Here is a 95959-nt window from a genome sequence, read left to right as displayed (position 1 = left end):
TTTCTTGTTTGTCGGCCGTTGTTGCTCCTTGGCGACGCATATAAATATAACATGTACTCTAAATCATCGTCAACAGTTTTTTTATAAAATTCTCAATTTCATTCCGATATGCTGAACACAGCCAGATTAGCTTACCATAGTAGCTATCCTAATACCACATCAGCATTGGTATTTCTGAGAGGACAGCATGAATTATACCAATAGCCATCCCCTCACATTTTTTATCATAATTCTTTGATTCGATACTCCCGATGATATAAAGCCTTGCCTTTTGTTTCTGTTAGCACCGCTTCAATGATCTCCTTCTCCTCCAAGTAGTTAAGAAGAGCGCTCAAATCAGCCGCATATGCTTCCACTTCCGGTCTGTTTTTCAATTCCCCGAAGGTCCAAGCTCCATCCTTCATGCGCATGACACGGAGAAGATGCTCAGCAGCAGAGTGCGATCTGGCATTGATGGCAACATTGACGGCAAGGAGCATAAGCTGCACACGCTGATCTGTTTCTTCCTTACTTTGAATGAATTCTTCGCAAAGCTTATATACTTCCGAATCTATTCTACGCACTTGATTCCAGACGGTGACTTCCGGATGATGTCCTTTTTCAATAATAGACAGCCTCGCCAAGTAATGCAGACATCGTACCATCCGTGTATATGCATCAAGATATTGCCCGCTGTCATGGAGATCCTTCGTTTCTGCATAAGAACGAATAAGCTTGGCAAATTCAATTGTCATTTTCAGCTTGCGCTTTTCATAAGGAAAACTCGCCAGCTCATTTTTCAGATTATCGATATATTCATTCCGATCAAAGACGACTTTCCCCTCGAAGATCCATTCGACTGCCCGCCGATATGTACTAGTATCAATCCAATAATGAAGGAGCGTCTCTTCGACAATATGCATTGCTGCTATTTTCCCTTCATAACTATAGTGTTTCGTAAACCATGGTTCTTCTGAGTGTTTGACAATTACTAGCAGAATCATATCGAAGTTATCTGTTGTCGGGCTCACCGGCCTCGTCTTTTCCACTAAGATGATACCCAATGTATTCGGCATACTTGCACGTTCCTGATAAATCGGACGAAGAATGTTCTCCAAGGCGATCCCTCCGCAATGTAATTCTATATATTTTAGTAGTTATTCAACATATTTCTCCAAAATCCTTTTTTACCTGACAAAAGAAAAACCTTCATCACAATGTGACAAAGGCTTTTCTATCTATAGAAGAATTTCGCTGAGGTTAATGCTTGGTTGTTTGCTGACAATCCGGGCACGTCCCGTATAATTCCAAACGATGATGGGTCACATCGAAGTTTGTAACCTGGGCAGCGAGCTTCTCTACTTCATAAAGGCTTGGGTAATGGAAATCGACAATCTTTCCACATTGATCGCAAATCAAGTGGTAATGTTCTTCTGTCTCACAATCGAATCGGCTGGAAGAATCTCCATAGGTCAACTCACGCACCAACCCGTTTTCACGGAACACACGAAGATTATTATAGACCGTCGCTACGCTCATATTCGGAAACTTATCCTCTAGCGCTCGATATATATCATCAGCGGTAGGATGGATCTTGGAATTCAGCAAGAACTCAAGCACCGCATGACGCTGTGGTGTTATTCTGACGCCAGATTCTTTTAATCGCTCCACTGCTGCTTGTAATCTCTGTTCAGACACCGTCATGCACCTCGCTTTCACTTGTAAATAAGACATTTATCTAAACGATGACTATTATTACATTATACTTCTTCTAAATTGTAAAGGGGTCTCCCTTATCTTGTCAATAAAAAACCATCGTTTCCTTCAAATATCCGGGACGAGCAGTACCTCTTCTGTCTCATGAAGAAGATTTGCATACCTGGCGGCAACAAAAAGATAGTCAGACAAACGATTGATAAACCGCAATACTTCATCGTTACGATTCTCCTCCGTCATGGAAACGATCAATCTTTCGGACCGTCGTACGATTGTCCGTGCCTGATGCAGGGCAGCCGCACTGGGACAGCCTCCCGGCAGAATAAATTGCTTCAGCAGCGGAAGCTCTAATGTCCATCGATCAATCTCAGCCTCTATATCTTTTGTGTGCTTCGGCTTTAATTTCCATTGCACTTCTTTTTCAGCTGGTGTCGCGAGTTCAGCTCCCGCATGGAATAGCAGCGTCTGAACACGTTGCAATGATTCTTTAAAAGCATCGTTTTCTGCAGTCAAAAGACTCACAGCTGTTCCGATTGCAGCATTAGCTTCATCCAATGTGCCATAAGCCTCGACTCGCGGGTGGTCTTTCGGAACTCGTGATCCATAAATAAGAGAAGTCTCTCCCTTATCTCCGTTTTTGGTATAAATCTTCATTAGTATCCTCTGTCTAAATCGATTTTATTTATATACTGCTTCTCAGCTTCTTCATTTGTGTATATATCTAAGTTCTTTTCAAAAACATCCATTGCTCGTTCTGTGTAATAAGGAGTTTTACCGGCCATATGCGGAGTAAGTATGACTCGTTCATGATCCCAGAATGGGTGATCTTCCGAAAGCGGCTCTTCCTCGAAGACATCCAATACTGCTGCCTTTATTTTCTCTTCATTCAATGCATCCAGCAAAACATCCATAGCTACTGCATCTCCGCGTCCCATGTTAAGGAACACTGCATGCTTTGGCATAAGATCAAAATGATTCTCTTTATAGAAGTACTTCGTTTCTTTCGTACTTGGAAGGATGGAAATCAGGTAATCCGCATGAGGCAAAACTGTTTCGATATCAGTCTGTTTATACACTTCATCAAAATGGTCTTTTGGAGATCCACTGCGGCTCACACCGATTGTATGCATACGGAATGCTTTCCCTAAACGCGCCACTTCCTGGCCAATCGCACCAGCTCCGACGACGACTAGTTTTTTCGCTGTTATTTCGTCTATCATTATATCCTTATCCCATACATGCTCTTCCTGCTTCTTCAGAAAAGCCCGTTCGTTGCGGGCAACTGCAAGGATGGACGAAATCGCATATTCCGCCATCTGGATACGATGGATACCATTTGCGTTTGTCAGCATGATACCTTTCTCAGCGATAATATCCAGCGGCAGGTAATCGACTCCTGCTGAAATTACCATGATCCACTTCAATTTATCTGCTGTACGGAGTGATGCTTCATCTGCTCCATTTCCGCCAGTAACCAAAACGTCTGCATCCTTCACCAGCTTCTCTGTTTCTTCCTTTGAGGAACTGAAGTGGAATGTCACACTTGGATAAGAGCTTTCGAAATGCTGTTTCATTTTCTGATCTAATTTCACCGCAACTAATACTTGCATATGTATCCCCTCCAAGAAAGTTTGTTTACCTTCTTCTACTATAACCCTTTTCCATTCCACACGAAAAGCGACATCCTACATAAAAAAAGCCCAGACGGTAAACGCCTGAGCCAATTTTCATGTAGGGGAGGTTTCATAATGTACTATATGCGCACAATTCTCCTCCGGTATATGCGCTTGTCACGGATTGAGTCCTTTCAGTTCTTCCAGCACAAATAATCCGTCCTTGCGAATAAGAACATCATCGAAATAAACATCTCCGCCGCCGTATTCCGAGCGCTGAATAAGAACCATATCCCAATGCACAGAAGAGCTGTTGCCGTTTTCGGTTTCATCATAGGAATCCCCTGGTGTGAAATGGAGACTTCCAGATATCTTTTCATCGAAGAGGATATTCCCCATTGGCTCCTTGATCACAGGATTCAGACCTAATGCGAACTCACCGATGTAACGAGCTCCTTCATCTGTATCCAGCACTTCATTCAATTTATCCGCATGATCGGAAATTGCCTCAACAATCTTCCCTTCTTTAAATGTCAGAGATACATTCTGGTGGACCACACCCTGGTAAGGGCTTGGCGTATTATATGTAATCGTACCATTCACACTGTCTTTGACAGGTGCAGTGTATACTTCTCCATCCGGTACATTATGCGTACCTGCACAAATGACCGCAGGAATGTCATTTATAGAAAATGTAATATCTGTTCCAGGACCAACAATACGAACTCGATCTGTCCGCTCCATCAAATCTTTTAATGGCTGCTGCGCTTGATGCATTGCATCATAGTCGACCGTGCTTACATCGAGTACATAATCGTAAAATTGATCAAAGTTCATTTTTGCCTTCTGCGCCGCTCCTGGTGTTGGATATTCGAATAGGACCCATTTCAGGTTTTCGTATAGATAATCATCAGAAGTCTTCATCAGTTTCCCATGCTTGACGAACTGGTCACTTGGGACGCTGCCAAACTCCGCGTCATTTTCTTCTCCCTGGATGGCAAGAAAAGCATCGGCATTCTTAAACAGTTCTAGGAACCATTTATCCTGTAAGCGGAACTGTTCATCTGGAGCATGCTCCAACATTATCCGGTTTGTCTCTTCCTCTTGCCAAATAATAAACGGAATGACCCCCAACGCATATGCCTCTTTCATAATTTCTTTCACAAGCGGTTTACTGGATGGAACAGCGCTAATTATTACTTTCTCTTTATCACCAAGCTGTAAACTATGAGATAAAAGCAGCTTAGCCAGTTTATTAAGACGTGGATCTTTCACAGTATCAACCCCCTTTATTTTCCATATTATCAAAAAAGCGATCCAATGTATGTACATTGGACCGCAGATTTTGTTACAGGTTTTGCCGGATGAACTCCAGCGCTTCTTCTGTATGACCATCTACTTTCACTTTGCGGAATTCCTTCTGGAGATTCCCTTCTTTATCAATAATGAAAGTAGAGCGTTCAATTCCGTAATACTCTTTACCAAAGTTCTTTTTCAACTTCCAGCATTCGTAATCTTCCGCAACAGCGTGGTCTACGTCTGCAAGCAAAAGAAATGGCAGATCGAATTTGTTTATGAATTTCTCATGGCTTTCAACCGGGTCTGGGCTAACACCGATGATGACTGCATTCAAGTCGGTGAATTTCTCATGATTATCACGGAAGCTGCATGCTTCTGTCGTGCAGCCTGGTGTATTATCTTTTGGATAGAAATAAAGTACGATGTTTTTCCCTTTGAAGTCCTGCAGTGATACGATTTCACCGTTCGTCGCAGGTAAGGTGAAGCTAGGTGCTGCTTTGCCAATTTCAATTGTCATAAATAGGCCTCCTCTAGTTTCTGATATATTCTTAGCCTATCCGATTTAAGCAAGGAGCACAACTAATCTCCTTCCCCATTCATCTTCTGCCTTACAACCGTGTGCTGCCATACTTTCAATACAAGTCCCGAAGGCAGAAGGTATCCGATCAATGCTTCAATCAACGCTAGGAAACGTCCAACTCCTACAGGCAGAATATCTCCGTAGCCTACAGTGAGTAACGTGACGCCGCTGAAATAGATCGAGTGCATCAAGGAACCCGCAAGAGATGAATCGATTAAGTCGCCTCCTTCTGCAAGCACGATGCCCTCGATTGACAGGATAAAATAAATCAAGCCGAAAGCGAGCATGACACTTATATATAGAAATAACAAAGATAAGAACAAGTCCACGGAAAATATTGAGGAGCCTCTTACCTCATGTTTGAAAAAGGAATACATACAGCCGATCAGGGCAAAAAATATCACTATCACCAATACAAACACCATGTACATCCCTCCGCTCTATTAGTTTACGAGCGGCATGTCCCGACTATGTGCAGCAAGGCGCTTTTTTCGATGACTTGTTGCGCATATGCTATACTGGATAAGAGAAATTTACGGAGGTTTACCTATTATGAATAAGACCAAATCAGAACAATTACATAAAGAAGCTCAGGAGCATATTGTCGGCGGTGTGAATTCCCCATCCCGCTCCTTCAAAGCAGTCGGCGGCGGTTCTCCAGTTTATATGGAGAAAGCAGAGGGTGCTTATTTCTGGGACGTAGATGGCAACAAGTACATTGACTTTTTGGCTGCATATGGCCCGATTATCACTGGACATGCGCATCCTCATATTACAGAAGCTATCACGAAGGCGGCTCAAAACGGTGTATTGTACGGAACACCGACGCGCCTGGAAAACCAATTCGCCCAAATGCTGAAGGAAGCTATTCCTTCCTTGCATAAAGTCCGTTTCACTAACTCCGGTACAGAGGCAGTCATGACGACGATCCGAGTTGCTCGTGCCTATACCGGACGCAATAAACTGATCAAGTTTGCCGGCTGCTATCATGGCCACTCCGACCCAGTACTTGTAGAAGCAGGATCAGGTCCATCTACATTAGGTACACCGGACTCCGCTGGCGTTCCAGCGTCAATCGCAGCAGATATGATCACCGTCCCATTCAATGACCCGCAAGCATTGTACGATGCTTTGGAAAAATGGGGCGACCAAATTGCCGGTATCCTCGTTGAACCGATCGTCGGAAACTTCGGTATCGTAACACCAGAGCCAGGGTTCCTCGAGAAAGTGAATGAATATGCGCATGCTAAGGGAGCACTTGTCATTTACGATGAAGTCATCACTGCGTTCCGTTTCACGTACGGCAGTGCCCAGCAGCTTCTCGGTGTTGAGCCGGATCTGACAGCAATGGGTAAAATCATTGGCGGCGGTCTGCCAATCGGTGCATACGGCGGTAAGAAAGAAATCATGGATCAGGTAGCTCCGCTAGGTCCTGCTTATCAAGCTGGAACAATGGCCGGAAATCCTGCCAGTATGGCAGCAGGTATCGCTTGCCTGGAAGTGCTGCAGCAGCCAGGAGTGTATGATCGCTTCGAAGAGCTCGGCGCAAAATTGGAAGCTGGAATCTTGCAGCATGCTAAAGATGCAGGCGTAACGATTACTGTCAATCGTTTGAAGGGTGCGCTTGCCGTATACTTCACCGATGAGAAAGTAAAAAATTATGTACAAGCTTCTGCCTCTGACGGCGAAAAGTTTGCTCAATTTTTCCAGCTTATGCTGGAACAGGGTATCAACTTAGCTCCATCCAAATATGAAGCATGGTTTATCACGACAGCTCATACAGAAGAAGATATCAATCGTACACTCGAAGCTGTGAAAACAAGCTTCGAACAGATGAAATAAGGGTATTCTTAAAGGCATCAGCACTTTCGCTGATGCCTTTTTTTGGTCTGAAACTTTTCTTCAGTAAATACTTTATTATCTAGGAGCATTCGTGTAACATCATATAGAATAGTTTTTCAAGGAAAGAACGGAGGATCCAAGACTATGAAACTTGGTGCCAGAATGCTAAAAACTGGCGTGGCAATCACACTTGCCTTATATGCAGCGACATTACTTGGCTTAGCGCCGGTATTCGCTGCAATCGGAGCTGCCTTTTCAATGCGGCAGTCCGTTTATCAATCCTATATCGGACTCATGGATCAGGTGAAGGGAAATGTAGTTGGTCTGGTCGTTGCCATTGCAATGTTCTATACATTCGGAACCGAACCGATCATCATTGGCGTTTCCGCCATCCTGACAATTGGACTATGTGTAAGCCTGAAAATACGGGAAAGCGTTATTGCGATTGTATCACTCGTTTCGGTAATGGAGAATACGAGCGATATGGATTTCCTTCCTTTCGCACTGCTGCGATTCTCGACACTGACATTAGGTATTCTGTCCGCTTTCTTCGTGAATCTCGTTTTTCTACCTCCTAAGTATGAAGTCGTTTTGCTGCAGAAAATCGATCAATTTAGTACCGAAATCCTGCAATGGCTCCGGGTTGCGACCCGCAGTTGGTCCGATCAGCCAGCACTGAAGGACGAAATAGCCAGGATTGAATCGGAAATCCAGAAAATAGACGATATCTATACCCGTTTCACGGAGGAAAGAACTTACACGAAAAAACAAAAACTTGTGAAGGCTCGGAAGCTAGTCGTCTTTCGTCAGCTGATCACGACCTTGAAGCAGTCACACGGTATTTTGCAGGAAGTTTATGACCTTGGCGATAAGATGACTGAGCTTCCGACACGCTCAAGTGATACATTCGTCGAAGAACTCGATAAAGCAATCATGTCGCATGAAAAACTGATCTTAAGCGCAATGGGACGCATCAAGCACCAGCAGGAAGACAGCAATTTCCGCGAAACGCTCGATCCGGACATCCCGGCACTTGTCGACCTGCTTATCCACGTATTCGAAAACAAGGAAATTGAAGAGAAGATGCTCTTCCTTCCTCTCGCTTCTCGACTGATGGAATATCACAGAGAACTAGACAGACTGAAGCGACTATTAAACAGCTACTTAAAATACCATAACGAGGATTCTACGGTAGTCATGCCGAAGGAATAAAGTACATCGCTCATGTGAGTGATGTACTTTATTTATTGTTTTATATACTAATTTTCTAGAAGGACTCTGTTATTGTGATTTTTGGAAAGCCATCTTTTCAGATTTCCCTTATCCTTAAACTAAGGGGAACTTTTAGCCGTTATTAAATTTATTCTTCTCCTTTATACCATTATTCTTGTTATTTTATTTACAATAATATAATTCTGTACGTATCAACTTAACAAAAAAAGGATAAATGAGCAGGAATCCACCTGTCCATCTATCCTTTTTTTAAGTTGTACTCAATGTACCTGAATCCTCATCCAAATGCTGTATCTGATAAAGGTTAAAGTAATTACCTTGAAGTGTCATCAGATCAACATGCGATCCTTGCTCTACAATCTGTCCATCCTGCACAACGACGATGCGGTCTGCATGTGTAATTGTTGCTAGTCGATGGGCAACGATAAAGGTAGTCCGATCCGATGCAAGCTTCTCCAGGGCTTCCTGAATCAGATGTTCGCTCTCCAGATCAAGTGCAGATGTCGCTTCATCAAGGATGAGTATCGGCGGATTCTTTAAGAAGATACGCGCGATAGCGATTCGTTGTTTTTGTCCGCCAGATAGCTTAACGCCGCGCTCCCCTACAAGGGTTTCGTATCCTTCGGTTAGATGCTCGATAAAGTCATGGGCATTGGCTGCTTTTGCAGCAGCAACTACTTCTTCATGTGTTGCTTCAGGGCTTCCGAGTTTGATATTCATCTCGACAGACTCACTGAACAGGATATTATCCTGCAGCACCATACCGATTTTATCACGTAAGGAACGCGACTGGACATCACGGATATCTGTCCCGTCAATGGTTATTCGTCCGTCCGTCACATCATAAAACCGCGGAATTAGACTGACGATTGTTGATTTACCGCCTCCGCTCATTCCGACAAAGGCGATTGTCTCTCCTTGTTTCACATCTAGTGAGATATCCTTAAGCACAAGCTCTTCACCTTCACCATAACGGAAGGAAACATTTTCAAAAGACACATGCCCATCAACCTTAGTCAGCTTCGCTGCTGCTGGCTTATCTTCAATATCATATTTCTCATCAATAAATTCGAAGACCCGATCCATTGATGCGACTGCTTGCGTCAGTGTTGTAGAAGAGTTCACTAGTCGGCGGAGCGGGCTGTAAACACGGTCCATGAAGCCTGCAAAGGCAACCATCGTTCCTAATGTCAGATTACCCTGGATAACTTCATATGCAGCATATCCAATAACGAGCAGCGGCGCCAAGTCCGTAATCGTATTCGTTACCGCAAAAGTTTTGGCGTTCCAGGTCGTATGCTGAATGGCGCTCTCTAGAAAATTACGGTTTTGCGCATCAAACTGCTTTTGTTCATACTCCTCAAGCGCAAAGCTTCGTGTAACAGGGATGCCCTGTACCCGTTCATGTAGATGTCCCTGCACTTCTGCCAAAGCTTGCGAACGCTGCCTTGTCAGACTGCGGAGACGCTCATAGAAATACTTGATTGCCACACCATATACAGGAAATAAGACAATTGCGACCAATGTGAGTGACACATCCATCGTGAACATAATACCAACCGCAATGACAATCGTAGCCAAATCAAGCCATACATTCATCAGACCTGTCATAATGAAGTTTTTTGTCTGTTCAACGTCATTGATGACACGAGAAATAATTTCCCCAGTTTTTGTTTGGGAATAATAGCGTAGACTCAAGCGCTGGATGTGATCAAAAAGCTGATTCCGGATATCATAGAGCACCCGGTTCCCTGTCCATTGCGCCAGATATTGTCGATAGTACTCAATCGGCGGACGCACGATGAGAAAGACAATCAAGGAACTGCCAAGCAACCATAACAACCGATTAACTTTATCAGCCGTAGATAAATCTGCATTAACGACATGATCGACTACATATCCTAAAATCAATGGAATCAATAAAGGTATTGCGAACTTAACGATACCAATCAGAATCGTAAAAATAATTTTCCATTTATACGGCTTTACAAATTGTAAATACCGTCTTGTACTGCTCAACACATATCACCTCTCTGTTGTGCACAATGATAAATCCCTGCCGCTTCCGGCAAGGATTTATCACCTTATGTTATTTATCTGTAGGTTAGGAACAGCTCATACCATGTATCGATGAAATCGGGTGAAAACGGTCCTTTTCCTTGCCTGATCCAGCTAATCAGAATATCGACCTGGTTCCACAGGATTCGTTCGATTTCGGGTGGATAATTCATTTGGCGCTTGTGTACATTGAATTCATCTTCATCCAGCAGCGTAAATGTCATATCGGGATAGATCTTGATATCCAGATCATAATCGATATACTTTAGTGCTTCCCCATCATAAACATACGGGGAGCTGATATTACAATAATAATAAATGCCGTCTGTACGCAGCATACCGATAATATTGAACCAGTACTTCGCATGAAAATAAACAATGGCTGGTTCGCGCGTGATCCACGTCCGTCCGTCGCTTTCCGTGACCATCGTCCGATCATTGGCACCAATCAGGATTTCTGCCGTACTCTTCAATACTGTGCTGCTTTCCCATACCCGATGGAGCTGGCCATTATGCTTAAAGCTGTGTATCTGAATTTTCGTTCCTGCCTCTGGGCCAGCCATGCGAATCTTCCTTCCTTTGTTATTGTCCTATGTAAGATGGTTTCTTTATATTATAAAGATATTTCAGACACAATGGAAATGAAAAACGCTGATAGTTGCCCAAGCAAAAATAAAAGAGCCCTCCAGCGAGTGCTGAAGGGCTCCGTTCATACGAAAGTAACAGTTCGGACGATGTCCGTCTTTTTACTTGCGGGACTGTTGGTTTTGCTGCTGAACTTGCTGTACGTCTGTCTCAGAAGCAAACTCAGTACCGAATTGTTGGCTAGAACCGCCAGTTGCTTTCTGACGAGACTGCTGGTTCTGTTGTTGAACCTGCTGTACGTCTGTCTCAGAAGCAAATTCAGTGCCGTATTGTTGGCTAGAACCACCTTGACGGGACTTCTGGTTTTGTTGTTTTACTTGGTTTACATCAGTACCAGATTGTGTCTTTTTGTTCATCGTTATCACCTCCGCCACATTACTTTCTCCTGAATGTGACGTAGTTATCCAAAAAAGAAATTGGTTTATTCTGGTATGTGAATTTGCTGCAGAATTTTCTGATGCGGAACTGGAAATGGATAATCATCTATATCAGACAGAGCAACGAATCTGCCCTGCTCCGGTAGTTTGTCTTTTGTCGTTGCACGCAAGACAATCACTTCCCAAATGATATGGGAGAAAATGTGCCGGACAGGCTGCAAAGTCTCCTCTAGCTTAATAGCAATCCCATATTCAAGCTGGAACCAATACGCAAGCTGCTCCAAGGAAACCTCCGTTGCATCTGCCATCGGGAATTGCCACAAATTCGCTAATAAGCCTAACTCCGGCCGTTTTTCAATAAGTACCTCTCCTTGTTCGTTTTCCACAACAACAGAAAGGTATGGCATCGTTTTCTGCTTCTTGCCTTTTGATTTAATCGGAAGCTCCTCCTGCAATCCTTGCTTAAATGCTGTACAATGCGACTGCACCGGACATAATAAACATGCAGGCTTTTTCGGTGTACAGATAAGTGCACCAAGTTCCATCAATCCTTGGTTGAATGCAGAAGGATTTCTATGGGAAATCATTTCTTCAACTGCCGCCTCGAATATCTTTCTTGCTTTCGGCTTTGCAATGTCTTCGGTTATCAACAGAATTCTGGATAAGACCCGCATAACATTCCCATCGACTGCCGGCTGCGGAATTCCGTACGCGATACTAAGTATGGCACCCTTTGTATACGGTCCAACGCCCTTAAGCTTACCAAGCTCTTCCACGTTGTCTGGTACTTTGCCGTCGTATGTCTCTGACACCTCACGTACAGCGGTTTGAAGATTCCGAGCTCGGGAATAGTATCCTAAGCCTTCCCACGCTTTTAAAACGTCCTGCTCATCCGCTTCGGCTAGTGCCTGGATTGTCGGAAAGCGTTCCATAAAACGATGAAAGTATGGTATTACCGTATCCACCTTCGTTTGCTGGAGCATAATTTCCGATACCCAAATTCGGTACGGATCCTGATTTTCGCGCCAAGGCAGTGCACGTTTTTCCTGCTGGAACCAATTAATTAAATCATCTTGAAATAAATCTATAGAAAAATGCTGAAACTTAACATGTAGATCGTCTAATTGCAAATTCACTCACGCTCCGTGTTACAATATTAAAAGTATTAGGTGGTTTGGTTTCATCAGAAGGAGGACATTAAGATGGACACTGGTACCCATATCGTAATGGGAATAGCCCTAGGCGGGCTTGCCACACTCGATCCTGCTGTTCACCAAGATCCTGTATTGTTCAATGCAGTACTTGCTGGCACGATCCTTGGTTCACAGGCACCCGACTTTGATACAGTATTGAAATTACGCAACAATGCTTCTTATTTACGAAACCACCGGGGAATTACGCATTCAATCCCCGCTGTCATATTATGGGGACTTGCGATTTCCTTGCTGCTGTACGTGTTAGTACCAGAAATTAACTTCCTGCATTTATGGCTTTGGACATTCGGGGCCGTTGTGCTGCATGTATTTGTCGATGTTTTTAACGCTTACGGCACACAGGCGTACCGGCCATTCACCCGACGCTGGGTAGCTTATGGCTTTATTAACACATTTGATCCCTTCATCTTCGCGATGAATGCGATTGGTATTGTGCTTTGGCTAATCGGCTTGGAACCTGGCCCTACATTTGCCGTTATTTACGCGATCCTTGTCCTGTACTATGTGAAGCGTTACTTGGATAAGCGACGAATCATTAAACAAGTGAAAGAAAAAATACCTAATGCTCAAATTATCGCCACTTCACCAACAATGAAACAAGCATTTTGGCGTGTTGCCATTACGGCTCCAGATCGTTTTTATGTCGGAAAAGTAGAGAATTGGCAGCTTCGCATCATTGACGAATTCGAACGGAAGCCCTTGCCTGATAATGAACTGATAGAAGTTGCCAGAGAAGATAAGAATATTGCAGCCTTTCTCAGCTTCTCCCCTGTTTTCACATGGGAAGTAAACATGTATGATGATTTCACAGAGTTGCGGCTGATTGACCTTCGATACCACAATAGCGCACAGCATTATCCATTCAAAGCAGTCGTTCAAATCGATGATAATCATCAAGTGATGAGCTCCTATACAGGGTGGATATTCTCCGAACAGAAGCTGCAGCGAAAACTGGTTACAGATGACAATCCGTCTGCATTATAAAACCTGGAGATTTTTTCTCCAGGTTTTTTTATTGTTGTCTTCGTTCCATGAATAGATGATGGTACTTGGGATTACTGTCGAGGAATTCATCCAATCGCGGACCATAATGCTGGATCCACTGACGCACAATCGCCTCTGTCATTTCCTGTCCTTGATATTTACGGCCGGCCTTTGCACGCGTTGCCTCGAAATCCTCCCAAAGAATCTCAACCCATGTCCGAGCCTCATCTATTGTCAATCGTTCGTTCTGCTGCTGCAAAAGTGCAGCAAGCTCACGGAATTTATTTTCCATTCATCTTTCTTCCCTTCCATCAAAATCCCAACATATTAGAAAAAAATAAGCACAAGCTAGAAGTACTGCGGGGCATCCAATCTCTTGCTCGAGGAGGCAGATAAAATGTCCAAGTTTGATCGTTTTTCTAAAACAGGCACCATCAATTCCGTTATTCAGTCTCCCCGCACTACAGCGAAGCATGCGAATAACCAGGTGAATGGGGAAACGCAGCAAACACAGACTGATATCATTATCCGTACTCAAGCAGTAAAGAAAAACCGCAGATAAAATATACCTCGGCTTTTCAGCCGAGGCAATTACATAGTCTCCCTGCCGAGCACACTGATCGGTAAAGCTTCCAGTTCTAGTCCTTTTTCACTACCTTGACGTCGATATCCCCAGGCAAAGACACCATTTAGATAATCGATCGTAAAGACATGCGACCGATCACCCTTAATTTGATACGTCGCACCTGGCTTGTATTCATCCGGATTTATCGTATAAGCTTTGGCCATCTGCCGTTTACGCTCCAAAATCTGATATTCACTGAAATTCCCCATTTGCTCAGCCTTCTGTTGCTGAATCTTCAGCTGTTTCATTTCTTCCTTCAATTGCTCCACTGTCAAGTCACTATAACGTAATTGCATTTTTACACCTGCTTTCCGTTAGTAAAGGTCTTTTTCTTTAGCTTCCTCAATATACTTCTGGATCAGTTCCATCGGGAAGCCCTTTCGATAAAGCGCCATCTTAATTTTCTGATTTAGCTCGTAGCCTTCCGCTTTTTGCGCATATTTGCGCAAAAGCTTGTCTCCCTGATATCGGACAGCCTCAAGCTCTGCATCTGTATCCTGATCTGCATCCGAGAGTGCCAAGGACACTGCTTCCTTGGCAGCAGCACTTGAAAAGCCTTTCGAAAGCAGCTGCTGCTGTGCCTGCTGAATTTTCTCCTGATGAGATTTCTTTGCTTTTGTCTGCAGTTTCGAACCGGCAAGCTTGACAGCTTTCTCCAGCTCTTTTTCGAATGTGTAATACGTCATCGCTTGATCTGCCGTGGCCCCATTAATACCTTTTTCCTGCAATTCCTTTCGGATGACACGCGGACCTTTACTTGTCGTATTCACCTTCGTTCGAACAAAAGCGCCGGCAAAAGCGGCATCATCGGTATATCCCTGTTCCTCCAACCTGGTTAGAGTCTCATCGACATGTGTTGGATTCTGCTCCTTCTTCAGCAAATACGTTTTTATTTCTTTTTTGGAGCGCATCCGGTAGCTTAGATATTGTATAGCAAGGGTAAAACACTTATGTGCAGCATCTTTTTCAATAATCGACTGCAAAGCTTCCTCGGATATTTCCTGTCCTTTGGTGATACCGCTAGTGATCAGGACATCTTCATCGAGACCGAAGCCAAACTTTTCACCTTTGCCGTTGTCGAGAAAGATATTATAGCGCCCGATATTATTTTTTTGGGTCGTGATTTTCGTGATTTTCACCATATTCGACACCTCTGTGTCTCTATTTTAACACGAAATGACACCATACAAAATTGTAAGCTCACCTAATATAAAAGGAGGAATCAATCATGAATATCGTCATTAGCGGCGGAACGGGTTTCGTCGGAAAGCAGCTGGCAGAGACACTGATTGAGAAGGGACATCATGTGTATATCCTTACTCGATCACCAGAGAAAAAACTGGATACAAAACAAGTCACGTATATTGGCTGGCTGAAAAAAGGATTCGATCCACTTTCCCAGCTTCCGGAGATTGATGCTGTCGTCAACCTGGCTGGAACCAGCCTATTCGGCAAGTGGACCAAGGAAAAAAAGGAAGATATCAGAAGCAGCCGCTTGGAAGCTACGGAAACACTTGTTGATATGATCGGGAAAATGTCGAAGAAGCCGAAAGTCTTCGTCAGCGGTTCTGCTGTCGGCTATTACGGTACAAGCGAACAAGATGCTTTCACCGAAGATACAACGAAGCGCGGACAGGATTTTCTGGCAGACGTGACATATGAGTGGGAAGAAACCGCCAAGCAAGCAAAAAGTCTCGGAATCCGGACTGTACTTGCACGCTTTGGCATTGTTTTGGGTGATAAAGGAGCACTTCCGCTCATGCAGCTGCCTTTCCGTTATTTCGCAGGCGGTAAGATAGGCAGCGGTGAACAATGGCTTTCCTGGATCCATGTTCTAGATGCAGCAGGGTTGATTGCTTATGCAATCGAACAGGATTCCATCAAAGGACCGCTCAACGTAACTGCTCCCTCTCCGCGACGGAATAAGGATTTCAGCAAGACACTAGCCAAGACACTGCATCGCCCTTATTGGACTGCAGCACCAGCTCCAGTCATACAGAAAGCTTTGGGTGAAATGAGCACGTTAGTTCTCGAAGGACAATGTGTTTATCCGAAAAAAGCGCTCGACAATGGGTACCAATTCCGATTCCCTGCCTTATCCGATGCGTTGGAACAAGCTTTATAATTATCTGCATGATGTATACTGACATTATGTTAGTACCAACTGACTTGTGCACAATTATCTAACCCAAAGTTGTGGATAATGTGCATAAGTCTATTTTTAGTTTATTTTACAAAGATGTTACTGTGGATAATGTTGTTAATAATTCACCTAATTAAATTAATAACACTTAATCTTACTTTACATCGAGTACTTAAGTAGATTAATTCAGTACATAAGATTAAAATAAACATAACGGTTATTCGCCTTTATATTAGGCTATAATGATAGAACGATAGAAGGAACGATAGAATTACGGAACAGCGGGCCAAAGAGGAGAGGATTGCCATGCCAGATCTACAACGTACCAAACCGGGGAAATTCAGCAAATTTTTCCTGAATAATAAATTTGTCATCGCGATGCTGATTCTTTTCATCATCGGGCTGAATGTACTCATCTATTCACGAGTATCATTTATTTTCACACCAATTGTCGTCATCGTGAAAACAATTATATTGCCCATCATATTAACCGGTATTGTCTATTATTTGACAGTGCCGATAGTCAATTACCTAGAGAAAAAGCGTGTGAAACGCATTTATTCCATCATCGTCCTCTACCTTGTTATCATTGGATTACTGACAATTCTTATCAGCTTAGTTATTCCTGTACTGAAGGAACAGACATTGAGCTTGATTGAAAATAGTACCGACTATTTTGAGCAAGGCATTGACGTGGTCCAATCTATAACAGGCAGTAATATAGTCAATCAGATTCAGCAATCAGGCAATTTTGATTTCAATCAGATTCTGAATGAGTTACAGACTCGCGGAACTAGTATGCTGAATAATTTGTTCACTAACTTGACGAGCTTTGTCGGCGCAGTAACAGAAGTAATCATAGCTATTGTAACAGTGCCTTTCATCCTCTTCTATTTACTGAAGGATGGCAAGAAACTGCCAGTCTATATTTTAAAATTGCTTCCAGTACGCTTTCGCAGCCAAACTTTCGAAGTAATGTCAGAGATGAACCATCAGATCAGTTCCTACATACGCGGTCAGATAATTGTCAGCTTTGTCATTGGTATCCTGCTGTATATCGGCTATTTGATCATTGGTCTTGATTACGCACCAGTACTTGCCGTCATCGCGGCGTTCACTAGTGTTGTTCCTTATCTTGGACCAGCGATAGCCATTACACCTGCGATCATCATTGCGATTGTTACATCGCCGTTCATGCTCCTGAAGCTGATCATTGTCTGGACGGTTGTTCAGTTAGTAGAAGGAAAGCTGATCACACCGCAGATTATGGGCAGAAACATTCGCGTACACCCAATTACAATCATATTCGTTATCCTTACTGCCGGAAATCTATTCGGCGTAGTTGGCGTTATCTTAGCCGTTCCGGGATATGCGATTCTGAAGGTCATCGTCACGCATACCTTCCATTGGTTCAAAAAGAGATCACATCTATATGAAGAAACAACCAAAACAAACTAAAACAGGAGCTGCATCTCGCAGCTCCTGTTTTTTATGGCTTCAATAGTACTTTGATGTTATTATCCGACTTTTCATCGAATATTTTGTAAGCTTCTTTTGCTTCACTAATTTTCATTGTGTGTGTGATGATATCCGTAGGATCGAATACCCCTTCCTCTACCATCTGATATAGCTTCGGCATCAGATGGATAACTGGAGCCTGTCCCATTGTAAGCGTCACGTTCCGCGTGAAGAAATCACCAATTGGGAATCCATTTGCTTCTGTTCCATATACGCCAGTCAGCTGAACGGTTCCGAATTTACCCACCGCTTCACTTGCTGTAATGATTGGCTGAATTGTTCCGAACTGATTGTCATGTTCAGAACCGAATGTTACACCTTCCGGAACTGTTCCATCCATACCGACACAATCAATTACAACATCAGCTCCGCCATTTGTATCGCTATGAAGCAAAGAACCGATTTCAGGATTATTGGTAAAGTCATAGGTTTCTACATTATTCATCCGTTTAGCATGCGCGAGTCGATGCGGTACATTATCTACTGCAATAACGCGCTCTGCACCTTTCAGCCAAGCAAACTTCTGCGCCATCTGGCCAATTGGACCTGCACCCAAGATGATGACAGTATCCCCTTTTTTGACTCCGCTGTTTTCTACACTCCAATAAGCTGTTGGGATTACATCGGATAGGAATACAACACTTTCATCCTTCAGTTCACTTGATTCAGGTACTTTGAAGGAGGTGAAATCAGCAAATGGTACGCGCAGATACTCCGCTTGCCCCCCGGGATAGTCACCGAACTGATCTGCAAACCCGAATAATCCTCCTGCATCGGTATGCGGATTACCATTCGAGTTATCACATTGACTTTCCATCTGGTGGTTACAATAATAGCATTCGCCGCAGCCAATATTGAATGGGATGACAACACGGTCTCCTTTTTTCAGGTTTTTCACATCAGGTCCCACTTCTTCTACAATACCCATCGGCTCGTGACCAATGATATAATCCTTCTCCGGCATAATTCCACCATGATACAAATGCAGATCAGAACCGCAGATACCAGTTGCTGTTATACGTACGATCATATCGGTCGATTTCTCGATTGAAGGAGCTTCTACTGATTTGACTTCGATATTTTCCTTACCTTGGAACGTGACTGCTTGCATGGTACCAATCTCCTTTATCCAGTTAGTTGAAAGACTATACCTTTTGCCTGTTAAACCTAAACCTCTCAAAACTTCTCTTGAAAAAATGAAACTATTCCTTAGTGGCGCACGTCTATATAAATGAGAACGATAAAATATGTTTTCTAACAGTATTACTTCCCACATATTTCGTTCGTCTCACCACACTTATTTCTAACAACAACAGAAAAGCAGGCAGCCCCCGCTGCCTGCTTTTCCCCATTTTTGAGTTCTCGCTTCCTCTCTCTGCTCACTTTCTTTATAATAGATAGGTGAACTATTTTTTAATTTCATTTTTCCGAGAAAACTTTACATCATCTTGAGTCATCTGAGCTGGAAAAACCTATTTTACTCAGCTCTTTCTGCCAGCGGCCAAACGGTGCTGTCAGCATTCGAAAGGAGAGCACTATGTTTAAAGTCATTGCAATCGACTCAAATCAAGTGAAGCTTGAATTCGTCGGAAAGGACGGAGAAGTATACACTTTTGACTCATATGAAGAAGCAGAATCCTTCATGCAGCATGTGAAGGCAAAAGATACGCTGCCGGAACGATACCGGGTGCTCGTAAAAAAGATTGACTAAAGCCCCTTCCTTGCATGACAAGGAATTGTTCCTCATAATAGAAACTAGAAGCAAACAAGGAGGTACACCTTATGAAATGGAACCTAAAACAGCTCCTGGAGAAACGGCATGCTTACACGCCAAAGGCAAAAGCATTGCTGCAGGATAAGGAAAAATCGAAGGAGCTCCTTGCTAATGTATCAACTAAAGCAACGGATAATAAAGGTAAACTCGCGGAAATCTGGTCAGATTTGCAGTTGATGGTGGACATGCTCCGCGACTGGCGCAAAGGTGCGTACACCCACCTGCCTACGAAATCGCTGCTAATGATTGCAGCAACCTTCCTCTATTTCCTTAGTCCAATTGATTTTGTACCGGATTTCATTCCAGGAGGACTGCTTGATGACGTTGCGCTCATCGCCTTCACCTTTAAGCAGATACAACAGGATGTAGCAGCATATAAGCAATGGAAACATCAGCAGCCGATTGAACCCCAGACAACTGGTGCAGCGGGTGCATTGTAAAAAAGAGTGCAATTTGCACTCTTTTTTTTCGGGTTAAATTTCCCATTTTGCTTTTTCGTAGGAATCTGTTATATTTATAGATTATGAGCCCAAATTTTGTTTTGGGTCTTAATTGTTTTTTAGATTATAAATTGATAGAATCTATGTTGTTGTTCAGTTCAACTCAATATGACGCCTGATAAGAAAATGAAGAGGTGAAAGATAATGAAGAAGCTTTTGGCTTCAAAAAAAGGATTTTTTACGCTGGCTGTGATTTTCTTATGGGCCAAGACGTATTTTTCTTATAAACAGGAATTCAACCTGGATATAACAAATGCTATGCAGGAATTCCTGCTGGTAATAAACCCACTTAGTGCGAGCATTGTATTTCTGGGGCTTGCATTCCTAGCAAAAGGCAGAAGAATGGGGATTTGGCTTTTAGTCATTGATTTCATCATGAGCTTCTTGCTTTATGCCAATGTCCTGTACTACCGATTCTTTAATGATTTCATTACCCTGCCAACATTAAAGCAAACAGATAATTTAAGTTCCGGCATGGGCGGCAGTATCTTCGGACTGATGGAAGGCTATGACTTCATCTACTTCCTAGACATCATCTTGCTGATCGTCTTTTATATCTACACAAGAAAGAATTGGAGTATCGAGCGCCTTGCTTTCCGCAAGACAGCCATGGTCATCATCTCCGGTGTGGCTCTATTTGCAGTCAACCTTGGCCTGGCCGAAGTCGATCGCCCGCAGCTGCTGCAGCGTACCTTCGACCGCACGTACTTAGTGAAATATCTTGGACCTTACAACTATACAATTTATGATGCAGTACAAAATGCGAAGACTTCTACTCAGCGAGTTATGGCAAGTCCGAGTGATTTATCCGAAGTGACGGAATTCACTGAGGCAAACTATGCTGAACCGAATGCGAAATACTTCGGAAAAGCAGAAGGCATGAACGTCATTAAAATTCATTTGGAAAGCTTCCAAAGCTTCCTGATCAATTACAAATTGAATGGCGAAGAAGTTACACCATTCCTGAATTCACTTGTGAATGATAAGCAAATAACTTATTTCGATAACTTCTTCCACCAAACAGAACAAGGTAAAACCGCAGACGCAGAGCTGTTAATGGATAACTCCCTATACGGACTTCCGCAAGGATCTGCTTTCTCTGTAAAAGGTACGAACACTTATCAAGCAGCGCCTGCCATCCTGAACCAGGAGCAAGGCTATACGAGCGCTGTATTCCACGGTGACGAGAAGACATTCTGGAACCGTGATGAAATTTACAAGCAATTCGGAGTCGATCACTTCTTTGATTCCACATATTACAACATGGAAAACTCGGTTAACTACGGTCTGAAGGATAAACCATTCTTCGAGGAATCCATGCCGTTGCTTGAATCACTTAATCAGCCATTTTATGCACATATGATCACGCTGACGAACCATTATCCGTTCACACTTGATCCAGAAGATGCTACGATCGATAAAGCAACAACAGGAGACTCCACTGTTGATAACTACTTCCAGACAGCGCGATACCTGGATGAATCACTGGAACAGTTCTTCAACGACCTGAAGGAATCCGGAATGTATGATAACTCTGTTATCCTGCTTTACGGAGATCATTATGGTATCTCGACTAACCACAATCGTGCTATGGAAGAGATTACTGGAAAAGAAATGACGGATTATCAAAATGCTCAAATGCAGCGTGTACCGCTCATGATCAAGGCTCCAGGTCTTGAAGGCGGCGTAAACCATACGTATGGCGGCGAGCTTGATGTCCTTCCGACACTTGAACATTTGCTCGGTATTGACTCATCGAAGTATATCCAGTTCGGTACAGATCTACTGTCCGAGGAGCATAACGGTATTGTAGGCCTACGTAATGGTGATTTCATCAGCAAGGATTACACCGTACTAGGCGACACGTATTACGATACTGCCACTGGAGAAATAGTCGAAGATGAAGCCAAGATTGAAGAAATCAAAAAAGAAAAAGAAGACTTAGCTAAGAAGCTAAGCCTCAACGATAAAATCCTTTATGGTGACCTGCTCCGTTTCTATGATCCGGAAGGCTGGACGCCAGTAAAAGCGAGTGATTATGATTATAATAATCGTTCGGAGTCTGAGGAAGAATAATTGTGAAACACCTGCCTAGTATGGCGGGTGTTTTTTTATACAAGCCTAATTTACCAATTTCTTTAGACAATACCCTGCAATATCGATACAATTATGAATGCTGTATATAATAGAAAACAGGGAATACATCATGTAGCATCTTGCTAAAAGGAGGAACGGCCTTATCGGAAGCTTCATCTATGCCATATCCATCATTCTAATCGGACTTATCATCGGCAGGGTCATCCGGATAATCGCCGAGAAATACCGGCTTCCGGAATGGTTCTCACTTAATTATTTCATGAATGCGCTGATTCGGGTCGTCCTGCTCGTCCTGAATCCAATTATCTTAATTAGTGCCTTCTGGTCAGCTGACCTTACTAATGTCAAACTGATCTACTTACCAATCTTCGGAATCATAACAATATTCCTTGGTGCAGGTCTGGCCTTACTCTTCTCTAAATGGCAGAAGCTGCCGAGAGATCAGATTGGATCCATGTTCGTTTCTGGAGCATTTCTCAACCTTGGAAGCTTCGGTTTGCTTTTCTGTGTGCTGTTCATTGGCGAGCAAGCAGTCGCATATGCTGCAATGTTCCGTCTGCTTGAGGAATTCACGTACTATACGATCATCTATCCAATCGCAAAATCATACGGGACAATCGAAGAGAATAGTTCAGGATCACGTGTGGTGCGGATAATAAAAGATCCATTCATTATGATCACCTTCTGCTCTATCATCATTGGTGCTGCGCTGAACCTATCCCCAATAGATAGATTTGAATGGCTGGGCGCAAGCAATTCAACCCTTGTTGCATTGGCATCCATCCTGCTTCTAATCCCGATTGGCTTCAGTATGCGAATTGCATCGGTAAAGAAATACTGGAATTTGAGCATTTGGCTGATTCCGATCAAGTTCCTGGCTGTACCGCTTGTCATCACTGGTGGTGCCTATTTACTTGGACTTGGCAACTTGTATGACGGTATATTATTACAGGTGCTACTCATTATGTCTGCTATGCCACCTGCAGTAGCTTCTCTTGTACCGCCGCGGCTGTACAATCTCGACATGGAGCTGGCCAACTCAAATTGGATTGTTGCGACATCTTCGCTTATTGTAGTGGTACCAATATTATTCGTCCTCGTTAATTGGATGAATTGAAAAAAAGCTGCTGCCTCACATTTAGAGGCAGCAGCTTTTTTAGTCTTCCTTAGCGGAAATATATTCGTTTTCCGCTTGGCCTGGTCCATTGACATTATTCTTGAACTGGCTCAATCGGCCATTCCGTTTTTCGCCATGGTTCTTGTTTTCCTTGAATTGATGATCATTATTGGGCTTTTTCTTCGGCATGATAGAACCCCCTTTTCTCCTAGTATGCAGAGAAGGACTCTAATTATTCCATCTTACCCGCAAGCAACTGCTGTTGTGATGCGAATTCCCGGTATAGATCATGACTTTCAAACAACTCTTCGTGTGTTCCGATGCCAGTGATCCGTCCTTTTTCGATAAATACGATTTGATCTGCATCTACAATTGTCGATAGTCGGTGAGCTATTACGAAGGTAGTTCGATCTTGCATTAAATTCTGTAATGCCTGCTGAACGTATATCTCTGAACTGCTATCAAGACTCGAAGTCGCCTCATCCAGCATGAGGATCTGCGGATCACGTAAAAGCGCCCTTGCAATCGCAATACGCTGCCGTTGCCCGCCTGATAGCTTCACTCCCCGCTCGCCAACTTTTGTTTCATAGCTATCAGGAAGCTCTTCTATGAACTGCTTGGCATAAGCCATTTCTGATACGTGTTCCAGCTCTTCCTGAGATATTTCCCTTTCCAAACCATAACAGATATTTTCACGTATAGTACCGGATAACAGCGCCGTCTCTTGTGCCACATATCCGATTTGGCGCCGCCAATCATGCAGTTTAAAATCCTGTATAGGTGTGTTATCAAGTTGGATTGTACCGCTAGTTGGCTCATAATAGCGCTCTAGCAAACCAAATAGTGTGGATTTCCCCCCACCGCTTGGGCCGGCAATCGCGGTCACCTTCCCAGCAGGAGCTGTAAAACTGAGTTCATGCAAGACCTGTTCTGCTTGATAAGCAAAACTTACATGGTTGATATGCAAATCTCCATCCACGCGATGGATCGGTTCTCCTTTATCGCTATCCTCTGTATCTTCTCCAAGTACATCATAAATACGTTCCGTTGCCCCCATTGCCTTCTGAAGATGGGTAAAGAACATGGATAGCTGCGTCATCGGCATGATGATCTGGAACAAATACAGAATGAACGCTACCATGTCACCTGCGGATAATGCTCCGGATGCAACACGGACACCACCGTAACCGATAATGGTTACAAGTAGCAGCATCATGATGAAGAGCATGAGCGGCGACAATAACGCTTGAATCTTTGCTTCTTTCAAGCCGTACGTAAATAAAGAGCGTATTCCTTTGTTACCACGTTCCAGCTCTACGTGTTCTGCATTCGAGGCTTTGACAAGCTTCATCTCCGGCAGCACCTGATTGAGGACTGCAGTGAACTTCGCTGTCTCCTCCTGCATTATTTTTGATACCCGATACATCTTGCGCCCAAGAATCATGATGATCCCAATTGCAATCGGAACTGCAAGCAGCATGACAATCGTCATCTTCCAGTCAAGAACTAGCAGAATAATAATCGCTCCGACTATGGAAATAATACCTGTAACGAAACTAGTCAGATGATCCGTGATTAGCTCTTTTACAACCGCTGTATCATTGGTCACTCGGCTGAGCGTCTCTCCTGTCTCATTATCATGATGGAACCTGATAGGCAGATGCAATAGTTTGTCCCATAGCCTCTCGCGCAGCTTTGCCACGACATGATGGCCTATTTTCGCGAGCAAGTAGATGGACAATCCACTAGCTAATGCCTGCAGCACAAAAGCGATAACCAAGATTGCAATTTGCACTCCTGTAATGGATTGCCCGGAGAAACCATCCACTAAATTCTTTGTAAACAATGGTACGGTGAATCCGACACCTGTCGTTAATAAACTCATCACCAACGCGACAATGACAATCACCTTAGGCGGTTTAGTACCTTTGACCAACGCCAGAAATAAGCGCCAATCAAATTTCTTCGTTTCTATTTGATTCTGCTCCATAATGTTCCCCCAAGTTCTATTAATTGTTTATCATCTGCCAAAAGCATTGCATATCCTTCATGAGCATTCGTCACGAAATATTCTTCTTCCTTCCTCATAAAAGACAGATCCTCTGGAAGTTCTGGCTGCTGCCAATAGAAAAGATTTTCCGCTGCCTGCATTATCAACTGCTTAGATTCCGGACAAATACGGTAATAATAATTCGGTACCGATACATTAGCATCGAAAAGGTTAGCTCTTGTACCATTATCATAAACAATTTCCTGCAAATACGGCTCCAGTTCTTGCAGCAGGCGATGCAGCGTTTGCTTTTGCCCCATCATCTTCTTAGGAAGCACGGCAAAACTGACTGTATCACAACTATCAAATAATCTCTCCAGCAATTGTATATACGCCTCTTTAGTCAGATCGGTTTCCTTTAATTCATACATCTTGTCCCCTCCATAAAAAGAGGAGTTCTCATGCCGAGAACTCCTTACACCAATGATAGGAATTTTTCTTCTGAGATAATCCGCAGCGGACGTCCGTACTCAATCATTCGCTCCGCTTGGACGAGCTTACTCGTTTTCTTGCCGGCAGCAAATTTCTCATAATCTCTAGCTCCGACAACGAGATAGCGGGTAGACGTGTCCATTTTATCTGTGTGCACGCCGCCTACATTGACGAGTCTTTGGATTGCATCCTTTCGCTTCAGACTCTTCATCGTCCCCGTGAACATCACCTGTTTCCTGTAGAACGGGTGGGCTGGATCAAATTGATCTGTCTGTGGTTTGATATCCCCGTATCTTGATCTGCTGCCAGAAGAGCTTGTATCATGGATGCTTTTCCGGCTGACCTTCAATGCTTTGGTCAGTTCCTCTATACTCTGGACTCCAGAATCCGCCATCGCATGCAGGAAAATATTTGCCGCTACCCGCGCATCCTCCATGGCATTATGGTGCTCGAACGTGATCTCCTTGCTGGCAGCTAACGTATTCAGCCGATGATTCTCCATATCCGGCCACACCTTCTTGCCGATAATCCGCGTACATAGATAATCAAAATCCGGCATTTTCAATCCGTAACGTGCCACCGCTTTACGAATGACACCCATATCAAAACTCGCATTATGCGCAATTACGACATTACCAGCCAGATAACCGCTTAGCTTCGGCCAGATTTCCTTGAACGTCGGCGCATCCTCTACATCTCGCGGAAGAATTCCATGCACTTGGATATTCTGTTCTTCAAAGTCCATCAAGGGATTGATTAAGGTATACCATTCATCAATCACACCCGTCTCATCCGCTACGGCAATACCTACCGAACAAGCACTTGACCAATATCGATTCGCCGTCTCGAAATCTATACTCACAAACCGCACTGCATCGTCCTCCAAATCGACTTTTTGTTAAGTAGATTATATCATAGCAGCCGGTAGAGTCCGATAATCGTGCTTATGAAAAAATGTTGCCAGTAAAGGAAAGAAGCGCTATAATATTTTTGTGACGATGAATTAAATACGGGGCATTAGCTCAGCTGGGAGAGCGCTTCGCTGGCAGCGAAGAGGTCAGCGGTTCGAGCCCGCTATGCTCCATCTTTCAAAAACCCTTAATTTTAAGGGTTTTTTCTTGTTTAAAAGGAAATAGTTACTGCATTTTTAAGCTCGTGCCTCAGACTTAACTAAAAGGTTCCTCTAACATCATTACCTTCCTTCTATCTATCTTTTACACTTCTATACATATTCATTTATAACAAATCTAGCATAAGAACCAACCTACGTTTCTAGTTACCCTTTGCTTTTCATCTCCATAGTTCCTTTAGAAAGCCCCCCTGAAAACGTACATGGACGGTGCCTTCCATTTCTCTTTCTAGACATTTCACTCTAGCAGACAAACATACATTTCGACAATTTAGGTATAAAAATCTAGTCCATCTATTCGAATTTGAATATACATGTAAAAAACAGGTCGGGGGAGGTTCAAACTTCCGAACTAAAAAAATAAAAGGAAGGAAAAAGGAGTTGTGTAAGATGACATTAGAAATAGGAATTACAGTATTTACATTCCTAGCTACTATGCTGGTCATCTTCTGGAGGCCGCGGGGACTTAATGAAGCTGTCCCAGCAGCAGTAGGTGCCGCGATAATTTTATTGACAGGAATAGTTTCAGGGCCTGATGCGGCAGATATAATGGATAAGATTGGAGGCGCCGCTATTACGATCATGGCCACAATCGTCATGGCGGTTATATTGGAGAGTTTCGGTTTCTTTCACTGGGTCGCTGCAAAGTTAGCTAATTTAGCTCGAGGTTCGGGGTATCGGTTATATTGGTACATTCAACTCCTATGCTTCTTAATGACACTCTTATTCAATAACGATGGAAGTATCTTAATTACAACACCAATCCTAATTTTACTACTCAGGAATCTCCGCTTACCGACACATCAGCAAATTCCATATTTATTGAGTGGTGCCCTTATCGCTACAGCCTCAAGTGCACCGATTGGAGTAAGCAACCTCGTTAATTTGATTGCCCTGGAAATAATCGATATGTCACTTTACATGCACACTGCTATGATGTTTGTTCCGGCGACATTAGCATTACTGTTCATGTCTTGGCTAATGTTCATCGTTGTGAAGAAAAGATTGCCTAAATCATTACCGGAATCTGTAAAGGATATAGAAGAAAACTTTTTTACGCAACACTTCAAACCGATAAAAGGCAGGAAGGTATTTACAGACACTAAACAAAAACGATCAAGATTCATGCTTATATTATTGTTGTTTGTGTTCTTGATGCGTTGCCTACTGTTTGTTGCCTCTTATCTGGCCATCCCAATTTCAATCGTAGCAGTTCTCGGTTCTCTTGCGTTGCTTGCATGGCGCTGGTATTACTTGCGTACAAACCCAATCGACATTATCAAAAAAACACCATGGCATATACTCGTTTTCGCCTTTTCCATGTACGTCATCATTTATGGATTGCATAACATCGGACTAACAGAAATGCTTGTTAAATATAGTGAACCGATTGTAGGCCAAGGATTGATGTATGCAAGCTTTGCCATGGGTGGTCTGGTTTCCATCCTATCTAACTTCTTCAATAATCATCCAGCATTGATGATCGGAACATTTACGATGACTGAAATGGGACTTGACCCAATCACTTTAAAGACAATTTATCTAGCAAGTATCATTGGCAGCGACATTGGATCTCTACTGTTGCCAATCGGAACACTGGCTTCACTAATCTGGTTATACATCCTGAAACAACATGATATCAAATTGAAGTGGATGGACTATCTCAAAGTATCGCTTATTGTCATCCCTATTTCCACCATAGTTGCCTTGTTCCTACTCTATTACTGGGTCAAAATAGTTTTTAGTTAGGGGCAGGATTTAATGGCATATACTCTCCGATTTAGAAATGAAATAAGGGATTCAAACAACCAGGTCCATCTTCAAGAACCCCTTATCATGAAGATAGGTATATACTTAGGTTCATTTTTACAGTATGCAACGGGAAGTAATAGTGAACTAAGTAAAACACCTAAATAGATATCGTCGATCATGTGTGCGCAATATTACTGCTGTGATACATCAATGACTTCCATTTTAACCCTGCATATACTGTCATTAAAATTAACAACAGCACAAGCCAGCTATACTAAAAGCAGACACTTTCATAAGAAGGTGTCTTTTTATTACATAAATGGCCCCCTTGGACTACAAAGGGGCCTTTCTTATTTAGTAATACAATGTCAATTATATATCTGGTGTTCCTTTATATACTGATAACAGCTCTCCGGCAGCAAATATCTCGGTTCCCCTCCAACAGCAAATTCGTCACGGATATAAGTGGAGCTGATCTCCATCGCCAGTCCTTTATCAATCAGATGGAAGGTTTGACCGTCATCGTGATTGCGCAGCAGCGGCGAATGGCTGATTACCTTTAGCATGTCAATATCGTTACGGGCCATGACTATAAACTGGTTATCTCGTACAAGTGCTTCACTGTTGCCCCATTTTCCAGCTCCAATATCCTCCAGCAGGTCTGCTCCCATGATAAAATAGACTTCATCATCTGGATAGATCCCTTTAAAGTGGGTTAACGTCTGCTCGGTATAAACATTCCAGGCTTCCTGCTTCATTTCGTAATCATCTGCAATATAGCGGTCATTGTCTTGTATGGCCATCTGTACCATCTGCCATCGATGTTCGTCTGTCGTATGAAGCTGTTTATCCTTGCGCTTACTGGAGCATGGCAGGAAAATGACTTTATCCAGCTTGCAGCGATGAGCCACCGTACTGGCAGTCCATAAGTGGACATTTGTGACTGGATCGAAAGAAGAACCATAGATTCCGATTTTCCCCATGCTACTTCTCCTCCAACTGTGATTTGATGCGCTCGATCAATTCCATTTTATTATTCCAACAAGCTGTGCTGAGATCGACAGGATAGGCTTCAGGATTATGCGTTCGTTTATATTCATCCCATAGGAAGGTAAGGCTGTGTTTTACATAGTCACGTGACTCCTCTAAAGATGGTAGCTTGTAGACGAGTTTGCCGTTTTGGAAGACAGGTACCTGTAATTCCTTCGCCTCAAAATCTGTTACGAACTTACTGATGTACGGGTAAGTTGGATGGAACATTTTCAGCCGCTCTGCTTCCTCTGGCTTCTCATCCTTGAGCGCAATGTAATCTCCTTCTGATTTCTGACTTGCTCGATTGATGATCCGATAAACGCGTTTAAGTCCTGGTGTTGAAACTTTTTCAGGATTGGCACTGATTTTAATTGTATCGACCATATCTCCATTATCATCCTCAATGGAAACTATTTTATATACTGCTCCTAATGCTGGCTGATCAAACGCAGTAATTAGCTTCGTTCCGATACCCCAATTGGTGATTTTTGCACCTTGAGCTTTCAAAGCACCGATAGTTTCTTCATCCAAATCATTGGATGCGGTGATCTTTGTTTCTGTAAAGCCTGCTTCATCGAGCATCTCCCGCGCCCGCTTGGATAAGTAGGCTAAGTCTCCGCTATCCAGACGAATAGCATTGAACCGTATTTTATCGCCCATTTCTTTCGCTACTCTGATTGCATTTGGCACGCCAGACTTCAACGTATCGTACGTATCAACAAGAAATGTACAATCCACATGAGTTTCTGCATATTTGCGAAATGCTTCATACTCATCACGATAGGCTTGCACTAGCGCATGCGCGTGTGTCCCAGCTACCGGTATGCCGAACTTTTTGCCTGCACGCACATTGGACGTGGCATGAAAGCCGCCGATAAATGCCGCTCTTGTTCCCCAAATAGCTGCATCCATTTCCTGTGCCCGTCTGGAGCCGAATTCCATTGCTGTATCGCCTTCATCTAATACATGCATGATACGAGCTGCCTTCGTAGCAATGAGCGTCTGGTAGTTCACGATATTAAGCAAAGCCGTTTCAATCAGCTGCGCTTGCGCAAGCGGCGCTTCAACCCGGATGATTGGCTCGGTACCGAAAACAAGCTCCCCTTCTTGCATGCTGTACAAATCCCCAGTGAAGCGCAGGTCTCGTAAATAGGCGATGAACTCCTTCTCATATCCTAGCTCCTGCTCCAGATAGTCCAAATCAGAATCTGAGAAACGGAACTCTTTCAAATAATCAATTACTCGTTCCAAGCCAGCGAAAACAGCAAATCCATTACCGAATGGCTGTTTGCGGAAAAACAGTTCGAATACAGCTTTGCGATTGTGTTTGCCATCCTTCCAATACGTCTGGGCCATATTGATTTGATAAAGATCCGTGTGCAATGCCGTGCTATCATCCTGATAATGTGTCATCGTTCCGCTCCTCCTTCTGTAATCTCTGCTCCTAACGCGCTTTTAAAGTGATGCAGGGCGTATGCATGCCCCTCTTGATTGAAACTAGCAACAGCATCTGAGTGAACAACGATGTTGAAGCCATAATTATAGGCATCGACCAGTGTATGGAAAACACAAATATCTGTCGCTACACCAACAGTATGAATCTCCTTGATACCCCGCTCATTCAGTCGCTGCAGCAAATCGGTCCCTGCAAAAGCACTGTATCTTGTTTTATCCATATAATAGACATTCAATTCATGCTTGGCAGACTCATATGCATCCGACAGCTTGCCATAAAGTGCACGTCCCTCTGTCCCATCTATATTGTGCGGCGGATACAGCTTAGTTTCTGGATGGTATGCATCCTTCTCCTCATGCTTATCGATTGCAAAAACTACATAGTCACCGTTCTCAATGAATTCAGAGGTAATCGCTGTAAGTCGTTCCTCGATTTCACGTCCTGGCACCCCGCAAGTCAGTGCCCCATCTTCTGCTACAAAATCATTCGTATAATCGATATTTATTAATGCTTTCATCTTTCATCCTCCTCTGGATTAATGACGAGCTGTATAAATCGATTGCTTCAATTCTGCATCAATGAACCGATAAAGCTGAGTTGGCAGCTTGGATGTTCGCTGTGTCTTCTGCCCTTCAACTGCTTCGATGAAAGGCAATGTTTTAATTTTACGTGCAAAAGCTTGCTCATTTTGAATTGCTTTGTCATCCGTTATGGTCAGCAAAACTGCCTGCAGTTCCGAGTAAGTAAACAGCTCTGGCAAGAATTGCTTTGCTACTGTAGTTTGCAGTAAATCTCGTGTTATATGAGTAATAGCATGGCGGATGATACTGGCATGATCGAATGCTAAAAGATGCTGCTCTAGATCTTGTACAGGAAACAGTTCCACTTCTGCGGCATCATCATTCGCTTTTCTCTCAAATAATCTGTGTTCCGGGACAATGGCATAATGTGCATTCGAGATGATCCACCCACGTGGATCACGTCCTGGCTCATCGTAAACACCAAAGTGTTTCAGATGTATTCCTGCTATTCCCATCTCCTCTTCCAATTCCCGACTGGCTGCCTCCATCGCTGTTTCTTCCGGTGTTACAAATCCTCCTGGCAGTGCCCATTTACCTGCTTCGATGTTCAAATTCCCTTCGGTATCCTGCTCGGCACGCTTGATTAGCATTAACTTAAGCTCCATTTTTGGCGGTGCATATGCTTTGGTCTTTTCAGAAGTAATGGTGAATACAGCTATATCCGATGTATAACCATCAGGGGTACGATATCGACTAACATCATAGGGTTTCTCTTCTTTATTCGACTTCAATATGTTAATCTCCTTTTAATTAACATTATGTTAATTGTTAATTGTATTATATGCAAGATACATTCTCCCTGTCAATGATAAACAAAAAAGCCTCCTCCTATAAGGAGAAGACTTTTAAGTCTGTGTAAAGATCATGACAGTTGCACTTGCTGCAATAACGAAGACAATCAAATAAACTCCCGTCATTAGCTTTTTCTTATTTAAGATAGACTCAACTGAGAATAACAGAAACATAATAGACAAAAGCGGCAGCATCAGCTGAGGATTCACTTCATAATCCCGGTCGATATATCGATAGAGGCCAAGTGCAATGACTATGATAGCGAGCAGAGCGTTTATTTTTCGTAACATTTGCTTTCTTCCCTTCCAAGTCGCATGATACCATAGACATAGACAGTATAACAGGACATAGCTTCTTGTTGAATAGAAAGGTTGTATGAATTATGCCCACTTATGATGAATGGCAAGTGACATATAAAGAAACGGCCATCCGCGAGATCCATAAATACTTCCGAATTTATCAAATCGGCAACATTACCGAAGGAGTTTTGGAAGCAGGATCTACCCGAATAGCTCAGCAAGCTGAGCGTATCGATGATGACACATTTGCTTCCTTGCTGGAACAAATCAGCCGCAGTCTAGCCGCTAATGAGATACAGGATGTGAGAAATAAGTATTACGAATTGGAACAGCTGCCTATCTAGCCAGCTTGGGAAAGTACCCTCCAACACGGCTCAGATATTTTTTCTGTTTTCCGTTCTTTTTTTCCATGCCGCCGAACTCAAAGATTTTCACTTTCCGGATCCCTACGTTTTATACCTTCCTGCACTGCCTCGAAAAAGGCATAGTTAAGTGATGTATGATTCGGATGGGCATATATTAACAATGCGTTCATCAATTTCCTCCTGAAAGTAAGATACCTGTTATACGGCAAGAAATTAAATAAAGTTACAAAAAAAAGAATGCAGCGATATGCTGCATTCTTTTTGCTTCTGTTCAGGCTGTGAGTACAAGAATAAGGATCGCTACTATTTGATAACCTGCGCCGATGATACTCGTTGCCAAGCCTCCTATTGCCATCCCTTTCCCTGCCCTTTCCGGATTCTTCGCTTTCCTTATCGTATGTAAAGCAAGGATGAATCCGATAATGCCGAAGAAAATGCCGTATAAAGAAAGAAACAAACTGATGACCCCGAATACGAGCGATAGAAGTGCTGTTTTCTGCATGGATCAAAACTCCTTCTTTCAAGTTCTGACTCCATTGTATCTCTACGAATCCTCGATTGTCCTGTTTCGTAACTTTTCTAAATTATTTTATCCCTAAACAAAAAAGTGCCCTCTTAATGAGAAGACACTTTAGAATTTCTGCTTTCTTCTGTTGGCCATATGTCCTCATCCACATTATGGATGCCAGGGACACTGTTAGCAGAGAAATGCGGATTTTTACCAGCTCGCTTTTGCTGGCGGTAGTCATGCAATGCACGGAAGGCAATATTACCTAAAAGAACAATAGCTATTAAGTTGATAAACGCCATAATTGCCATGAAGATATCAGCGATACCCCAAACAAGGTCAAGACCTGCCAAGGAACCAACTGCTACAACTGCAACTACCGCAAGACGGTAGATGAACACCCATGTTTTACTTTTTTTAATAAAGTTGATGTTCGATTCACCATAGAAGTAGTTTCCAACGATAGACGTAAAGGCAAACAATAGTACCATCAGTGCGATGAAAATACCAGCCCATGAACCAACTAGGGATTCCAGCGCGTTTTGAGTCAGGACAATACCATCATTTTCTGTTGACGTATACAATCCAGATAATAGAACAATGAACGCTGTTGAGGTACACACGCCGAAAGTATCTACATATACGCCAAGCGTTTGAATCAATCCCTGTTTTACTGGGTGAGATACATTTGCTGTTGCAGCTGCGTGTGGCGCACTACCCATACCAGCCTCATTGGAGAACAATCCTCGTTTGATACCCTGGATGATAGCAATACCGAATGCACCGCCAGAAATTTCCTTAATACCAAAGGCATCTTGGAAAATAATTACGAAAGCATGCGGAATTTCCGTAATGTTGAAGATGATGATTCCAAGCGCAAGAAGGATATATCCCCCTGCCATGATCGGAACGATAACCTCTGAAACTTTTACAATAAGCTTGGTGCCGCCAAAGATGATAATAGCACTGCCGATCGTCAGCAGAACAGCCATCAATTCTTTGCTCACACCGAAAGAGTTATGAAAGGCACTTACAATCGTATTTGCCTGAACAGTGTTAAATGCCAAGCCAAATGTGAGTGCAATAATAACTGCGAATGTAACACCCATCCAACGTGCTTTAAGTGCTTTTTCCATATAATAAGCTGGGCCGCCTCGGAAGGAAGCACCGTCTCTTGTCTTATAAATCTGAGCCAATGTTGCTTCGACAAAACCTGAAGCAGCTCCAAGGAAGGCTATTAGCCACATCCAGAACACAGCACCTGGACCTCCGACGGATATCGCAATGGCAACTCCTGCCATATTTCCAGTTCCAACACGTGCGGCTGCACTAATACAAAAAGCCTGGAAAGAGCTTACGCCTTTTCCGTCCACTGTTTTTTCACCGATAAGTTTAAACATTTCTGGTATCATAGTAAGTGTGGTGAATTTCATTCGGAAGGTAAAATACAATCCTACCAACACTAGGATGCCGGCCATGATATATGTCCAAATGAAATCGCCTGTATCTTGTATAATTTCTAGAAACACTTTCTTCTCCCCTTGCTATCTAAAATGCACATGCTAAATAATGTAACAAAATCTGACATGGTATGCAATGTTTATTCCTTCCAGACTGTCAGAAAGATTGTAGAAATTAGTAGAATTTAAACTGAAAAGGAAGATAAATCAGATGAGTAAACAAAAAGATAAAAAACCTTTCCGTTATCCATTGGCATTTACAGTAGGCATCATAACTGCCATTCTTTTTGGAATCGCTTTTCAGAGCCCTACTGTTGGACTGGCTGCAGGATGTATGTTAGGCATCATTTTCGGTACAATGCCCAAGGGAACGAAAAAGGAAAAAGAATGATGATAGCGATACGTCCCTACGAATCAGAAGATCTGTCGTCAATTATGGAATTGCTGAAAGATGAAAGCTGGACTACCCTCGCAGCTGATCCTGATCGTTTCGATCAAGCTATGAAAGGCTCGGCCCCTGTTCTTGTAGCATTGCATCAGGATAAAATCTGCGGTTATATTCGTTGTATCACAGACCAAGTCATTACTCTTCTCGTTGCTGAGCTGCTCGTCGCTGGGAAGATGCGCGGACAAGGAGTTGGCGGCAAGCTGCTTCAATCAGCACATGACCTCTTCCCTTCTACGCGGATGGAGATGCTGGCAACAAGTACATCAAAATCCTATTACGAACAGAAAAAATTTCGGCCTTTTTATGGTTTCCGAAAAACATATGCGGAGTAAGTCTGCTTACTCTAGTACATATGATATATTTTTCGATAAGTTGTTTGTTAATGTGCACATTGGGAATACATTACTAACTTATAAGAGGAGGTAATGAAAATGGCACATGAAAATCGCGCACAGAATGCTGTGGAAAACCTATCCCAAGAAGATAAGAACGATATTCTGAACAATTTCCAGAACTTCCAAGATTATTTAGGGAACAAAGTGAAACAAGGTGAACGCCTTGGTCTAAGTGAAGAAGCTTTAACAAAAGCCGCTCAGCGTGTTGCTGATTATTTAGCTGATAAAGAGGAACCTCGCAACCGTGAAGAGTATTTGCTCAAACAACTGTGGCTGGCTGCTGATGAAGAAAACAAGAAGCCGCTTGCGAACACACTCGTGAAACTTGCAGATCAGACAAACTAATACGAAAAAAGCGAATCCGAATTGGATTCGCTTTTTTTATTTTTTACGATATATTGGATTAGGCTTCTCACTGCTAATCTGACAGGAAAGGCCATTCGTTTCAATACTGATTGTGCCGCCCTTAGCTGTTGCATAAAGTACAGCCCCTGATTTTTGCAGATTACGGACGACCTCTTTCGTCGGATGTCCTAATTGATTATCTCTTCCATACGAAACAACTGCATAATCTGGCCTCACTTTCTTCAGGAAAGCGAATGTGTTGCTTGTCCGGGAACCATGATGCGCTACCTTATAGATCTCCGATTCCACTTCATAATTATGTTTCATCCTATACTCCTGCTGTGATTCAGCGTCACTCATAAGCAGAAAATCAACCGTACGATAAGTCAGTCGCAAAACGATCGAGGCCTGATTGTTCGTTGCTTTTGGATGATTGGCATTTAATACTTGAATAGACAGAAGCGGGTCAACCGTTATATAGGAACCTTCTTTGGCGATGGTCACCGGGATTTCTTTTTCCGCCAGAATCTCTGTATAGCGCTGATACGTCCTCGTTGTATACAGCTTACCGCTATCTAGTACTTGCTTCACCTTGAATTTCTTAAGTACCGGCAGAAGTCCGCCTATATGGTCGATATCCGGATGCGTGGCTACTAAAAGATCCAATTTCTTTACTCCCCTGGCAGAAAGCTCCGATATCACCTTCTCCCCTGACTCCCCGTCTCCTCCGTCTACGAGAATATTATAATGTGATGGTGTTTGTATCAGCATGCTGTCTCCTTGACCGACATCAAGAAAATGCACCTGCAGCTTCCCTGCTTCGTCGGTCTGCGAAAAAATATAGTCCCATATGCCGCTTCCGCCTTCCGCTGCTGTATTCATCGGGAATCCAAACAACACGCAGAGACATATAAAACATACCCATTTCTTCATTGCGTTCCGCCCCCTTTTTCATAGGATGCAGTCCGCTTACAGTTCGTATGCACCAATACTTGTCTCCTAATTTTAACAATCGATTGGACATGCTATACTAATAACAATTGAAAGGAGCGACGAATCATGTTTACACATCGCATTGACTCAGCCACTTATATGAAGCTTTTGGAACCACAGGACAGCGACAAGCTGTATCAGCTGATCGACAGTTCCCGTGAGCACCTACGGCAATGGCTGCCTTGGGTAGATCAGAACACGGCCGTCGAGCACAGCAGACAATTCATCCAGCATACGCTGGATCAGTTCGCATCAAATAACGGATTTACAGCAGGGATATGGTATCAGGGCGCTTTAGCCGGAGTAATCGGCTTTCATAAGATCGACTGGCAGAATCGCTCTACTAGCTTAGGATATTGGCTGGGAGAAGAGTATACTGGTCTTGGCCTGATGCAAAAAGCAGTCAGTAAATCCTTGGACTATGCCTTCCTTGAACTTCGATTGAACCGGGTGGAAATCCGTTCAGCCATCGGAAATGTACGAAGCAGAAGAATTCCGGAAAAGCTCAACTTCACCCTTGAAGGAACAATCCGTCAAGCAGAAAAGCTTGTTTATGGTTATGTAAATCATAATGTCTATGGCATGCTTTTGGAAGAATGGGAAGCAAAAGAAAACAGCAAAACAAATGATGATGAGGCCAACGGATAAGTATTTCTTATCAAATTAATTACAATTGCATTACATGTGTTTAGTCTCATCTCCAACGGGCTATATATGCAGTAAGGAGATGAGAAGAACAATGGAGAAGAAAATGCATATTGTATCATCGACAGATGACAACTACGCACAGCACTTGGGTATGACATTGAGTTCTTTACTTGAAAACACTTCAAACCCTAAGGATTTTGTCATTTCAATCATCGATGGAGGAATTAGCCAAGAGAAGAAACAGCTGCTGAAGGAAACTGCAGCTGCCTACAAGACACCGCTTGATTTCCTTGATGTAAATTTGGATGCCTACGGAGGTGCAATTGCCAGCCGCCATATCTCAAAAGCGGCTTACTATCGTATATCCATACCTGAAATGATGGATCCAGCTATTGAACGGACGCTGTATGTTGATTGCGATATGCTGGTACTGGATGATGTCAAAAAACTCTTTGAGGCCGATACGGAAGGCAATATCATTGCAGCTGTTGGAGACTTTGGGGAACACCGCCGTCTGGAGAAAATGGGAATCACGAAAGAAGATCGTTATTTTAACTCCGGTCTGATCCTAATTGATATGAAGGCTTGGCGTGATAATGATATTACGAATAAGGTGCTGACATTCATCAACGAAAACCCGGATAAGCTAGCTTGGCATGATCAGGATGCCCTAAACGCCATCCTGTGGAATGATTGGCTCATGCTTCATCCGAAATGGAATGCTCAGACACACGTTATCCTGAAAGAATATAAAGCGAAATCACTTAAGGAAGAACGAGTGCTCCGGACAGTAAGAGAAACACCTTCAATTGTCCACTTCTGCGGAGAAGAAAAACCATGGCAGGAAGGATCCATTCACCCTTATACGGATGGCTACTACGAATACTTGGCGAAGACAGCATTTAATAAGACTTCTGCCCAATCCAAAAATTCCTTATATGTATAAACTGTTTGTAAAACCGGAGTTAAGAAAACTCCGGTTTTTTCTATGGTCATTCCGTGTATGTTACACTAGTACCAAAGGAGGTGCTTCAGCTGAAAGCTAGACGCACACTATATGCTGTGCTGCTGCCGATCGGTATAGCAATAGTCGCACTATTCATTTTCCGCTCTTATTTTTACTTCCCCAGCACCGTGTTTGGCGAATCCATGGCTCCTACATTGGAAGATCAAAACAAAATCCTCATCAGCCGAATTGGAGAAATTGATCGTTTTGATGAAGTTGTATTTGACGCACCAGATCAGGATGCAAGCTATGTAAAGCGTGTGATTGGCATCCCTGGTGACACGATTGAATACAAAAATGATGTACTTTATGTAAATGGCAAGAAGCATGCAGAGCCTTACCTGAAAGAAATGAAGGAAGCAATGCAGGAAGATGCTTTATTTACAAATAACTTCAAACTTCGTGATGTTATAGGAGAAGATACTATTCCTGATGGGCACCTGTTCGTCATGGGAGATAATCGCAGAAACAGCAAGGACAGCAGGATGTTCGGCTTAATCCCGCAAAGCTCAGTCATCGGAGAAGTGAAGTTCCGCTATTATCCATTCCCTCAAATGGGATTAACCAATTGAATAAATTAAGTTGACGAACAGTGCAGGCATTTGCACTGTTTTTTTATTTTTTCCGAATTCTGGTTGACTTTACAGTTACTTGGTTATATAGTTAGTTACATAAGTAATTAACCAACTACCCTAGAACTTTAAAGGAGCATATGTATGCTTGATGATTCGAAGCCGATCTTTATCCAGATCAAAGAACAACTAGAAGATGCCATCCTCAACGGCTCCATACAAATTGGAGAACGGGTGCCCTCCACCAATGAATTCGCTCAACACCACAAAATAAATCCAGCCACAGCAGGAAAAGGTATCAACCAGCTAGTAGACGAAGGTATATTATTCAAGAAAAGAGGCGTAGGTATGTTTGTAACAGAAGCAGCTCAGAATATTCTTTTGGAAAAGCGGAAACAGCAGTTTTTTGATGCTTATATCGTTCCAATGAAACAAGAAGCTAGTAAGCTGCATATCCCCAAGGAAGAAATTATCCGTATGCTCAAGGAGGAAGAGTAAAAATGACGATTGTAGCTGATAACCTGATTAAAGAATACAGAACTGCCACAGCTTTGAAAGGAATTGACCTTCAAATTACAGAACCGAAAATCTACGGCCTGCTAGGTAGAAACGGTGCCGGAAAAACTACCTTTATGCAACTGTTGGCTGGCTACGACAAACCGTCAGGTGGAGATTTACGCATAAATGGGATGAAACCTTTCGATAACCGAGCTGTTACAGAGAATATTTGCTTTATCAAGGAAGCCGATAATTTTAAAAAGGATCTTACTGTTCATCAAGTGCTGAAAATCTCCTCGTTGCTCTATTCCAATTGGGATAAGGAGCTGGTTGCTGACTTACTAGAAGGATTTGACTTAGACAAAAGACGACGAGTAAAAAATCTATCCAAAGGTATGGAGTCCGCTCTCGGTATCATTGTTGGTTTGGCAAGTAAAGCACCAGTTACGATGTTGGATGAACCTTATATCGGACTTGATGCCGCATCTCGCGCTTATTTTTATGAAGTACTGCTGGAAGAATTCCAACGTAATCCCCGGATTATCATCCTGTCCACTCACTTAATTGATGAAGTCAGCAATTTGTTCGAAGAAGTGATTATATTTAGTAAAGGCAGTATCCTACTGCATAAAAGTGCAGAAGAACTCCGAGCTCAAAGCTTTTGCATCTCAGGACCGGCAGCACAGGTCAAAGCCTTTACAAACGGTAAACAAGTCATTAAAGAAAAAAGCTTTGCTGGAACGACACAAGCATACATGCTATCCACAGAAGCGCTTGACTTAACTGGTGACCTGGCAGTTTCAGGGGTTCCGCTGCAAGATATGATGGTTCATTTAACCGAAAAAAGAGGGGTCCGTGCATGATGAAACAAATACAAGCTTTACTATATTTCTTTGCTGTCGATAGCAGACGCACCGTTACCGTTTTCTGTTCTATCCTGCTGTTCTGCATCATGGTTTTATCCGTACTAGGCGTTGCTGTTGCGGACTTCATGTATATCTCCATCACAGCACCAGCATATATCTTCATGGTCATCTTTGGCTTTAGAACTATCCAAGAAAGCCTCCCATTTGCTATCAAGAGGGGTGTCACCAGAAAAAGTTACCATATAGCCGTTGGTATTTTCATTTTGCTGATTAACTTTGTAATGATCGCTTTCCTTGCCGGAGTACAATTATTACTGAATGCTGTGTTTCAGGCAGCTAATATAACGAACATCCGTATTATCCGCCCAATTGGAGCAAGCACTGAGCTGAAAAGTATTTTTTATAGTTTGCCGCTGGATTATGCTATTTTGCTATCTGCCTTTGCTGCGGGACTCTTATTCGGTATCATCGCTTATAAATTTGGTTTTCTTGGAGGCGCAATACTCGGAGGCATTGCTTTAATTGGTATAACCGTCTCTTTGACTAGCCCGGAGCGATTAATTGACTTGATTACTTGGATGCAGGACTTAGCTGTACTTCCAGCATTCGGACTGGTATGCGCAATAGCAATCGTATCCTATGTAATAAGCTGGATTTTTATCCGCACGAGCACCTCCCAGCCTACCGCATAAAAAAAGAGACTCATGCCAAAGGGCGTGAGTCTCTTTTCTATTATTTACTTACTACAGTAATTTGTTCATCAACCAAATTTACTACCATACTGCTTACATTCTCTTCTTCAAGAATATAATCAGTAATCTTATCCTCTACTTGGTCCTGGATGACTCGGCGCAATGGACGTGCACCAAATCGAGGATCATAACCTTTTTGCGCAAGGAAGTGTTTCGCAGCTTCTGTCACTTCAAGCTGGTAGCCTTCTTCTTCCATGTTCTTCGTCAAATCAGTTAGCATAAGCTCGACGATTTGCACCAAATCTTCCTCTTTCAACGCCTCGAAGCTGATGATAGAGTCGAAACGGTTCAGGAATTCTGGTTTGAAGTAAGCACCTAGCTTTTCAATAACAGATACAGCTTCATTGCTGGAATTCGTAAAGCCGACAGAAATCTGTTTATCTCCTGTTCCAGCGTTACTTGTCATGATAATGACGGTCTCTTTAAAGCTTACTTTACGGCCTTGGCTATCAGTCAAGTGACCGTCTTCCATGATTTGCAGGAACATATGCTGTACATCCGGGTGTGCCTTCTCGATTTCATCCAATAGAACAATCGTATAAGGATTACGGCGAACACGCTCTGTTAGCTGACCTGCTTCTTCATGTCCAACGTATCCTGGAGGAGAACCGATCAGCTTCGCAACAGAATGACGTTCCATGTACTCACTCATATCCAGACGGATGAAGGATTCGCGTGTGCCGAACATCTCTTCAGCCAATGCACGGGTAAGTTCTGTCTTACCAACACCAGTCGGACCGACGAATAGGAAGGAACCGATTGGGCGCTGTTTGGATTTCAATCCAGCTCGGCTGCGGCGGATTGCTTTGGCAACCCGATCAACCGCCTGCTGTTGTCCGATAACTTTGCTGGACAGGTTAGCAGCTAAGTTTTTCATTTTGTTCTGTTCTTCAGACTGGATTTTTGTCACAGGGATACCTGTTTTTTCTTCCACAATCTGCTGAATGACCTCAACCGTCACTTCGGCTTTGTCTTCGTTTTTTGGTTCTTCGAGCTTTTGTTCCAACTGAATTTCTTCCTGACGAAGATACGCAGCACGTTCATAATCCTCGCGCCCTGCAGCCTCTTCCTTCTCTTTCGCAATCTGGGCAAGACGTGTTTGAATCGCATCTTCATCGGTCGTTACCGTAAGCAGATTGATACGGGATCCAGCTTCATCGAGCAAATCAATCGCCTTATCCGGTAAGAAACGGTCCTGAATGTAACGTTGAGACAAGCTCACGCTCGCTTTGACGGCATCTTCTGTGTAAGAGACTTGATGATACGCTTCGTATCTCTCTTGCAATCCTTTTAAGATATCCAATGCCTGTTCTGCTGTCGGTTCTTTTACGATGACCGGCTGGAAACGACGTTCAAGCGCTGCATCTTTTTCGATTTGACGATACTCTTTCAAGGTTGTTGCACCAATCAGCTGCAGCTCACCTCGAGCCAATGCTGGTTTTAGGATATTACCTGCATCCATTTGGGAACCTTCGGCGGTACCAGCGCCGACTAATAGATGAATCTCATCTACGAACAGAATGACATTTTTACGCTGCTGCAATTCTGAAATAAGCTGTTTCATCTTTTCCTCGAATTGACCGCGCACACCAGTGTTCGCAACAAGTGAAGCAACATCAAGCAAGTAAATTTCTTTATTTTGCAGCTTCACAGGTACATTGCCTTCAACAATCTGTAGAGCTAGCCCCTCTGCAATTGCTGTTTTACCTACCCCCGGCTCTCCGATTAAAACTGGGTTATTCTTATTGCGTCGGTTCAGCGTCTCAATGACACGTTTGACCTCTTGTTCACGGCCGATGACTGGATCGATTAGACCAGCACGCGCGCCATCTGTCAGGTTCTTACCGAGTGAATCAAGTAATCCTCCGCGTCCGCGGCCATTGCCGCCAGCTTGTGTTTGTTGGTTGTCACCAGCCTGGAAGCCGGATTGTGCTCCACCAAACATATTCTTAAAGAAATCATCCATTGTTCCGCCATTGGAAGCGAAACCAGCAGGATTTTTAGACATATTTTTCATTTCAGTATAGCAAGTATGGCAGAGCTGTAATTGCTGTTTTTGGTTATTGAATTGCATTAACAAGTTCACGTTTGCTTCTCGTTCACCACAATGTTGGCATTTCATAATTACAATTACCTCCCCAATAGGTTAAATAAGTTTATTTGGTCAAGTGTCTTGTTTTGACTTTGACTATCTTTGACCTTGTGACTTTATTATAGTCTGACCTTCTTTGACTTTCAAGTGTTATGCTTTTATTTTTTATATTTTTTTTAGAAAAGATATTAAGGCTAATAATTAAGGAAGAAATACAAAAAAAGCACCGCCTTTATTAGGCGATGCTTCTAGTTACTTTGCATTTCGTTTTTCTTGATTACGCAGTTCAACTCGTCTGATTTTACCGGAAGAAGTCTTCGGTAATTCTTTGACGAATTCTATTTTACGCGGGTACTTGTAAGGTGCAGTTGTATTTTTCACATGCGTCTGCAATTCCTTCACAAGGTTTGGATCATTCTCATCTACGCCTTCACGCAGGATGACGAATGCTTTAACTACATTACCGCGGATTTCATCCGGGCTTGCTACAACTGCACATTCTGCTACAGCTGGATGTTTTACTAAAGCATCCTCCACTTCGAATGGTCCGATTGTATAGCCAGAGCTGATGATAATATCATCACTGCGGCCTTCGAACCAGAAGTAGCCATCTTCATCGATAGAAGCTTGGTCACCAGTGACAAAGTAGCCGTTGCGTTCCGCTTGCTGACGACGTTCAGGTTCACGGAAATATGTTTTAAACAATGCAGGACTATCGAGTTTCAAGGCGATGTCACCGACTTCACCTGTTTTAACACGATTACCGTCCTCATCAATCACAACAACTTCATTTCCTGGAGTCGGTTTACCCATTGAACCTGGTCTTGGTTCCATACCTTTCAAAATACCAAGCAGCAATGTGCTCTCTGTCTGTCCATAGCCGTCACGTACAATAATGTTGAAATGCTTCTGGAAGACATCAATTACTTCCCGGTTCAATGGTTCACCTGCTGATACCGCACTATGCAGGGCACTCAAGTTGTAGCTGCCAAGATCAGTTACTTTTGCCATCAGACGATATTCCGTCGGTGTACAGCAAAGTACATTGATTTTGTAATCCTCTAGTAGAGAAAGGTAAGTTTTTGCATCGAATCGTCCCATGTAGACAAAGCCTGTTGCCCCAGTTCCTAAAACAGAAAGGAATGGACTCCATACCCATTTCTGCCAGCCTGGTGCAGCTGTTGCCCATACGATATCTCCTTTGGAAGCAGACAGCCAGTTTTCTGCAGCTGTCCGTAAGTGTGCATATCCCCAGCCATGTGTGTGGACTACACCTTTAGGATTACCTGTCGTACCGCTCGTATAGGACATTAATGCAATATCTTCTCTAGAAGTCTCTACTGTTTCTAGTTCTGCTGACGCTGCCTCTTTAAGCTTCCCGAGGTCTTTCCAGCCATCGACAGTTCCACCTACTGCAAGTTTGATTAAACTATCTTGATTCTCAATATCATCGAATTGCGCAGTAAAGGCATGATAACTGATAATGCTCTTCACTTTTCCATGATCGATACGATATTGTAAATCTTTCGTCTTCAGCATTTCGGAGCCAGGAATGATCACTAGTCCGAGCTTCAAGGCTGCTGCATAAATGTGATACGCCTCAACGACACGCGGTACCATTACTAGTATCGCATCTCCTTTTTTTAAGCCCAGTTCTTTCAGAACATTACCTGTGCGGTTTACATCCTGGAATAACGTTTTATACGTTACTTCCTTCTTATTACCCGCCTCGTCCATCCAAATGAGCGCCTTACGATCTTCATCTGTAACGAATCGCTCCATTTCATCAACGATGTTGTATTGCTCTGGTGCAATCAAATCTTTTCTTTCCATACTTACGCCTCCTAAATGGCTGCCTGTTTTAACTAATGCATTTATTATAGCAGACGAAAGCGCGACTTCCCAGTAATAATTGTTACCAAATTATAAAACTTGATATTAGTATCAGGTCTCAATACTTCTCCAAAGCGCCATAGTCGCATAACTGCGGTAAGGAGCCCATCTTTCCCCTCGAGCATGTATTGCTGCAGGAGTCGGCTTTTCAGTGAGATTGTCATAGAATTTTAGTGCATTTTGTACCCCGATATCAGCAGCTGGTAATAAGTCAGCACGCCCTAATCCGAACAGCATCCAGTTTTGTGCAGACCAGCTTCCAAGACCCCTGATCTTCGTCAGCTCTGCAGCTATTTCTTCATTAGATAGTACAAAAAGCTGTGTGAGATCCAGCTTTCCTTCTATAATAAGGCGACTTGTATCAATTACATATTCAGCTTTTCTTTGTGAAAACTGCATCTTTCGTAAGTCATCATACGTCAGGGAAGCCACGTTCTCCGGTGATGGATAAAACCAAATATCATCCTCTTTTGTTCCGAACGCTTCTACGAACCGATTCGACAATGTGTACGCAAACTTCAAATTCAGCTGCTGGTGGATGATTGTCTTCATCAAGCAGTAGTATAAGTCAGTATCCTTTACAATAGGCGTTCCTGCATGCGCATAAAAAAGTCGCTCCAGATCCGAACCAACAAAATGAGCAGCTACTCCGGCAAGATCAATATCCCATTGGAGCCAGTTTTCCACCCAGGAAAGTATGTCTTCCTGTTTAGAAGAATCTGCAGAAGATACTTTGATATACGGCGCTGTGATTTCTCCGCTGAACTGAAGCACGATGATATGCCGCGAACCATCACCTAATACAACAGGAAGCTTCACTATATGCTCTTTTACATCAGCAACATTCAGCTGATCCATACCCCATCTCTTCATCAAGTAATGATAATCATATGTATGTGATCCTTTAAGCTGCTTTTCCCACATTGCTTAGCCTCTCCTATCCCACATTTTTTATCGTAAAATCAATTACATCCTTCATCACTTTCGTTAATCGCTTATTTTTATGCCAAAGCAGTTTCGTTGTAGGCTGTTGAATCTGTACATCTAATCGAACAGAACTCAATTCACCTGTTCGCAGCTCTTTTTCCACTGTCATGAGCGGCAAATACGATAAACCTAAACCAGCCATTACGCATTGTTTGATTGCTTCAATACTACCGAATTCAACGATATTTTCCGGATGCAAATTCTGCTCTTTTAATGCTTGTTCCAATTCCGTTCGATAAGCACAGCCTTGCTCCGTCAAAATCAAAGGATGTTGCATTACCTCTGCCAAACCTGCTGATGGCTGCACTGTCAAAGGGTGACTCGTAGATCCCACCAAGACAATACTTTCTTTTAAAAGAGAGACTGATTCCAGCAAATTGTACGACTGTTCCTGATCCATGATAAATGCCAAGTCCAATGTACCATCCTGGAGCATCTTCTCCGAAGTCTTACTTGATGGAATAGGTTTCAAAATGACTTGTATCTGCGGATAATGTTCACGAATAAAATGAAGCAGTGCAGGTAAACGGTACACGCATTGACTCTCACAGGCACCAATTAATAGCGTCCCTCGCTCCTCCATACCTTGTCCCAATTCTTCACGCATTTCGTCATGCATTGCCAGTATTTTTTTGGCATAGGTCTGCATTCGGGTACCTGCTTCCGTTAAATAAATCCGTTTTCCGAGCCTTTGGAACAGGTCCACTCCATATTCCTTCTCTAGCGCTTTTATTTGTGCAGTAACACTCGACTGAGCGTAGTCGAGTATCTGAGCTGTCTTAGTGAAATTTAGTGTTTCAGCCGCCACAGTAAAAGTCTTCAAATGGTTGATGTGCAATACTGCCACTCCCTAAATCGCTTTTTCCGATCATAATAATCAAATTATTCAGCTTTTCCTATGTATAAGTGCAGTATACACTTTTTATATAAATATTGGAAAAGTAAAAGGAGGGAATGCAATGAAGGATTCACCAAAAACATGGCAGGACTACTTCATGGAAATCGTCCACGCTATCATCCAAACAAAATAAAAAAGCTGATCCTATTCGGATCAGCTTAAAATTGCGTAATGGCTTTCGGGAGGATATCTTGTTTAACCAAGTCATCCAGCGTACGGAAGGAATATCCTTGCTTCTTCAATTCAATAATCAGTTTTTCCAATGCAACGGCATTATCCTCGGATACAGAATGCAGCAAGACGACTGCTCCTGGATGCATTTGGGCCATTACTTGATCATATGCGTACTGCCAGCCTTTCTGTTCGCCAGTTTTCCAATCTGCATAGGCAAGTGACCAGAATACATTTGTATAGCCAAGATCTTCAGACCATTTCAGTGAACGGGCACTAAAGGTACCTCGGGGTGCCCGCAAATAGTGCATGTCGTCCTGATCCGTCAATTCAGCCACAGCATCCTCCAGCATCTCAAGCTCCTGCTGCATCTTTTCTTTAGAAACCTTCGTCAGATCTGGGTGATGATACGAGTGATTACCGACAATATGTCCTTCGTCGACCATCCTTTTTACCAGATCAGGTGCTGATGATACATAGTGACCTGTAATAAAGAAAGCAGCCGGCACATCGTGCTTCTTCAATACATCCAGGATATCTCCTGTATAGCCTTGTTCATAGCCGTTATCAAATGTAATATATACTGTTTTCTCACCAGAATCATCTAGATAATAGCTGTGATATTCATTCAAAAGCTGGCCGTATTTGCCGACTTCGGGTATACTGCCATCCTTGCTCTTAACAAATCCCCATCCATAGCTGACAGGACTTTCTGCAGATGCAAACGATGGTGTGATCAGCAGCAGACAAAAAAGCAGAATTATTGATTTCCATCGCATATGACACACTCTCCTTAGAACTAGATTGTGCCAAATCAGCTTCTCCTATGCGGTGTAAAAATTAGAAAAGACCGTGCAGCAGCACGGTCTTATTTTAGTTTATTTTCCATTTCATCGAGCATCCGAAGCATTTCATCGATTTCCTCTAAAGAAGTCTCTTCCGGTTCGATACTATCCAAATAATCCATGAATGCAGACAGACGCTGCTTCAAGTCATCCACTTTACTCGTTGCCAAAGATAAAACTCCTTTACCGCATTATCTGGCTCCAGTATACCACAGTGTTATTCGTTATTGAACGTTGAAGGTGAAAGACAGATGATCTTGAATCGGAATCCAAGCTCCAATTCCCTGTTTGGTAACATTTTTTACAACAATCTGCTTTCTTGAGCCTTTTAATTCCAGGTAAACTTCCCCAAAAGTGATTGTACCCTTTTCATTAACTGCCGGTGCGTACGCAGTAAGAATACCTGATTTATTCAAAGGCACACCGTAGGCATTTTCCTTATTCGTACCTTTTCCTATTACTGTTTGGAAGGAAAGCGGAAGCTTTGTGTTCTTCTGAGCCTGCTGCAGCATCATCAGCTTGATATCTCTAGGGTTATCGATTTCAGCTGTCAGCCCACCCTTCACGTAGCGCTCTTCCTGCTGTTCATAATTCATTTGTTTCGCCGATTCTCCACCTGCATTGCTCAGCTGGTTCGTATTCACTTTTTGATATTGCCAGTTGATATTTGTTTCTGCAGACTGGTATTCGAGCGGCCAATGCCCCATATAAATCATCCCTCGGTACCCAATCGCGAGTGGAGATGGTTTCAGCGTCGATTCATTTAATATGCGAATCAGTTCTGGATTCTGGATGACAATTGCACTGTCTTCCGTTAGTTCTCTGACAAGCTCACTAGGTTCCAGTACAATTTGATCCTTGTTTGAGTTCGGATAAGTATTTTCTTTAGAAATATTCAATACGTGATTTGGAATTTCCGTATCCTTTTTCTGTACATTCTCCGCTTTCCCGGCTATGGAGAAAGGAAGAGTCAGTAAAGCCAGTGCCATGATTGCTATGAGAATTCTAGCGTATTTCATAAAGAAAAGCCCCTGCCTTTCAGATTTTTTTCTAGTATCTGAAATAAGGGGCTATCCTATACATTTAATAATGGTTCAAATGAATTACTTCCAATCTTTCTTCGATCTCGATGCTATCTTTGACTGTTTGCACCATGGAACAGTTGTTGTGTGCAAGCTGGAGGTTCTTCTCCAACTGCGCTTTGTCCAGATGAAAACCGCGTACAACGAAAGTCAACGTAATCTTAGAAATACGGTTTGCTGCCATTTCATCCCGTTCTACCTCTGCTGACACTTCCATATCATCAATCTCAAGCCTCTGTTTCTCCATAACTTTACGAAAAACAGACGCACTGCAGCCTGCTATCGAGGAAACCATTAGCTGATAAGGCCGGATACCGAATAGCTCATTTCCGTCTATATCCAAAGTTTGATGTGGTAGTTCGATACGGAATCCATGCTGCTTCATTGTCAGCTTCAATTTCCTCATCTCCTTGCGAATTCTTTATGCATTATATTCCCTGTTGGATGATTTTCTAACCTCCATCCATCCGATTGACCAAAACCAGGAAAAACTATACAGTAGGATTGGGAAATCATCTTACATACAGGGGTAATAGACATATGAGAAATGCGTACAGTTTTTGGATTTTAGTCAGTATTGTCGCAGTCTCCGGTTTCAGCCAAGGGCTGCTGCTTCCGCTGATTGCCATCATATTCGAACAGGATGGTCTTTCCTCATCTATGAATGGTCTTAACGCAGTAGCCATCTACATCGGTATCTTACTTGTATCGCCATTCATGGAAGCTCCGTTGCGTAAATTCGGTTATCGGCCAGTCATTATGACAGGCGGACTAATCGTCGTCGTAGCACTTCTCGCTTTTCCATTGTGGAAGTCATTTTGGTTCTGGTTTGTTCTGCGTTTGTTGATTGGTATTGGTGACAATGCCCTTCATTTCGGCACCCAGACATGGATTACATCATCATCACCTGAAAAAGTACGAGGTCGGAATATTTCGATTTATGGACTTTTCTTTGGAATTGGCTTTGCTGTCGGTCCGCTTATGACTTCACTTGTTAAAGTTTCAGAATCTTTGCCATTCATTTTATCTGGTGCTCTTTGCTTGATCGCCTGGTTCACTCTTTTCCAGCTGCGGAATGAGTTTCCAACAGAAGAAAACACGCAATCCGCACAGCAGCAAGGACTTCTGAAGCGGTTCGGCTCGACCTTGAAATATGCATGGGTCGCTTTCCTGCCGCCGCTTGGCTATGGCTTCTTGGAATCTTCCTTGAACGGAAGCTTTCCTATCTACGGCCTACGTCAGGACATAGGTGTATCGGAAGTATCTATATTACTTACTGGGTTCGCCATCGGCGGGATCGTTTTTCAGATACCGCTTGGTATGCTCAGCGATAAGTTTGGTCGTAAGTACACACTTTTGACCGTAATACTTCTTGGGACAGTCTTTTTTGGGACTGCTGCATTTACAGAACAGCATTATATAGCCCTGTTCATATGTTTATTTGCAGCCGGCATGTCTTTAGGTTCCACCTTCTCGCTTGGCATAAGCTATATGACAGATCTGACTCCAAGGCATTTGCTGCCGACAGGCAATTTGCTTTGCAGTATATTCTTTAGTATTGGGAGTCTAGGCGGACCTTATATCAGTGGGGTATTTATTGAGAAAATGCCAGATCTTAGTTTCTTCTTCATTATGACGGTCATTTTCGCGGGTATCTTCACAACACTGCTTGTTCACGCGATTTTTACCAAACGCGCTGTTGTAGCCGAACAGTAAAAGGGATGCGCCCGCTGGGCACATCCCTTTTAATTGATATATCGGGAGAATCGCTTCTCCAAACGTTCCTGGAAATAAGAAATGATGATACAAAGCGGCCAATACACGAGCGCCACCGTAATGTACATTGTCATGGAATCAAAGGTACGGCCAGCTACAATCTGCGCCTTCTGGAACATTTCTGGCACCGTAATTACCGCTGCCAGACTCGTCGCTTTCACCAAATCAAGGAATACATTTGTAAGCGGCGGCATCGCTACTCGTGCTGCTTGCGGGACAATGACCCGAGTCAATGTCTGCCAGTAGTTAAGACCAAGTGCATAGGAAGACTCCCATTGACCATAGGCAATACTGTTTAGCGCCCCTCTGTTTACCTCGGCAATATAAGCAGCACTATTCAACCCGAAAGCGAGAACAGCACAGGTGAAAGCATCCAGCCTGATTTGTACGACAGGCAATCCTTGATAAAGAATGAACAAAAATACCAATATCGGCGTCCCGCGCATAAAGGAAATATAAAACCGCGCAGGCCATCGAAGGAGAAAGAATCTGGAACTGCGGCCGATCGCCAAGAAAAAACCAAGGATCAGTCCCATAGCCATACCAGCGAAAGCAACTGCTATCGTCATTGGCAGTCCTTCGAGTATGAACGGAAGGTTCTTCCATGCTAATTCTGCATCAAAGAATTTGCCGATATCCACCAGCTCAAATGGTATCATTTCTCTTCTTCCTGCTGCTGTTCCAATACTTCATCTATTGTCGGAATATCCTCATCCGGCTGCTTTGAAACGTCCGCCCCACCGAAGAATTCCTCTGAAAGCTTCGTCAATGTACCGTCTTCCTTCATTTCACTCAGAACCTTGTCCACTTGTTTCTTTAATTCTGTTGCATCCTTCGGCATGATGGCAGCGTTGGCTGTTTCATCAAATTTAAAATCAGGATGGATAGTTATATTGAAGTCCGAGAATGCTTGCAGTGCCAGAGTTTGAAGATAATAATCATTGATGATCAAATCTGTACGTCCATTATCGACATCACGTAAATAAACATCATTTGTTGTATTACCATACGCAACTACATCAGCACCTAATTCCTTAGCAATTTCACTATAGCCAGTTGTTGCCTCACCGCCAGCCTTTTTACCTTTCAGGTCCTCTAATGAATTGATGCCGGAAAGGTCATCTTTACGAACAATCATTGTTGTGTAGGAATACTTGTACGGTTCACTATACGCGAATTTTTCCATCCGCTCATCCGTCACACCAATATCATTGGCCGCAAGATCAACTCGTCCGTTTTGGACCGAAGCAAGCATGTTATTAAAATCAGAAGTCTTGAATTCCACATCCAAATCCAGACGTTTCGCGATTTCTTTAATTACCTCTACATCATATCCAGTAATGTCATTCGAACCTTCCGGGTAATAGCTTGCCGGATACAAAGTTCCAGACGTACCAACCGTGATTTTCCCGGAGTCTTGAATAGCTTCCCAAACTTTATCTTCCGATGCTTGCTCAGCACTATCATTATCAGAAGAACCGCAAGCACTTAAAACAAGGACAGCCAGCAAGCTGCAAAATACAAGTAATCGTTTCTTCATTATAATGTTTCTCCTTTTTCGAATCACTTATTAGCTTCTTGTTCCAGCAATTCATCTACTGTTGGCAATTCTTCCTCTGGCTTCTGTGAAACATCCGCTCCGCCATAGAATTCCTCTGATAACTTAGACAATGTACCATCTTCCCGCATTTCGTTAAGAGCCTTGTCCATTTGTTTTTTAAGCTCTGGAGCATCCTTAGAAAGAATCGCACCTTGTTCTATTTGGTCAAATTTGAAATCAGGGTGAATCATGATGTTGAAATCAGGAAAAGCCTGCAATGCCAAAGACTGCAAATAAAAGTCATTAATGATTAGGTCTGTCCGTCCGTTATCCACATCACGTAAGTACACATCATTTGTTGCATTGCTATATGTCACAACCTCTGCACCAAGCTGCTCTGCAATCTTACTGTGATTTGTTGAAGCTTCTCCTCCAGCACGTTTTCCTTTTAAATCCGTCAAGCTGTGAATACCAGACAAATCATCTTTCCGTACGATCATGGATGTATAGGAATACTTATACGGCTCTGAGAAAGCGAATTGCTCTTTTCTTTCATCGGTAATCTCAATATCATTTGCTGCTACATCAATTCTGCCGTTTTGTACAGAAGCAAGCATGTTATTGAAGTCGGAAGTCTTAAATTCCACTTCCAAATCCAGACGCTTAGCAATTTCCCTAATTACTTCCACGTCATATCCCGAAAGCTCATCAGAACCATCAGGATAATAAGAAGCTGCAAATAATGTACCAGATGTACCAACTACGAGTTTACCTGACTCCTGAATCTTTTCCCACGTCTTATCATTGCCAGCGCTTTCAGAGTTGCTGTCACCATTAGTTCCACAAGCTCCCAGAAGAAGCACAATTACAAATAAGCTACATATAATACCTAATCTTTTCCCCACGAATTCACACACTCTCCCCTTGTTTTATTTTCATATATCCTAAAAGATAACAGGTAATCTCCACTATTTCAATATTTTTCTGAACTGTTTCACTTTTAATTTCAAACTGTTATATATCTATATAAAATTTATTTCTTTTTTATATTGATTTTAATCTAGCTATAGAATATAGTAAAATTACTATTAAATTATAATAATTATAAACAAGCTACATATATATTTATAGGGAGGGTATAAACATATGAAAAAACATTTAGAACTGATTGCTGCATTAGTTAGTGGTGCCCTTATTCTCATCACCTATTTCACTTTAGACGGAACAGAAGCTGCACCTTTTCTTTATACTGCAGCATATCTCATCGGAGGATTCTTTAAAGCGAAGGAAGGAATTACAGAAACCATTACGGAACGGAAGCTTAATGTGGAGATGCTGATGATTTTCGCCGCTATAGGGGCAAGCTTTATCGGCCATTGGCTGGAAGGTGCCTTGCTTATCTTCATTTTCGCACTTTCTGGTGCTTTAGAAACTTATACGGAGAATAGAAGCAGTCAGGAATTACGTGCATTGCTAACCCTTCAGCCAGATGAAGCGACCAGATTATTCGCTGGTGGGAAAGAGAGAATTTCTATCGATCAGCTTCAAGTCGACGACTGTATACTCGTGTTGCCTGGGCAACGTATTCCGGCTGATGGAATCATTTTAAAAGGAACGACGAGCATTGACGAAAGTGCCATTACTGGAGAAGGTATACCAGTAACAAAAACAGAAGGACATGAAGTTTTCGCCAGCACCGTTAATAGCAGTGCAGTATTGGAAATACGTGTCACAAAGCCCTCAGATGAAACATTGTTCCAACGAATCATAAAGATGGTGCAAACGGCTCAGGAACAAAAATCACCCGCACAGCATTTTATAGATCGATTCGAAGGTCCCTATGTCAAAACTGTTCTGCTGCTAGTTCTGCTCGTCATCCTCGTACCTCCATTTATAACAAATTGGTCATTTACCGAGTCCTTTTACCGTGCCATGATCCTACTTGTCGTCGCGTCTCCATGCGCACTGGTAGCATCTGTCATGCCAGCGACCTTATCAGCTATCTCGAAAGGAGCAAGAAACGGGATTTTAGTCAAAGGTGGTTCGCATCTGGAAACACTCGGACAAGTAAAAGCTGTAGCATTCGATAAAACAGGCAGTTTAACAGTTGGGAAGCCATCTGTAACAGATTTCCTTGTCAGCAAAACTGCTGAAGCATCCCTTGTGCTGAAAGCAGCTTATGCTATACAATCTCAGTCCTCACATCCTTTAGCCAAAGCTGTTGCAGCTTATGCAAATGCTGATAGTATCAAGCAAGCGGAGCAAGTAACTGATACTGCTGGGCAAGGAATGCATGGGATATGGCAGGGACAGAAATGGCGGATCGGAAAAATTTCTTATATGCAGAATCCAGTTGACCAAGAATTAACCGATCAAGCTAATGAATTGGCCGCTGCCGGTAAATCCCTTGTTTATATCGAGAACGAACACGGATTAGCTGGTGTATTTGCTCTGCAGGATACGATAAGACCGGAGGCAAAAGCAGCTATCCGTTCCTTATCCAAGCTCGGCATTTCCACTATCATGCTTACAGGTGATAACGACCAGACTGCAAAAGCCATTGCCAAAGAAGCAGGTATGACAATGTATCGCGCCAACTGCCTGCCTGATGAAAAGGTTGCAGAAATCAAAGAGCTGGAAAATCGCTACGGAACGATAGCCATGGTTGGCGATGGGATCAATGATGCCCCTGCCCTTGCTACTGCTCAAGTTGGAATTGCCATGGGCAATGGAACCGACGCTGCACTGGAGACAGCTGATATGGTCCTAATTAAAAATGATTTAGGTAAACTAGCCGATGCCATCAAGCTTTCAAAACGCATGCGGAGGATTATCAAACAAAATATCATCTTCTCCGTCTCCGTCATTTTATTGCTCATACTGGCTAATATCAGTCAATATCTCGGTTTACCACTCGGCGTGGTCGGGCACGAAGGCAGTACAATCCTTGTCATATTGAATGGACTCAGACTTTTAAGATAAAAAAAACGGCTCCCCTTATTAGGAAGCCGTTTTTGCTTTCTTCCGCTCATCCAGCATGGCATTAATCTCACCGCCAGTGATGATGATGATGCCAGAAAGATAGAACCAGATCATAAGGACAATGACTGCCCCAAGAGATCCATATGTCGCGGAATAATTGCCAAAGTTATCAACATAAAAGGAGAATAACAGGGAAGCAATCATCCAGCCAATCGCCGCAAAGGCTGCACCGACCATCGATTCTTTGATTGAGATTTTCTTACTTGGCGCCAGTACATACAATGCAAGTAGTACGATAAAGAATATTACAAAAGAAATCACCCAGCGCAAAGCACTCCATACTGTCAGGAAACCTTCATCCAGTCCTAAAAAGGAAAAGATATAAATACCGATCGATTTACCGAAGATCGGCAGCAAGAATGCTACCGCGATGACGAGTACCATAGCGATTGTCAGTATCACAGCTACTCCTCTGGCTACGATGAAGGATCTATCTTCATTGACGTCATATGCCTTATTCAAAGCACGGATGATGGCATTGACACCATTTGATGCAGACCAGAGTGTTGCTAAGATACCAATGGACAATAGACCGCCGTTCCGCTCATTGACTAGACCCGTTATATTTTCTTCCAGCAAATCCATGGTCGATTCAGGTGCGAATGTTGATAATGTATTCATGATATCTTGTTGGCTGACCGGTAAGAATGCGATCAAGGATACAAGAAAAATGATAAATGGAAATAGTGATAGCAATAAAAAATAAGCCAGCTGGGCAGACAAACCAGTCACTTCATCATTACCGATTCGCTGCCCAAGCTGTTTTAAAAAGCTCCCCATGGTTTCTCCTCCTTCTCTCTCTAAAGCCGCCTTTTCTTTATCTGGCTGCTACTGTATTACCACCGCTTGCCAATTGTTTCGGACGCTGTCCGGCCGGCAGTTCGATCTGATCGTCGAGCTTACTCACCTTCTGCAGTGCGTGCTGGACTTCCTCCAGCCCTCTCAAGCCTTTATCAGCTGAAGTGGATACACTGGTCGCAACTCGAGCGTAGGATGTTTTAACATCATTCACGAAAACACCTGGATTGCGAAGGTAGAACACTGCTTCAGAACCTGCACGCATCAAGTTGCCGCGTACATGCTCCCTAGTCTGTGCATCACATAAAGAAATCAAGCCGCCGACTGTAGCACCAATCGTTAAACCTAACGTGAATTTACTTTTCATCAAACCGGCTCCTTCCATTGTGTCTGTTGTTTTATTGTCTCGCACAATTCCACACACCCAGCCTCGAGCATCTCATGCACAGCTTCAAAATTATCAGTAAAGAACGGATCCTCGATATCCTCTCCAGCACGCTCTGAAATAAGATCTGAGAAAAGCTGATAACGCGACGTATGAGCAGGGGCTATAGCAGATATATCCTGCAAATTAAGCTGATCCATCACAATGATGTAATCGTATGCTTCCAAGTGCTCTGCCTGGATTTGCTTTGCCTGATGGTTAATTATTGAAATGCCCTTTTGTCCGAGAAGCTCACGAGCAGAAGGATGCATTTCCTTTCCTTCATGCCAGTGACCGATACCAGCTGAGTCAACGGTAACAAGTCCAGATAGACCTGCTTCCTCTATCCGTTTGCGGAAAATCGCCTCAGCCATCGGCGAGCGGCAGATATTGCCCAAAGAAATAAACAACACATTTATCATTCACTCAACTCCCTCGTTTTATAAATGTGAAAATGTGCGAATGTCTGGTATTCCATTCCCCATAGAACAGCGGTTCAAACGACAGTGTCCATGCTATAATATGGAAAAGGAAAGGGTGATAGTAGTGTCGACCATTTATCCAAGCGCCTTAACTCTTAACTCCACCTTCGCAATTACTGCTCCATCCAGCGGAGTTCCTGCTCCTTTGCATTACAAAATACATAAAGCTAAAAGTCAGCTGGAAATGCTCTGTGCACACGTAATCATCGGAGAAACCGTCTGGACACAGCAAGCAGCTAGAAGCAGCTCCGCTGAAACTAGAGCAAACGAGCTGATGGCTTATCTGACTGATCCTGCAATTGATGCCATCATGCCGCCATGGGGCGGAGAACTGCTTGTACAAGTATTGCCTAAGCTGGATTGGGACAAGATATCCAAGAGCAAGCCAACATGGCTGATTGGTTATTCTGACTCAAGCACACTTCTATGCAGCTATACACTCCAGACGAATATTGCATCTGCCCATGCGACTAATTTCTTTGATTTGAATATAGAAGCACTCGATGAAACGACAAAGCAATGGCATAAAATATTATCAGCACCATCCCGCAATCACGTTGTTCAGCACTCCTCCCCTATGTATCAATCTTCATGGGACGCGCTTTTTGAACTAGAAAATCCTGTGGGCTTCGATTTGGACAGCAATACGGAATGGAAATCCACGACAAGTGAAGCTGTATCCTTTACTGGTCGCTTAATTGGCGGCTGTCTGAATACATTGACGACCATAGCCGGAACGAAGTATGCCCCAATTAAAAAGTGGCGAGAATCTTTTGAAGAGGACACAATCGTCTACTTGGAATGGTTGGATTGGTGTACCGCGGAAACCTATCGGAACCTGTGGCATCTGAAGGAGCACGGCTGGTTTGAAGGAGCAAGTGGTTTACTATTCGGCAGGCCCTCTCGAAGTGAGCCATCTGAGGATTACGATGACGTACAGATGATACATGAATTTGCAGAAGAAATTGGCCTGCCTATTATCTTTGATGCTGATATCGGGCATATGCCGCCGCAGTTCACAATGATTAATGGTGCACTAGCAACTGCATCATTTAAAGATGGCAAGGGGACTCTAACTTATCTGGAATAGAAAAGAGGAGCTGACGCTCAGCTCCTCTTTCCTTGTTTTGCCGGGTGTGCCGCAGCTAGATGCGGGTGCCCGTATAATTTCTCCCTGAACGTTCCTTCTGCATAATCCTTTTTATATAATCCTCGCTCCTGCAAGATAGGTACAACAAATTCCACAAAGTCATGCAGATCTTTTGGTGTAATGTAATGTGTCAGATTGAAGCCATCTACTCCGCTTCGCACAAAGAAATCCTCAATTTTGTCCGCAACTTGCTCAGGACTGCCGGTAATGATATCCATTTCAGCAGGTTGGCTGAATTTTTCCTGTATCTCTTTGACTGTAAATGGCTTGGCAGCATCCTTTGTCAGATAAGCAGCTCTCGATTGACCTTGTTCTGTGTGCTTGTACGTGAACAGCTCTTCTTCATTTTCATAAGAAGCCAAATTATAACCAGTAGAGCCGCCATATTGGGCCTTGGCAGCATCTGCGCTCCAGTAATGCTTGATTTCATTATATTTTGCGAGAGCTTTCTCCTCTGTTTCAGCCACGACGACATACAGGAAAGTAAACGCCTTAATTTCTTCGCGGCTTCTGCCATACGCCTCCGCCCTCGCTTTAATATCCTCGATGTAGTAGTTGATTTTTTCTGGTGTAGGTCCGCCGACAAAAACACATTCAGCATGTCTTGCTGCAAAATCCCTGCCTTTTTCCGAAGTACCTGCTTGGTAAAGCACAGGTGTACGCTGCGGAGATGGCTCACTCACATGCGGCCCTTCTACTGAGAAATATGTACCCTTATGTTTTATGCGGTGAACCTTTTCCGGATCCACTAGAACCCCTGTTTCCGGATCTGAGATAACAGCATCTTCTTCCCAGCTATCCTCTAGCAGCTTATAAGAAACCTCCAGGAATTCATCAGCTATTCTGTAACGCTCATCATGCTTGACCATCTTCTCCAGCCCAAAATTCTGGGCAGCATTCGGTAAATAGGATGTAACGATATTCCAAGCAACACGCCCATTTGTCAGGTGATCAAGCGTCGAAAATTTACGAGCATTATGAAATGGCTGTTCATAAGATGTACTGACTGTGACAGCGAAGGACAAATGCTTCGTCACCGCTGCCATGGCTGGGATAGCGAAGGATGGATCATTAAGCGGTACTTGCACTCCGTCACGCAAAGCAGCCTTTTCATCCCCACCATATACGTCATAAACACCAAGCACATCAGCAAAGAACACCGCATCAAACTTTCCTTTTTCTAAAAGGTGCGCAAGCTCGATCCAGTAATCCAGCGACTTATATTCCCGATGTCTTCTGTTCTCCGGATGCTTCCATAAGCCATGGGCGTTATGGTTGGCGGCTGTCATATCAAATGCTTGCAGAATAATTTGTTTTGTCATTGTTCTCCACTCCTCTAATTATGTAAAAAAAGCCCCTTCTGTTTTACAGAAGAGGCTCCTTATCCAAGGTAAAATGCTCCTCTTATCTGCCAGACTATCGTCTGCTGGAATTGGCACAGTACATTACTGCCTGCTGCCGAGGCTTCAAAGGGCCAGTCCCTCCACCTCTCGTGATAAGAAAATGCTATTTAGTTATGTTAGTTTATGTTCGATTTGTTCTCGATATTGACTGAGGGTGCCTGTCGAACTTTGCTTAAGCTTCTGAAGCAGTGCTTCGTATTGAATCTCTTTCTCGCTGATCCGCTTCCGATAAGCCGCCCGCTCAGTATCGTTCGTACAAACGTGAAGTAAATCGCGAAGTGCTACAATCTCTTTTTGAAGCTCCATTTCAGGCGGAATATACCCAGCATTCTTGAGAATTTTGTAGCTCATCCGCATATCCTCCGGTACACCGGATAGATCCTCAAGCTCCAAAGGTTTTCCTGCTCCTGGAAGGTTACGGAACTCTCCATTGGCTTCAGCCTGCTTGATTCGTTCTTCTGCAAGCAGCGAAATCAGATCCATATAATCACTCCCTACATACAAGAAAAGCAACCGATTATAATCGGTTGCTTTTCATTATACAATAATCTGAATTATTTACCAATAAATTGCTGTGTCCAGTAGTTACCGTTTTCTACATAACCTACACCGATATTAGTGTAATCAGGGTTAAGGATATTCTCACGGTGACCTTGGCTGTTCATCCACGCTTTAACGACTTCTTCTGGAGTCTTTTGTCCTTGAGCGATGTTTTCACCTGCAGTTTTATAAGAAATACCGAAAGATTTCATCATATCGAACGGAGAACCGTAAGTTGGGCTGTTGTGATCGAAGTAACCATTGTCAGCCATATCTTTGGATTTCGCACGAGCTACTTTGCTTAGTTCAGTATCAGCTTTCAAAGCTTTAAGACCAGCTTTTTCACGCTCTTTGTTAGTCAAGTCCACTACTTGCTGTTCGAATGCACTTAGGCCTTCAGTAGCTTGTTTTTCTTCTGTTTGCTTGTTATCAGAAGCAGTTTCTTGTTTTTGTGCTGGAGCTTGAGCTTTTTGTTCAGTTGCTTGCTCATCAGCTTTTTCTTCTTTTTTCGGAGCAGCTTTTTGCTCTTCTTTATTAGAAGCAGGTGCTTTCGCTTCCTCTTGCTTAGGTGCTTGAGTCTGTGCTTTCTCCTGTTGAGCTGGCTGCTGTACATTGTACTTCGCTAGCAAGCTATCAGTATTAATGTGAATGTTATAAGCTGATAGATATTCATTCACCCATTTATTCAAATCTTCGATAGAAGAGAAAGATCCGCTTTTCACTACTTGTGCTACGTGCACTTGAGCTTCTTCTTTAGTTGGTTGAGCTGGTGCAGCATTTGCATTTGCTGTTCCTGCCAAAGCGCCACCTGCTAGGATAGCTGTAGATAGTGTTGTTACTAATACTTTCTTAAACATGATGTTGCTCCTTTCGAGATATCTGTTTTTGATGCAGCAACATCATAGCATGGGTTTTCTTGTAATATTGCAGCCTATAATTTCCAATAGGATCTCATTCCTGAACAGCGCTAGCAAAAAGTCGGTTCTTATGCGAAATCGTACCCGCTTTATAGGCTATGAAACTAGCAATAAACAGATGTCCTTCTATTTATTGGATGGAAATTAGGATTGACACCTTTTTTTATTCCTAGTTTTTGTAACAATACCTCATTTTTTGTAATCTATCTGTAAATTGACTTGCTCTCATTCCTTCCTTATAATCCATTTCTCCTAGACTTATTAGTTTAATCTCCCAAATTAGGATAAAGGTATCTCTTTAACACCTCTATACCAGGTGATAGAATGAATTATGTCGAATTTTAGCGGCTTTTTAGCTCTTTGACAGATCTACCCCCATAAAGCTTTATACGGGGGAGAATAAATATAGTAGAAATATGTCATTATTGGAGGAAATATAATGTTTTCTAATCCCGAAATCGGAATAGACCTTGGCACTGCAAATATACTTGTGTATACAAAACAAAAAGGAATCGTATTGAATGAACCTTCTGTGGTTGCGATTGATATGGAAACAAAAAACGTGGTTGCTGTAGGAGCAGAAGCGAAAGAAATGGTCGGTAAAACTCCTAAGAATATCGTACCTATTCGTCCATTAAAAGATGGCGTAATCGCTGACTATGATGTAACAGCTCAATTATTGAAAGAAATCCTGAAAAAAGTAAGCAAAGTGATGGGCTCTTCTCTTCGCAAACCAACTATCGTTGTCTGCACACCGTCTGGAAGTACTTCCGTTGAAAGACGCGCTATACATAATGCGGTCAAATCGTATGGTGCTAAAAATGTTCACTTGATTGAAGAACCAATTGCTGCAGCAATTGGAGCTGACCTGCCAGTAGATGAACCAGTTGCGAATGTTATTGTAGATATCGGCGGCGGTACAAGTGAAGTTGGTATTATCTCATTCGGCGGCGTTGTTTCTTGCCGTTCTGTCCGCATCGGCGGGGATTCAATGGATGAAGAAATCATCCAATATATCCGCAAGCAGTACAATATCCTTATTGGGGAAAGAACTGCAGAACAGATTAAAATGGAAATCGGCTATGCTTTGATTGACCATGATGAATTGATGATGGATGTCCGCGGCCGTGATATGGTAACAGGATTACCGAAGACTGTCGGGATTTCTTCTAAGGAAGTACAAGTAGCTCTTAAGGAATCATTGGAGCAGATTCTCGAAACAATTCGTATGACGTTGGAAGACTGCCCGCCTGAACTAAGCGGAGATATCGTTGACCACGGTGTCATCTTGACTGGCGGAGGCGCATTGTTAAAAGGAATGCAGCAATGGCTTGCATCTGAGATCTCAGTTCCTGTTCATTTGGCTCCGAATCCACTTGAATCCGTTGCAATCGGCACAGGTCGTGCCTTGCAGATGATTACTAAACTGCAAAAAGCAGCAAAATAAAAAACAGGCGTATCAGTCAGCTGATACGCCTGTTTTTTTATAGAAAAGTGGAAAAGACCGCTTAGAAACGGAGGAGTAAGTGAGATCCTTGCGTGAGGTGCCTTTTCCTCACGCAAGGCTTTATCGCTTAAGCCGCAGTTTCTAGTCTTTGGAGCTAGACTGCACCAGTCCAATTCCGATTCCGACTGGGTCAATTAAATAAGCGAGATAGAAAGAACCAAAATCCATCTTTTCACGGACAACTACTGCCCCTTCTTCTTTGGCAGCTTGAATTGCTTTATCCATGTCTTCCACCTCTATCTGAATTCTTGTCCCATGTGGAAAATCATGCGGTCCTTTACTGATTCCGCCATCAATTTCTCCGGCTGTTTCTACCTCATGATAACCCCAATTCGGAGCACCGACCTTCCAGCCGAACACATTAGCATAGAAGCTCGCTGCCTTGTCCGGATCTTGGCTGTTCAATTCAAATCCGATTACTTTACCGTTGACCTTGTCCATTACATCTCTCTCCTTATCTGTTCAGAAGTTCGCGAATCTTATAGGCATGCTCTTCGATTACCGGCCGCAGGCCCGGATTATAAAAAACGGAGGCTGGATGGTAAGTCGGGAAGATGCGATATACCTTCTCGGAAAGGATGAAAGAATCCTCCTCTAAGCTTTTCAATTGCTGAATCGGCTGTTCTATCAGCTTTCCAGCAACTTCCGTAATTTTCTCCTTCGAACCAGTTATCCGTTCCCAGCCTATTCTCCCCAGAGTCACGAGAACTTCAGGTTCCGCTTGGTCAATTTCATAATCAAGCACAGGCGCATGTGCAAGAACTTCAGCCTTTGTCGGTGTGCGATTGTATTTCTTCGTAACGGTCTCACCGCGTATTTGCTTTGTCTTATATTGATATGGTCTGCTTCTGACTGCGCTTGATATAAAAACTTCTGATCTATCCACAGCAGCTCTCTCCAGAAACAGATCCAGTTCCTTGCCAGCTCTTCCGCTGAATGGCACCAGGCTATGTATCTCCGTCTCCCCTGGTGCTTCTCCGACAAAGAAAAGAACTGGATGCTTCGGCCCTCTTCCTGGCAGGAAACCTTCACACGGATAAGGAGCCATCCTTTCTTTGGCTAGCTGGACCAACTTCTCCGGCAGCATGTCAGTCCTGCTCCTGCAATAGAGAGCGCAATGCACTGACTTCTTCAGCAGACAACGTGACACCTTTACCCATCTTCTCATGTTCCGGCGCCCAGTCCCGGATATCATACTTTGGCTCCCGCCCATTCCAGCTGATTAAATTGAGTTCCTTCTGCCATCCTTTAGGTGATACGGATAGCACTCCGAGTTCTTTCACAATCTCATAAGATAATTCTGCCATCGTTACTCCCACCTTTTTTCCTTTTCTAAAGTCTAGCAGAACTTTCTGCTATAATGAAACGAAAATGAGCCAACGGAGGGAAAAACACGTGCAAAACCCAATCCAATTAAATGACACCGAGCGCAATGAAATGATAAGTTCCCTGCAAACGTATTTCGAACAAGAAAAAGACGAACAGCTAGGCGACCTGGCCGCAGGTCTGCTGCTCGACTTTATCATTAAAGAACTAGGTCCTATTTTTTATAATGCTGGTATCGAAGCATCCTATCAGTTTATGAATGAAAAGATTGAGGATCTTTTTGGGATTCAAGTGAGGGAGCGATGATTGCTCTCTCAGCTTAAGCGATATGTGTGAATGTCGCCAACTCAATTGTCTTGCTTTGTTTGATCCAATCAACCACTTTACTGGATGTGAGTAATTCTACTTCATCCAGTCGCGGATAATTATAAGAGGATCCTGTATAGATAGCTTTATCCAAATAACCTGGATGGGACATCACTTCAAGAGTATCTGCGTCACCGAAAATCTCTAACAGTGAATCTTCATCAGCCAAAGCTTTCTCTAGAGACAACTCAAATTTTTCCGTTGTGACATACGCTGCTGGCAGCTTCATATTATGGCGGACAGGTAAGCTATACTTATCTGCAAGTTCAAGAAATACTTCATCGATTTCTTTATAGGTATTGATATGGTGATGACTATCCAAATGTGTCGGTGTAAGCCCGAAAGAAAGAAAGCGTTCGATCTGTGCTTGCCACTCCGCTTTCACTTCCTCCCGATCAATCATATAGGAGCCTTGATAAAATGCTAGATTACGGAAAGAACCATTACTATCGACTATTGTCTTATGTGTCGTTAATAGTGGTTCTCCGCATGTCAGCACTAAGTGGATACCGACGCCAAGATTTTGATGCTCCTTAGCTAGCGCAGCTGCGTGTCCAGCACCCGGCATATTGACCATCATTGTAGCTGATGTTAATATCCCATTTTGAAAACAATCAAGAATACCGTGGTTTACGGCACGGGAATACCCAAAATCATCCGCATTTATAATTAGCTTTTTCATGAATCCCTCTCCTTTTGTGAGCAGAATGCAGGCTATACATTACTTCTCTACAATAGAAAGGATTACCTCCTATAACTTCAAATCAGCAGCCAGCAATATCTTGCACAGCATCTCCTTAAATAGCTCCTCATGCTCCTACCTTCATCTCCTCCCACGGGATTACTCCATCTATCGACTTTTGATACATCTAGGGTACTCAATCTGAACTCGTACCAGATATCACTATTCTTTTTTAAGAAAATAAAAAACCGAGCAATATCTGCTCGGTCCAGTTAATTCGGGATATATTCTGTACTAGACTCCGATTCCATTTCGTCTAGTATCTTCAATTCTTCTGTCAGCTGCAGGAACCAATTCTTATCACCAGAGATAAGAGATAGATCGATAAGGTTCAAAAGATGCGCCCTGCTCGGCTCTACGCTTGGCGGAAAATACTTGATCTTGCTTTGGAAAGTTTCGATCGTTTTGCCGATCGTATTTTTATGGTCACTTTCTGTTACGTATACTTTCACCGTGTTCAATTTAGCATTCACTGCTTCCACGAAGCCGGTAAATAATTCATCATTTATCGAATGTCCTGTTACCCAGTCACCAACAGTTACAAAGCTTTGATTATCAGACATATCGTTGTCCTCCTTCAGCTTAACCGGCTGGCTAAGCAATGGTGATTGTTGTAGGTTGTTGAATACTATAAAAGATTCATACCAAAAGCGCAATACTTTTGCATATAAAATTTTAAAATATTCAGACAAATGGCATTTCAGCAATTTAACTACAGTTACTATGCTTGGTTGTATATTCATTTTATACCCCATAGCCCTTTTCTTTAATCACACTGCTTGTCGTTTTCTCTCTGCCTCCGAATACGTTATAATGTGGCTATATATTGCAGGAGGTTGTACCATGATACGCAGCATAGCGATAACACGTGACAAAAAAATACTTAAAGATCTGCCGTATCAGGAACTAAACAGTCCTGAAATTCTCTGGTATTGGGTTGATTTTAGTGTACCGACAGAGGCAGAATCAGATAAACTCGGTGAGATCTTTCACTTCCACCCATTGGCTATCGAGGACTGTTTTCATTTCCTTCAGCGGCCAAAGCTAGATGAATATGACGGGTATCATTTCCTTGTTCTTCATGAATTGAATCATGAGTCTTTCATGTCAGATGAATTGGATATCTTTCTCTCTGAACGATATGTAGTTACATTTCATCTCGAAGAATCAATGGCTGCGGACCACGTCTGGCAGCGAGTTATGAAAGAAGCTCCCTCAGAGCATTCTCCGTCGAAAATTGTCTATCATCTGATTGATAAATTGGTCGATGATTATTTCCCTCCGTTGTATAAAATGGAGGATCGTCTTAACGAGATAGAGGATGAAGAGGCCCATAAATCACCTCAAACTGTAATTAATGAAGTATTTGACATTCGCAGTGATCTGCTGCGGACCCGACGTACGATTGCACCAATGAGAGATCTGATTTACCGACTGCTCAGCATCCAGAAATTCGATTTTGTTCAAAATCAAAAGGCCTACTTTAATGATATTTATGACCATCTGCTGAAACTTACGGAAATCGTTGATTCCAACAGGGAGCTCACATCGGATATGCGAGACAGCTACGAGTCGATTAATAGCAATCGAATGAATGCCATCATGATGACCCTGACCATTGTCTCCACCATCTTTATTCCATTAACCTTTATCGCCGGTGTATACGGGATGAACTTCTCCTATATGCCGGAGTTGCAATGGAAATACGGATATCCTGTTGCCATGCTGCTGATGGCTGTCATTGCCGTAGTAATGTTGTGGCGCTTCAAACGAAAAGGCTGGTTCAATATCTTTAAATGACAAAATGCGCGCAGAATCATCTGCACGCATTTTTCATTGGTCGTCCACTACTTCTTTTAATAATGACATAGCTTTCAGCGAAGGGGGGAACCCATTCAACAATGCACAATGTTGGATTGCCTCCATCATCTCTTGGACAGAAATGCCGGATAGAAGAGCAGCTTCGAATTGCTGCCGAAGTGCACGCTCATCTCCGTTTGTCACGAAAACAGCTATGCTTAGCAATGCCAGGAATTTACCGTTAAGCCCGGTATATCCATTCTCTTCACTCTCAACAGCAAGGTTCTCTTCTTCCTTCATCAGCTTAGCCACCAACGCCCAACCTTGATCTTTTGCTTCCTTCATCGGGAACCCTCCGGTTTATCCTTGGGCAAATCTAGACCTATTTTCCTAGTTGCACATCTCTATTATCGGTAGAATCCATAAGTTGTGAACAATTCAGAAGAAAAAATTTCATATTTCTAAACAAAGAAAGCAAAGATTAAGGTCTGGCACTCCATGGCTCAACTGTTCCGACAATATAGCGATGCTGCTGCAGTTTAACTGCTTCTCTTACTCCATTCGCTATTTCCTCATTTGTAAGCCACCTGGAAGCGCCTCCGGATAGCTGGAAACCTAGAATGATTTCATGATAATCGATGGTCTCAGAATATATAGGTGTATAGTTCTGTCTTGGATCATGCGCACTGCTTCCTTTTATATGAAAAAGCTCTACCCTCTTTGCTAATACGCCATAAATATTGCTCAAAGCCTGTATTACATTGTTTCCACTGCGATGAATCCAACTGACAATGATATCCGGCTCCGGAAGATCTTCAAGCTTTTTTTGAAAGCTTTCTAGCTGATGGTAATCTGCTTGTACAGTTCGGAGGATCTCTGGATAGGCAGCACATTTGGATAAACGTCGGAGTCTTTCCTCCTTTCGAGCAACGACTGTCACCTTATGCCCCTCCTGATTCCAATCAAGTACAGCTGCTTGCAACATGCCAGTTCCCCCGATCACTAGATAATGTTTCATAATAATCTCCTTCACTGAATAGGAGCCCGCCATTGGCAGACTCCCATCAAAATCATTTCCAAGATTCAGGATACATGTTCAAATCAAGTCCCCATAGCGGACCGACAAGCGCAAAGACTCCTAGTATCAGTAGTATCAGGGTGAAGATGTTAAGCACAACACCTATCCTGACCATCTCTGCTATTGTAATTTTGCCAGTTGCAAATATGATAGCATTCGGCGGTGTTCCGACCGGCAGCATGAAAGCACAGTTAGCAGCCATTGCTGCAGGAACCATGATGGCATACGGATGTATATTCAAAGCCAAAGCTAATGAAGCCATAACAGGCAGAATCATCGTAGCCGTCGCAGTATTAGAGGTGATCTCCGTCAACGCCAATACCAGTGTGGTTGAAATGATGACGATAAGGAGGATATTAAAGCCGTTAAGCACCGTTAGCTGTTCTCCAATCCATTGGGATAGACCGGAGCTTGTGAAACCAGCAGCTATCGCCAGTCCCCCTCCGAAGAGCAGCAGTACACCCCATGGCAATTCCTTCGACACATTCCAATCTAGGATTCTCTCTCCTTTATTGTTGATGCTGGGTATGAGGAATAATATTACACCTGCTAAGACTGCGATAGTCGTATCACTGATACCCGGAATAGCGATGATCTCCAAGACAGCATCCTCTTGCCAAAGAAAGGTGCGGCTGATCCACATGAATGCAGCAAATGTAAACACGGCAAGCACAGCTTTTTCTTCGAACGACATCTTGCCCAGATCCCGTTTTTGCTTAAGAATCAGCTCTTTTCCACCCGGCAATTCCTTCATCTTGATTCGGAAAACGAATTTTGTCAGATAAAACCATGTTGAAAACAAAAGGACGATAACAATCGGTAAGGCAATCAGCATCCATCCGCCGAAGGAAATTTCTACCCCGAATAAACTACTTGCCATCGCCGCCAGGATAATATTTGGAGGTGTTCCGATCAGCGTCCCTAGGCCACCTATCGTACCCGCATATCCAATCGCGAAGACAAGTGATTTTTCGAATTTCTGATTGTCTTCTTTGATATCCTGCTTGCTGGCTTTGGCAGCTTGACTAGCTTGATAAATAATAGCTGTCCCAATCGGAAGCATCATCATAACTGCCGCCGTATTTGATACCCACATGGAAAGAAAACCGGTTGCAATCATGAATCCAAGTACGATCCGTGAGGTACTCGTTCCGACAACACTGATAATATTTAATGCAATCCGTTTGTGCAAATTCCACTTTTCCATCGCCATTGCTATCAGGAAACCACCAAGAAAAAGGAACACAATAGGATCTCCGTAACTTGAAGCAGCAGTGTCTCCATCTAGACCTTGTGTAATTGGCAGGAGGATAAGCGGTAACAAAGAAGTAGCTGGTATTGGAATAGCTTCCGTGATCCACCATGTCGCTACCCACAATGTCGTAGCCAACACCATCCGTCCTTCATAGCTTAATCCTTCGGGGTAATAAAACAAAATAACAGAGAGAAACAATAGAGGGCCTAAAAACAATCCAACTAACTGAGGGCGTTTGTACGGTCGAGGTGCTTTACCAGAAGTTCCTGATGTTTCAGAGGACTTTTTTGACGCTGCATTCCTTGAGGTTGGTACGGCGAACAGCAGCAGTCGCTTGGTTCTGTCATGTGCATTCCATAGTCCATTCCATACCGACAGCATATTAGATTTCATCCAATCGCCTCCTTCTAATTTAAGCGCTTACATATAACAGTAAGCTAGTAAATAAAATTACATGTTAAGACTATTAAACTACAGGTTGTTCTGTCAAATATTTGCACAAAAAAACAGCGGGAATTCCCCGCTGTCTGACTTTAATTCGGTATGCTCGTCTCCACAGATAGCTGCTTCTTCAGCTCTCCGCCCTGCATGACTGTCTTTATATTACTCGTATCACCCAGGGAAGCGATATTTTCCAAAGGATTTTCTTGAACAATGATTAAGTCTGCTAATTTCCCTTCAGCTACTGTTCCGATTCTATCTTCCCAGCCTAAGCATTCTGCAGCTACTTTAGTAGTTGCAATAATTGCTTCCATCGGACTCATACCGATGTCACACATCAGTGCCAGCTCTCGCAGATTAGTGCCATGTGCCATTACGCCTGCATCGGTACCCATCGCAATTTTGACACCGGCCTCATATGCTCTTGCTACGCTCTGCTGATGAATTTCCATTACTTCCTTTGCTTTATCAACTGCATACGCAGGCATGCTCTCGTTCGCTTCACTTGCTTCCACGACACTGACAGGGGCAAGCAGTGTTGGAACAAGGTACGTACCATGCTCCAGCATGAGCTCGATTGCCTCATCATCAAGGAAGATACCATGCTCGATAGAATGGATGCCAGCTCGGACCGCTTGCTTCACACCTTCCGCTCCTTGGGCGTGCGCCATCACTTTACGCCCCTTCCGATAAGCGGCTTCCTCTACAATGATGCGCAGCTCTTCCATAGAGAATTGGGTAAATTCTGGATGATCTGTCGGACTCATGACACCTCCGGTCGCATGTACTTTAATGATATCCGCACCTGCCCGCAGCATCTCCCGGACTTTCTGACGTACCTGCTCCGGACCGTCGCAAATTCCAGATGGAAAGCCTGGATAAGCTTTATTAGTCATATCCATATCGGATACCATCCAATTGTCACCGTGGCCTCCTGTGATCGTCAGTGGATTGACACTGATTTGCATACGCGGTCCGCTAATTAGGCCATTTTCGATAGCCTGCTTCACGCCTAGGTCAGCATAACCAGCATCTCTTACTGTTGTGATGCCAGCATCAAGTGTTCGCTTCATGTAGGTTAATGCTTCATAGAAACGCATGGAGAAAGGGGTGATAAGTGATTCTCGTACATCCTTAATCTCCATCATCATATGCACATGCGTGTCGATCAAACCTGGCAGGATATAGCCGCCTTGCGCGTCGATGACTTCTTTGGCATCGATACCTATGAAGTCAGAAGCAGGCCCAATTGCAGTTATACGATCTCCCTTGATTGCAATGACAGCATCCTCTATCACCTTTCCAGTTCCATCAATTACGATACCATTGCGAATAAGCTTGTCCATTTTACAGCCTCCTTAAAGTGTTTATTCTAGAATACTGGCTATGACTATAAGAAATCAGATCCCCCTATTCCAGCACCATGTCTTCAGCAATAGCAAGGAACATATTCGCCCCATCCGCCAACGCCGCTTCGTCGATAAGAAATTTCGGATGGTGATGCGGAGCTGGTGTCTGATTCTCTAGAGAACAAGCGCCTACGAAAACAAAGCAGCCGGGGATAACATTCGAGAAAGCGGAGAAGTCTTCGCCTCCCATTATTGCCTCACTTTCTACATATGCCCCTTCGCCAAGTTTGCGACGAATAGCTTCAACAGCAATAGCAGTAGCTTTCGTATCATTCATAACTGAGTCATAGCCGTACGTGTAGTTCAATTCGTATTGGCAGCCATTTGCTTCGGAAACACCTTTTATGATCTGCTCGATTGCCTCGACTGCTCGTTTTCGTACATCTTGACTGAAAGAGCGAACGGACGCCCCCATTTTCACTTGTTCCGGAATGACATTGACAGCATCGCCTGCTTGTAAAGTTGTGACAGATACAACCAATTCATCCTTCGGGCTTGTGATACGGGAAACGACTGTCTGCAGGCTGGTGATGATTTGTGCACTTGTCACGACTGGATCAATCGTGTTTTCCGGCTGAGAAGAGTGACCTCCTTTTCCTTTAATCGTGACGTGGAACATGTCCGAATTGGATGTAGCAGCACCCGGTGTGATCGTCAGCTGACCTACCGGCGTAAGAGAAGAAAGATGCAAACCAAACACATAATCCACGCCTTCTGTTACTCCGGCTGCAACCATCTCTCTGGCGCCTCCTGGTAACTGCTCTTCTGCATGCTGGAAGAAGAAGCGAATTTCGCCATGAATTTTTTCCTGCTTTGCACTTAACGCTTTCGCGACCCCAAGCAAGATAGCTGTATGTCCGTCATGTCCGCAAGCATGCATGACACCCTCGTTTTCGGATGCAAAAGGAAGACCGGTTTCTTCCTGTATCGGCAAGGCATCCATATCAGCCCGGAAGCCGATCACCTTACCAGAATACGCACCCTTAAGTACTGCCAATACACTCGTTTCTGTAGGTCTTGTCACTTCTAGATTAGGAAAAGTGCACAATGTTTCATAAAGAAAGGCTGAAGTCTTATACTCTTGAAAAGATAGCTCTGGGTGCTGATGCAAATACCTTCTCCAGCTGACAATCTCTTCTACCTGTTCATTGGACAATTCAATTTCGGTCTGTTTCGTTAGCATAAGATCTCTCCTCCAATAATTAAAATAATTAAACATTTCAGAAAATTCATATGCTAACTATCATAACACTACTGAGTTTTGCATAAAAGACCCAAGATGAATATCAATTCAATAATTCTAATAAAAACAAAGTTTTCAACTAGTTATAAAATGTTTTTATGTCAGTAGAGGTAACGTAAAGAAGCTATAAAAAAAAGAGGAGTTCAATGACTCCTCCTTAAAAAACAAGATCCTCTGCAATACCGAGAAAGAATTGCACACCATCCTGCATTGCTTCTTCCTCAATTCGGAATTGCGGGTGATGATGAGGTGCAGGGGATGGATTTGCATCTTCCTTGGCACCGACAAAAACAAAGCATCCAGGAACAGCATTTGCAAAGGCGGCAAAGTCCTCGCCTCCCATGATTGCACTGCCATGAAGGACTGCGTCCTCTCCAAGTTTTCGCTTAAGTGCATGCTCTGCTATTGCAGTAGCTTTCTCTTCATTGATGACAGAATCATAACCATACGTGACATCCAGTTCATATGCAGCACCATTCGCTTCTGTTATGCCTTTCACCATACGCTCAATGGCATCTATCGCGTTCTTCCGTACATCTTGCTTGAGCGAACGCAGTGATGCTCCGATATGCACTTCATTCGGAATAACGTTTACTGCATCTCCAGCCTGCAAAGTAGTGAGAGAAACGACCAGCTCTTCATTTGGACTAGTCATCCGTGAGACAACCGATTGCAAATTGGTGATGATCTGACCACTTATAACAATTGGATCCACTGTTTTATCAGGCTGAGAAGAATGACCGCCTTTACCTTTTACAGTCAATTGGAACTGATCGGAATTGGATGTGGCTGGTCCATAGATGACACCAACCTTACCGCGCGGCAGTTGAGATGCAACATGCAGCCCAAACACCATATCCACTCCATCCGTGACGCCTGCTTCTACCATTTCCTTTGCGCCGCCAGGAAATAGCTCTTCTGCGTGCTGGAAGAAGAAGCGGATTTCTCCACTTAAGTCTTGTTGCTTGCTGCTTAGTATTTCTGCTGCTGTAAGTAATATGCTAGTATGCGCATCATGACCGCATGCGTGCATCACACCATCAACCTTAGAAGCGTAAGGCAGGTTCGTTTCTTCTTGTATCGGCAAGGCATCCATGTCTGCTCGGAAGCCAATTACTTTTCCGGGTTTTGCTCCCTTTAGTTTTGCCATGACACTCGTCTTTGTTGGTCTGCTCAGCTCCAGATTCCCAAAACTCGCTAATGTATCGTAAACAAACTGTGATGTGTGCTCCTCCTGAAAAGAAAGCTCCGGGTTCGCATGCAAATGTCTTCTCCATTCCAATAGATGTTGTTTGTGTACGTCAGTAGCTTCTAATATAACTTTATTTAATTCCACAATTATCCCTCCATACTAAGTCTTTCAAATACTTTATATAAATGAATTATTCAATTGTATGAATTATGATGGGATGCTACAAGAGACAAAGGATCGAGTACTGACGCCTAGGTTTTTTTCCATTAATTTCTTTCTAACACCTTATGATTCTCCCCCATAACTAAGAAATGCCCCCTCTAAATATGAGCTAGGATACAGTAGAATCTAATAATGTAAGCGTTAACAATATTGTGCTGCTGTCGGAGTTGTCTCCTCTCATGCACGGAAAGGAGTACCTTACAGTATTATCATCAACCACTATAAAGGAGGAATCGTATGCAGACCCGGTTTTATCGTCGTATTGTGTGGGTTACCTCACTGCTCCTAGTCCTAACCTCGTTTCTACCCTTTGTTTCCAGTCCTGTAGATGCCCAGAAACAGAAAGTCGAAGTTATTAATCTTTTAACAGATTTCAGTTCAACACCGCTTGGTTTGGACAATCCAAACCCTACCTTCAGCTGGCAAATGAAAGCTGATCACCAAGGAGCAAAACAAAAAGCTTATCAGATTATAGTGAAGGATCCGGAAGGAAAAACTGTATGGAATACAAAGAAACAGCATTCTGATGAGTCTGTTGCTATCCAATATGACGGAAAAGAACTAAAACCTGCTACTCGTTATGAATGGTCAGTTTCCGTGTGGAACGAAAACGGCAAGAAGTCAACAGCCGACAGCTGGTTTGAAACAGGACTATTGGATACAGATATTTCTGCTTGGGACGGCGCTGAATGGATCGGTACCGAAGCAGGTGACATGGTGCTCCAAGCACATTATTTTAATGTGTATAAAGTACATTACAGCTTACAACTGGATAAAAAGACCAACACAGAAAGAGCCAGCTTCATCCTCGGTGCAAATGATCCAAGACTGATGGATAAAGATAAAAACATGTACAATATCGAAAATGGTTTGAATGAGAGTTATGTAGAATTCGAACTGGATGTTTCAGAAGTAAAAAAGGATTCCGGGAATGCCAAGCTGCTAGTCTATCGTGCGGGCTATGAGCCGAAAGATGATCCAGATAAACCATTTACAGAACTTGTTATCTCTCGGGATTTAATCAATCATACGAATAAATATCAAAAACATGACATTTCACTTTGGGGAAATTCAGGTGTCTTCCATATATTCATAGATGGGGAAAACCGAATCACTCCCGAAAATGGTTTTAATGTGAATCCTATCGGCTCAGGTGGTAATTACATCGCATTTCCAATGCTGTCCGAAATTGGATTTTCAGTTGATAAGAAGCAGCAGGCAAGCTTCACTAATCTAAACGTAACGAACTACCGCAAACCATCCAATACTCTTTTTGAAGAAGATACAAAAGTGAAGAATTATAAAGGCATCTTTGCCAAATCAAAAGGAGTAACTGTTAAATCAGGTGCATATAACGTTTCTGGTGGCAACAAAGGCGTCTTTGCTGTTGCAGACCCGAGTGAGCATTCTACTCCGCTGCTAAGAACCGAATTTAAAACAGATAAGAAGAAAATCAAAGATGCCAGACTGTATGCTACAGCTCGAGGGGTATATGAACTCTATCTGAATGGGGAACGCGTCGGAGAAGATTACTTCAATCCAGGTTTAACTCAATACAACAAAACACAAATGTACCAAACCTATAATGTGACAGATCAGCTTAAGTCTGGTAAGACCAATGCCTTCGGAGCCATGCTGGGAGAAGGATGGTGGAGCGGTGCGAGCACATTCACGACTGAAAACTGGAACTATTTCGGCGATCGTAATTCCCTTTTGGCAAAGCTCGTTATCACCTATGAAGATGGCACAACAGAAACCATAACAACGAACCCTGACTGGAAGTACACGACAGATGGACCGCTCGTTTACGGCAGCTTCTTCCAAGGGGAAGTGTACGATGCAAATAAAGAAATGAAGAATTGGAGCAAAGCTGGCTTTAAGCCAAAGAATTGGAAACAGGCTGTTGAAGTGCCGTTAGATGAAACGACAACTGCCGGGAATCTGGATTACAGTGATATGCAGATTACGGGACAGGTCGGAGAAAACGCCCGGATTGTCGATACATTGACAGCAAAAAGCATGGAAGAAGTCCGACCAGGCGTATATGTATATGATATGGGTCAAAATATGGTCGGCGTACCGCAAATCAATCTGAAGAAACAGAAAGCTGATGAGAAGATTACCTTGCGCTATGCCGAAATGCTTTACCCAGACAGCGAAGACTCTGGTGAGAATACCGGTATGCTCATGCTGGAAAATCTGCGCGCAGCTTTGGTTCAAGATACGTATGTAACGAAAAAGGGTAACCAGACGATCCAGCCTCGTTTCACTTTCCATGGGTATCGCTATATCGAGATTACCGGTGTAGAAAAAGCACCTGCTCTCAAGGATGTGAAAGGATTGGTGATCAGCTCCATTCATGATATTGATTCCAGCTACGAGACATCCAATTCAACTGTGAATAAGCTTTGGGAAAACATAACTTGGAGCATGCGCGGAAACTTCCTCTCTATCCCGACAGACACACCTGCTCGAAATGAACGCATGGGGTGGAATGGCGATATATCCGTTTTCTCGGAAACAGCCACCTATATGGATAACGTGAACCAGTTCCTCCGCAGGCATAATCTGGCTAACCGAGATCTGCAGCGTGCTGACGGGCGTTATTCCGACGTAACACCAATCGGCCCTGGCTTCGGTGGTATCCTGTGGGGAAGCGCCGGTCTAACTGTCCCGTGGCAGTCTTACCAGCAATATGGAGATGAAACTGTTCTGCAGGAACATTACGACAGCATGAAACAATATGTCGATTATCTGGATACAAAAGTGAATGCAACAACAGGATTGATAAACGAAGGTCCTTTAGGTGACTGGCTCAGCCCTGAAAACAGTAAGACAGAAAATGCTTTCCTCTGGGCGGCGTATCATGTGTATGATTTAGAGATCATGGCGAAAACAGCAGAAATTCTTGGTAATGATGACGATGCAGCACATTACTGGGAACGCTACGAAGAACGCAAACAATTCTTCAATGAAAAGTTCATTGATCCGGATACGAAAAGGACATTGAAATCTGACGGTTCCATTTCGGATAGTCAAGCCTCCTATGCCGTACCTTTGGCTCTCAACGTATTGAATGAGACCAATGCAGAAGCTGCAGCTGATCATCTAGCAGCCGCAGTCCAGAGGAAGAATACGGATGACTTGGGTAAGGAGCGTCCAGAATACTCTCTCATGACAGGTTTCATTGGAACGGCAGCAATCAGCCAAGCACTTTCTGACCATGGTCACGATGACATCGCTTATCGCCTGCTGCAGCAGACCTCCTACCCATCCTGGCTATATTCGGTGGAAAATGGTGCCACGACAATTTGGGAACGACTTAACTCTTATACAGAAGAAGACGGTTTTGGCGGCAATAACAGCATGAATTCCTTCAACCACTATTCGTTCGGTGCAGTTGGAGCATGGATGTACAAAGAATCATTAGGAATCAAACGAGATCCAGATCACCCAGGCTTCAAGCATTTCCTGCTCGAGCCGACGCCGGATCCGGATCAGGTGATGACATGGGCGAAGGGACATGTCGATTCCATGTATGGCCGTATTGAAAGCAGCTGGAAAGTTGACAATCAAGCCTTCAGCTATGATGCTGTCATTCCGTCGAATACGACAGCGACAATCACAATCCCGGCAAAAGATACAAAATCGGTTCGAATTAATGGAAAACCGATTCATAAGGCAGCTGGTGTTACCTTCAAGGAACATAAAAATGGAGAAGTTTCCTTGGAAGCAGAGTCCGGCAGCTTTACATTCGAAACCAATCTGCCATAACTACCGGAAGGCTCCCGATTGGGAGCCTTCTTTTCATGCTATCGTCTTAGCTGATGTACGGAGCATTCTCGTCCACTCACGCTCGACAATCCCAAATCCATCTATTTTCATAAGAAGCAAGCTTCTTATATGGAAATATCTAGCAATAGGCATAAATTTTTATTATAGAAAAAAGCAGAGCATATCTGCTCTGCTTTTCAAGTTATCTGGATTTAGATGTAAATAGCTTTGGAATATCAGATACAAATCTTAATGGCATGCCATTGACAGGATGTTTGAAGTTCAGCTTGCGTGCATGCAGGCAAAGGCGTTTGATGGAACGATCTTCTGCTCCGTACTTTTTGTCCCCTGCAATCGGATGCCCAATATCTTGCATGTGGACACGAATTTGGTTTTTTCGTCCTGTTTCCAGGCTGATTTCCATCAACGTAAAGTCCTTGTTCCCTTGAAGTACTTGGTAGTGCGTCACTGCCTTCAATCCGTCGTTCTCGTACTTACTGGAATACATCTTGTGTGTACTTGTTTCCTTCAGCCAGGAGGTAATGGTTCCTTCTGACTTGGAGACGTCGCCTTCAACGAGTGCAACATAAGCTCGTTCCTTCGTTGTTTGCCACGATTCCTGCATTATCTTTTTAATTTTCTCTGATCTAGCGAATACCATCACACCGGATGTATCGCGGTCAAGTCGGTGGACGACAAATATTTTATTATCACTATGCTGCGCTTTTACATAATCAGATAGCTGGCGGTAAGCTGTATTCTCTTTTTCATTGTTGGAAGCAATTGACAAAAGCCCTGAATCCTTCTCGATTACAATGAGGGTATCATCTTCATACATAATCGTAATGCCCTGCAGGGGTGCTGCTTCTGTTACTGTATCTGTTCGGATAGTTACTTCTTGTCCTGGTAGCAGTTTGTCATTAAATTGCGTGGAAACACGCCCTTCAATGGAAACCTGACCGCGGGCCAAGATAGATTTCACTGAGTTACGGCTTTTGCCTACAACCTTTAAAAGGAAAGACAATAGCTCTTCTTCTTCTGTTACGTTATATACTTTCGGCTTCGCAGGCTGGAACCCGCGAGAGCGTGGACGTTTATTTTTCATAATTAAATCCTTTCTATGCCATTCGTTATGGCGTCATGGGTGCATCCTTTCATCTTAATTGTTCTCGATTGGAAATACAAGCACTGCTCTTGAAGATAAAGGGATTTTATACAGTTTCCTATACATTTTCCCCAAAAAAATATAAGATTAACAGTATAGAACAGCAGGAGTGAAGGACAATGAACATTGACGGATTGGAGTCGTTTCTTTCAGTTGTCTCCAATAAAAGTATATCAAAAGCATCAAAAGCCTTACATATTACACAACCTACATTGAGTACACGAATACGAAAACTGGAGGAAGAACTTGACTTCGTCTTATTGAAACGGAGCTGGGACGGGATCGAACTGACCGAAGAAGGTTATTTTTTCCTTCCCTATGCGATTGAGCTTCTCGGGGAACTGCAGGATGCATCGTTTGCACTTACTGGTGATAACAAAATAAGCTATCAGTTGCTAAGCAGTATTACAGCAGGCAAGGATGAATTGCGGATTGGAATCAACATTTGGCTTGCACCGGTATTCAACCACATTATCATCCCCTACATGCAGGAACACTTCCCGCACATTCCATTCAAATTCATTACAAGACCAACGAATGTCCTGAAGAAGCTTTTGGAATATGGCAGCATCCAGTTTTCTATCCATTATGAAAATAAAGCAAAGACTCCGTTCCTCTGTGAGCAGCTGCTCCAGGACGAGTTAGTTTTCCTTTGTCATAAGGATGATGTTCCAATTTTGGGTGGCAAGCTCGTTAATTCAATCAAACTCGATAAGAAATTGATTGTCTTCGAGCACGCAGCATTGACGAATAACTTGGATAAAATCAGCTCCCTTTTAGGGTTATTGCAGGCCAAAGACTATCAGATGGTCGATGATGTTCAGAACATGCTTGCTTTTGTAGAAAGCGGCCATGGATTTACAGTACTGCCTCGATCGATCTTGTATCATATTAGTGAACAGAGAATGTCCAATATTGTCATCATTCCGATAGACGATTTGAATTATACGGCGTCTGTAGCACTTGAATATCGAGAAAATAGCCAATTTCAGGAACCTATTAACGGTTTGACAAAGGAATTGAAACGGTTCGCCCAAATCATGTATAAGGAAAATGAGCTAAGCGAATGATTCGCTTAGCTCTTCTCTTTTTATAACAGTATTGCGGCCGGAACGTTTCGCTTCGTAAAGAGCTTCATCCGCTTGACCAATGAAATACGATAGCTGCACACCATCTGATATAGCAGCACTATATATACCAATACTTACAGTCACCCTATCTGCTACCGGTGAAAAGGCATGGACAATACGAAGCTCCTGCACCGCCTGTCGAATTGCCTCGGCCAGTTCGTCCAATTTCTCAGACGGCTGATCAAAAACAGCAAGCACAAATTCTTCTCCTCCATACCTGGCCCAGCCAGCTGTAGGAATCATTGTGGTCTGATAGATACTTTGTGCCACAAGACGCAGTACCTCATCTCCTCGCAAATGCCCATAATGATCGTTATAGCTTTTGAATGCATCCACATCCAGCAATAATAAAGAAAGTCGTCTCTTTGACTCATCAGTCATTACAGAATTGATATAATCCTGAAAGCCTCGTCTATTTGGTACACCCGTCAGCTCATCCAGCATTGCTTGTTTCTTCAGTTGCGCGTTCATCACTTCATTTTGGGCAATCTGCGCTTCCAATTCCTCATTCGTCTCTGTCAGCAAGAGCTTATTGTAAAAGTTTACAGCGAACCCCTTGTACAGCAGCTGTGACGCCAACCAGCAAAAGAAGATGAATACTGTAAGATTCGTATAATGACCAGACACCATATCGGCCGACTGCTGGTAAAAAGGCAAGCCAACATAAAGAAAAATAACGTTTGGAAGAGCAAACAGGAGATAATGCCTTCCATTTGACAGAAACAATGTCGATACACACATATAATTCACCACGAATGCCATGACATGGCCGTAATGCAACTGATCCAACAGCGTAACCATTGTCCCCCATGCCAGGAACAGAAAGACAAAGGAATGAATCATAAACATTCTGTAGCCGGTTGATATCTTCTTTTTTTCCATTATGTATATACAAAGCAAGTAGATTGCTGCTGCACTAAATAGTCCGAGATACAGCCCTACATATAAATCAATTCCTTCTGGGAGCTGCATCACAATCAAGATAGCGTCAAAGATTACTATGATGATAGCGAACAGTTTCGTCCTTTTCCAATTCTCCTCTAAGACAACTTCCTTAAACTTCTGCTTGTTTTCCTTAGGGACAGACGGCAGTGTAAAGGCATGTAAGATACCCATCCTTCTCCTCGTTTCTCCATTGAATGAGCTTATTATACAAAAAACCAGACTTTTAGCCTAGCAGATTTCCTGCTTTAATTGATTAGTATGTTGACAATTTTCTGAATATGGTTTAGTTTTTATTAATATTCTTACATAGAAAATGGAGGAGGATGTACATGTGGAGTGAGATCAGTAGTAACCCTGTCATGATCACCCTTTTATTGATTGCTGTGTTAGGTTTAGGAGAACTCATCTCCATTTGGACGAAAGCACGTATTCCGATGCTGCTGGCAGCTTTGCTGCTATACGTTGGCCTTCTTTGGGCAGGAATTATCCCAAATGGACTTATGTCTGATTCAGTCATTACTGCTTTCGGATCCCTGATTGTTGCACCATTCATCGTCCACCTTGGTACACTTGTTCCTTTCTCCTTGATCAAAGGACAGCTGAAACCTATCCTGATCGCTTTGATTGGTTCCCTTACTGCAGTAGCACTAGTATTAGCAATTGTTCCGATATTCTTTGATTATGAGACTGCGGTAGCTGGTGCAGGTCCGGTCGTCGGCGGAATTGTAGCATATCTCGTTACGAGTGAAAAACTGACCGAGTTAGGATTATCCAGCCTTGTCATCATCCCAGCATTAGTACTGAGCATTCATAAGCTATTCGGCATCCCACTTGCTTCCTTCTTCTTAAAAAGGCATGCCCTTGTTGTGAAACAACAAGTACAGGCTCGCCTACACAGCGGTGCAGCTTTGGAAAAAGAGGAAGCTGGAGAAGAACGACCGAATAAAGTAGTCAAAGCCCAGAACGAACGCAAATTACTTTTGCCGGAAAAATATCAGACATCCCTTATTTTCATTCTTCAGCTTTATTTGGGCAGCGGTATCGCTGTTGTTCTTGATGCTGTCACCGGTGTCAACTACACCATCTTCTGTTTGATCATCGGGGTAATTGGTGCCTATATCGGCTTCTATCCTGCCAAGACAATGGAAAAAGCAAATGCAACCGGAATTGCCATGATTGCTGTCATCTTTATCGTTATTTCTTCAATGGATGATGTGACACCAGCTGCTTTGGCCAGCTATATTCCAGAAATTCTCTTGATATGTTTGCTAGGAACAGCAGGTGTAACAATAGGAGGACTGTTAGCTTCCAAGCTGCTCGGGGTCGGAAAGTATCTTGGCATGCCTGTTGCATTGACGGCACTTTTCGGTTTCCCTGCAGACTACATCCTCTGTGAGGAAATCAGCCGCGAGGTCGGAGAAACAGAAGAAGAACGAGAAGCCATCATGAATGAGATTGTGACACCCATGCTTATGGGCGGTTTCACAACAGTGACGACTTGTTCGATTCTGATCGCCACAGTTCTGATTGGAACATTGAATTAAGAAATAAAGGAGAATTATATGAACTCATCTGCATTAAAAGATTATATACAAACAAATAAACAAGACTTCCTGGACCAGCTCTTCACCTTGCTGCGTCAGCGAAGCATCAGTACGCAGAATGACGGAATTGAAGAATGCGCTGGACTATTGAAAGGAATGATGGAGGAACTCGGAATAGAGACAAAAATCATTCCGACGGCCGGTCATCCTGTCGTATATGGAGAATTGATCAAGGATCCGGAAGCTTTCACTTTGCTTATCTATGGGCACTACGATGTACAGCCTCCTGAGCCTTACGATGCGTGGGAATCTCCCCCCTTCGAGCCCCAAATCCGTAACGGCAAAATCTATGCCCGTGGTGTGGGTGATAACAAAGGTCAGCTGATGGCTCAGCTGTTCGGCGTCAAAAGCTACTTAGATACAGTCGGTGAGCTGCCGATCAACATCAAATTCGTCTTTGAAGGCGAAGAAGAAAAAGGCAGTACAAATCTTGCAGCATTTGTAGAGGAGCATAAAGATATGCTGCAGGCGGATCTTGTTTATACATCTGATGGTCCGTCCCATAACAGCTCTTCCCCACTCGTACTGCTTGGTGTACGCGGGATGCTATCCATTCAATTCGATGCTAAAGGAGCAGATCGGGATAACCATTCAGGTAACACTGGAAATATCGTTCCTAACCCTGCCTGGAAACTGATCGAGCTGATGCATACAATGCGAGATGCTGATGGTCATGTCAAAATCGAGGGCTTCTATGATGCAATCCGACCGTTCACAGCTTACGAGGAACAGCTGCTCACAAAGCTTCCTTTTGACAAAAAATCATTAGGGGAAAAAATTGGCTACCCTGCTCTGTCCATGGATGGTCCATCCTACTATCAGAAGATGACTGGTGAGCCTACTTTCAATATCTTCGGTATGGAAAGTGGCTATACAGGAGAAGGAACAAAAACGATCATCCCTTCCACAGCTCGGCTCAAAATGGATATCCGACTCGTCGTCGACCAGGATCCGAACGATATCTTTGAAAAGATTCAAAAACATGTACAAACCTATGCCCCCGATGTAGAGGTTACATACTTGGGCAGCATGCAGCCCTCACGCACAAAAGCGGAGCTGCCGATTGTTCAGAAAGTCATTAGCGCAGTCGAGAATGCATACCAAACAGACCCGCTCATCCAGCCGAGTATGGGCGGCTCCCTTCCGGATTATGTATGGACAGGGATTCTAGGCTTACCATCTATCATCGTTCCTTATGCGAACTTTGATCAGCATAACCATTCGCCGAACGAGAATCTTGATGTAGATTATTTCCTGAATGGCATCAATTGTACAGCTCATGTGATCCATACATTAGGGTCTTCTAAATAACAATCTAATAAATGAAGCCATGCCCGAAAAGGCATGGCTTTTAAAAATATTTACAACCATATTTGAGAATTCCCTGCCTTGTCTAATAAGAATTAACCTCTCTCCTGCATTAAAATGAAAGCGCTTCAACTAAAAGGAGAGGAATGATCACATTGAAAAAATGTCTGCTATTGCTGCTCGTCTTTCTTCTGACATTCGCAATCCCCTTCTCTGCTGATGCCAAGAAACTGCCTAAGAGACAAATGGAATATTTGGAACGTGGCGCTGTTGCTGTCCAGACAGAGGATGGCGTTTTCTTAAGCTGGAGATTTCTCGGGAACGATACGAAAAAAACCTCCTTTCATGTATATCGCGACGGTAAGAAAATCACTCGGAAACCTGTGAAACACAGCACGAATTTCCTGGATAAGGATGGGACTGCAAATAGTGTGTATCGTGTAGAAGCAATCGGAAAAGGCGTAGATCAGGATAAAATCAAAGTATGGCAAAACAATCAGCTGCATATCCCTCTCCAAAAGCCAGCTGATGGCAAAACACCAGATGGGAAGTCCTATACTTATAATGCCAATGATGCCAGCGTCGGAGATCTGGATGGTGACGGAGAATGGGAGATCATTCTGAAATGGGACCCATCAAATGCACAGGATAATTCCCGTTCTGGCTACACTGGCAATGTTTTAATCGATGCTTATGAAATGGATGGGACACATAAATGGCGAATAGATCTTGGTCATAATATCCGCGCAGGTGCCCATTACACACAAATGCTCGTTTATGATTTTGATGGTAACGGAAAATCTGAGCTTGTCGTCAAAACAGCTGACGGAACAAAAGATTCAAAAGGAAAAGTTATCGGCGATCCAGACGCGGATCATCGCAATGCATCAGGCTATATACTCGAAGGGCCGGAATATTTGACTGTATTCGAAGGCAACACGGGCAAAATCAAGCAAACAGTCGACTATGAACCAGCCCGTGGCGACATTTGCGATTGGGGTGATTGCTATGGGAACCGAGGCGACCGCTTCCTTGCCGGAGTCGCCTATCTGGATGGCAAAACACCGAGTATCATTGAAGCAAGAGGCTACTATGAAAAGACAGTAATTGCTGCGTATACCTATAAAGATGGCAAACTGAAAAAGCAATGGATGTTCAATAGCGAAACACCTGGAAATGAAGCTTATGCACAGCAGGGTAATCATAATTTGAGTATCGGAGACGTGGATGAAGACGGCAAAGATGAAATCATCTATGGTGCGATGGCATTGGACGACGATGGGACGGGGCTGTATTCGACTGGTCTTGGTCACGGTGATGCGATGCATCTTAGTGATTTAGACCCAAGCAGACCAGGGCTTGAGGTATTCCAAGTACATGAATCATATCCAAATGAAGCAGGATTAGAGTTCCGCGATGCCCGTACAGGAGAACTAATTTGGGGGATCCCGACAAACATAGATGTAGGACGTGGGCTCGCATCTGATATCGATCCTCGCTATCCAGGAGCTGAAATGTGGGCAATTGACGGCGCATGGAACAGCCCGACAGGCGGACTTTACGCTGCTTCTGGTGAGCAGATCTCAACAAACATCCCTCCTGCCAACTTTGCTATCTGGTGGGACGGCGACTTGACTCGTGAGATTCTTGATCATACTTTTGATGAAAGCATCCAGACTGGTACTGGCTTGATCGGAAAATGGAACCCGGAAACAGAAAAATTGGATACATTACTCGATGCCGAAGGAACTTACTCCAACAATGGAACAAAAGGAAATCCTGCCCTGCAGGCTGATTTAATCGGTGACTGGCGTGAGGAAGCTATCTGGCGCACAGAGGACAGCAGCGCTCTCGTCCTTTATACGACAACAGACATAACCGAAGAAAAACTCCCTACCTTAATGCACGATCCTGTTTACCGCTTAGGCGTTGCTTGGCAGAATGTTGCTTATAACCAGCCGCCTCACACAAGTTATTTCTTGGGAAATGATATGAAACAGCCAGAGATGCCAAGAATTGAAGTGATAAAAGCTAAATGATTGCTGTTTTAAGAGTACAGGATAACCTCCTGTACTCTTTCATTTGGCTTTTCTAATAAGAACGCGCAATAGGCAACAGCATAGAATAAGGTATAACTGCATCAAAGGAGAAGAAAAAATGTATTATAGAAATCCGCCCCACTATCACTGGCACCCAAGTCCAAACGATTGGCGTAATTATCAGTGGCAGCAGCAAATACACGATCACGGAAATTCACCACATGTTGTCGACATCGAACAAGCTACAGAAAATAATCGATTCTTCCGGACAGCTATCTGGACAGGAAAACATCTTCAAGTGACATTGATGAGTATCCGACCAGGAGAAGATATCGGTTTGGAGAGGCATCCGAATGTTGATCAGTTCCTGCGCATTGAATCCGGGCATGGACTAGTCCAAATGGGACCTAGGAAAGACAACTTACAATATCAGCAATATGTCCAAGATGATTATGCCATCTTTGTCCCTGCCGGAACATGGCATAATGTGATAAATGCCGGTCGTACACCTTTGAAGCTTTATACTATTTATGCACCGCCTGAACATCCATATGGCACAGTTCATCGAACCAAACAGGATGCCATGGCTGCAGAGTAGCAATATAGAAATTAAGAAAGACCCACAGCCTTCTATGCTGTGGGTCTTCTTCTCTTTAGCTATACGGATATTGTCTGCGATCGTGCTGAATGCTGATCCATTTTGTCGTTGTGAATGCATCAAGGCTCCAGTCGCCATTCAGGCGGCCAAGGCCGGAATTCTTCACGCCGCCAAATGCGACTGTAGGTTCATCATTGATCGTACCATCGTTAATGTGAATCATACCAGTATCCATTTGTTTCGCAAGCTCCGCACCTCGTTCTACATCTCTTGTGTGGATTGCGCCGCTCAAGCCATAATCACTGTTATTTGCATAAGCCAACACTTCTGCATCACTTTTCACTTTCAGGATGCTAACAACTGGGGCAAACAGTTCTTCGTTTGCAAGTGTCATATCTGGTGTCACATCACCGAATACTACTGGCTCGACAATGTTACCTTCTACTTTACCTTTAATGAGCGGAGTTGCACCTTCTTTGATCCCTTTTTCAATCAACGCTACAGTCGTTTTCACTTGCTGTTCGTTAATAAGAGGTCCGATGATTGTGCTTGGATCTTTCGGGTCACCGCAAGTAAGCGTGGAAACCTTCGCCAAGTATTTTTCGACGAATTCATCATACACATCTTCATGTACGATAAGACGGTTGGCAGACATACAGATCTGGCCTTGGTGCGTGAAACGGCTGAATACTGCTGCACTGACCGCAAGTTCCATATCTGCATCCTCTAAAACTACCAATGCACTGTTACCGCCAAGCTCCAAATGCGCTTCCTTCAAATTCTTACCGGCTACCATTCCGATATGTTTACCGACTTTAGTAGATCCTGTGAAGGAAACAGCACGCGGAATTGGATGCTCTACGAAGTTATCACCAATTTCACTGATTTCTGTCACGATAACATTCAGCAAGCCCTTTGGAAGACCTGCTTCCTCGAATAGCTTCGCAATCATCGTACCACCAGTAATTGCTGTATGTTCGTGCGGTTTCAATACAACACCATTTCCAGCTGCCAAAGCAGTAGCAACAGATTTCATGGATAGGAAGAATGGGAAGTTGAATGGGCTGATAACCCCCACAACTCCAACCGGCACACGATAAACACGGTTTTCCTTGCCATCAATCGGGGACGGCAAAATTTGGCCGTTCATGCGGAATGGGAATGTGGAAGCTTCCTTGATGATATTTGTAACGAGACCGATCTCGAATTCAGCTTTCAGTCTTGTTCCGCCAATTTCTTCGATGATAGTCTCAACAAACGCTTCATGATTCGCTTCAAGATAAGCAACCGCTTTTTCGAAGACAGCACGCTGTGCTACCGGGTTTGTTTTTGCCCATTCTTTCTGAACACGAGCAGATGCTTCATATGCTTCGTTCAAATCATCTAAGCTTGCAGCTTGATAAGTAGCAATTAGCTCACCGTTATATGGATTGCGATTCTCCATGTTCACACTGCTCTGGCCCTCACGCCATTCTCCATTAATATACTGACTGTTCAAATGCTTGAAATTTTCCATGTCCGTCACCTCTATTAGTCTTTGATTGAGATATTCTCTTTTGCTAGATTTGCTAGAGTTTGTACATTAGCGTTAATCTCTTCCATTGTAGCTGTCAGCTCTTCGATGGCAGCTGATTGTGTATCTGATTCTGCATTTGCTTCTTGAATGGAATTGCCCAGCTTACCGATGACAGTCTTGATTTTCTCGGTAATCTGATGAATCTCGGTAACCTGATCCTTGGATCCAGTTGCCATCTTGCGGATTTCATCTGCAACCACACTGAATCCGCGTCCCTGTTCTCCAGCCCGCGCAGCTTCAATAGCAGCATTGAGACCCAGCAAGTTGCTCTGATCCGCTATTCCCTTAACGACGTTAGATACTTCCTCGATCGTATCTACGCTTTCCGTTACCTCTGAAGCTTTTTTAGATATGTAATTCATGCCTTCTGCCAAACCAGAGATAGATTGCGCCATATCCTGGATTGTTGCAGTTACATCGCCAATAACGTCAGAGAGGTTGGAAGCAATAGTAGACAATTGATTCGCACTTTCAATGCTCAATCCGACTCCGACACCGCCTATTACATTTCCTGCTTCATCGTGAAGCGGGATAGCCCGGGCGATAATACTGACGCCAAAAAGCTCCTCCGGTACGACTGCATACTGATTTTTATTCTGGCGGATAGCCGCTGTTACGATATCCCCGTCCATTAATGGATCTCCGGGTGTAACATTCAATGAAAAGGTCTTAGCAGGGAAATTAATAATTAACTTCTCCGTGTTGTAGATACCAATCGTGACATCTTCATTGATTAGATCCTGCAAGTAGGGTCCTACCTTTACAAAGGCGTCCAACTTCGGATGCAATGCCTGTTCCGTCTGCTCATGTACTTGCATACTCATTACATCAAGCCCCTATTCATAAAATTTCACTCTATTACTATATATCGACAATATTCCAGTTTTGTAAAGTGATTTGGTAAAAATGGAATATTAATAAATAAATATTTCCAAGGTATTATTTACTACTCAAGCGGCAAGATGGAGAAATATTTGGTGTTTTATAGACTTTATGACCTATCTCAATAGGAGAGGTTGATTAACATAGGTATCTGCACTCATATGGGCAGACAGTAAACAATGAATGTAGGAGCTTTGCGGATAAAGGCTTATTGGCTTTTGCTTAAAGGGAATTATTTGTGGAATCATTTGATCTGTTTCAGAAGAGATTGTTTCTTGCGCGTCATTATTAAAAAAGGTATTCAGCAAAGATTCTTCAGCTACTGGCATCTCAACTGGTATTTCATTTTGGAAATCTTCTGTCGTATATTTTCCGTTAGTCTCTTGGTAGACTGGGTCTGAACTGCAAATAAAAATGTCTGTACTTTTGTTATAGATACGGATGAGTGGGGGTCTGATGAGGCTTCAACTGTATTACAAGAGAGAAAGATATAGCAGCATATAAGAGAGCTCGCAATAGAAGGTGACTTGCTCTTCATTATTGATAACACCCCTTTTCACTGGATAACAATTAGCATAACAGAACAGCAGACAAACCTAGCATAAATTTATATAAAAAAGCCAGCTGATTGAGCTTCCCCATCAGCCAGCTTCTTTATCTTCTTTTCATTCCTCTTTTACGAGCTCTTATGATACGCCAATATCCGATTTGGAAAAGTACTACCCCTATGACAATTATTACTATACCAGTAATAATCGCAAGCATATCATCTACTTGCCAGAACAATATCAATAGAATACCGATAATTTCCACCAATACTCCCGCTATAATCAGCCATTTGCTCATCTTATTACCCTCTCCTTTACATGAGGTCCCGAGGGTTAATGATAGCAAGAGTTTGATGATCCTGCCACTTTCCGTTGATTTTGACATTTTGCTTGGCGATACCTTCCTTATGGAAGCCTGCCTTTAACAGCACCTTGATAGAGCCGATATTATGCGGCATTACACCTGCTTCTAACCGATGAAATTCCAATTCATCAAAAGCAATAGCCACTACCTGGCGGACCGCCTCTGTCATATACCCTTTTCCGTTCTGTTCCTTATCAAGGAAATAGCCGATCCAGCTGCTCTGAAGATTCCAGCGTACAACCTCCGACAGCATGATAATACCGATAATATTTCCATTCAAAAGAATGACAAAATAATATCCTGTATCCTCAGCAGCAGAAGCAATAGCCCTTTCAATACGCTCCCGCTGACCATCCAAAGTATAAAAGTGTTCATCACGTTTACCCGTATAAAGCTGAAAGAACTCCATATTCCGCAGTTCCAGAGATAAAAGATACTCTGCATCCTGTTCTTTGATTAATCTTACTTCAATCACTACTGTTTCTCCCTTCCTAGCACCAAATTCCAGTTCTCCCCCACTTCTCGGAATCCTAACTTCCGATAAAGTGAGCATGCGCGATAATTTTGTTTGGTCACTACCAAGTAAAGTGTTTGGTAGCCTTGGCGAATTAATGCCTGCTCACTAGACTGTATTAAAGTAGTGGCCATCCCCTTTCCCTGCCATCTTGGAGCTGTGACTACATAAGCAAGCAAAGGAACAGAACGGAAGAGCGTTACCATCGTAACCTTTTAGGAGTTTGAGAGAAATAAGAACAAGAAGGCAGGAATTGACCATACTTTCCATTAATCACAGCCTGTATAAGCCTTTCTGTTATCATACTCCTCATCTATCGTATCTCTGAAGCCCTCGTGAAAAAGATCAGCTAATGCTGTTTTGCTATGCTCATCAACAGGATGAAGACCAGCCAGTATCCTTTCAGCAAACATGAGGTCTTTTCGCATAATCACCCACCGCATATCTTTATATTCGCTTTTCGTAATAGATCACCGTTGCCTGCTCATTCAACGTCTGTATCTTACCAGTCAGTTGATATCCTATTTTTTCATACAAATGACAGTTGCCCTTTTCTTCCCGCAAGGTAGCTAAACGCCAAATCCTGACATCCGGAAACATATTTTCTGCCAGCTTAAGGGCCTGCTGTGCGATTCCCTTCCCTTGGTGGGCAGGATGAATGAAGATCGGACTGATCCAATAAACATCAGGTTCTTTCGAAAAAAGGCAAATGGCGCCCGTAAATTGTCCCTCTGTCAGTATCCTGTAAAATCCTCCGTCTGTTCTGTTAATGCGGTCGATTGTACGTGATAACGGCTCATTAGCAGGGTTTGAAGTCATATCCTGATACTTGTTAAGTAACGGCTTAAAAGCTGCGACCTGGTATTCATGTATCAGCTCCGCATCTGCCTCTGTTGCTTTATGTAATGTGATATGCATTCTCTTACCTCCATCTGAGATAATGTGATCAACTAAGATTAGAGCTCTTGCAGGCTATCAGTTCTCTGGCCTTGATTGTTTCAAGATGTCTATAGTCTTAAGTCCCATCAAGAAAGCCCATATACTGTATACGATCAGAACTCCCCATTCCAACAATTTCATATGACTTAAATCTATACTAGTCATAAACACGATGAAGGTGAGCAATATAATGACGTCAGTATAGTCGAATCGTTTCATCCCTTGTTACCTCCACTTACTAATACTCTTTCTTCCGCCCGAAGCGAAGTACGTATGCAGTCAGTGAAAGTACAATAGCCGCACAGATAAGCAGATCCGGTATCCAGAGTACATAGCCGTCTAAATTGGGACTGATCCCGATCAAATAGATGCAAGCAAACACCCAAAAGCCTAATTCCTTCAACACTTGGATCGTCCGCAACTTGTAACTCCTCCTAAAAGATTGTACCTACTAATACGGAGATAATGTGGAAATAGTTTCAATAATTCCTCTATGTCGATAAGCTATTCCGCTTGTGCACCATATGAGATACTAATAGAGCAAGAAAGGAGATATTGTATGTACGCTTATTTCAATTTTGCTGATGCAAATGGAAAAACACAGCATCGACGTTTCACAGAGCAGCATACACTGCTGACTGCATACACAATAGATGAAGTCATTCCCTGCCTGGAGCAGGTGCAAGTATATACAGAACAGGGATATTACGCTGCCGGCTACCTTTCCTATGAAGCTGCTGGAGCATTCGATCCAAGCTATGTCACTGCTGAAGGATCAAAACTGCCCCTTTTGCAATTCGGTATTTACAAGACCTTTAGTAAAGAGCAGCCAGAATCAATTGGTGAAGCTCCAATTAAGCTGAACTGGCAGCCAGCAATCTCAAAAACAATATATAATCAAGCCATCCAGACGATTAAAGAGGAAATTGCTGCTGGCAATACATATCAGACGAATTATACAATGCGTCTGCGCACAGCCTTTGCTGGTGATTCTGCTGCTCTTTTCCGCCAAATGCAGCGAGCGCAGCGTGCCGATTATACTGCCTATTTGTCGTGGGAAGATACTGCAATTCTATCCGCTTCTCCTGAATTATTTTTCCGCTGGGATGGAGAACGTATTATTACAAAGCCAATGAAAGGTACGATCAAGCGTGGACTTACATACACCCAGGATCTTGAACAGCGGGAAACTCTAGCTGCCTCTGTCAAAGACCGTGCCGAGAATGTCATGATTGTCGATTTACTGCGCAATGATATCAGCCGGGTTGCCAAGCTTGGTAGTGTGCATGTTCCTGCTTTATATACAATTGAAAAATACCCGACAGTTTACCAGATGACTTCAACAGTAGAAGCAGAAACAGTGCCGGGCACAACGATTACCGATATCATGCGTGCCCTCTTTCCATGCGGATCGATCACAGGCGCTCCGAAAGCTAGCACAATGAAAGTAATTTCGACCCTTGAACCAGAACCGCGTGAGGTCTACTGTGGTGCCATTGGCTATATTGAGACAGGCGGTGAAGCTGTATTCAATGTGCCCATCCGTACTGCAATTGTAGACAAAGCAGAAAAACAAGCTACCTATAGTGTCGGCGGCGGTATCACTTGGGATTCTACTGCTGGGGGTGAGTATGAGGAAGCAATCGCCAAATCCTCTGTACTGCAGGAGCAGCTTCCAGATTTCGAGCTGCTGGAAACGCTCGCGTATTCAAGTGGTGTTTTCTTATTGGAGGATAGACATATACGCCGTCTGCTGCAGTCTGCAGATTACTTCAGCATCCCGGTTAAAGAAGCGGCTGTCCGCAAGCTTCTGTATCAACAACAAATTGAGCACCCAGAACAATCCCACCGGATACGTCTTTTAGCTGATCAGAGCGGACAGCTCGAACTCTTTTATAGTGAAATGCCAGCATTGATAAAAAATATACAGTATTTCGCTTTGGCTGCAACACCAATTGACAGGAAAAACCGATACTATTATCACAAGACGACCTTTCGCAAAGTATATGAAGATTACAAGATAAGAAAGTCAGACGTGTTTGATACACTGCTTTGGAATGAGGCTGGCGAGCTGACCGAATTTACAATTGGCAATCTTGTCATCGAACAGGATGACAAACTGTTGACGCCTCCTGTTACTAGCGGTCTTCTGCCAGGTACATTGCGAGAAGAATTATTGGAAAAAGGTACGATTCAAGAAGCTGTCTTGACGAAAGCTGACCTCCAAACTTCCTCTCGTATCTGGCTGATCAACAGTGTTCGAGGCTGGGTAGAAATGGAGCCCGTCCATTAAGGACGGGCTGTTTTTCTCGCTTTCAAAATAATGAATGATGGCCGGCGCAGCTCATGCTCTATCCGTGGCAGCTGAGCAATTGCCGCTTCATTTGGCATTGGCTCTGTTACTTCCTCGAGACTGAAACCATTCCGTATAAGTCCGTTGCATAGCGCAGCAATCGACCGATGGTAATAAACGACGCCATCCACATACCATTTCTGTTCACGTCTGCCTTGTTCCTGATAGTTGTCCACTGCGAAATGAATCCGGTTCCCTTCTGCATCTGCAATCCATTTGTTGCCTTCTTTTCTGGCAGTTACAATTGGATGCTCGGTGGAGAACAAGAGGATACCGTCTTCTTTTAGAGCAGCATGGATAGACTGGATGACTGCATCGTAGTCTGCTACATAATGCATTACTAGTGAACTGACAGCAATATCGTAGCTCTCTATTTTCAACACTGCATCCTCTAATGCTGTTTGAACATATTCGATTGAAGGATGACCATTTCTGGTTTTTGCTTCCTGCAGCATTTTGCTGGATGGATCTATAGCAGTCACACTCGCTGCACCCTGCTCTGCACAATACATTGCCAAGTCTCCCATGCCACAGCCGATATCCAATACATGTTTGCCGTTTAAGTCGGGCAGCATTCGTTTTATCTCTGGCTGCTCCAAAAGTTCATTGTAATTCACTGGATCTTCTCGAAGAGCTTTGTAATTCTCAAAAAACACCTTATTGTCATAAATATTCTGCTTCACAATAACGCCTCCTAAACTATAATCGAATACAATTCTATTTTGGCATCATATAAAAAAAAGACTAGACTTATAATTCAGATTTTTGTATCATTTAGATTGAGGCGTATCTTCTTTAGGTAAACAAAGATCACCTGTGTGACCTATTCAATTTTTATCTTTCAACTTCTCCAGCTCTTTTTTCATCTGTTTCTTCATCTGCTTAAACAGCTTTTCCCGTTCTTTCTTTACTGCTTTTTTCACTGCACGTGAGACAAGCTTCTCCACTTCCTCCGCAGTTACGTTCAATTTCTCTGTTTCTGACTTTTTCTCAGTTTTGGTATGCCCGGTTAGCTGCTGGATAGCATCTGCAAAAGTCATTTTTTCTCCAAGTAATTTCTTTAACTCTTCTAATGTAGCCATATCCTGTTCTGCATATATCCGCTGTCCTTTTTCGTTTCGCTGAAACGGATAATGAGCACTTTCCAATGCAATCGCCCATCTTCGCAGCGTCGAGGTTGTCACATCCAATGAAGCAGCCAAATCCTTTGCAGTATACTGCATTTCTTGTTCAGACAAATCCATTCCCCCTTGCTATATGTATAATTGGAAACACTTTCCTAAAGTATACTATAGGGAAGTTAGAATCCAAAGCACATATAAGCTGATCGTGATTTAATCTAGTAATCCAATATATTGCCGGACTGCCCAAGCTTGGTGCCGATGAAATAATCTGCTTGCTGCTTCTTCAGGATTCAGCCAAATCAATTCATGATCCTCTTCCATTGGTTCTTTCTCTTTAACTCCCAGTGTACAGCTGTAGAAACTCCCTATATTTTGTATATAGTGACTAGCATCTCTGACTTAAAGTATTGTGTTCCTTGACATAGAAATGCTGGCTCGTTTATTGTGTAGCCAGTTTCCTCCATGACCTCTCTTTCCAGACATTCTAATTCATTCTCATCGTTCTCTATTCCACCTCCAGGTAACATAAATAATTGATCGTTTCTTTTACAAATCACGCCTATTTTTCCGGATATGCCCCCTTGCAGAATCCCGTATACAGCCCGTCTCTCTACATAGTTTTTTCCTTGCTCTTTATTACCGAACGCACGCATATGTATCCTCCTTTGCTTTTGTAAACGAAAGTATACAGTAAAAAAGAAAGAGGCTGGGACAAAAGTGTTTTAGCCATATAAAAAACCGAACTATATTGTAAATCTTCATAAGAAGATTTGCATAAGTTC

General features: G+C 43.2%; 102 protein-coding genes, 1 tRNA gene, 1 pseudogene and 1 riboswitch. Of the genes and pseudogenes, 35 read left to right on the top strand and 69 right to left on the bottom strand.

The features are described from left to right. Positions 1–224: 224 nt before the first annotated feature. From CHH58_RS14135 to CHH58_RS14105, 7 genes are all read right to left on the bottom strand, one after another. Positions 225–1097, bottom strand: coding sequence for a nucleotidyltransferase-like protein (locus CHH58_RS14135; RefSeq protein ID WP_095233416.1), 873 nt, complete (start codon positions 1095–1097; stop codon positions 225–227). A 142-nt stretch (positions 1098–1239) separates the two neighbouring features. After that, entirely contained in the window at positions 1240–1683 is a 444-nt protein-coding gene (perR, locus tag CHH58_RS14130) for a peroxide-responsive transcriptional repressor PerR (protein WP_095218668.1), read from the bottom strand. Between the two features lie 120 nt (positions 1684–1803). Beyond that, positions 1804–2349 (bottom strand): cob(I)yrinic acid a,c-diamide adenosyltransferase, encoded by a 546-nt coding sequence (locus CHH58_RS14125; RefSeq protein WP_095230623.1) that lies wholly within the window; start codon positions 2347–2349, stop codon positions 1804–1806. Further along, positions 2349–3305, bottom strand: coding sequence for a D-2-hydroxyacid dehydrogenase (locus tag CHH58_RS14120; protein ID WP_095230624.1), 957 nt, complete (start codon positions 3303–3305; stop codon positions 2349–2351). Before CHH58_RS14120 ends, CHH58_RS14125 begins: the two co-directional genes overlap by 1 nt. 180 nt (positions 3306–3485) lie before the next feature. Continuing rightward, the gene (locus CHH58_RS14115) at positions 3486–4583 is read right to left on the bottom strand and encodes an aminopeptidase (protein ID WP_095262708.1); all 1098 of its coding nucleotides are present in this window, start codon (positions 4581–4583) and stop codon (positions 3486–3488) included. Between the two features lie 73 nt (positions 4584–4656). Further along, positions 4657–5124, bottom strand: coding sequence for a thioredoxin-dependent thiol peroxidase (gene bcp, locus CHH58_RS14110; protein WP_095230626.1), 468 nt, complete (start codon positions 5122–5124; stop codon positions 4657–4659). A gap of 62 nt (positions 5125–5186) precedes the next feature. Beyond that, the gene (locus tag CHH58_RS14105) at positions 5187–5612 is read right to left on the bottom strand and encodes an ion channel (protein ID WP_249275143.1); all 426 of its coding nucleotides are present in this window, start codon (positions 5610–5612) and stop codon (positions 5187–5189) included. 127 nt (positions 5613–5739) lie between these two features. Here CHH58_RS14105 and CHH58_RS14100 point away from each other — a divergent pair, with 127 nt between their 5' ends. Together CHH58_RS14100 and CHH58_RS14095 are read left to right on the top strand one after the other, a co-directional pair. Further along, positions 5740–7029 carry a glutamate-1-semialdehyde 2,1-aminomutase gene (locus CHH58_RS14100; RefSeq protein WP_095233413.1) on the top strand — a complete coding sequence of 430 codons (1290 nt, stop codon included), beginning with the start codon at positions 5740–5742 and terminating at the stop codon, positions 7027–7029. Between the two features lie 144 nt (positions 7030–7173). Continuing rightward, positions 7174–8241 carry an FUSC family protein gene (locus CHH58_RS14095; RefSeq protein WP_095230629.1) on the top strand — a complete coding sequence of 356 codons (1068 nt, stop codon included), beginning with the start codon at positions 7174–7176 and terminating at the stop codon, positions 8239–8241. 270 nt (positions 8242–8511) lie between these two features. Here CHH58_RS14095 and CHH58_RS14090 read toward each other — a convergent pair whose 3' ends face one another. The 4 genes from CHH58_RS14090 to mutY form a co-directional block, all read right to left on the bottom strand. Next, positions 8512–10281: an ABC transporter ATP-binding protein gene (locus CHH58_RS14090; RefSeq protein ID WP_095233411.1), complete on the bottom strand. Its 1770-nt coding sequence runs from the start codon at positions 10279–10281 to the stop codon at positions 8512–8514. Between the two features lie 74 nt (positions 10282–10355). Then, positions 10356–10883, bottom strand: coding sequence for a nucleoside tri-diphosphate phosphatase (gene ntdP, locus CHH58_RS14085; protein ID WP_095230631.1), 528 nt, complete (start codon positions 10881–10883; stop codon positions 10356–10358). Between the two features lie 183 nt (positions 10884–11066). After that, the gene (locus tag CHH58_RS14080; RefSeq protein WP_095230738.1) at positions 11067–11321 is read right to left on the bottom strand and encodes a gamma-type small acid-soluble spore protein; all 255 of its coding nucleotides are present in this window, start codon (positions 11319–11321) and stop codon (positions 11067–11069) included. 65 nt (positions 11322–11386) lie between these two features. Next, a complete protein-coding gene (gene mutY, locus CHH58_RS14075) occupies positions 11387–12472 on the bottom strand; it encodes an A/G-specific adenine glycosylase (RefSeq protein ID WP_095233410.1) in 1086 nt (361 codons plus the stop codon). Positions 12473–12544: 72 nt separating this feature from the next. Here mutY and CHH58_RS14070 point away from each other — a divergent pair, with 72 nt between their 5' ends. Further along, positions 12545–13540, top strand: coding sequence for a metal-dependent hydrolase (locus CHH58_RS14070; RefSeq protein WP_095233409.1), 996 nt, complete (start codon positions 12545–12547; stop codon positions 13538–13540). Between the two features lie 28 nt (positions 13541–13568). Here CHH58_RS14070 and CHH58_RS14065 read toward each other — a convergent pair whose 3' ends face one another. Beyond that, positions 13569–13832, bottom strand: a complete 264-nt coding sequence (locus CHH58_RS14065) for a YfhJ family protein (RefSeq protein ID WP_095218680.1) — start codon at positions 13830–13832, stop codon at positions 13569–13571. Positions 13833–13937: 105 nt separating this feature from the next. On the opposite strand from CHH58_RS14065, the gene CHH58_RS14060 reads away from it, so the two are divergent. Next, positions 13938–14102 carry a YpzG family protein gene (locus CHH58_RS14060; RefSeq protein WP_095230634.1) on the top strand — a complete coding sequence of 55 codons (165 nt, stop codon included), beginning with the start codon at positions 13938–13940 and terminating at the stop codon, positions 14100–14102. Between the two features lie 29 nt (positions 14103–14131). Here the strand turns inward: CHH58_RS14060 and CHH58_RS14055 are convergent, their stop codons facing one another. Further along, complete coding sequence (locus CHH58_RS14055; protein ID WP_095233407.1) at positions 14132–14461, bottom strand: YfhH family protein; 330 nt, start codon at positions 14459–14461, stop codon at positions 14132–14134. An 18-nt stretch (positions 14462–14479) separates the two neighbouring features. Beyond that, positions 14480–15307 (bottom strand): recombination regulator RecX, encoded by an 828-nt coding sequence (recX, locus tag CHH58_RS14050; protein WP_095262707.1) that lies wholly within the window; start codon positions 15305–15307, stop codon positions 14480–14482. An 86-nt stretch (positions 15308–15393) separates the two neighbouring features. On the opposite strand from recX, the gene CHH58_RS14045 reads away from it, so the two are divergent. After that, on the top strand, positions 15394–16290 hold the full coding sequence (locus CHH58_RS14045) for a TIGR01777 family oxidoreductase (RefSeq protein ID WP_095262706.1): 897 nt from the start codon (positions 15394–15396) through the stop codon (positions 16288–16290). A gap of 324 nt (positions 16291–16614) precedes the next feature. Then, positions 16615–17766, top strand: a complete 1152-nt coding sequence (locus tag CHH58_RS14040; protein WP_095230638.1) for an AI-2E family transporter — start codon at positions 16615–16617, stop codon at positions 17764–17766. A 31-nt stretch (positions 17767–17797) separates the two neighbouring features. Here CHH58_RS14040 and CHH58_RS14035 read toward each other — a convergent pair whose 3' ends face one another. Continuing rightward, the gene (locus tag CHH58_RS14035; protein WP_095230639.1) at positions 17798–18937 is read right to left on the bottom strand and encodes an alcohol dehydrogenase catalytic domain-containing protein; all 1140 of its coding nucleotides are present in this window, start codon (positions 18935–18937) and stop codon (positions 17798–17800) included. Between the two features lie 426 nt (positions 18938–19363). Here CHH58_RS14035 and CHH58_RS18485 point away from each other — a divergent pair, with 426 nt between their 5' ends. From CHH58_RS18485 to CHH58_RS14020, 4 genes are all read left to right on the top strand, one after another. Next, complete coding sequence (locus CHH58_RS18485; protein WP_170937639.1) at positions 19364–19537, top strand: hypothetical protein; 174 nt, start codon at positions 19364–19366, stop codon at positions 19535–19537. A gap of 71 nt (positions 19538–19608) precedes the next feature. Beyond that, positions 19609–20040 (top strand): YkvA family protein, encoded by a 432-nt coding sequence (locus CHH58_RS14030; RefSeq protein WP_095230640.1) that lies wholly within the window; start codon positions 19609–19611, stop codon positions 20038–20040. Positions 20041–20244: 204 nt separating this feature from the next. Continuing rightward, the gene (locus CHH58_RS14025; RefSeq protein ID WP_095233405.1) at positions 20245–22176 is read left to right on the top strand and encodes an LTA synthase family protein; all 1932 of its coding nucleotides are present in this window, start codon (positions 20245–20247) and stop codon (positions 22174–22176) included. Positions 22177–22456: 280 nt separating this feature from the next. Further along, positions 22457–23314: an AEC family transporter gene (locus CHH58_RS14020; protein WP_095233404.1), complete on the top strand. Its 858-nt coding sequence runs from the start codon at positions 22457–22459 to the stop codon at positions 23312–23314. Between the two features lie 39 nt (positions 23315–23353). On the opposite strand, the gene CHH58_RS18480 is transcribed toward CHH58_RS14020, so the two are convergent. Genes CHH58_RS18480 through CHH58_RS14005 form a run of 4 tightly spaced genes read right to left on the bottom strand, consistent with a single transcriptional unit; the run spans position 23354 to position 26667 of the window. Then, on the bottom strand, positions 23354–23503 hold the full coding sequence (locus CHH58_RS18480; RefSeq protein ID WP_164072018.1) for a hypothetical protein: 150 nt from the start codon (positions 23501–23503) through the stop codon (positions 23354–23356). A gap of 43 nt (positions 23504–23546) precedes the next feature. Continuing rightward, entirely contained in the window at positions 23547–25304 is a 1758-nt protein-coding gene (locus CHH58_RS14015) for an ABC transporter ATP-binding protein (RefSeq protein WP_095262705.1), read from the bottom strand. Next, the gene (locus CHH58_RS14010; RefSeq protein WP_095233402.1) at positions 25286–25735 is read right to left on the bottom strand and encodes a hypothetical protein; all 450 of its coding nucleotides are present in this window, start codon (positions 25733–25735) and stop codon (positions 25286–25288) included. The genes CHH58_RS14015 and CHH58_RS14010 overlap by 19 nt, the downstream gene beginning before the upstream one ends. Positions 25736–25779: 44 nt before the next feature. Further along, a complete protein-coding gene (locus CHH58_RS14005) occupies positions 25780–26667 on the bottom strand; it encodes an exonuclease domain-containing protein (RefSeq protein WP_170937638.1) in 888 nt (295 codons plus the stop codon). Between the two features lie 140 nt (positions 26668–26807). Here CHH58_RS14005 and CHH58_RS14000 point away from each other — a divergent pair. Next, positions 26808–26880: transfer RNA gene (locus CHH58_RS14000), tRNA-Ala, on the top strand. 435 nt (positions 26881–27315) lie between these two features. Then, positions 27316–28674: an arsenic transporter gene (locus tag CHH58_RS13995; protein WP_095261056.1), complete on the top strand. Its 1359-nt coding sequence runs from the start codon at positions 27316–27318 to the stop codon at positions 28672–28674. A gap of 371 nt (positions 28675–29045) precedes the next feature. Here CHH58_RS13995 and nadD read toward each other — a convergent pair whose 3' ends face one another. The 5 genes from nadD to CHH58_RS13970 all read right to left on the bottom strand — a co-directional run bounded on the left by nadD (position 29046) and on the right by CHH58_RS13970 (position 32828). Beyond that, positions 29046–29660, bottom strand: coding sequence for a nicotinate (nicotinamide) nucleotide adenylyltransferase (nadD, locus tag CHH58_RS13990; RefSeq protein ID WP_095261055.1), 615 nt, complete (start codon positions 29658–29660; stop codon positions 29046–29048). Between the two features lies 1 nt (position 29661). Further along, positions 29662–31122 carry a nicotinate phosphoribosyltransferase gene (locus tag CHH58_RS13985; RefSeq protein ID WP_095230648.1) on the bottom strand — a complete coding sequence of 487 codons (1461 nt, stop codon included), beginning with the start codon at positions 31120–31122 and terminating at the stop codon, positions 29662–29664. Further along, entirely contained in the window at positions 31119–31682 is a 564-nt protein-coding gene (locus CHH58_RS13980) for a cysteine hydrolase family protein (protein WP_095262704.1), read from the bottom strand. The genes CHH58_RS13985 and CHH58_RS13980 overlap by 4 nt, the downstream gene beginning before the upstream one ends. An 18-nt stretch (positions 31683–31700) precedes the next feature. Further along, positions 31701–32477, bottom strand: a complete 777-nt coding sequence (locus CHH58_RS13975) for an NUDIX domain-containing protein (protein ID WP_095262703.1) — start codon at positions 32475–32477, stop codon at positions 31701–31703. A gap of 114 nt (positions 32478–32591) precedes the next feature. Then, positions 32592–32828, bottom strand: coding sequence for a hypothetical protein (locus tag CHH58_RS13970; RefSeq protein ID WP_095230651.1), 237 nt, complete (start codon positions 32826–32828; stop codon positions 32592–32594). Positions 32829–32920: 92 nt separating this feature from the next. Here CHH58_RS13970 and CHH58_RS13965 point away from each other — a divergent pair, with 92 nt between their 5' ends. Next, entirely contained in the window at positions 32921–33181 is a 261-nt protein-coding gene (locus tag CHH58_RS13965; protein ID WP_095230652.1) for a hypothetical protein, read from the top strand. Positions 33182–33473: 292 nt separating this feature from the next. Here CHH58_RS13965 and CHH58_RS13960 read toward each other — a convergent pair whose 3' ends face one another. Continuing rightward, a complete protein-coding gene (locus CHH58_RS13960; RefSeq protein WP_095230653.1) occupies positions 33474–33704 on the bottom strand; it encodes a DUF4190 domain-containing protein in 231 nt (76 codons plus the stop codon). A gap of 113 nt (positions 33705–33817) precedes the next feature. Beyond that, positions 33818–35188 (bottom strand): alanine/glycine:cation symporter family protein, encoded by a 1371-nt coding sequence (locus tag CHH58_RS13955; RefSeq protein ID WP_095230739.1) that lies wholly within the window; start codon positions 35186–35188, stop codon positions 33818–33820. Between the two features lie 193 nt (positions 35189–35381). Between CHH58_RS13955 and CHH58_RS13950 the strand changes: the two genes are divergently transcribed. From CHH58_RS13950 to CHH58_RS13940, 3 genes are all read left to right on the top strand, one after another. Further along, on the top strand, positions 35382–35561 hold the full coding sequence (locus CHH58_RS13950; RefSeq protein WP_095262702.1) for a hypothetical protein: 180 nt from the start codon (positions 35382–35384) through the stop codon (positions 35559–35561). Beyond that, positions 35558–35950, top strand: coding sequence for a GNAT family N-acetyltransferase (locus CHH58_RS13945; RefSeq protein ID WP_095262701.1), 393 nt, complete (start codon positions 35558–35560; stop codon positions 35948–35950). Before CHH58_RS13950 ends, CHH58_RS13945 begins: the two co-directional genes overlap by 4 nt. A gap of 99 nt (positions 35951–36049) precedes the next feature. Next, positions 36050–36358 (top strand): DUF3243 domain-containing protein, encoded by a 309-nt coding sequence (locus CHH58_RS13940; RefSeq protein WP_249275142.1) that lies wholly within the window; start codon positions 36050–36052, stop codon positions 36356–36358. 36 nt (positions 36359–36394) lie between these two features. Here the strand turns inward: CHH58_RS13940 and CHH58_RS13935 are convergent, their stop codons facing one another. Continuing rightward, positions 36395–37291: a ComEC/Rec2 family competence protein gene (locus CHH58_RS13935; RefSeq protein ID WP_095230657.1), complete on the bottom strand. Its 897-nt coding sequence runs from the start codon at positions 37289–37291 to the stop codon at positions 36395–36397. Positions 37292–37417: 126 nt separating this feature from the next. On the opposite strand from CHH58_RS13935, the gene CHH58_RS13930 reads away from it, so the two are divergent. From CHH58_RS13930 to CHH58_RS13905, 6 genes are all read left to right on the top strand, one after another. After that, entirely contained in the window at positions 37418–37999 is a 582-nt protein-coding gene (locus tag CHH58_RS13930; protein WP_095262700.1) for a GNAT family N-acetyltransferase, read from the top strand. A 91-nt stretch (positions 38000–38090) separates the two neighbouring features. Next, the gene (locus CHH58_RS13925; protein ID WP_249275141.1) at positions 38091–38945 is read left to right on the top strand and encodes a glycosyltransferase family 8 protein; all 855 of its coding nucleotides are present in this window, start codon (positions 38091–38093) and stop codon (positions 38943–38945) included. A 116-nt stretch (positions 38946–39061) separates the two neighbouring features. Next, on the top strand, positions 39062–39577 hold the full coding sequence (lepB, locus tag CHH58_RS13920; RefSeq protein ID WP_430980844.1) for a signal peptidase I: 516 nt from the start codon (positions 39062–39064) through the stop codon (positions 39575–39577). A gap of 144 nt (positions 39578–39721) precedes the next feature. Then, on the top strand, positions 39722–40075 hold the full coding sequence (locus CHH58_RS13915; RefSeq protein WP_095230659.1) for a GntR family transcriptional regulator: 354 nt from the start codon (positions 39722–39724) through the stop codon (positions 40073–40075). Positions 40076–40077: 2 nt separating this feature from the next. Continuing rightward, a complete protein-coding gene (locus tag CHH58_RS13910) occupies positions 40078–40938 on the top strand; it encodes an ABC transporter ATP-binding protein (RefSeq protein ID WP_095234424.1) in 861 nt (286 codons plus the stop codon). After that, positions 40935–41633: a hypothetical protein gene (locus tag CHH58_RS13905; protein ID WP_095262699.1), complete on the top strand. Its 699-nt coding sequence runs from the start codon at positions 40935–40937 to the stop codon at positions 41631–41633. Before CHH58_RS13910 ends, CHH58_RS13905 begins: the two co-directional genes overlap by 4 nt. A 40-nt stretch (positions 41634–41673) precedes the next feature. Here the strand turns inward: CHH58_RS13905 and CHH58_RS13900 are convergent, their stop codons facing one another. The 8 genes from CHH58_RS13900 to CHH58_RS13870 all read right to left on the bottom strand — a co-directional run bounded on the left by CHH58_RS13900 (position 41674) and on the right by CHH58_RS13870 (position 50067). After that, complete coding sequence (locus CHH58_RS13900) at positions 41674–43815, bottom strand: ATP-dependent Clp protease ATP-binding subunit (protein WP_095234425.1); 2142 nt, start codon at positions 43813–43815, stop codon at positions 41674–41676. Positions 43816–44037: 222 nt separating this feature from the next. Then, positions 44038–45618, bottom strand: a complete 1581-nt coding sequence (mbcS, locus tag CHH58_RS13895; RefSeq protein ID WP_095230663.1) for an acyl-CoA synthetase MbcS — start codon at positions 45616–45618, stop codon at positions 44038–44040. A gap of 111 nt (positions 45619–45729) precedes the next feature. Further along, entirely contained in the window at positions 45730–46602 is an 873-nt protein-coding gene (locus CHH58_RS13890; RefSeq protein WP_095262698.1) for a DNA-3-methyladenine glycosylase family protein, read from the bottom strand. Positions 46603–46615: 13 nt separating this feature from the next. After that, on the bottom strand, positions 46616–47503 hold the full coding sequence (locus CHH58_RS13885; RefSeq protein WP_170937637.1) for a LysR family transcriptional regulator: 888 nt from the start codon (positions 47501–47503) through the stop codon (positions 46616–46618). A gap of 218 nt (positions 47504–47721) precedes the next feature. After that, positions 47722–48513, bottom strand: a complete 792-nt coding sequence (pdaA, locus tag CHH58_RS13880) for a delta-lactam-biosynthetic de-N-acetylase (protein WP_095230666.1) — start codon at positions 48511–48513, stop codon at positions 47722–47724. 89 nt (positions 48514–48602) lie between these two features. Next, positions 48603–48749 (bottom strand): SE1561 family protein, encoded by a 147-nt coding sequence (locus CHH58_RS18475; protein ID WP_164072015.1) that lies wholly within the window; start codon positions 48747–48749, stop codon positions 48603–48605. Between the two features lie 54 nt (positions 48750–48803). Further along, positions 48804–49598: a YfkD famly protein gene (locus CHH58_RS13875; protein ID WP_095218716.1), complete on the bottom strand. Its 795-nt coding sequence runs from the start codon at positions 49596–49598 to the stop codon at positions 48804–48806. A 64-nt stretch (positions 49599–49662) separates the two neighbouring features. Beyond that, complete coding sequence (locus CHH58_RS13870) at positions 49663–50067, bottom strand: OsmC family protein (RefSeq protein ID WP_430980843.1); 405 nt, start codon at positions 50065–50067, stop codon at positions 49663–49665. A gap of 134 nt (positions 50068–50201) precedes the next feature. Between CHH58_RS13870 and CHH58_RS13865 the strand changes: the two genes are divergently transcribed. After that, positions 50202–51377, top strand: a complete 1176-nt coding sequence (locus CHH58_RS13865; RefSeq protein WP_095233384.1) for an MFS transporter — start codon at positions 50202–50204, stop codon at positions 51375–51377. Positions 51378–51406: 29 nt separating this feature from the next. Here the strand turns inward: CHH58_RS13865 and CHH58_RS13860 are convergent, their stop codons facing one another. The 3 genes from CHH58_RS13860 to CHH58_RS13850 are packed head-to-tail and all read right to left on the bottom strand — an operon-like array spanning position 51407 to position 53882. Then, positions 51407–52096: an amino acid ABC transporter permease gene (locus CHH58_RS13860; protein WP_095230669.1), complete on the bottom strand. Its 690-nt coding sequence runs from the start codon at positions 52094–52096 to the stop codon at positions 51407–51409. Continuing rightward, positions 52093–52977 carry a transporter substrate-binding domain-containing protein gene (locus tag CHH58_RS13855; RefSeq protein ID WP_095233383.1) on the bottom strand — a complete coding sequence of 295 codons (885 nt, stop codon included), beginning with the start codon at positions 52975–52977 and terminating at the stop codon, positions 52093–52095. Before CHH58_RS13855 ends, CHH58_RS13860 begins: the two co-directional genes overlap by 4 nt. Positions 52978–53000: 23 nt before the next feature. Then, positions 53001–53882 carry a transporter substrate-binding domain-containing protein gene (locus tag CHH58_RS13850; RefSeq protein WP_095233382.1) on the bottom strand — a complete coding sequence of 294 codons (882 nt, stop codon included), beginning with the start codon at positions 53880–53882 and terminating at the stop codon, positions 53001–53003. A gap of 241 nt (positions 53883–54123) precedes the next feature. Here CHH58_RS13850 and CHH58_RS13845 point away from each other — a divergent pair, with 241 nt between their 5' ends. Then, a complete protein-coding gene (locus tag CHH58_RS13845; protein ID WP_095230672.1) occupies positions 54124–55959 on the top strand; it encodes a heavy metal translocating P-type ATPase in 1836 nt (611 codons plus the stop codon). Between the two features lie 18 nt (positions 55960–55977). On the opposite strand, the gene CHH58_RS13840 is transcribed toward CHH58_RS13845, so the two are convergent. The 3 genes from CHH58_RS13840 to CHH58_RS13830 are packed head-to-tail and all read right to left on the bottom strand — an operon-like array spanning position 55978 to position 57663. Then, entirely contained in the window at positions 55978–56799 is an 822-nt protein-coding gene (locus tag CHH58_RS13840) for a YihY/virulence factor BrkB family protein (RefSeq protein WP_095230673.1), read from the bottom strand. A gap of 37 nt (positions 56800–56836) precedes the next feature. Further along, positions 56837–57184 (bottom strand): hypothetical protein, encoded by a 348-nt coding sequence (locus tag CHH58_RS13835; RefSeq protein ID WP_095230674.1) that lies wholly within the window; start codon positions 57182–57184, stop codon positions 56837–56839. Beyond that, positions 57184–57663, bottom strand: coding sequence for a low molecular weight protein-tyrosine-phosphatase (locus CHH58_RS13830; protein ID WP_095234433.1), 480 nt, complete (start codon positions 57661–57663; stop codon positions 57184–57186). The genes CHH58_RS13835 and CHH58_RS13830 overlap by 1 nt, the downstream gene beginning before the upstream one ends. Before the next feature lie 124 nt (positions 57664–57787). Between CHH58_RS13830 and CHH58_RS13825 the strand changes: the two genes are divergently transcribed. Next, positions 57788–58813, top strand: coding sequence for a S66 family peptidase (locus CHH58_RS13825; RefSeq protein ID WP_170937636.1), 1026 nt, complete (start codon positions 57788–57790; stop codon positions 58811–58813). 17 nt (positions 58814–58830) lie between these two features. Here the strand turns inward: CHH58_RS13825 and CHH58_RS13820 are convergent, their stop codons facing one another. From CHH58_RS13820 to CHH58_RS13810, 3 genes are all read right to left on the bottom strand, one after another. Further along, a complete protein-coding gene (locus CHH58_RS13820) occupies positions 58831–60195 on the bottom strand; it encodes an LLM class flavin-dependent oxidoreductase (RefSeq protein ID WP_095262695.1) in 1365 nt (454 codons plus the stop codon). A 79-nt stretch (positions 60196–60274) separates the two neighbouring features. Continuing rightward, positions 60275–60375, bottom strand: a riboswitch (SAM riboswitch). 12 nt (positions 60376–60387) lie between these two features. Further along, the gene (locus CHH58_RS13815) at positions 60388–60759 is read right to left on the bottom strand and encodes a DnaJ family domain-containing protein (RefSeq protein WP_095230678.1); all 372 of its coding nucleotides are present in this window, start codon (positions 60757–60759) and stop codon (positions 60388–60390) included. A 71-nt stretch (positions 60760–60830) separates the two neighbouring features. After that, complete coding sequence (locus CHH58_RS13810) at positions 60831–61673, bottom strand: CAP domain-containing protein (protein ID WP_095233377.1); 843 nt, start codon at positions 61671–61673, stop codon at positions 60831–60833. Between the two features lie 499 nt (positions 61674–62172). Here CHH58_RS13810 and mreBH point away from each other — a divergent pair, with 499 nt between their 5' ends. Next, entirely contained in the window at positions 62173–63180 is a 1008-nt protein-coding gene (gene mreBH / locus CHH58_RS13805) for a rod-share determining protein MreBH (RefSeq protein ID WP_095230680.1), read from the top strand. 141 nt (positions 63181–63321) lie between these two features. Here mreBH and CHH58_RS13800 read toward each other — a convergent pair whose 3' ends face one another. From CHH58_RS13800 to CHH58_RS13790, 3 genes are read right to left on the bottom strand one after another with little or no spacing between them, the layout of a single operon-like run. Beyond that, positions 63322–63681: a VOC family protein gene (locus CHH58_RS13800; protein ID WP_095230681.1), complete on the bottom strand. Its 360-nt coding sequence runs from the start codon at positions 63679–63681 to the stop codon at positions 63322–63324. Positions 63682–63694: 13 nt separating this feature from the next. After that, positions 63695–64327 carry a uracil-DNA glycosylase gene (locus CHH58_RS13795; protein ID WP_095233375.1) on the bottom strand — a complete coding sequence of 211 codons (633 nt, stop codon included), beginning with the start codon at positions 64325–64327 and terminating at the stop codon, positions 63695–63697. A 1-nt stretch (position 64328) separates the two neighbouring features. Further along, on the bottom strand, positions 64329–64547 hold the full coding sequence (locus CHH58_RS13790; RefSeq protein WP_095261043.1) for a YdbC family protein: 219 nt from the start codon (positions 64545–64547) through the stop codon (positions 64329–64331). Between the two features lie 88 nt (positions 64548–64635). Here CHH58_RS13790 and CHH58_RS13785 point away from each other — a divergent pair, with 88 nt between their 5' ends. Beyond that, positions 64636–64872: a DUF2164 family protein gene (locus tag CHH58_RS13785; RefSeq protein WP_249275139.1), complete on the top strand. Its 237-nt coding sequence runs from the start codon at positions 64636–64638 to the stop codon at positions 64870–64872. A gap of 13 nt (positions 64873–64885) precedes the next feature. Here the strand turns inward: CHH58_RS13785 and chbG are convergent, their stop codons facing one another. Then, positions 64886–65614 (bottom strand): chitin disaccharide deacetylase, encoded by a 729-nt coding sequence (chbG, locus tag CHH58_RS13780; RefSeq protein WP_095233372.1) that lies wholly within the window; start codon positions 65612–65614, stop codon positions 64886–64888. Positions 65615–65886: 272 nt separating this feature from the next. Continuing rightward, on the bottom strand, positions 65887–66237 hold the full coding sequence (locus CHH58_RS18470; protein WP_170937635.1) for an IDEAL domain-containing protein: 351 nt from the start codon (positions 66235–66237) through the stop codon (positions 65887–65889). A gap of 280 nt (positions 66238–66517) precedes the next feature. Here CHH58_RS18470 and corA point away from each other — a divergent pair, with 280 nt between their 5' ends. Further along, positions 66518–67474 carry a magnesium/cobalt transporter CorA gene (corA, locus tag CHH58_RS13770; protein WP_095230687.1) on the top strand — a complete coding sequence of 319 codons (957 nt, stop codon included), beginning with the start codon at positions 66518–66520 and terminating at the stop codon, positions 67472–67474. A 33-nt stretch (positions 67475–67507) separates the two neighbouring features. Here the strand turns inward: corA and CHH58_RS13765 are convergent, their stop codons facing one another. From CHH58_RS13765 to CHH58_RS13740, 6 genes are all read right to left on the bottom strand, one after another. Further along, positions 67508–67819 (bottom strand): carboxymuconolactone decarboxylase family protein, encoded by a 312-nt coding sequence (locus CHH58_RS13765; protein WP_095230688.1) that lies wholly within the window; start codon positions 67817–67819, stop codon positions 67508–67510. Positions 67820–67955: 136 nt separating this feature from the next. After that, positions 67956–68492, bottom strand: a complete 537-nt coding sequence (locus tag CHH58_RS13760) for a hypothetical protein (protein WP_141235102.1) — start codon at positions 68490–68492, stop codon at positions 67956–67958. A gap of 52 nt (positions 68493–68544) precedes the next feature. After that, complete coding sequence (locus tag CHH58_RS13755; RefSeq protein WP_170937634.1) at positions 68545–70200, bottom strand: SLC13 family permease; 1656 nt, start codon at positions 70198–70200, stop codon at positions 68545–68547. Between the two features lie 140 nt (positions 70201–70340). After that, positions 70341–71594, bottom strand: coding sequence for a metal-dependent hydrolase family protein (locus CHH58_RS13750; RefSeq protein ID WP_095262694.1), 1254 nt, complete (start codon positions 71592–71594; stop codon positions 70341–70343). A 64-nt stretch (positions 71595–71658) separates the two neighbouring features. Further along, the gene (locus CHH58_RS13745; protein WP_095262693.1) at positions 71659–72840 is read right to left on the bottom strand and encodes a M20 metallopeptidase family protein; all 1182 of its coding nucleotides are present in this window, start codon (positions 72838–72840) and stop codon (positions 71659–71661) included. Positions 72841–73057: 217 nt separating this feature from the next. After that, positions 73058–74236, bottom strand: coding sequence for a M20 metallopeptidase family protein (locus tag CHH58_RS13740; RefSeq protein WP_249275138.1), 1179 nt, complete (start codon positions 74234–74236; stop codon positions 73058–73060). 315 nt (positions 74237–74551) lie between these two features. On the opposite strand from CHH58_RS13740, the gene CHH58_RS13735 reads away from it, so the two are divergent. Further along, positions 74552–78088, top strand: coding sequence for an alpha-L-rhamnosidase (locus tag CHH58_RS13735; RefSeq protein WP_095262692.1), 3537 nt, complete (start codon positions 74552–74554; stop codon positions 78086–78088). Positions 78089–78290: 202 nt separating this feature from the next. Here the strand turns inward: CHH58_RS13735 and CHH58_RS13730 are convergent, their stop codons facing one another. Beyond that, on the bottom strand, positions 78291–79193 hold the full coding sequence (locus tag CHH58_RS13730) for an RluA family pseudouridine synthase (RefSeq protein ID WP_095233368.1): 903 nt from the start codon (positions 79191–79193) through the stop codon (positions 78291–78293). Between the two features lie 179 nt (positions 79194–79372). Here CHH58_RS13730 and CHH58_RS13725 point away from each other — a divergent pair, with 179 nt between their 5' ends. Further along, complete coding sequence (locus CHH58_RS13725) at positions 79373–80323, top strand: LysR family transcriptional regulator (protein ID WP_095230694.1); 951 nt, start codon at positions 79373–79375, stop codon at positions 80321–80323. Here the strand turns inward: CHH58_RS13725 and CHH58_RS13720 are convergent. Next, the gene (locus CHH58_RS13720; RefSeq protein WP_095262691.1) at positions 80312–81499 is read right to left on the bottom strand and encodes a diguanylate cyclase; all 1188 of its coding nucleotides are present in this window, start codon (positions 81497–81499) and stop codon (positions 80312–80314) included. The two genes, CHH58_RS13725 and CHH58_RS13720, sit on opposite strands and share 12 nt — an antisense overlap. 158 nt (positions 81500–81657) lie before the next feature. Between CHH58_RS13720 and CHH58_RS13715 the strand changes: the two genes are divergently transcribed. The 4 genes from CHH58_RS13715 (at position 81658) to CHH58_RS13700 (ending at position 86877) form a co-directional block, all read left to right on the top strand. After that, positions 81658–82872, top strand: coding sequence for a hypothetical protein (locus CHH58_RS13715; RefSeq protein WP_095230697.1), 1215 nt, complete (start codon positions 81658–81660; stop codon positions 82870–82872). Positions 82873–82890: 18 nt separating this feature from the next. Further along, positions 82891–84243 carry a M20/M25/M40 family metallo-hydrolase gene (locus CHH58_RS13710; protein WP_095262690.1) on the top strand — a complete coding sequence of 451 codons (1353 nt, stop codon included), beginning with the start codon at positions 82891–82893 and terminating at the stop codon, positions 84241–84243. Positions 84244–84485: 242 nt separating this feature from the next. Next, positions 84486–86279: a rhamnogalacturonan lyase gene (locus CHH58_RS13705; protein WP_095262709.1), complete on the top strand. Its 1794-nt coding sequence runs from the start codon at positions 84486–84488 to the stop codon at positions 86277–86279. A gap of 118 nt (positions 86280–86397) precedes the next feature. After that, entirely contained in the window at positions 86398–86877 is a 480-nt protein-coding gene (locus tag CHH58_RS13700; protein WP_095262689.1) for a cupin domain-containing protein, read from the top strand. A 55-nt stretch (positions 86878–86932) separates the two neighbouring features. Here the strand turns inward: CHH58_RS13700 and CHH58_RS13695 are convergent, their stop codons facing one another. The 9 genes and pseudogenes from CHH58_RS13695 to CHH58_RS13660 form a co-directional block, all read right to left on the bottom strand. After that, on the bottom strand, positions 86933–88393 hold the full coding sequence (locus tag CHH58_RS13695; protein WP_095262688.1) for an aldehyde dehydrogenase family protein: 1461 nt from the start codon (positions 88391–88393) through the stop codon (positions 86933–86935). Positions 88394–88407: 14 nt separating this feature from the next. After that, a complete protein-coding gene (locus CHH58_RS13690; protein WP_141235019.1) occupies positions 88408–89277 on the bottom strand; it encodes a methyl-accepting chemotaxis protein in 870 nt (289 codons plus the stop codon). A gap of 712 nt (positions 89278–89989) precedes the next feature. After that, complete coding sequence (locus CHH58_RS13685) at positions 89990–90181, bottom strand: hypothetical protein (RefSeq protein ID WP_095230701.1); 192 nt, start codon at positions 90179–90181, stop codon at positions 89990–89992. 37 nt (positions 90182–90218) lie between these two features. Then, positions 90219–90800 (bottom strand): annotated as a pseudogene (locus CHH58_RS13680) (GNAT family N-acetyltransferase); the annotation flags it as partial. After that, positions 90722–90967, bottom strand: a complete 246-nt coding sequence (locus CHH58_RS13675; RefSeq protein ID WP_095261034.1) for a GNAT family N-acetyltransferase — start codon at positions 90965–90967, stop codon at positions 90722–90724. The pseudogene CHH58_RS13680 and the gene CHH58_RS13675, both read right to left, overlap by 79 nt. A 63-nt stretch (positions 90968–91030) precedes the next feature. Continuing rightward, a complete protein-coding gene (locus CHH58_RS18465) occupies positions 91031–91189 on the bottom strand; it encodes a hypothetical protein (protein WP_170937633.1) in 159 nt (52 codons plus the stop codon). Between the two features lie 19 nt (positions 91190–91208). Then, positions 91209–91679, bottom strand: a complete 471-nt coding sequence (locus CHH58_RS13670; protein ID WP_095261032.1) for a GNAT family N-acetyltransferase — start codon at positions 91677–91679, stop codon at positions 91209–91211. Positions 91680–91736: 57 nt separating this feature from the next. Then, the gene (locus CHH58_RS13665) at positions 91737–91919 is read right to left on the bottom strand and encodes a hypothetical protein (RefSeq protein WP_095261031.1); all 183 of its coding nucleotides are present in this window, start codon (positions 91917–91919) and stop codon (positions 91737–91739) included. A gap of 19 nt (positions 91920–91938) precedes the next feature. Then, entirely contained in the window at positions 91939–92121 is a 183-nt protein-coding gene (locus CHH58_RS13660; protein ID WP_095261030.1) for a hypothetical protein, read from the bottom strand. A gap of 138 nt (positions 92122–92259) precedes the next feature. Between CHH58_RS13660 and pabB the strand changes: the two genes are divergently transcribed. Beyond that, the gene (pabB, locus tag CHH58_RS13655) at positions 92260–93993 is read left to right on the top strand and encodes an aminodeoxychorismate synthase component I (RefSeq protein WP_170937632.1); all 1734 of its coding nucleotides are present in this window, start codon (positions 92260–92262) and stop codon (positions 93991–93993) included. On the opposite strand, the gene CHH58_RS13650 is transcribed toward pabB, so the two are convergent. The 3 genes from CHH58_RS13650 to CHH58_RS13640 form a co-directional block, all read right to left on the bottom strand. Further along, positions 93990–94736, bottom strand: coding sequence for a class I SAM-dependent methyltransferase (locus CHH58_RS13650; RefSeq protein WP_095233362.1), 747 nt, complete (start codon positions 94734–94736; stop codon positions 93990–93992). The genes pabB and CHH58_RS13650 overlap by 4 nt on opposite strands. A gap of 144 nt (positions 94737–94880) precedes the next feature. Further along, positions 94881–95291: a MerR family transcriptional regulator gene (locus CHH58_RS13645; protein WP_170937631.1), complete on the bottom strand. Its 411-nt coding sequence runs from the start codon at positions 95289–95291 to the stop codon at positions 94881–94883. Between the two features lie 251 nt (positions 95292–95542). Beyond that, positions 95543–95830 carry an NUDIX domain-containing protein gene (locus CHH58_RS13640; RefSeq protein WP_095262686.1) on the bottom strand — a complete coding sequence of 96 codons (288 nt, stop codon included), beginning with the start codon at positions 95828–95830 and terminating at the stop codon, positions 95543–95545. Positions 95831–95959: the final 129 nt, after the last annotated feature.

The organism is Terribacillus saccharophilus, assembly GCF_002272745.1.
Classification (GTDB): Bacteria; Bacillota; Bacilli; order Bacillales; family Amphibacillaceae; genus Terribacillus; species Terribacillus saccharophilus_B.
Note: the sequence above shows the minus strand (reverse complement) of the source record. Positions and strands in the feature narration are given on the sequence as shown.

Coding starts and splice junctions, on each gene's coding strand:
- perR (WP_095218668.1), bottom strand. CDS start 1,683: ATGACGGTGTCTGAACAGAGATTACAAGCAGCAGTGGAGCGATTAAAA.
- CHH58_RS14125 (WP_095230623.1), bottom strand. CDS start 2,349: ATGAAGATTTATACCAAAAACGGAGATAAGGGAGAGACTTCTCTTATT.
- CHH58_RS14120 (WP_095230624.1), bottom strand. CDS start 3,305: ATGCAAGTATTAGTTGCGGTGAAATTAGATCAGAAAATGAAACAGCAT.
- bcp (WP_095230626.1), bottom strand. CDS start 5,124: ATGACAATTGAAATTGGCAAAGCAGCACCTAGCTTCACCTTACCTGCG.
- CHH58_RS14105 (WP_249275143.1), bottom strand. CDS start 5,612: ATGGTGTTTGTATTGGTGATAGTGATATTTTTTGCCCTGATCGGCTGT.
- CHH58_RS14100 (WP_095233413.1), top strand. CDS start 5,740: ATGAATAAGACCAAATCAGAACAATTACATAAAGAAGCTCAGGAGCAT.
- CHH58_RS14095 (WP_095230629.1), top strand. CDS start 7,174: ATGAAACTTGGTGCCAGAATGCTAAAAACTGGCGTGGCAATCACACTT.
- ntdP (WP_095230631.1), bottom strand. CDS start 10,883: ATGGCTGGCCCAGAGGCAGGAACGAAAATTCAGATACACAGCTTTAAG.
- CHH58_RS14080 (WP_095230738.1), bottom strand. CDS start 11,321: ATGAACAAAAAGACACAATCTGGTACTGATGTAAACCAAGTAAAACAA.
- CHH58_RS14070 (WP_095233409.1), top strand. CDS start 12,545: ATGGACACTGGTACCCATATCGTAATGGGAATAGCCCTAGGCGGGCTT.
- CHH58_RS14065 (WP_095218680.1), bottom strand. CDS start 13,832: ATGGAAAATAAATTCCGTGAGCTTGCTGCACTTTTGCAGCAGCAGAAC.
- CHH58_RS14060 (WP_095230634.1), top strand. CDS start 13,938: ATGTCCAAGTTTGATCGTTTTTCTAAAACAGGCACCATCAATTCCGTT.
- CHH58_RS14055 (WP_095233407.1), bottom strand. CDS start 14,461: ATGCAATTACGTTATAGTGACTTGACAGTGGAGCAATTGAAGGAAGAA.
- recX (WP_095262707.1), bottom strand. CDS start 15,307: ATGGTGAAAATCACGAAAATCACGACCCAAAAAAATAATATCGGGCGC.
- CHH58_RS14045 (WP_095262706.1), top strand. CDS start 15,394: ATGAATATCGTCATTAGCGGCGGAACGGGTTTCGTCGGAAAGCAGCTG.
- CHH58_RS14040 (WP_095230638.1), top strand. CDS start 16,615: ATGCCAGATCTACAACGTACCAAACCGGGGAAATTCAGCAAATTTTTC.
- CHH58_RS14035 (WP_095230639.1), bottom strand. CDS start 18,937: ATGCAAGCAGTCACGTTCCAAGGTAAGGAAAATATCGAAGTCAAATCA.
- CHH58_RS18485 (WP_170937639.1), top strand. CDS start 19,364: ATGTTTAAAGTCATTGCAATCGACTCAAATCAAGTGAAGCTTGAATTC.
- CHH58_RS14030 (WP_095230640.1), top strand. CDS start 19,609: ATGAAATGGAACCTAAAACAGCTCCTGGAGAAACGGCATGCTTACACG.
- CHH58_RS14025 (WP_095233405.1), top strand. CDS start 20,245: ATGAAGAAGCTTTTGGCTTCAAAAAAAGGATTTTTTACGCTGGCTGTG.
- CHH58_RS14020 (WP_095233404.1), top strand. CDS start 22,457: ATGAATGCGCTGATTCGGGTCGTCCTGCTCGTCCTGAATCCAATTATC.
- CHH58_RS18480 (WP_164072018.1), bottom strand. CDS start 23,503: ATGCCGAAGAAAAAGCCCAATAATGATCATCAATTCAAGGAAAACAAG.
- CHH58_RS14015 (WP_095262705.1), bottom strand. CDS start 25,304: ATGGAGCAGAATCAAATAGAAACGAAGAAATTTGATTGGCGCTTATTT.
- CHH58_RS14010 (WP_095233402.1), bottom strand. CDS start 25,735: ATGTATGAATTAAAGGAAACCGATCTGACTAAAGAGGCGTATATACAA.
- CHH58_RS13995 (WP_095261056.1), top strand. CDS start 27,316: ATGACATTAGAAATAGGAATTACAGTATTTACATTCCTAGCTACTATG.
- nadD (WP_095261055.1), bottom strand. CDS start 29,660: ATGGGGAAAATCGGAATCTATGGTTCTTCTTTCGATCCAGTCACAAAT.
- CHH58_RS13985 (WP_095230648.1), bottom strand. CDS start 31,122: ATGACACATTATCAGGATGATAGCACGGCATTGCACACGGATCTTTAT.
- CHH58_RS13980 (WP_095262704.1), bottom strand. CDS start 31,682: ATGAAAGCATTAATAAATATCGATTATACGAATGATTTTGTAGCAGAA.
- CHH58_RS13970 (WP_095230651.1), bottom strand. CDS start 32,828: ATGTTACGAAAAATAAACGCTCTGCTCGCTATCATAGTCATTGCACTT.
- CHH58_RS13965 (WP_095230652.1), top strand. CDS start 32,921: ATGCCCACTTATGATGAATGGCAAGTGACATATAAAGAAACGGCCATC.
- CHH58_RS13960 (WP_095230653.1), bottom strand. CDS start 33,704: ATGCAGAAAACAGCACTTCTATCGCTCGTATTCGGGGTCATCAGTTTG.
- CHH58_RS13955 (WP_095230739.1), bottom strand. CDS start 35,188: ATGGCCGGCATCCTAGTGTTGGTAGGATTGTATTTTACCTTCCGAATG.
- CHH58_RS13950 (WP_095262702.1), top strand. CDS start 35,382: ATGAGTAAACAAAAAGATAAAAAACCTTTCCGTTATCCATTGGCATTT.
- CHH58_RS13945 (WP_095262701.1), top strand. CDS start 35,558: ATGATGATAGCGATACGTCCCTACGAATCAGAAGATCTGTCGTCAATT.
- CHH58_RS13940 (WP_249275142.1), top strand. CDS start 36,050: ATGGCACATGAAAATCGCGCACAGAATGCTGTGGAAAACCTATCCCAA.
- CHH58_RS13935 (WP_095230657.1), bottom strand. CDS start 37,291: ATGAAGAAATGGGTATGTTTTATATGTCTCTGCGTGTTGTTTGGATTC.
- CHH58_RS13930 (WP_095262700.1), top strand. CDS start 37,418: ATGTTTACACATCGCATTGACTCAGCCACTTATATGAAGCTTTTGGAA.
- CHH58_RS13925 (WP_249275141.1), top strand. CDS start 38,091: ATGGAGAAGAAAATGCATATTGTATCATCGACAGATGACAACTACGCA.
- CHH58_RS13915 (WP_095230659.1), top strand. CDS start 39,722: ATGCTTGATGATTCGAAGCCGATCTTTATCCAGATCAAAGAACAACTA.
- CHH58_RS13910 (WP_095234424.1), top strand. CDS start 40,078: ATGACGATTGTAGCTGATAACCTGATTAAAGAATACAGAACTGCCACA.
- CHH58_RS13905 (WP_095262699.1), top strand. CDS start 40,935: ATGATGAAACAAATACAAGCTTTACTATATTTCTTTGCTGTCGATAGC.
- CHH58_RS13900 (WP_095234425.1), bottom strand. CDS start 43,815: ATGAAATGCCAACATTGTGGTGAACGAGAAGCAAACGTGAACTTGTTA.
- mbcS (WP_095230663.1), bottom strand. CDS start 45,618: ATGGAAAGAAAAGATTTGATTGCACCAGAGCAATACAACATCGTTGAT.
- CHH58_RS13890 (WP_095262698.1), bottom strand. CDS start 46,602: ATGTGGGAAAAGCAGCTTAAAGGATCACATACATATGATTATCATTAC.
- pdaA (WP_095230666.1), bottom strand. CDS start 48,513: ATGCGATGGAAATCAATAATTCTGCTTTTTTGTCTGCTGCTGATCACA.
- CHH58_RS13875 (WP_095218716.1), bottom strand. CDS start 49,598: ATGAAATACGCTAGAATTCTCATAGCAATCATGGCACTGGCTTTACTG.
- CHH58_RS13870 (WP_430980843.1), bottom strand. CDS start 50,067: ATGAGGAAATTGAAGCTGACAATGAAGCAGCATGGATTCCGTATCGAA.
- CHH58_RS13865 (WP_095233384.1), top strand. CDS start 50,202: ATGAGAAATGCGTACAGTTTTTGGATTTTAGTCAGTATTGTCGCAGTC.
- CHH58_RS13860 (WP_095230669.1), bottom strand. CDS start 52,096: ATGATACCATTTGAGCTGGTGGATATCGGCAAATTCTTTGATGCAGAA.
- CHH58_RS13855 (WP_095233383.1), bottom strand. CDS start 52,977: ATGAAGAAACGATTACTTGTATTTTGCAGCTTGCTGGCTGTCCTTGTT.
- CHH58_RS13845 (WP_095230672.1), top strand. CDS start 54,124: ATGAAAAAACATTTAGAACTGATTGCTGCATTAGTTAGTGGTGCCCTT.
- CHH58_RS13840 (WP_095230673.1), bottom strand. CDS start 56,799: ATGGGGAGCTTTTTAAAACAGCTTGGGCAGCGAATCGGTAATGATGAA.
- CHH58_RS13835 (WP_095230674.1), bottom strand. CDS start 57,184: ATGAAAAGTAAATTCACGTTAGGTTTAACGATTGGTGCTACAGTCGGC.
- CHH58_RS13830 (WP_095234433.1), bottom strand. CDS start 57,663: ATGATAAATGTGTTGTTTATTTCTTTGGGCAATATCTGCCGCTCGCCG.
- CHH58_RS13820 (WP_095262695.1), bottom strand. CDS start 60,195: ATGACAAAACAAATTATTCTGCAAGCATTTGATATGACAGCCGCCAAC.
- CHH58_RS13815 (WP_095230678.1), bottom strand. CDS start 60,759: ATGGATCTGATTTCGCTGCTTGCAGAAGAACGAATCAAGCAGGCTGAA.
- CHH58_RS13810 (WP_095233377.1), bottom strand. CDS start 61,673: ATGTTTAAGAAAGTATTAGTAACAACACTATCTACAGCTATCCTAGCA.
- mreBH (WP_095230680.1), top strand. CDS start 62,173: ATGTTTTCTAATCCCGAAATCGGAATAGACCTTGGCACTGCAAATATA.
- CHH58_RS13800 (WP_095230681.1), bottom strand. CDS start 63,681: ATGGACAAGGTCAACGGTAAAGTAATCGGATTTGAATTGAACAGCCAA.
- CHH58_RS13795 (WP_095233375.1), bottom strand. CDS start 64,327: ATGCTGCCGGAGAAGTTGGTCCAGCTAGCCAAAGAAAGGATGGCTCCT.
- CHH58_RS13790 (WP_095261043.1), bottom strand. CDS start 64,547: ATGGCAGAATTATCTTATGAGATTGTGAAAGAACTCGGAGTGCTATCC.
- chbG (WP_095233372.1), bottom strand. CDS start 65,614: ATGAAAAAGCTAATTATAAATGCGGATGATTTTGGGTATTCCCGTGCC.
- CHH58_RS18470 (WP_170937635.1), bottom strand. CDS start 66,237: ATGTCTGATAATCAAAGCTTTGTAACTGTTGGTGACTGGGTAACAGGA.
- corA (WP_095230687.1), top strand. CDS start 66,518: ATGATACGCAGCATAGCGATAACACGTGACAAAAAAATACTTAAAGAT.
- CHH58_RS13765 (WP_095230688.1), bottom strand. CDS start 67,819: ATGAAGGAAGCAAAAGATCAAGGTTGGGCGTTGGTGGCTAAGCTGATG.
- CHH58_RS13760 (WP_141235102.1), bottom strand. CDS start 68,492: ATGAAACATTATCTAGTGATCGGGGGAACTGGCATGTTGCAAGCAGCT.
- CHH58_RS13755 (WP_170937634.1), bottom strand. CDS start 70,200: ATGAAATCTAATATGCTGTCGGTATGGAATGGACTATGGAATGCACAT.
- CHH58_RS13750 (WP_095262694.1), bottom strand. CDS start 71,594: ATGGACAAGCTTATTCGCAATGGTATCGTAATTGATGGAACTGGAAAG.
- CHH58_RS13745 (WP_095262693.1), bottom strand. CDS start 72,840: ATGCTAACGAAACAGACCGAAATTGAATTGTCCAATGAACAGGTAGAA.
- CHH58_RS13735 (WP_095262692.1), top strand. CDS start 74,552: ATGCAGACCCGGTTTTATCGTCGTATTGTGTGGGTTACCTCACTGCTC.
- CHH58_RS13730 (WP_095233368.1), bottom strand. CDS start 79,193: ATGAAAAATAAACGTCCACGCTCTCGCGGGTTCCAGCCTGCGAAGCCG.
- CHH58_RS13725 (WP_095230694.1), top strand. CDS start 79,373: ATGAACATTGACGGATTGGAGTCGTTTCTTTCAGTTGTCTCCAATAAA.
- CHH58_RS13720 (WP_095262691.1), bottom strand. CDS start 81,499: ATGGGTATCTTACATGCCTTTACACTGCCGTCTGTCCCTAAGGAAAAC.
- CHH58_RS13715 (WP_095230697.1), top strand. CDS start 81,658: ATGTGGAGTGAGATCAGTAGTAACCCTGTCATGATCACCCTTTTATTG.
- CHH58_RS13710 (WP_095262690.1), top strand. CDS start 82,891: ATGAACTCATCTGCATTAAAAGATTATATACAAACAAATAAACAAGAC.
- CHH58_RS13705 (WP_095262709.1), top strand. CDS start 84,486: ATGGAATATTTGGAACGTGGCGCTGTTGCTGTCCAGACAGAGGATGGC.
- CHH58_RS13700 (WP_095262689.1), top strand. CDS start 86,398: ATGTATTATAGAAATCCGCCCCACTATCACTGGCACCCAAGTCCAAAC.
- CHH58_RS13695 (WP_095262688.1), bottom strand. CDS start 88,393: ATGGAAAATTTCAAGCATTTGAACAGTCAGTATATTAATGGAGAATGG.
- CHH58_RS13690 (WP_141235019.1), bottom strand. CDS start 89,277: ATGAGTATGCAAGTACATGAGCAGACGGAACAGGCATTGCATCCGAAG.
- CHH58_RS13685 (WP_095230701.1), bottom strand. CDS start 90,181: ATGAGCAAATGGCTGATTATAGCGGGAGTATTGGTGGAAATTATCGGT.
- CHH58_RS13675 (WP_095261034.1), bottom strand. CDS start 90,967: ATGGTAACGCTCTTCCGTTCTGTTCCTTTGCTTGCTTATGTAGTCACA.
- CHH58_RS18465 (WP_170937633.1), bottom strand. CDS start 91,189: ATGCGAAAAGACCTCATGTTTGCTGAAAGGATACTGGCTGGTCTTCAT.
- CHH58_RS13670 (WP_095261032.1), bottom strand. CDS start 91,679: ATGCATATCACATTACATAAAGCAACAGAGGCAGATGCGGAGCTGATA.
- CHH58_RS13665 (WP_095261031.1), bottom strand. CDS start 91,919: ATGAAACGATTCGACTATACTGACGTCATTATATTGCTCACCTTCATC.
- pabB (WP_170937632.1), top strand. CDS start 92,260: ATGTACGCTTATTTCAATTTTGCTGATGCAAATGGAAAAACACAGCAT.
- CHH58_RS13640 (WP_095262686.1), bottom strand. CDS start 95,830: ATGCGTGCGTTCGGTAATAAAGAGCAAGGAAAAAACTATGTAGAGAGA.